This window comes from Marinobacter sp. M1C, from assembly GCF_023314135.1.
In the GTDB taxonomy this organism is placed as follows: domain Bacteria; phylum Pseudomonadota; class Gammaproteobacteria; order Pseudomonadales; family Oleiphilaceae; genus Marinobacter.
On sequence record NZ_CP092289.1, the window covers coordinates 1,438,507 to 1,553,849 of the forward strand.

Annotated in this window: 96 protein-coding genes, 2 tRNA genes, 2 pseudogenes and 1 CRISPR repeat array (2 of these 101 only partly in view); of the genes and pseudogenes, 59 read left to right on the forward strand and 41 right to left on the reverse strand. The window is 53.5% G+C overall.

What is annotated here, in order from left to right:
* From MIH19_RS06925 to MIH19_RS06935, 3 genes are all read right to left on the reverse strand, one after another.
* Positions 1 to 219 carry the start of a pyridoxal phosphate-dependent aminotransferase gene (locus MIH19_RS06925; protein ID WP_249008163.1) on the reverse strand. It extends 1,077 nt beyond the left edge of the window, so only the first 219 of its 1,296 coding nucleotides appear in the window; the start codon lies at positions 217 to 219; the stop codon falls past the left edge of the window.
* 30 nt (positions 220 to 249) lie between these two features.
* Entirely contained in the window at positions 250 to 1,095 is an 846-nt protein-coding gene (locus MIH19_RS06930) for an iron-containing redox enzyme family protein (RefSeq protein ID WP_249008164.1), read from the reverse strand.
* Between the two features lie 804 nt (positions 1,096 to 1,899).
* On the reverse strand, positions 1,900 to 3,216 hold the full coding sequence (locus MIH19_RS06935; RefSeq protein WP_249008165.1) for an IS1380 family transposase: 1,317 nt from the start codon (positions 3,214 to 3,216) through the stop codon (positions 1,900 to 1,902).
* Between the two features lie 126 nt (positions 3,217 to 3,342).
* On the opposite strand from MIH19_RS06935, the gene MIH19_RS06940 reads away from it, so the two are divergent.
* Positions 3,343 to 4,053, forward strand: a complete 711-nt coding sequence (locus MIH19_RS06940) for a LuxR family transcriptional regulator (protein ID WP_249008166.1) — start codon at positions 3,343 to 3,345, stop codon at positions 4,051 to 4,053.
* Here the strand turns inward: MIH19_RS06940 and MIH19_RS06945 are convergent, their stop codons facing one another.
* Complete coding sequence (locus MIH19_RS06945; protein WP_249008167.1) at positions 4,054 to 4,686, reverse strand: acyl-homoserine-lactone synthase; 633 nt, start codon at positions 4,684 to 4,686, stop codon at positions 4,054 to 4,056. It lies immediately after the preceding gene.
* Positions 4,687 to 4,814: 128 nt separating this feature from the next.
* A pseudogene (locus tag MIH19_RS06950) lies at positions 4,815 to 4,979 on the reverse strand (transposase domain-containing protein); the annotation flags it as partial.
* 793 nt (positions 4,980 to 5,772) lie between these two features.
* Here MIH19_RS06950 and MIH19_RS06955 point away from each other — a divergent pair.
* The 3 genes from MIH19_RS06955 (at position 5,773) to MIH19_RS06965 (ending at position 8,635) form a co-directional block, all read left to right on the forward strand.
* Positions 5,773 to 6,921, forward strand: coding sequence for a HipA domain-containing protein (locus MIH19_RS06955; RefSeq protein WP_249008168.1), 1,149 nt, complete (start codon positions 5,773 to 5,775; stop codon positions 6,919 to 6,921).
* Positions 6,914 to 7,201 carry a helix-turn-helix domain-containing protein gene (locus MIH19_RS06960; protein ID WP_249008169.1) on the forward strand — a complete coding sequence of 96 codons (288 nt, stop codon included), beginning with the start codon at positions 6,914 to 6,916 and terminating at the stop codon, positions 7,199 to 7,201. Before MIH19_RS06955 ends, MIH19_RS06960 begins: the two co-directional genes overlap by 8 nt.
* Positions 7,202 to 8,059: 858 nt before the next feature.
* Complete coding sequence (locus MIH19_RS06965; RefSeq protein ID WP_249008170.1) at positions 8,060 to 8,635, forward strand: TIGR00730 family Rossman fold protein; 576 nt, start codon at positions 8,060 to 8,062, stop codon at positions 8,633 to 8,635.
* A gap of 42 nt (positions 8,636 to 8,677) precedes the next feature.
* Here the strand turns inward: MIH19_RS06965 and MIH19_RS06970 are convergent, their stop codons facing one another.
* A complete protein-coding gene (locus MIH19_RS06970; protein ID WP_249008171.1) occupies positions 8,678 to 9,586 on the reverse strand; it encodes a LysR family transcriptional regulator in 909 nt (302 codons plus the stop codon).
* A 107-nt stretch (positions 9,587 to 9,693) separates the two neighbouring features.
* Between MIH19_RS06970 and MIH19_RS06975 the strand changes: the two genes are divergently transcribed.
* From MIH19_RS06975 to MIH19_RS07005, 7 genes are all read left to right on the forward strand, one after another.
* Complete coding sequence (locus MIH19_RS06975) at positions 9,694 to 10,491, forward strand: isochorismatase family cysteine hydrolase (protein WP_249008172.1); 798 nt, start codon at positions 9,694 to 9,696, stop codon at positions 10,489 to 10,491.
* A gap of 93 nt (positions 10,492 to 10,584) precedes the next feature.
* Complete coding sequence (locus MIH19_RS06980; protein ID WP_249008173.1) at positions 10,585 to 11,376, forward strand: SDR family NAD(P)-dependent oxidoreductase; 792 nt, start codon at positions 10,585 to 10,587, stop codon at positions 11,374 to 11,376.
* A gap of 41 nt (positions 11,377 to 11,417) precedes the next feature.
* Positions 11,418 to 12,887 carry an allantoinase AllB gene (gene allB / locus MIH19_RS06985; RefSeq protein WP_249008174.1) on the forward strand — a complete coding sequence of 490 codons (1,470 nt, stop codon included), beginning with the start codon at positions 11,418 to 11,420 and terminating at the stop codon, positions 12,885 to 12,887.
* On the forward strand, positions 12,884 to 13,756 hold the full coding sequence (locus MIH19_RS06990) for an ABC transporter ATP-binding protein (protein ID WP_249008175.1): 873 nt from the start codon (positions 12,884 to 12,886) through the stop codon (positions 13,754 to 13,756). Before allB ends, MIH19_RS06990 begins: the two co-directional genes overlap by 4 nt.
* Complete coding sequence (locus tag MIH19_RS06995; RefSeq protein ID WP_249008176.1) at positions 13,756 to 14,535, forward strand: ABC transporter permease; 780 nt, start codon at positions 13,756 to 13,758, stop codon at positions 14,533 to 14,535. The genes MIH19_RS06990 and MIH19_RS06995 overlap by 1 nt, the downstream gene beginning before the upstream one ends.
* A gap of 31 nt (positions 14,536 to 14,566) precedes the next feature.
* On the forward strand, positions 14,567 to 15,586 hold the full coding sequence (locus MIH19_RS07000) for an ABC transporter substrate-binding protein (protein ID WP_249008177.1): 1,020 nt from the start codon (positions 14,567 to 14,569) through the stop codon (positions 15,584 to 15,586).
* A 73-nt stretch (positions 15,587 to 15,659) separates the two neighbouring features.
* A complete protein-coding gene (locus MIH19_RS07005) occupies positions 15,660 to 17,108 on the forward strand; it encodes an amidohydrolase family protein (protein WP_249008178.1) in 1,449 nt (482 codons plus the stop codon).
* Between the two features lie 18 nt (positions 17,109 to 17,126).
* Here the strand turns inward: MIH19_RS07005 and MIH19_RS07010 are convergent, their stop codons facing one another.
* The 3 genes from MIH19_RS07010 to MIH19_RS07020 all read right to left on the reverse strand — a co-directional run bounded on the left by MIH19_RS07010 (position 17,127) and on the right by MIH19_RS07020 (position 19,841).
* Positions 17,127 to 18,224, reverse strand: a complete 1,098-nt coding sequence (locus MIH19_RS07010) for a ring-opening amidohydrolase (RefSeq protein ID WP_249008179.1) — start codon at positions 18,222 to 18,224, stop codon at positions 17,127 to 17,129.
* A 70-nt stretch (positions 18,225 to 18,294) separates the two neighbouring features.
* On the reverse strand, positions 18,295 to 18,720 hold the full coding sequence (locus tag MIH19_RS07015; protein ID WP_249008180.1) for a DUF3830 family protein: 426 nt from the start codon (positions 18,718 to 18,720) through the stop codon (positions 18,295 to 18,297).
* A gap of 71 nt (positions 18,721 to 18,791) precedes the next feature.
* Complete coding sequence (locus tag MIH19_RS07020) at positions 18,792 to 19,841, reverse strand: ABC transporter substrate-binding protein (RefSeq protein WP_249008181.1); 1,050 nt, start codon at positions 19,839 to 19,841, stop codon at positions 18,792 to 18,794.
* Between the two features lie 531 nt (positions 19,842 to 20,372).
* On the opposite strand from MIH19_RS07020, the gene MIH19_RS07025 reads away from it, so the two are divergent.
* From MIH19_RS07025 to MIH19_RS07035, 3 genes are all read left to right on the forward strand, one after another.
* On the forward strand, positions 20,373 to 21,284 hold the full coding sequence (locus MIH19_RS07025) for a LysR family transcriptional regulator (protein ID WP_249008182.1): 912 nt from the start codon (positions 20,373 to 20,375) through the stop codon (positions 21,282 to 21,284).
* A gap of 1,011 nt (positions 21,285 to 22,295) precedes the next feature.
* Positions 22,296 to 22,970 carry a GDSL-type esterase/lipase family protein gene (locus MIH19_RS07030; protein ID WP_249008183.1) on the forward strand — a complete coding sequence of 225 codons (675 nt, stop codon included), beginning with the start codon at positions 22,296 to 22,298 and terminating at the stop codon, positions 22,968 to 22,970.
* A 355-nt stretch (positions 22,971 to 23,325) separates the two neighbouring features.
* The gene (locus MIH19_RS07035; protein WP_249008184.1) at positions 23,326 to 23,700 is read left to right on the forward strand and encodes a hypothetical protein; all 375 of its coding nucleotides are present in this window, start codon (positions 23,326 to 23,328) and stop codon (positions 23,698 to 23,700) included.
* A 330-nt stretch (positions 23,701 to 24,030) separates the two neighbouring features.
* Here MIH19_RS07035 and MIH19_RS07040 read toward each other — a convergent pair whose 3' ends face one another.
* Together MIH19_RS07040 and MIH19_RS07045 are read right to left on the reverse strand one after the other, a co-directional pair.
* On the reverse strand, positions 24,031 to 24,654 hold the full coding sequence (locus MIH19_RS07040) for a tyrosine-type recombinase/integrase (RefSeq protein WP_249008185.1): 624 nt from the start codon (positions 24,652 to 24,654) through the stop codon (positions 24,031 to 24,033).
* Positions 24,655 to 25,204: 550 nt separating this feature from the next.
* A complete protein-coding gene (locus MIH19_RS07045) occupies positions 25,205 to 28,120 on the reverse strand; it encodes a TrlF family AAA-like ATPase (RefSeq protein WP_349292893.1) in 2,916 nt (971 codons plus the stop codon).
* 712 nt (positions 28,121 to 28,832) lie between these two features.
* Here MIH19_RS07045 and MIH19_RS07050 point away from each other — a divergent pair.
* A complete protein-coding gene (locus MIH19_RS07050; RefSeq protein WP_249008187.1) occupies positions 28,833 to 29,090 on the forward strand; it encodes a hypothetical protein in 258 nt (85 codons plus the stop codon).
* Positions 29,091 to 29,107: 17 nt separating this feature from the next.
* On the opposite strand, the gene MIH19_RS07055 is transcribed toward MIH19_RS07050, so the two are convergent.
* The 5 genes and pseudogenes from MIH19_RS07055 to MIH19_RS07075 all read right to left on the reverse strand — a co-directional run bounded on the left by MIH19_RS07055 (position 29,108) and on the right by MIH19_RS07075 (position 34,339).
* A complete protein-coding gene (locus MIH19_RS07055) occupies positions 29,108 to 29,338 on the reverse strand; it encodes a hypothetical protein (protein ID WP_249008188.1) in 231 nt (76 codons plus the stop codon).
* A gap of 217 nt (positions 29,339 to 29,555) precedes the next feature.
* Positions 29,556 to 32,585: pseudogene (locus tag MIH19_RS07060) on the reverse strand (Tn3 family transposase).
* 7 nt (positions 32,586 to 32,592) lie between these two features.
* Positions 32,593 to 33,525 carry a site-specific integrase gene (locus MIH19_RS07065; protein WP_249008189.1) on the reverse strand — a complete coding sequence of 311 codons (933 nt, stop codon included), beginning with the start codon at positions 33,523 to 33,525 and terminating at the stop codon, positions 32,593 to 32,595.
* Positions 33,526 to 33,534: 9 nt separating this feature from the next.
* Positions 33,535 to 33,855 carry a hypothetical protein gene (locus tag MIH19_RS07070; protein ID WP_249008190.1) on the reverse strand — a complete coding sequence of 107 codons (321 nt, stop codon included), beginning with the start codon at positions 33,853 to 33,855 and terminating at the stop codon, positions 33,535 to 33,537.
* Positions 33,845 to 34,339 carry a hypothetical protein gene (locus MIH19_RS07075; RefSeq protein ID WP_249008191.1) on the reverse strand — a complete coding sequence of 165 codons (495 nt, stop codon included), beginning with the start codon at positions 34,337 to 34,339 and terminating at the stop codon, positions 33,845 to 33,847. Before MIH19_RS07075 ends, MIH19_RS07070 begins: the two co-directional genes overlap by 11 nt.
* A 225-nt stretch (positions 34,340 to 34,564) precedes the next feature.
* Here MIH19_RS07075 and MIH19_RS07080 point away from each other — a divergent pair, with 225 nt between their 5' ends.
* Positions 34,565 to 35,545, forward strand: coding sequence for a DNA-binding protein (locus MIH19_RS07080; protein ID WP_249008192.1), 981 nt, complete (start codon positions 34,565 to 34,567; stop codon positions 35,543 to 35,545).
* 228 nt (positions 35,546 to 35,773) lie between these two features.
* On the opposite strand, the gene MIH19_RS07085 is transcribed toward MIH19_RS07080, so the two are convergent.
* Positions 35,774 to 36,103 (reverse strand): hypothetical protein, encoded by a 330-nt coding sequence (locus MIH19_RS07085; RefSeq protein ID WP_249008193.1) that lies wholly within the window; start codon positions 36,101 to 36,103, stop codon positions 35,774 to 35,776.
* A 71-nt stretch (positions 36,104 to 36,174) separates the two neighbouring features.
* Positions 36,175 to 36,897, reverse strand: a complete 723-nt coding sequence (locus MIH19_RS07090) for a hypothetical protein (protein ID WP_249008194.1) — start codon at positions 36,895 to 36,897, stop codon at positions 36,175 to 36,177.
* A gap of 695 nt (positions 36,898 to 37,592) precedes the next feature.
* On the opposite strand from MIH19_RS07090, the gene MIH19_RS07095 reads away from it, so the two are divergent.
* Positions 37,593 to 38,345 carry a hypothetical protein gene (locus MIH19_RS07095; protein ID WP_249008195.1) on the forward strand — a complete coding sequence of 251 codons (753 nt, stop codon included), beginning with the start codon at positions 37,593 to 37,595 and terminating at the stop codon, positions 38,343 to 38,345.
* Positions 38,346 to 38,385: 40 nt separating this feature from the next.
* On the opposite strand, the gene MIH19_RS07100 is transcribed toward MIH19_RS07095, so the two are convergent.
* Positions 38,386 to 39,528 carry a hypothetical protein gene (locus MIH19_RS07100; RefSeq protein ID WP_249008196.1) on the reverse strand — a complete coding sequence of 381 codons (1,143 nt, stop codon included), beginning with the start codon at positions 39,526 to 39,528 and terminating at the stop codon, positions 38,386 to 38,388.
* 902 nt (positions 39,529 to 40,430) lie between these two features.
* Here MIH19_RS07100 and MIH19_RS07105 point away from each other — a divergent pair.
* The gene (locus MIH19_RS07105) at positions 40,431 to 41,375 is read left to right on the forward strand and encodes a hypothetical protein (protein WP_249008197.1); all 945 of its coding nucleotides are present in this window, start codon (positions 40,431 to 40,433) and stop codon (positions 41,373 to 41,375) included.
* Between the two features lie 96 nt (positions 41,376 to 41,471).
* On the opposite strand, the gene MIH19_RS07110 is transcribed toward MIH19_RS07105, so the two are convergent.
* A complete protein-coding gene (locus MIH19_RS07110) occupies positions 41,472 to 41,891 on the reverse strand; it encodes a hypothetical protein (RefSeq protein ID WP_249008198.1) in 420 nt (139 codons plus the stop codon).
* Between the two features lie 354 nt (positions 41,892 to 42,245).
* Between MIH19_RS07110 and MIH19_RS07115 the strand changes: the two genes are divergently transcribed.
* Together MIH19_RS07115 and MIH19_RS07120 are read left to right on the forward strand one after the other, a co-directional pair.
* On the forward strand, positions 42,246 to 42,575 hold the full coding sequence (locus MIH19_RS07115; RefSeq protein WP_249008199.1) for a type II toxin-antitoxin system RelE/ParE family toxin: 330 nt from the start codon (positions 42,246 to 42,248) through the stop codon (positions 42,573 to 42,575).
* 60 nt (positions 42,576 to 42,635) lie between these two features.
* Positions 42,636 to 42,929, forward strand: a complete 294-nt coding sequence (locus MIH19_RS07120; RefSeq protein WP_249008200.1) for an XRE family transcriptional regulator — start codon at positions 42,636 to 42,638, stop codon at positions 42,927 to 42,929.
* Positions 42,930 to 42,947: 18 nt separating this feature from the next.
* Here MIH19_RS07120 and MIH19_RS07125 read toward each other — a convergent pair whose 3' ends face one another.
* The 4 genes from MIH19_RS07125 to MIH19_RS07140 form a co-directional block, all read right to left on the reverse strand.
* Positions 42,948 to 43,226, reverse strand: a complete 279-nt coding sequence (locus tag MIH19_RS07125) for a hypothetical protein (RefSeq protein ID WP_249008201.1) — start codon at positions 43,224 to 43,226, stop codon at positions 42,948 to 42,950.
* Positions 43,227 to 44,047: 821 nt separating this feature from the next.
* Entirely contained in the window at positions 44,048 to 44,590 is a 543-nt protein-coding gene (locus tag MIH19_RS07130) for a recombinase family protein (RefSeq protein ID WP_249008202.1), read from the reverse strand.
* Between the two features lie 423 nt (positions 44,591 to 45,013).
* A complete protein-coding gene (locus MIH19_RS07135) occupies positions 45,014 to 47,821 on the reverse strand; it encodes a CRISPR-associated endonuclease Cas3'' (protein ID WP_249008203.1) in 2,808 nt (935 codons plus the stop codon).
* A gap of 4 nt (positions 47,822 to 47,825) precedes the next feature.
* Positions 47,826 to 48,623, reverse strand: coding sequence for a WYL domain-containing protein (locus MIH19_RS07140; RefSeq protein WP_249008204.1), 798 nt, complete (start codon positions 48,621 to 48,623; stop codon positions 47,826 to 47,828).
* Positions 48,624 to 48,756: 133 nt separating this feature from the next.
* Between MIH19_RS07140 and MIH19_RS07145 the strand changes: the two genes are divergently transcribed.
* The 5 genes from MIH19_RS07145 (at position 48,757) to rhuM (ending at position 56,152) form a co-directional block, all read left to right on the forward strand.
* Complete coding sequence (locus tag MIH19_RS07145) at positions 48,757 to 49,833, forward strand: hypothetical protein (RefSeq protein WP_249008205.1); 1,077 nt, start codon at positions 48,757 to 48,759, stop codon at positions 49,831 to 49,833.
* Positions 49,830 to 50,630 carry a type I-F CRISPR-associated protein Csy2 gene (locus tag MIH19_RS07150; RefSeq protein WP_249008206.1) on the forward strand — a complete coding sequence of 267 codons (801 nt, stop codon included), beginning with the start codon at positions 49,830 to 49,832 and terminating at the stop codon, positions 50,628 to 50,630. The genes MIH19_RS07145 and MIH19_RS07150 overlap by 4 nt, the downstream gene beginning before the upstream one ends.
* 9 nt (positions 50,631 to 50,639) lie before the next feature.
* A complete protein-coding gene (gene csy3, locus MIH19_RS07155; protein ID WP_249008207.1) occupies positions 50,640 to 51,743 on the forward strand; it encodes a type I-F CRISPR-associated protein Csy3 in 1,104 nt (367 codons plus the stop codon).
* A gap of 10 nt (positions 51,744 to 51,753) precedes the next feature.
* Positions 51,754 to 52,326 (forward strand): type I-F CRISPR-associated endoribonuclease Cas6/Csy4, encoded by a 573-nt coding sequence (gene cas6f, locus MIH19_RS07160; protein WP_249008208.1) that lies wholly within the window; start codon positions 51,754 to 51,756, stop codon positions 52,324 to 52,326.
* Between the two features lie 143 nt (positions 52,327 to 52,469).
* A CRISPR array of direct repeats spans positions 52,470 to 55,497; the repeat unit is 28 nt; unit sequence GTGAACCGCCGTGTAGGCGGCTTAGAAA.
* Positions 55,498 to 55,975: 478 nt separating this feature from the next.
* Positions 55,976 to 56,152, forward strand: a complete 177-nt coding sequence (rhuM, locus tag MIH19_RS07165; RefSeq protein WP_249008209.1) for a RhuM family protein — start codon at positions 55,976 to 55,978, stop codon at positions 56,150 to 56,152.
* A 394-nt stretch (positions 56,153 to 56,546) separates the two neighbouring features.
* Here the strand turns inward: rhuM and MIH19_RS07170 are convergent, their stop codons facing one another.
* The 3 genes from MIH19_RS07170 to MIH19_RS07180 all read right to left on the reverse strand — a co-directional run bounded on the left by MIH19_RS07170 (position 56,547) and on the right by MIH19_RS07180 (position 59,004).
* Positions 56,547 to 56,759 carry an AlpA family phage regulatory protein gene (locus tag MIH19_RS07170; RefSeq protein WP_349292895.1) on the reverse strand — a complete coding sequence of 71 codons (213 nt, stop codon included), beginning with the start codon at positions 56,757 to 56,759 and terminating at the stop codon, positions 56,547 to 56,549.
* Between the two features lie 369 nt (positions 56,760 to 57,128).
* Positions 57,129 to 57,205 (reverse strand) — tRNA-Pro (locus MIH19_RS07175).
* Between the two features lie 155 nt (positions 57,206 to 57,360).
* Entirely contained in the window at positions 57,361 to 59,004 is a 1,644-nt protein-coding gene (locus MIH19_RS07180; RefSeq protein ID WP_249008210.1) for an FMN-binding glutamate synthase family protein, read from the reverse strand.
* Positions 59,005 to 59,153: 149 nt separating this feature from the next.
* Between MIH19_RS07180 and MIH19_RS07185 the strand changes: the two genes are divergently transcribed.
* Positions 59,154 to 60,746: a BCCT family transporter gene (locus MIH19_RS07185; RefSeq protein ID WP_249008211.1), complete on the forward strand. Its 1,593-nt coding sequence runs from the start codon at positions 59,154 to 59,156 to the stop codon at positions 60,744 to 60,746.
* A gap of 116 nt (positions 60,747 to 60,862) precedes the next feature.
* Here MIH19_RS07185 and MIH19_RS07190 read toward each other — a convergent pair whose 3' ends face one another.
* The 3 genes from MIH19_RS07190 to MIH19_RS07200 are packed head-to-tail and all read right to left on the reverse strand — an operon-like array spanning position 60,863 to position 64,129.
* The gene (locus tag MIH19_RS07190) at positions 60,863 to 61,810 is read right to left on the reverse strand and encodes an alpha-L-glutamate ligase-like protein (protein WP_249008212.1); all 948 of its coding nucleotides are present in this window, start codon (positions 61,808 to 61,810) and stop codon (positions 60,863 to 60,865) included.
* A 1-nt stretch (position 61,811) separates the two neighbouring features.
* On the reverse strand, positions 61,812 to 63,329 hold the full coding sequence (locus tag MIH19_RS07195) for an inactive transglutaminase family protein (RefSeq protein WP_249008213.1): 1,518 nt from the start codon (positions 63,327 to 63,329) through the stop codon (positions 61,812 to 61,814).
* On the reverse strand, positions 63,326 to 64,129 hold the full coding sequence (locus MIH19_RS07200; RefSeq protein ID WP_249008214.1) for a RimK/LysX family protein: 804 nt from the start codon (positions 64,127 to 64,129) through the stop codon (positions 63,326 to 63,328). The genes MIH19_RS07195 and MIH19_RS07200 overlap by 4 nt, the downstream gene beginning before the upstream one ends.
* A 280-nt stretch (positions 64,130 to 64,409) precedes the next feature.
* On the opposite strand from MIH19_RS07200, the gene MIH19_RS07205 reads away from it, so the two are divergent.
* Both MIH19_RS07205 and MIH19_RS07210 read left to right on the forward strand, forming a co-directional pair.
* On the forward strand, positions 64,410 to 65,753 hold the full coding sequence (locus tag MIH19_RS07205) for a DNA recombination protein RmuC (RefSeq protein WP_249008960.1): 1,344 nt from the start codon (positions 64,410 to 64,412) through the stop codon (positions 65,751 to 65,753).
* A complete protein-coding gene (locus MIH19_RS07210) occupies positions 65,734 to 66,618 on the forward strand; it encodes a hypothetical protein (RefSeq protein ID WP_249008215.1) in 885 nt (294 codons plus the stop codon). Before MIH19_RS07205 ends, MIH19_RS07210 begins: the two co-directional genes overlap by 20 nt.
* A 17-nt stretch (positions 66,619 to 66,635) precedes the next feature.
* Here the strand turns inward: MIH19_RS07210 and MIH19_RS07215 are convergent, their stop codons facing one another.
* Positions 66,636 to 67,409, reverse strand: coding sequence for an enoyl-CoA hydratase (locus MIH19_RS07215; RefSeq protein ID WP_249008216.1), 774 nt, complete (start codon positions 67,407 to 67,409; stop codon positions 66,636 to 66,638).
* Between the two features lie 202 nt (positions 67,410 to 67,611).
* Here MIH19_RS07215 and MIH19_RS07220 point away from each other — a divergent pair, with 202 nt between their 5' ends.
* Positions 67,612 to 69,126 (forward strand): fumarate hydratase, encoded by a 1,515-nt coding sequence (locus MIH19_RS07220; RefSeq protein WP_249008217.1) that lies wholly within the window; start codon positions 67,612 to 67,614, stop codon positions 69,124 to 69,126.
* Positions 69,127 to 69,167: 41 nt separating this feature from the next.
* Here the strand turns inward: MIH19_RS07220 and MIH19_RS07225 are convergent, their stop codons facing one another.
* Complete coding sequence (locus MIH19_RS07225) at positions 69,168 to 70,625, reverse strand: protein adenylyltransferase SelO (RefSeq protein ID WP_249008218.1); 1,458 nt, start codon at positions 70,623 to 70,625, stop codon at positions 69,168 to 69,170.
* Between the two features lie 211 nt (positions 70,626 to 70,836).
* On the opposite strand from MIH19_RS07225, the gene tssI reads away from it, so the two are divergent.
* The 7 genes from tssI to MIH19_RS07260 all read left to right on the forward strand — a co-directional run bounded on the left by tssI (position 70,837) and on the right by MIH19_RS07260 (position 84,038).
* Positions 70,837 to 72,951 (forward strand): type VI secretion system tip protein TssI/VgrG, encoded by a 2,115-nt coding sequence (tssI, locus tag MIH19_RS07230; RefSeq protein WP_249018618.1) that lies wholly within the window; start codon positions 70,837 to 70,839, stop codon positions 72,949 to 72,951.
* The gene (locus MIH19_RS07235; protein WP_249008220.1) at positions 72,948 to 73,553 is read left to right on the forward strand and encodes a DUF4123 domain-containing protein; all 606 of its coding nucleotides are present in this window, start codon (positions 72,948 to 72,950) and stop codon (positions 73,551 to 73,553) included. The genes tssI and MIH19_RS07235 overlap by 4 nt, the downstream gene beginning before the upstream one ends.
* Positions 73,550 to 77,248 (forward strand): hypothetical protein, encoded by a 3,699-nt coding sequence (locus tag MIH19_RS07240; protein WP_249008221.1) that lies wholly within the window; start codon positions 73,550 to 73,552, stop codon positions 77,246 to 77,248. Before MIH19_RS07235 ends, MIH19_RS07240 begins: the two co-directional genes overlap by 4 nt.
* A gap of 6 nt (positions 77,249 to 77,254) precedes the next feature.
* A complete protein-coding gene (locus MIH19_RS07245; protein ID WP_249008222.1) occupies positions 77,255 to 78,253 on the forward strand; it encodes a hypothetical protein in 999 nt (332 codons plus the stop codon).
* Positions 78,254 to 78,382: 129 nt separating this feature from the next.
* The gene (locus tag MIH19_RS07250; protein ID WP_249018619.1) at positions 78,383 to 81,493 is read left to right on the forward strand and encodes a hypothetical protein; all 3,111 of its coding nucleotides are present in this window, start codon (positions 78,383 to 78,385) and stop codon (positions 81,491 to 81,493) included.
* Complete coding sequence (locus tag MIH19_RS07255; protein ID WP_249008224.1) at positions 81,493 to 82,596, forward strand: hypothetical protein; 1,104 nt, start codon at positions 81,493 to 81,495, stop codon at positions 82,594 to 82,596. Before MIH19_RS07250 ends, MIH19_RS07255 begins: the two co-directional genes overlap by 1 nt.
* Positions 82,597 to 82,868: 272 nt before the next feature.
* Complete coding sequence (locus tag MIH19_RS07260; RefSeq protein ID WP_249018620.1) at positions 82,869 to 84,038, forward strand: DUF3524 domain-containing protein; 1,170 nt, start codon at positions 82,869 to 82,871, stop codon at positions 84,036 to 84,038.
* A 39-nt stretch (positions 84,039 to 84,077) separates the two neighbouring features.
* Here MIH19_RS07260 and MIH19_RS07265 read toward each other — a convergent pair whose 3' ends face one another.
* Positions 84,078 to 84,974: a DUF1853 family protein gene (locus tag MIH19_RS07265; RefSeq protein ID WP_249008226.1), complete on the reverse strand. Its 897-nt coding sequence runs from the start codon at positions 84,972 to 84,974 to the stop codon at positions 84,078 to 84,080.
* Between the two features lie 112 nt (positions 84,975 to 85,086).
* Between MIH19_RS07265 and MIH19_RS07270 the strand changes: the two genes are divergently transcribed.
* The 3 genes from MIH19_RS07270 to MIH19_RS07280 all read left to right on the forward strand — a co-directional run bounded on the left by MIH19_RS07270 (position 85,087) and on the right by MIH19_RS07280 (position 87,385).
* Positions 85,087 to 85,527 (forward strand): VOC family protein, encoded by a 441-nt coding sequence (locus MIH19_RS07270; RefSeq protein ID WP_249008227.1) that lies wholly within the window; start codon positions 85,087 to 85,089, stop codon positions 85,525 to 85,527.
* 59 nt (positions 85,528 to 85,586) lie between these two features.
* Positions 85,587 to 86,948, forward strand: a complete 1,362-nt coding sequence (locus MIH19_RS07275) for a hypothetical protein (RefSeq protein WP_249008228.1) — start codon at positions 85,587 to 85,589, stop codon at positions 86,946 to 86,948.
* 62 nt (positions 86,949 to 87,010) lie between these two features.
* Positions 87,011 to 87,385: a hypothetical protein gene (locus tag MIH19_RS07280; protein ID WP_249008229.1), complete on the forward strand. Its 375-nt coding sequence runs from the start codon at positions 87,011 to 87,013 to the stop codon at positions 87,383 to 87,385.
* Between the two features lie 131 nt (positions 87,386 to 87,516).
* Here MIH19_RS07280 and MIH19_RS22420 read toward each other — a convergent pair whose 3' ends face one another.
* Positions 87,517 to 88,107 (reverse strand): cold shock domain-containing protein, encoded by a 591-nt coding sequence (locus MIH19_RS22420; RefSeq protein WP_283164103.1) that lies wholly within the window; start codon positions 88,105 to 88,107, stop codon positions 87,517 to 87,519.
* Positions 88,108 to 88,229: 122 nt separating this feature from the next.
* Between MIH19_RS22420 and MIH19_RS07290 the strand changes: the two genes are divergently transcribed.
* Positions 88,230 to 88,448 carry a SlyX family protein gene (locus tag MIH19_RS07290; protein ID WP_007349882.1) on the forward strand — a complete coding sequence of 73 codons (219 nt, stop codon included), beginning with the start codon at positions 88,230 to 88,232 and terminating at the stop codon, positions 88,446 to 88,448.
* A 56-nt stretch (positions 88,449 to 88,504) separates the two neighbouring features.
* Here MIH19_RS07290 and dapE read toward each other — a convergent pair whose 3' ends face one another.
* From dapE to map, 6 genes are all read right to left on the reverse strand, one after another.
* Complete coding sequence (dapE, locus tag MIH19_RS07295; protein WP_249008230.1) at positions 88,505 to 89,653, reverse strand: succinyl-diaminopimelate desuccinylase; 1,149 nt, start codon at positions 89,651 to 89,653, stop codon at positions 88,505 to 88,507.
* Positions 89,654 to 89,664: 11 nt separating this feature from the next.
* A complete protein-coding gene (gene dapD, locus MIH19_RS07300; RefSeq protein WP_249008231.1) occupies positions 89,665 to 90,693 on the reverse strand; it encodes a 2,3,4,5-tetrahydropyridine-2,6-dicarboxylate N-succinyltransferase in 1,029 nt (342 codons plus the stop codon).
* Between the two features lie 73 nt (positions 90,694 to 90,766).
* Positions 90,767 to 91,111: an ArsC family reductase gene (locus tag MIH19_RS07305; protein WP_249008961.1), complete on the reverse strand. Its 345-nt coding sequence runs from the start codon at positions 91,109 to 91,111 to the stop codon at positions 90,767 to 90,769.
* The gene (dapC, locus tag MIH19_RS07310) at positions 91,111 to 92,316 is read right to left on the reverse strand and encodes a succinyldiaminopimelate transaminase (RefSeq protein WP_249008232.1); all 1,206 of its coding nucleotides are present in this window, start codon (positions 92,314 to 92,316) and stop codon (positions 91,111 to 91,113) included. The genes MIH19_RS07305 and dapC overlap by 1 nt, the downstream gene beginning before the upstream one ends.
* Positions 92,313 to 94,958 (reverse strand): [protein-PII] uridylyltransferase, encoded by a 2,646-nt coding sequence (locus tag MIH19_RS07315; protein ID WP_249008233.1) that lies wholly within the window; start codon positions 94,956 to 94,958, stop codon positions 92,313 to 92,315. The genes dapC and MIH19_RS07315 overlap by 4 nt, the downstream gene beginning before the upstream one ends.
* Positions 94,959 to 95,729, reverse strand: a complete 771-nt coding sequence (gene map, locus MIH19_RS07320) for a type I methionyl aminopeptidase (protein ID WP_249008234.1) — start codon at positions 95,727 to 95,729, stop codon at positions 94,959 to 94,961.
* Positions 95,730 to 95,998: 269 nt separating this feature from the next.
* Between map and rpsB the strand changes: the two genes are divergently transcribed.
* From rpsB to MIH19_RS07400, 16 genes are all read left to right on the forward strand, one after another.
* On the forward strand, positions 95,999 to 96,742 hold the full coding sequence (rpsB, locus tag MIH19_RS07325) for a 30S ribosomal protein S2 (RefSeq protein WP_249008235.1): 744 nt from the start codon (positions 95,999 to 96,001) through the stop codon (positions 96,740 to 96,742).
* A 140-nt stretch (positions 96,743 to 96,882) separates the two neighbouring features.
* A complete protein-coding gene (gene tsf / locus MIH19_RS07330; protein WP_249008236.1) occupies positions 96,883 to 97,752 on the forward strand; it encodes a translation elongation factor Ts in 870 nt (289 codons plus the stop codon).
* 190 nt (positions 97,753 to 97,942) lie between these two features.
* Positions 97,943 to 98,671: a UMP kinase gene (pyrH, locus tag MIH19_RS07335; RefSeq protein ID WP_249008237.1), complete on the forward strand. Its 729-nt coding sequence runs from the start codon at positions 97,943 to 97,945 to the stop codon at positions 98,669 to 98,671.
* A gap of 90 nt (positions 98,672 to 98,761) precedes the next feature.
* A complete protein-coding gene (gene frr / locus MIH19_RS07340; protein ID WP_249008238.1) occupies positions 98,762 to 99,319 on the forward strand; it encodes a ribosome recycling factor in 558 nt (185 codons plus the stop codon).
* Positions 99,320 to 99,385: 66 nt separating this feature from the next.
* On the forward strand, positions 99,386 to 100,153 hold the full coding sequence (uppS, locus tag MIH19_RS07345; RefSeq protein ID WP_249008239.1) for a polyprenyl diphosphate synthase: 768 nt from the start codon (positions 99,386 to 99,388) through the stop codon (positions 100,151 to 100,153).
* Positions 100,154 to 100,177: 24 nt separating this feature from the next.
* Positions 100,178 to 101,020, forward strand: coding sequence for a phosphatidate cytidylyltransferase (locus MIH19_RS07350; RefSeq protein WP_249008240.1), 843 nt, complete (start codon positions 100,178 to 100,180; stop codon positions 101,018 to 101,020).
* The gene (gene ispC / locus MIH19_RS07355; protein ID WP_249008241.1) at positions 101,017 to 102,204 is read left to right on the forward strand and encodes a 1-deoxy-D-xylulose-5-phosphate reductoisomerase; all 1,188 of its coding nucleotides are present in this window, start codon (positions 101,017 to 101,019) and stop codon (positions 102,202 to 102,204) included. Before MIH19_RS07350 ends, ispC begins: the two co-directional genes overlap by 4 nt.
* Before the next feature lie 45 nt (positions 102,205 to 102,249).
* A complete protein-coding gene (rseP, locus tag MIH19_RS07360) occupies positions 102,250 to 103,593 on the forward strand; it encodes an RIP metalloprotease RseP (protein ID WP_249008242.1) in 1,344 nt (447 codons plus the stop codon).
* Positions 103,594 to 103,635: 42 nt separating this feature from the next.
* The gene (bamA, locus tag MIH19_RS07365) at positions 103,636 to 105,957 is read left to right on the forward strand and encodes an outer membrane protein assembly factor BamA (RefSeq protein ID WP_249008243.1); all 2,322 of its coding nucleotides are present in this window, start codon (positions 103,636 to 103,638) and stop codon (positions 105,955 to 105,957) included.
* 49 nt (positions 105,958 to 106,006) lie between these two features.
* On the forward strand, positions 106,007 to 106,504 hold the full coding sequence (locus MIH19_RS07370; protein ID WP_249008244.1) for an OmpH family outer membrane protein: 498 nt from the start codon (positions 106,007 to 106,009) through the stop codon (positions 106,502 to 106,504).
* Between the two features lie 52 nt (positions 106,505 to 106,556).
* Complete coding sequence (gene lpxD, locus MIH19_RS07375) at positions 106,557 to 107,582, forward strand: UDP-3-O-(3-hydroxymyristoyl)glucosamine N-acyltransferase (protein WP_249008245.1); 1,026 nt, start codon at positions 106,557 to 106,559, stop codon at positions 107,580 to 107,582.
* Positions 107,583 to 107,593: 11 nt separating this feature from the next.
* Positions 107,594 to 108,031 carry a 3-hydroxyacyl-ACP dehydratase FabZ gene (gene fabZ / locus MIH19_RS07380; protein ID WP_249008246.1) on the forward strand — a complete coding sequence of 146 codons (438 nt, stop codon included), beginning with the start codon at positions 107,594 to 107,596 and terminating at the stop codon, positions 108,029 to 108,031.
* The gene (gene lpxA / locus MIH19_RS07385) at positions 108,031 to 108,822 is read left to right on the forward strand and encodes an acyl-ACP--UDP-N-acetylglucosamine O-acyltransferase (protein WP_249008247.1); all 792 of its coding nucleotides are present in this window, start codon (positions 108,031 to 108,033) and stop codon (positions 108,820 to 108,822) included. Before fabZ ends, lpxA begins: the two co-directional genes overlap by 1 nt.
* 15 nt (positions 108,823 to 108,837) lie before the next feature.
* Positions 108,838 to 110,025, forward strand: coding sequence for a lipid-A-disaccharide synthase (gene lpxB, locus MIH19_RS07390; RefSeq protein ID WP_249008248.1), 1,188 nt, complete (start codon positions 108,838 to 108,840; stop codon positions 110,023 to 110,025).
* Positions 110,026 to 110,045: 20 nt separating this feature from the next.
* Positions 110,046 to 110,729: a ribonuclease HII gene (gene rnhB, locus MIH19_RS07395; protein ID WP_249008249.1), complete on the forward strand. Its 684-nt coding sequence runs from the start codon at positions 110,046 to 110,048 to the stop codon at positions 110,727 to 110,729.
* 57 nt (positions 110,730 to 110,786) lie between these two features.
* A tRNA-Met gene (locus tag MIH19_RS07400) sits at positions 110,787 to 110,863 on the forward strand.
* Positions 110,864 to 110,939: 76 nt separating this feature from the next.
* Here MIH19_RS07400 and MIH19_RS07405 read toward each other — a convergent pair.
* Entirely contained in the window at positions 110,940 to 112,196 is a 1,257-nt protein-coding gene (locus tag MIH19_RS07405) for a glycerophosphodiester phosphodiesterase family protein (protein ID WP_249008250.1), read from the reverse strand.
* Between the two features lie 301 nt (positions 112,197 to 112,497).
* Between MIH19_RS07405 and MIH19_RS07410 the strand changes: the two genes are divergently transcribed.
* The 3 genes in view from MIH19_RS07410 to MIH19_RS07420 are tightly spaced (at most 26 nt apart) and all read left to right on the forward strand, a layout consistent with a single transcriptional unit that may run on beyond the window.
* Positions 112,498 to 113,457 (forward strand): TAXI family TRAP transporter solute-binding subunit, encoded by a 960-nt coding sequence (locus MIH19_RS07410; RefSeq protein WP_249008251.1) that lies wholly within the window; start codon positions 112,498 to 112,500, stop codon positions 113,455 to 113,457.
* 20 nt (positions 113,458 to 113,477) lie between these two features.
* Complete coding sequence (locus MIH19_RS07415; RefSeq protein WP_249008252.1) at positions 113,478 to 114,035, forward strand: DUF1850 domain-containing protein; 558 nt, start codon at positions 113,478 to 113,480, stop codon at positions 114,033 to 114,035.
* A gap of 26 nt (positions 114,036 to 114,061) precedes the next feature.
* Positions 114,062 to 115,343 carry the 5' portion of a TRAP transporter permease gene (locus MIH19_RS07420; RefSeq protein ID WP_249008253.1) on the forward strand. Its footprint extends 737 nt past the window's final position, so the window shows 1,282 of its 2,019 coding nt (coding positions 1-1,282); its start codon is at positions 114,062 to 114,064; the stop codon falls past the right edge of the window.

Sequence of the window (115,343 nt, forward strand, 5' to 3'; positions counted from 1 at the left end):
ACAAAAATCATGGATAGTGCTTGGCTCTTTCTTGATAAAATCAATTACAGCTTCATCTATCTTGTTACTAGTCTTCTCATCCAGAGAACCAATACTAAGATCGATCACTTCGTTGTTAAAACCTGGTTGCTTGTTTAGTTCAGCAATTTTGGCCTTTGTACCGTGTGTTATCGATTCTCTGAGATACTTCGCCCTTTCTGAAACAGAATTGTTGCTCATGTTTTATCCTTATCAAGCTCAAGATTAATTTCAGGCAAGAACCAAGCATTTCTGATACATAGCATCCCACATTTCTTGCTGAACCTCGATTGCGCCCAAGGCTCCATGCTTTATTTCGTTGTAATCTTCACGTGTCTTACAGTTGTTTATTACGCACATACGCGCGTCTTCCGCATGCCTTTCCTCAACGCCACTTTCAACATGGCTGTTGAAGTAAACTTCTACTTTGTTTTGATAAACGTCCTCTGGTAGTTTTTTTCTGTTCTTTCGGAATGCATCCCTAAAGTTGGTAAGCATGATATCAGCATGGGTCTCCAATGCCATGGCCACACCCAGCATACGAGGATAACTGTCGCTTATAAGCTCCTGGATACGTTCACGGTATGCAACGGTCTCGGGGATAATGTACTCGCTGTATTTCGCTTCTTGAACTTTGGTTGGGGCGAGCGAAAACTCAGTCTCTCCGTAAATATTGAGTGCGTTTTCCATAAAGAACTCATGGCAGTGGGCTTTATTCCCGAACCCTGTCTCCTCACTGAGGATGTAAGCGAAGAGGATTAGCGTGTCCATGTCATTCACTGCTGCAGACCTAGCACAGACATGCGCAATCCCCTTAACCGTCAGTTCAGTACGGTAAAAGAAATTTGCTCGGTAAAGCTCGTAGGTCTGTGGGTTCCACTCGTTTTCCTTTATGTACTGAAAATAGTCGTTATTGAAAACTGGGTGCGTGCTAAGTCCTTCAAAGAAATCATTAAGATTAGAAGCTACATTATCAGTCTCGGCTACGTTCATAGTTTTACCCTCTAGCGCAATTATTTTCGGTCCCAATATTTTTCCTGCCATTAATGCGATGCTGACGACAAGAGGTATCACCACGACTTATACCTACCTGGCTTCGTTTTAATAACTGTACTTAGGTACAGGCAGCGCTGTTTTATTTCGTATCCAGGTTTGCTCTTCCATGGGACTCGATCTTGTCCTGAATAAACTCCGCCAGCACCAGGCCGCTTGAATCTCTGCCTCGGAAGGGGAACCTGATCCTAATTAGCAAAATGGTTGATAGTCGTCGAGTTCTGTGACGCCCCTCACATACTTTATGCGCTTGATCTTGGGATGTTGAGGCTCCTCGACTGAGTTGCCACAAGCATTTTCGCCTGCCAGGCGATGGCCTGCTGGCAGAATAGTGGTTAAGAACTCGAATTTTGGTCCAAACTGTGAACCTAAATTTGCTGGGTCTCTTTGAAGGGGTTTTTATGTTGAATCACAGTAGCGTTCGTAACGCGGGGTATGTATCTTTTTAAGCTATGGCCAGGAAGCGTCCTGGGAGAAAAGTATGTGCACATAAATGGTGGTTTGAGGTGCTGCCTACCAGCGGTACATTTAAACGACCGTCGACCCGTTCGAGTATAAAGAACCCTTTATACTGAACTACAATATCTAAGACTTGAATCAGTGACTTTGTTCCCAATATAGCCGGCAGGGCCCTGATTTATCCAGACCAAACCGTTTTTTGAAGCGACTCGTGCCAGAGGAGCCGTCTTTGAGGTAAATCCGTGATCTTGCCGCTGATAACGGCGACGAATTGATTAATTTTCGATCAGGTTCCGGTATTCAGGCAAGAGCAGCCCGCCCCACGCGAGATGGCGGGGTGATAACGGGTAACGGAGTGGGTCAATGGGTCTATCCGGACGCGGTAAGGTCTCGGTAGAGGTCCCGACAAACACCAAAGCCCGGGCAGTGTCGACCAAAACGCAGCAACCACTGGCGGCCCCTGTGGATCAGGCGGCAGGCCATAGACATCAGCTCCTGCATGACCGTTCTCAGACGGCGGCGTTTGGCCGGGTGTCGTATCGGAGCCTCCGGGCCGGTGAGCCTCAGTCCCATCCAGCGCAGCAGGTTGTAACCCAGTGTTGCAAAAGCCATCACCAGGTTATTGGTGTCGAACTTGCCCGAGGGTAAACGCTCCAGATCCAGATCGGTCTTGAACTCACTGTGGAATTGTTCGCTGGTGGCATGATCGCGGTACAGGTCCATGGCCTGCTGCTCCTCTGCCACGCTGGCAGGCAGGGAGGTGACCCAGCCTTCCAGGCTGACTTCCGGCTCCAGATACAGTTGACCCTGGGGGTCACTGGTGCGGACCATCACCTTGACGATTCGGCGAACCCCAGGCTCGTCCGGCAGTTCCTCAGACAGGACGGCTTCCATCTTGCCGTGACGATCCAACGTCCAGGCTTTTTGTGATTGGGCCTTGTCCGCCCACATCAAAGGACCCTGTTTGCGGGGGTTCCATTTGATCAGAAAATCGACGTGTTCCTGTCCACGCAGAAAGTTCCGGTTCTCACGGGCGTCATGAGCGCTGTCCAGACGCAAAAGAAGGGGCGCGGTCGTCAGTTCACGGGCCCGTGGCAGGATACGCTTCAGGGTGTCCACAAAGCCCTTGTTGGCATGTTGGCTGCCGGGGCGCAGTTCGCAGCCCATGCACCAGCCTTCCTGGCCCAGGTAGGCCGCGATCGGTGCATAGCCGTCATAGCCTTTGTAGGTGTAACTGACACCCTCCTTGTGGGTCTGGCTGTTGTCCATGGGAAACACATCCATGTCCAGCGCTACATGCCCCATCGCCAGCGGGGTAACCGGGGCCTTGATGGTTTCTAAAAACTCAGCGCTGGCGTCGTTCAGCAGGGGCGTCAGCTGCACGGCATCTTCATCAAAACGTTGCCGCAACCGGGCCGAGGACGGTGATTGCTTGATCCCCGTGGCCGACTTGAAGAAGGGATCCGGGCGCACCGTTTCAGCCGCCGCGAAGTCGCTTTTGCCCACGCAGATCAGCCCCAGATAAGTCCGCAGGAGATCGATGTTCGGGATGCCGTGACGTTTGACGACCGTACGGGCCGTTTTCGTCAACGAGGTATGCTGGTTAAGGCAATGTCCCACCAGAGCGAGTCCGCCGTGGGGTGTATAGACTTCGGTTTCGGATTGTTGGAGAGTGAAGGTAGGCATGGGCCGATGCACCGACTGGGTGAATAGATTTTAGGTGCAATTATACCTTTGAAAGCCTTGCTACTAAAGGCTTTCAAAGGTATTTAGGCCGTGCAAAGTCACGGATTCAGGTAAGAGGGAGCTTTTATGTTGCGCTATATTGAGGATAAAATAAATGGGCTCGCCTCCTCTGACGACTTTGAGAAGTGTTTTGAAGAGGTTCTTTTCCATTGCGGTGTTGATCGCTATTCATATGTGTACACTCCGTTGTTTCCAGGTAGAGTCACAGAAGTATTTATTTCTGGAAACTACGACAAAGGTTGGGTCGACAAATACAAGAGCGAGAGATTCTTTAGATCAGATCCGGTACTGCTGACCTCTTCTAATACATCGCTTCCTTTTTTCTGGGAACAAATACCAACTGAATCTAGAGGAAGTTCGTTAATTTTTGAACTTGCTCATGACTATGGTATTGAAAAAGGATTTTCTATACCTATTCATGATCCAGGCTCAGGTTTTGGCTCAGTTCACTTTACGTCAGATTCGAATGACTCGGGTTTCGAGGAGAGGATCATTAGCAATAGCACTGCGTTAAGGTTGTTATCTGCCATTGCACATGATCACTTTTCTAGCCACGCATCTCTGTCACAGAAACTCTACTTGAGCACCAGGGAGAAAGAATGCTTATATTGGGTTTCTCATGGAAAAACCTACAGTGAGGCTGGAATGATTATGGGTATCACTGAAAGGACGATCAAGTTTCACATAAACAACATGATGGTCAAGCTGGACACTATGAATGCAAAGCATCTGATATCAAAAGCAATTTCCTTGAACCTGCTACCCTCCAGCTTCTAGCTAACTCACTTTAGTCCTGTAGCTATAGTATTTCCCCGCTATTGCTGAGCGGACTTTAACCGAACAAGGTAGAAGTCCGTAGTGTATATCTTCGCTGAAGCTTCCTTTTCCTGATGCTAGGTACATCCCTTTCCAGCCAGTTAAGGAAAGGATTCTTTTCATCAACGGGTCTACTATTATCTCGTACCCTTCAATCCTATTTTCGAGCCCGTATTCTATCATAGCTAGAAACAGAAGAACTGTTCTTTCGCTTATAAAGCTTCCTCTGTTACTAACGTTACTTTCCTTATCGCTTTCAATTTCGATGTTAAACCTACTTGCTTCCCAAGTAGTAAACCTGTTTATCTTGCAGCCATCAGTTAATTCACCGAAATAAGTATTAGTCATATTCGGAATATATGAAGGTCTCAGCCTTACGCTTCCTACTAAGCAATCTCCATATTCCAGTATTAGGTAGTAAGTTCCCGCAGCGTCAAACTGATCTGCCTCTACATCCCCGCCTTTGTAGCTTTCTATATTCCACTTTAGCCTATCTATGAATTGATCGCGCCTCATTTGACAAAGCTTTTTTAGGGTACGCTCGCTTATATCGCTATACGATATTACTTTCGTTGTATTTTCTGATATAAACATGCCGATGCGCCCTACCTAGCTTATGGAGTAACTAGAAACTATCAAAGGGCTTATATGGTTGTTACTGTCCTAAAGGACAGGTGTTTGCTAGTTTCTTAGTAAGCGCCGTTAAATCGACCCACTTGTCCTCAGCCGATCTGCGGCACTTTTTTTGAAGCCCGTTCCAGGTCGACGTTCCACGGCAGCAGCGCTTCTAGCTTTTCCAGTGAATCTGCCTCGGCAATGCGATCCAGCACATGCTGGATATACTTCGAGGGCTCCAGACTGTTAGCTTTAGCGGTCTCAACTAAGGAAGACAGGATTCGAACCTGTGACCACTGCCTTCGGAGAGCACCGCTACAGTGCGTTTGTAAGAGGGTTTAATCGTCCTAAATCTGGAAAATCAAATACTTACTCCAAATCCCAGTGCAATAAAAAATCCCTATTTATCAGTATTTTGACCGATTGGCACCGATTTTGGGCACAAGAGTGATAGGGTTTCATTGTCCGAAAACAGGACATTTGATCGGTGCCCATGGTAGTCCTCGGAGCTAGTTGTTAGGATTTTACGCCTTGGAGAGTGGTTCGCAACTGTTAGGTAATTAGTGTCCGGAATTCGGACAAAGTTGAGGTCGTTGGTCCCTTTCAATCGTTTCGATTCGTTAACCGAAGAGCCGGCACACTGGGGCTCCTGGGTGGCAGCAGCGTCTATGCCAGCGAGCCAGTCTTTGTCGCGCGACGTTTATTCCACGAACTGTCTTAGACTTGGATCTATATACCATTCTGGTAGACTTTAGACGTCGGCTTTGTAGCATTATATATCACCATACTGGTATTTAAGTCAGTTAATGGCCACGCTAAAGTCCACTACAATGGTATTTAGGCATAGCGATGCAGAGCGAACAAAAGATCCTGACCGTACAGGTCTACTGGGACCACAAGTGGCACGACGCCGGTACCGTCCGGCTTCCGAACCCCAAAGCAGGCCTCACTGGTGACATGGCGTTCACCTACAACGGCCAGTATGTGAATGCGGTCACCACTGCGAAGAAGGGCTTGTCATTCAAGGACGAGCGGGCCATCGGTCACAACGTCCCAGGACACCTGATGAAAGGATACCCACGGCAGGCCCTTGCTCCGGTACTCCGAGACATTATCCCTCAGGGTGCCGGGCGACGGTATCTGCTCCGTCATTGGGACGTTCCCGGGGATCCGGGACCATCCGTTGACTTCAAATTGCTCAGCGAGGGGTGCATCGCACCGATCGGCAATCTGCGCATCAAGGAGGCCGCGGAGGCTTTCGAGTCTCAGGTAAAAGACACCAAAGTGGTTTCGTTCACCCAGGGAGAAATCAGCGATCGGGATGAGTATCTGCTGGAGTACGCCAATCAACTGGGTGTGGTCATCGGTGGTGCCACCGGCGCGGGCGGTGATGCGCCAAAGCTGCTAGTCGTCGAGGCTCGTGATGGGGGAGGCTTCTACCTTGAGGGGACCCTCCCGGAACCCGAAATCGCCAATCACTGGCTGGTAAAGTTTCCCCGAGGTCGCATGACGGCAGAGGATCAGGACATTCTGCGAGCAGAAGGGATCTTCTACCGGGCTTTAGACCAATTGGGCCACAATACTATCCGGGGTGCCCATGTGGTTGAAGGCAAGGTACCGGCACTGTGGCTTCCGCGATTCGATCGGGAGGTAACTTCGGACGGAGTTCGGCGGTACGGGGTCGAGTCCATGTACAGCCTCAACAAGATGATTGGTGATGGGGCTCAGATGAAACACACTGACGTTCTGGCGCGCCTGCGCGAGGCGATCACTTGCCCACCGGAGTTTGATGAAACCCTCTGTGAGTATCTGGTGCGCGATGTCATCAACTACACAATCGGCAACAGTGACAACCACGGGCGGAACACGGCTTTGATCAAACGTGACGGCCGAATCAGCCTGTCCCCGGCCTACGACCTGGCACCCATGGTGCTGGACAAGGAGGGCATTGCCCGAACGACGGTCTGGCCGAAGGATTACCAGTATTCGGTCTATGAGCCTAACTACCACAAGGTCATACAGGACTTTGCCGAGGATCCGGACACCACCCGGGCCCGAGTTATCGCCGAGCTGGAAAAGCTGGCGGACTTGAGAAAGAAGGTTGTGGACCTGGGTGCACCCGGGCGGGTCTTGGAGCACAAGAACATTGTCTTTGAGCGCCCGGCGCGGTTCCTGAAAACCCTGAAGAATGAGGGGGGAGGCGACGATGCCTAGAATGCCACCAAAGGTTGAAGAGCATAAGCGCCAAGTGGCCCAAGCCGAGCTTGAGAGACGCATGAAGCAGGGCAAGGTCTCGGTGGGGGCCGCGGTGCGTGAGATCCGCCAGCGCTTTGTCGGTATCACGCTGGAAGACTATGCTCGATTGTGTGGTCTGTCGAAGACCACCCTTATGAATATAGAGCGTGACGATCCCCGGGTTCTTCTGGAATCTGTTAAAAAAGCGGTAGAGCCATTGGGGTACCAATTGTCTCTGGTGCCTGCTGAGGATCTCTAGGGAAGCGGGTTTCCAAGCGTGGGGTCTGAGGTTTTCCTGGATTTCTGACGCAGGGAAGGGGACATTGGCGATTACTTGATGGGCTACTGCAACTGGGAGCGCTCCCATGCAACCAATGACGGAATGCCACCGGTGGTCGCGTAACGAAAAACTAAAATACTGTCCGGTATTAGTTGACCACTACAATATCGCCTGATCGCCAGCGATGCGGCGTTTAAATCATCGATGCAGCAGGATATGAGGAATGCGATTGGGTAGTAGGCAGTGTGTGTCCGAATCGTCCTGTGCCGAAACAGGACAAAGGTCAGAATTACCACGCCAAGAAAAAGCGATTTAACACCGTGGAAACAATTTGGGCACAGCCAAATAAAAAGGCCCGACGCTTTCACGTAAGGCCTTGAAAAATAAGGCGCGTCCGACAGAATTCGAACTTGGGGTCACTGCCTTTTTTTGGGGGGCCGCTACAGTGCGTTTTTAAGAGGGTTTAATCGACCTAAATCCGGAAAATCAAACACTTACTCCAAACTTTCATGCTATAAAAATCCATATTTATCAGTATTTTGACCGATTTACGCACAAGGCTAATGGAAATTGGGTGTCCGGGAATCGGACTTTTTATCGGTGCCCTCAACCATGTATTTGGATAGGTTACGTCTTGCTGGTCGGTTCGCAAGTGTTGGGATTTGAGTGTTCGAAAGTCGAGTTTATCTGTGCCTTTGTCATGTATTCAAAAAAAACAGTCGATCAGTTAGGATATAAAATGAAGTTGATGTCGGCCAAGGCCAGACATGATCAGGATCTTGCCCGTAACCCGTCGTCCTAAATCTTAGAGCCGATACTGAAAGGAGCTCCTCACACATGCGAAATATTCGCAGCATTGCCGTTTTCTGTGGCTCCAACATGGGGGCCAGTTCTGTCTATGCCGAGCAGGCAGAGGCGCTTGGCGCGACGCTGGTGGAAAACGGCGTCACACTGGTTTACGGGGGCACGCACAAGGGCCTCATGGGGGTTCTGGCTGATGCAGTGCTTAGCCGGGGCGGCCGCGCCCATGGGGTCATAACGGAACGCTTGCAGGCCAAGGGGCATATACATCCCAACCTGACGGACAGCGAGATTGTACCGACCATGCGGACGCGCAAGGAGCGCATGGCAGAGCTCGCGGATGCCTTCATCGCACTGCCCGGTGGTATTGGAACCATGGAGGAATTCATGGAAGCCTGGACGCTTAACCAGTTAGGCGAACTGGACAAGCCTGTGGGCCTGCTTAATATTAACGGTTTCTTCGAGCCTTTCATGGCCTTTATCGACCAGATGATCAAAGAGGCCTTCCTTCCACCGTCTCATCGTCAGTCCATGGTGCTGGAATCCGATCCCCGGCAGTTGCTGGATGGCCTGCGCAATTTCCAACCAGTCACCGTACCCAAGTGGCTTTAACGGTGCTGGCCTGACGGGCTTTGTCGCGCCAATGTAATTCCACTAGCCGATGGGTGCGGTGGCGTTAAGCGCGACACTTACCTGATCCGCAAATTTAGCCGCCGCCACGGATAAGGTTCTGCCTCGTAACTGAGCACAGACCAGCGGAGCGGAGGGTAGGTCACGCCGACTAATCGGCGTGGACACTAGGTTGCTATGCTCGTCGTCCGACGCAGCACCGATTTTCACCTGAAAACCGATACTCTGAGCATCCGCAAGCAGTCCACGCATCAGCTCGAAGGAGTCGGTTTCTGCCATGACCTGCACGTTATTACAGCGTCGCAATAGCACCGTATCCAGCAACTCTCGCACGCCCAGCTCTGGGCTGGGCAGCACCAGTGGATAATCTAGACATTCACTAAATCTGAGCTCAGGTTTGCCAGCCAGGGGGTGCTGCCGACTCATAATAGCCATCACCGGTTCTGCCACCATCACCAGCGGAAGTATGTCTGAACTCAGTTTGGGAAGTACCACAAGGGCCAGATCGGCCTCATAGGCAACCAATGCGGCTACCGACTGCTGCCTGCTGACAATATGGACGCCAAATGAAACGGCTGGGAAGCGTTCGCGAAATCGATTGATCTGTGCCGGCAGGAAACGGGTAGCCAGGGCCTGGCTTGCAACGATCTCCACCCGTCCCCGCCGCAACCCCTTCAGCCCCTCGATTTCCGAGCGCACACGGTCGACGTCCGCCAGATTGCGCCGCACGTAACCAAGAAAAATCTCCCCTGCCGCAGTCAGGCGCATTCCCTTGGCGTGACGCTCGAAAATTGCGACGTCCAACTCTTCCTCGACTTGCTGAACCCGCCGGTCAAGCGCCGAAGGCGTGATGTGGAGGCTCTCGGCGGCGCGTCTGATCGACCCGGCGCGTACGACGGCATCGATGTACTCGAACAGGCGAAGGTGTTTCATGCTCGTTTCCTGTGTTGCGTTTTTTCGAACACTATACCTATAAAATAGCAATAGCACGCATCATTGGTCCGGCGTAGTCTCCATGATAAGCATTCAGGAGACAGTTTATGAAGCCCCGGCAACACGCAGACTCTTGTTCGATTCACTCCAGTGCGCATTCGGTTTCCTGTGCCAACCTGGTGCACTTGCGCGGCTTGGTGCGACCAATGCAGTTCCAGGCTGAACCGGTCCCGGTACAGGTTGACTTGTCCCGCTCCGCGCTGGTTGTGGTGGATATGCAGAACGATTTTTGCCACCCCAGGGGCTGGTTCTCCCTGAGTGGCACCGATGTTGCCTATGCAAGAGCACTGATTCCGGTTTTAAGAGCGGTAATGACGTCTGCCCGTCACCAGGCTATGCCGGTTATTCACCTGCACTGGGGCGTGCGCCCGGACTGTCTGGAAATGCCACTGGGAAATTTGCGTTTGGCAACGCGTTTTGGCGCTCGCACCGGCTACGGCGAAACGCCACCCGGAGGACTGGGGCCGGCATTGGTGGCGGGGAGCTGGGGTGGCCAGGCAATCGCGGAACTGGCGCCGGAAGAGGGTGACATCATTGTTCACAAAAACCGTTTCAGTGGCTTTTGGCACAACGAGCTGGACGCCATCCTGCGTCGGCTGGACATCAGCACCTTGTTCTTTGCCGGTATCAATACAGAACGCTGCGTGCTGGCAAGCATGCAGGACGCCACCTTTCTTGGCTACGACGTGCTGTTGATCGAAGACGCAGCGGCATCACCCGCGCCGCTAGCTTCGACTCAGGCTGCACATGAACTTATTCGCCAGATTTACGGCTTCACTCTGTGTGCCTCCGATTTTATCCAACCTTCCGGCATAAGCAACGCCCCGGAAACACACGGAGACTGAGCCCATGAACGATCAACGCCTGCTCTGGCGTGGCAGTCGGTCAAGCGCTCCAGTTTTGACTGACATTGTCTGAATTTTACTGAGGAACAAAGAATGCGTCTTGAGTTGAAAAACAAGGTGGTGCTGATTACCGGGCCGGCCAAGGGCATGGGCGAGTCCATCACTCGGGCTTTCGCCGGGGAGGGCTGCCGGCTGGCGCTGCTCGCCCGGGATATCGACGCCGTGGCCGCCCTTGCGGAAAGCTTGCGGGCGCAATCAACAGAGGTGCTTCTGATCCCCTGTGACATCACCGATTCAGCCCAGTGTGTTGCAGCAGTGAGCGCTGCCTGCGAGGTTTTTGGAATCGTCCATGTGCTGGTCAATGTGGCCGGGGGCTCTGGTCCCATCGGTAAGACCGGCGCAGAGACCACGGCCGAAGAGTTTGACGAAATCGTGCGCCTGAATATGACCGGGTGCTTTAACACGATCCGGGCTGTCCTGCCGGGAATGATCGAGCAGCAAGAAGGCAAGATCGTGAACATCGGTGGCACCTTCGGCATGCGCGGTAAGTCGGGACGCATGGCTTATTCCGCCTCCAAATGGGGCCTGCGGGGAATGACCAAGAGCTTCGCTCTGGAGGCAGGTCCACACAACATCAACGTGAATATTGTTGCACCCGGCATGGTGGATGGCCCGCGTTTTCGCACAAAAGTCTGCCTGGAAATGGCCGGGCGGCTGGGCATCAGCGAGGAGGAAGCGGCGCGACGACACAGTGAGGATTATGCGTTGCGCCGGGTCTCCACGGCGAATGACGTTGCCAACGCTTGCCTCTTTCTCGCCAGCGATTGCTCGCGCCAGATAACGGGCGTTGATCTGCCAGTGGACGGTGGCTGGGCCTCACTCTAACGAAAACTCTTATGACGGGAACTCTTATGACAGGAACTCTTATGACAGGAACTCTTATGACCTCTGCAGTCACGGCCGATCTGGTGATTACCGGCGGCACGATTGTTACTCACGAAACCACAATCCGTGCGGCCCTGGCCATACGAGACGGCGTCATCGTCGCTATTGGCGACGAAGAGTCCATGCCTGCTGCCAAGGAAACACTGAATGCCGATGGCATGTATTTGTTGCCCGGTGCCATCGACGTTCACGTGCACTTTCGCGACCCTGGCTACACCCACAAGGAAACTTGGGAGACTGGCACTGCAGCTGCCGCAATGGGCGGCGTTACTACGGTGTTTGATATGCCCAACACCAATCCGCCCACTGGCACGCTGGAGGCATTGCAGCAAAAGCTGGCTCTAGCGGACCAACAGGCCTATGTGGATTTTGGTATCTACGGGCTGCTTGGGGCAGAAAATATCGACGAGCTGCAGGACCTGGCCGAAGGCGGCATCATCGGTTTCAAGTGCTTCATGGGTAATACCTTCGGTAACCTGCCGGCACCGTCCACTGGCGCCATGCTCGAAGCCTTCGAGCGCGTGGCGCCCACCGGGCTGCGCGTGTCCCTTCATGCGGAGACGGCTTCGGTCATGGCCTGGCGTTACGAGCGGCTGCGGGCCGCGGGGCGCAATGATCCGCTAGCGCACATCGCCGCGCGGCCCGCAGTGGTTGCCATTGAGGCAGTGTCTCGGGCTGCCATACTTTCCGAATGGACCGGCACTCGCGTCCATGTTCTGCACGTCTCCTCCGCCGATGAGTTGCGGCCTCTGCGCGAGGCCAAGCAGCGCGGTGTGGACATCACCTGCGAAACCTGTCCCCACTACCTGTTACTGAACACCGATGACTACGACCGGCTCGGAAGCCTCATCCGGGTTAATCCGCCGGTTCGTGAAGCCACGGATTCGGCGGCAATCTGGGACGGCATTCGCGACGGTACGGTGGACATGATTGCCACCGATCATGCACCTCATACGCCGGAAGAAAAGTGTAACGACAACATCTGGAAGGCCGATTGTGGTTTCCCCGGTGTGGAAACGCAGATGCCCCTCATGCTGACCTCGGTGAACAATGGCCAGATCAGCATCCATGATTATGTGCGGTTGACGGCCGTATCCCCGGCCCGCGCCTGGGGACTTTACCCACGCAAGGGCGCTCTGATCCCCGGCTCCGACGCCGACATCGCCATTGTCGATATGGCCCGAAAGACGACTATTCGGGAGTCAGAACTGCACTCGACCAGCGCCCGTATTTCTCCCTATAACGGCTGGGAGGTAACCGGCTTGCCGATTCACACGCTGGTGCGTGGTCGGTTCGTGATGCGTGATCGCCAGCTTGTCACCGAAGCACGGGGTCACGGCAGAACGGTCAAGCCGTTGCAGAAAATGCCTCCTGCCCGCGTGACCAATGCTGACAAAACCCTTGCCGCTGAACTTGCAAAGGCGCCTGCAAAAGGACGCAATGAGTTATGAATACATCGCCACTCACCTTTGCCAAAGCAGCCTGGGAGCAAGAGCACCACGAGGTGCCGAAAATCGAAGCCGTCAAGCTGGAGAACGCGGAGGTTGTTTATGGAAGTGGCAAAAAGACAATTCAGGCGCTTGCGCCTACCTCCATGACTATTGAGCAGGGCGAATTCGTCGCCCTGGTCGGCCCATCCGGCTGCGGTAAATCGACAATTTTGAAGCTTGTCAGTGGGTTGCTTCCCGCAACCCACGGGCATGTACATGTCGGCGGCCGCGAGGTCGGGGCAAAAAGGATCGGCGTGGGAATGGCGTTCCAGAACCCTACGCTGTTGCCCTGGCTAAGTGTGCGCAAGAACGTAATGCTGCCGTTGAAAATCGTTCCACCCTTCCGCGACCGCTATCAAAAAGAGCGCAACGGTGAGTTCCGGGACCGGGCGGAATCCCTGCTGGAGAAGGTCGGGCTGGCCGGTTTTGGCGACAAGCAACCCTGGGAATTATCCGGCGGCATGCTGCAGCGTGCATCTCTCTGTCGTGCGCTGATCCATGACCCGGCGATGCTGCTTCTAGATGAACCCTTCGGCGCCCTGGATCAGTTCACCCGTGAAGAACTTTGGGACACGCTGCAGAGCCTTTGGCAGGAGACCAAGCCGACCGTTCTGCTAGTGACCCATGACCTGCGCGAAGCCGCCTATCTGGGAACGCGGATCTGTGTCATGAGTCCGCGCCCTGGCCGGATTCTGGATGATCGTGAAGTCCAACTGCCACGACCACGCACCATCGATATGACGTTTTCGCAGGAGTTCGTTAGCCTCACCCAGCAAATGCGGCAGTTGATAACCCACACACGACTGGATCTGCCAAAGGAGAAAAGCTGATGGAAATTTCTGCTCAGTTTCGTCAGAAGCTTGCTTCCGGCGCGCTCATTATTGGGTTCTTCCTGGTCTGGGAAGTTTTTTGTGTCGTCTTTTCTATTTCGGAAATCGTGCTGCCTCGGCCAAGCCAGATCATGGCAACGCTGATTGATCGGTTTCCGGCATTGATGCCCCATATGATGCAAACGCTTGGTACCACACTGGCCGGATTTGCACTCGGCGTCAGCTCTGGGTTGCTGATCGGCGTCATCGTCGGCTCTTCGCGCATGGCCTACGATACGGTGTACCCGTTGCTTGTCGGCTTCTCTTCGATTCCCAAGGTGGCGGTTGTTCCCATTTTCGTGCTTTGGTTCGGCAGCGGCACGCTACCGGCTGTGTTGACTTCTTTTGTGATATGCATCTTTCCGGTTGTTGTTAATGTGGCTACGGGCCTTGCAACGACTGAACCGGAACTTGAAGACGTGCTGAAGGCGCTTGGTGCCAAACGCCGCGAGATTCTCTGGAACGTGGGTTTGCCGCGAACCATGCCGTATTTTTTTGCATCGCTGAAAGTGGCCATAACCTTGGCTTTCGTCGGTACCGTGCTGGCCGAGACCATTGCCTCAAATCGCGGCATTGGCAACGTCATGATGATTGCTACCTCTACGTTTGATGTTCCACTGGTATTCGCCGGACTGTTTTTGCTGGCTTTTCTGGGCGTGATTCTTTACGTGATTTTTACCCTGATTGAGCGGCAAGTGACGGGCTGGGCTACGCGCAAGTCTGATCTTCCAACTGCTTAATCATCATTCTGAAGCCATGAGGAGCTACACCATGAAATTTCATCACCTCGCCATAAAAGTTGTTGCAGCCGCAACCATGCTGATGTCGTTTAGCGCCGCTGCGGATCTGACGAAAATTAATTTTACGCTGGACTGGCGAATACAGGGCGTGCATGCCTGGTATTACCTGGCCGACGAGCTCGGTTATTTCGAGGAAGAGGGGTTGGATGTGCAAGTCGATCAGGGCGAGGGGTCCGCCGCGACTGTCAGTCGCATCATGTCAGGCGCCTATGATGCCGGCTTTGGCGACATGAACGCTATTATCCAGAATGCAGCCATTCATGAGGGCAAAAACCCTGTCATGGTCTATCAGGTCTACAATCAGCCACCATTTGCCGTGCTGACCCGGTCTGATGGTCCCATAAAGTCCATCAAGGACCTCGAAGGGGCTAATCTGGGTGGTCCCGCAGGAAGTGCTGCCACCGTACTTTTCCCCGTCATGGCTAACGCTGCGGGAATCGACGTCGACACCATCGAAATCACTAATGTTGCCTCTAGCCTTCAGGAACAGTTGTTAAACAATGGCACGGTCGACGGTTCACTGGTATTCAACGTCACCAGCTACATGAATTTGGTATCTCAGGGGCTGGATCCCGAAGAAGACTTTACCTGGTACCGCTTTGGTGATTATGGGGTAGAGATCTATTCTAACGGCGTCATGGTCTCGCCTGAGCTAATAAAGGAAAAGCCCGAAGCCGTTGCAGGGCTTGTTCGTGCCATAAACCGGGCGTTCCACGAAGTGCGCGCAGATCCAGCGGCCGCCATGAAGGTACTGGTGAGCGTGGAAGGTTTTCTGGACGCTGACGCCGAGGCCAAACGCCTGCAGTTTGCCATGGACAACCTGATTGTTTCTGACGAGTCTAGCAAGATCGGCATCGGGGCGGTCGACCCTGAGCGTCTTGGCCGGTCCATTGACACCATCGTTAAACTCTATGATCTGAAAAGAACGCCAACCGTCGATGAGGTGTTCTCAGCCGACTTTTTGCCGCAACGAGATAAACGCGAACTTTAAGCAAGGGTCACGGGCAGGATCAGGCCGGTTTTTTGCCGGCCCGATTCAAATCAGCGAATAAAGGAAAGGCGCCATGCAAACACAGGCCATCACAGTTTCCGATGCCCTTTTGGGGTCAGATTTTATAACCCATGGCGCAACTCGTGTGCAGGTGGTGGACGGCTTCATTCAGTCCGTCACAAGCGATGTTGCGAGCGAATCAGGGCCGCGGCGTTTATTGATGCCGGCATTCGCCAACGCCCACGACCACGGTAGGCCGTTGTCCACAACGTCTTTTGGCGCAGGCGGCAAGCCTCTGGAAACCTGGTTGCTGCGTCTGGCCGCCATTCCGTCAGTCGATCCATATCTTGCTGCCGTCGCCGCTTTGGGCCGAGCGGCCGAGGGTGGTTGTGCGGCGGTAATGATCCATTGCACCCGGCCTCAAGGCCTGACACCGCTGGCCGAAGAAGTCGAGGCGGTTGCCCGTGCAGCAACCGATGTGGGCGTGAGGCTGGCGTTCGCGGTGGCCCTGCGGGACCGCAACCCGGTGGTTTATGGCGATGAAACGCCTGTGGTAAAGGCCCTTCCGCCCCAGGCAAGAGAGGTGCTGGGGCGCTATTTCAGAACGCCTTCGCAATCCTGGCGTGAACAACTGGCGCTGGTGGATGACATTGCGACAAAACTGGGCGGCGGTAACGTGAATGTTCAGTACGGTCCTACGGGCGTCCAATGGTGCTCCGATGAAATGTTAGCGGGTATTGCCGAGGTCTCGGCATCCACCGGCCGGCGGGTTCATATGCATTTGCTGGAGACACGTTATCAGCGCGAGTATGCCGATCGCTTATACCCTGGTGGGGTGGTGCGTTATCTGCATGACATCGGCCTGCTTTCCCCGAGGCTGACACTGGCACACTGCGTCTGGGCGCGACCGGACGAACTGGCATTGATCGCTGAATCTGGTGCCACCATTGCGGTCAACACCAGCTCGAATCTGCATCTTCAGTCTGGCATTGCGCCTTTGAGAAGAATGTTGGATAGCGGCTGTCGGGTAGCGCTTGGGCTCGATGGTTGCGCCCTTGACGAAGATGACGACGCGTTGCGAGAAATGCGTCTGGGAGCGCTTTTACACGCTGCACCGGGATTTGGCGATTCAACCCATCGCGGGCAGATGTTACGCGCTGCCACGGCCCACGGACGTGCTTCGCTGGGTCTGGCCGGAACCGGCAGTATTGCCCAAGAAGAGCCGGCTGACTGGATAACACTGGATCTGGATCATTTGGATCGCGATGGCATCCTGCGGGTCGACCCGCAGGATCTCCTATTCGCCAGGGCTACCAAGACACATCTGGACGAAGTAGTGGTCGCCGGCAAGACCATCGTGCAACGCGGAAAACTGGTCAGTCTGGATCTTGATCAAGTGCAGGAAGAGCTGCGTGACCGATTTCGTCGAGCGTTGTCCGAGCGCTCCGATTTCTGTGCCTCTTGGCCGGAAATCGAGAGCGCGGTTACCCAGTATTATCACGAACGTGCGGGCTGCTGTTGAGTCGCCCCCTGCGCGAACTTATCCGTTACGAACGATCAGTGCTAGGGGGCCGCCGCCATTAGGGCCTTGATGCTCCGCGCCACCAGACACAAACAGCCGGGTGTCGCCCAGCCGGCCGGCGAGCACCCCGCCCACCAATGCCCGGGCGTGACGTGATGCGTTGATGTCGCTGTCATCACTCATGACATGACGGCTGCCGCGTATGCTGCCGCAGGCGGAGGGTTCGGCCTTAACCAGCAAACCTACGAGTCGGGCGGACGTTAGCTCCAGGGCCTCTCCCTCCGGCGTACTGGCCATGGCCCGGTCGACCGCCAGGACATCCAAGGCATCCTCCATTACGGCATGGCCGATACGGTATTCGGGGTCCCAGCCGGGGGCATTGCCCAGTACCAGAACCTCATTGCGCATCAGTTCTATGCCGGCAGAGGTGCTGGCCCGTGTGGAATACAGCGACCAGTCGCGGCAGATCTGCTCATCCCGGACCGCACCATCGGGTAACTCTCCGAGTGCGGCGGCCACGCCAAGGGCCGAAGCACCACGGGAGTAACCCATGGATTCGTAAGTGTCATGGCAAACCACGATGTGGCCCCGTGCGGCGGCATCGTTGATGCGGGCAGCCGTCAGCAGCGGGCATTTGATCTGCACATAATGCACATCCTCGATACGTTGGATACCGGCGCTGGCCATGGCCTGCAGAACCGCCTCTAGAGTCAGGGATGCCTGGGTACTGCGGCCGATTTCTTCCGGCCTGAAGTCGCGGGTGAAGGCGACGCCGGCGGCAAGGCCGGGAATGCTGCCGGTATGGGCGGGTTGGCTGCTGTTGGCCTCAAATACCAGCAAATGGGGGCTGAGGCCGCCTTCGGTGCCACCGGACATTACAAAGGCGATGCGCTCGCCAACCTGAGCCTCTGTCAGCGCCAGCTGGCGGGCGAAAAAGGATCGCAGCGTGCCCGAGGCGAAGGCCCGGGTAAAGTCGTTGACACAGCCATTACCCTCGGTCTTGCCCAGTACAGCGATCACCCGGGCGGGGTCTATCTGGCGGCGATCGATGGCTCTGGCAAGCGCCGTCACATCATCGGGAGCGCTAGTGGCCAGGCGAGTTACACGTGTTTTCATAGTCTCGTTACCTTTTCAGACCTAGGGTTGTTCAGAAGCAGGGCTGCTTCTGAACGAGCGTCGGTAACGGTCAGCCCAGCTCGAAAGTGACATCCTGAGCACCGTCCCACAGGGTTTTTAGGCCTAGCGCGCGCAAATTCTCACTGCCTTGGGTGATGGTGAGGAAGTGATTGCCAGCGAGCTGGCCGAGTTTGCTGGAGAAGCAACAGGCGCCGTAGGCCACGATGATTTCGGTTTCGCTGTAGCCTCCGGGGTAAAACAGAATGTCCCCGGCCGAAGGGTGGCTGGTGTGATTTTCGAAGCCGATCGGCGTGCCTGCGCTGGTGAGTTGATAGTCGCCCAGTGGCACCCAGCAACCCTCGCCGCTCCAGCGTACGTGAATGAACTTCTGCCGATAGGGCAGGAGCTGCAGAAAGGCTGCCAGGGTTTCGGGCGCATTGGGATGTGCTTCGGCAAGAAATTCAAAACCGCCTGTCGTAATTTTGATTGTTGTCATGCTGTTTCTCTGTCTGTTTCTCTGTCTGTTTCGGGTTCTGACCCGGGCGCATGTCAGGAACCCGAGCAGGCTCAGAGCTTGCTGGGGCGCGCGTCGCGCGGGGGTAGGAAGCTGCGGTCAAAAATTTGCTTAATGGTTGGGGTATTGCCCAAATTATTGGCAGAGACCACTGTGTCGATGTTCTTTTTCAGGCGTGCATCATCCACGTTGCCCAGGCCAACCTTGGCTATTTCTGGGTGGCTCATGTCGTTGCGCATGGTGGTGAGCATCTTGTCCATTTCCCGTTCGCGGTCGAGCAAGGGCTCGCGCTTCATTAAGGCATCAATGGCTTCTTCGGGATTGGCAATGGCATCTTGGATGGCTTGATTCAGCGCGGCCACGAAGCCACGCACGGCTTCCGGGTTGTTTTTGATGAAGTCTTGTGAGAAGAAAACGGCATTTGAGTACAGGTCCATGCCGTGATCGCCGTAGCGGATGAACCGCAGTTCTTTCTTGGGGTCCAGACCCATGCCCTTGGCGCTGAAAGTTATGGTGGTGATGTAACCTAGGGCAGCCTCTATCTCGCCGCGCATCAACAGCTGCTCACGCAGGCTGGGGGACATGTTGTTGATTGTTACCTTTGACTGATCAATGCCCGCCAGCTCAGCAAAGGCCGGGAACAGTTTGAGGGCCGCATCATTGGCCGGCGCGCCAACCGTTTTGCCTTCAAGGTCTGTGGGCTTGGTAATGGGGCTGTCAGCCTTGACCGCGATCACGAACGGGGGCGTATTGTAGATCATGTACACGCCCACAGGGGCAAGCTCGGGCTGAGTGGCGGCTAATTGGATCAGGGCATTGGTATCGCCGAAGCCGGCGTCATAGCTGCCCGAGGCGACTTTGGGGATGGAGGCGGCAGAACCTGAGCCCTGGTCGATGGTGACATTCAGTCCTCGCTCCTTGAAGTAGCCCTTTTCCTCTGCAAGAAAAAACCAGGCCTGGGCACCTTCGTACTTCCAGTTCAATACCAAATCGATATCGGTGTCGGCGAGGGCCGGGGAGGAGCCAGCGAACGCCAGCCCCAAGCTTAGTATGGCGGTAACAAGATGTTTCCGGATACGTGATTGATTCGAAAATATAGCCATGATCGAGATTCCTTCGGGTGTGTTACGAGCGAAAGTTGAAGCTCAGCGGCCGTGGCAACAGAGCAGTGATGCTATTCAATAAGAAAATGACTGGCACGAGCATCTTGGTCGGGTGAGGACGTACTGCAGGCATCCTTATATATTCACGCCAGTGCTTTTGTTGTTTATGCCAGCTCCTAATCTTCACACACCACTTTCAAAGCAGTCGGCATGCCATTTGCGTGTCTGAATAGCCGCTTTATTGCGAGCATTGTGTTGCCGTACCGGCAACAATCAGTCTTGTCGCCATGGCCGGAGCGCATTCTCCCTCTATAGCAAAGGGGAAACTCGGCGCACAGGTGACGGTGGCAAGTTCGATGGCCGGCGGGGCGGGCTTGCGGAACCGGGGTCTGGATCGCACCAGCGGAGAGCAGTCTGCCCGCAAATGTTGCATAAACTCCAAGGACGTTGCTTGTCCACAGCAGCGGCTTGACACCGGTAAAATCGCTATGACGGGCTCTCAAAGCCGCCGCCTTCGCAAAGGAATCAGCCTTGAATCATCTCCGTTTCTTGCAGTACCTAGACGAAGTTGCCCGTGTGGGCTCGATCCGCCAGGCAGCCGAGAGGCTGCACGTGGCGCCCTCAGCAGTGAATCGCCGTATTCAGGACCTGGAAGCCGAGCTGGGAACTCCGCTGTTCGAACGTCAGCCTCGAGGGATGCGGTTGACGGCTGCCGGGGAATTGTTTGTTCAGTACATCCGCAGCCGTGCGGCACACCTGGAACAGGTGCGTTCCGAGATCGAAGACCTGCAGGGCCTGCGCCGTGGTTGCGTGCGTATCGTGGCGAGCCAGGCAGCCGCTGCAGCCTTTTTGCCGGAGCGGATTGCCGGCTTCAGGAAGAAACATCCTCTGGTTGAATTTCAGGTTCAAGTGGCTGATCACAGCCAGGCGCTGGAGTCACTGCGCACTTTCGAGTCGGACCTGGCCCTGATTTTTCACCTCGACCCCGAAACGGATATCATGCGCCTGGATGAACTGGCGCAGCCGCTGTGTCTAGTCATGCATCGTGATCATCCGCTTGCGGCTCAAGATGGCCCTGTCAAGTTACGGCAATGCCTGGACTATCCGTTGGTCCTTCCCGACTCGGATATTGCCGGGCGGCAGTTGCTGGACGCTTTCCTCGCCCGCCGATCCATCAAGCTCAAGCCGGTGATGAGAAGCAACAGCTTCGAGTTCCTGTTGGGTTATCTGCGCTATGAGCAGGCGTTGACCTTTCAGATAGAAATTGGCGTCACGCCCGAGGCCGGCGAACTTGTCAGCCGGAAAATACAGGATCGCGGTTTTCCCTCCGCCAATCTGGTGCTGGCCTCTCTGCGGAATCGCCAGTTGCCGGTAGTGGCTTATACTTTTGCGGAATATCTGAGCAGCACCTTCGCGCAATTCGGGCGTGTCCGGGCAAAATGACAGATCTGTCTTTTTTGCGTAATTAGGTGAATGGTATTACGCGTTTAATATGTGGCTAGGCCCAAATGGTGGCTTTGGTTTAGCGGTGATAGTTAAGCAAGCAAGGGCTAGCTTAGTTGTCATAATGGGCACTCAACGTGAGCAAATGGGTAGCATTTTTCTGTGTCCTAATTGCTTTGTGCCAAAGCAGTGCAGTGGTCAAAATTATAGTGGCATGAAAATACATTTCAAATTCATGGACACACCATGGACACAAATTGGGCACAGGAAATTAAAAAGGCCCTACGCTTTCGCGTAAGGCCTTTTTAAAAATATGGCGCGCCCGACAGGATTCGAACCTGTGACCACTGCCTTCGGAGAGCACCGCTACAGTGCGTTTGTAAGAGGGTTTAATCGTCCTAAATCTGGAAAATCAAATACTTAATCCAAATCCCGGTGCAATAAAAAATCCCTATTTATCAGTATTTTGACCGATTAGCACCGATTTTGGGCACAAGGCTGATAGGGCTTCGTTGTCCGGAAATAGGACATTTGATCGGTGCCCAAGGCTGTCCTCGGAGCTAGTTGTTAGGATTTTACGCCTTGGAGAGTGGTTCGCAACTGTTAGGTAATGAGTGTCCGGAATTCGGACATCCAAGGATTCGGTGAGTGCAGTATGTGGTTGTGTTGAATTAACAATAACGGGCTAATAGCCCACCCAGAAAACATCGGGTTAATCGCAACCCAATAAACCATGGAAGGCTGACATGATCGGAAAACATGAAAAGAGCAGCGGCCAAGAGTTCCGGCTTACGTCACCCTGAGATGGCCGATGGTAGTGATACCAAAATTGGCCGTCGTGGTTTTATCCAGTTTTCCTGGATAGCAACACTGATAGGCGCTGGGTTATTTCCGGCATGGAGTAACTGTTGGGAGCATCGGGTTGAGATTCCTTATGCGGGAATCAGCAGTTGCGTCCGTTCAGGCGCCAGCCTATCGTAAAGCAGATATGACCCGGACGGGAGTTTACCTATGACTACCCATCATGCCATGGCGGGAGGGGCACCGCGATTGCGTTTATTGATGCTCCTCGTGCTGTCGCTTCTACTCACCGCCTGCGGCGATTCGCCGCCTCGCTATCAACCTCTGGCGCATGGCTCGGTGGTACTGGCATTCGGGGACAGCGTTACCCACGGCACCGGAGCCGGAAAGGGCGAAGACTTCCCCTCACTGCTGTCAAGGTCAACCGGCTGGAAGGTCGTCAATGCCGGCGTGCCGGGTGACACCGCCAGTGAAGCCCGTGGACGCATCGCGGGATCGCTTCAGAAACATGAGCCAGACTTGGTGATTGTGGAACTGGGCGGTAATGATTTTCTGCGGCGGCAGTCTGCCAGTCAGGTAAAGGAGCATCTTCGAGAAATTGTTACCGCCGTTCGCCGGTCCGGAGCCGTGCCTGTGCTGGTAGCGGTACCAGAGTTCTCGGTGTTCGGCGCCAGTGTGGGCAGCCTCTCAGACTCGCCCATCTATGAGGAATTGGCCGAAGAAGAGCTCATCCTGGTGATCGACGATATTTTCTCTGAGGTGCTTTCTGACGAGGGCCTTCGGGCAGACCGTATTCACCCCAACGCCAGGGGCTATCGCCAGATGGCTCGCGGCATTGCTGAGGCGCTCACTGACGCGGGCCTGAAATCTCAGATAGCTCCGTAAGAGAGTGACTTACAGATCCATTAAGACACAAAGTGTTTCTGCAATGGGGGCGGAAGTTACACAGCTTGGTTTACAGGTTTATGAACATCGAACATCTTTGTTGCCTGCGGCTGCGTGGATTGGGGTCAGGTCAGCAGCCCAATGTTCGCTTTAGGACTCGACCTGACCTGGATTACGATTGCGAAGCGGCCATTTTATGGTTTCACTAACACTCATCCCTCTTGCACCACAAACCACCCCAGACATCCCATTGCAGCAAGACGGTCGAAACAGCTGAGAACCCCTCACATCGTTGAAAGGAAAAGCACATTCAGCCAGACTGGCTGTGAGCAAATTGAACGAGGGAGAATTTAGAATGATGAAGGTTGGAGTTTTAGGCTTTTTGGTCCTGATGTTTGCAAGCTCAGTATCGGCGCAAAGCACTTATTGCGATGATTTTGGAAACTGCTCTGGTGGCGGAGTAAACACCTACACGGACGACTTCGGAAACACGTCCGGAACTGTCGGAGAAAGATCGTATGATACCTACAAAGATGATTTCGGCAACACGTCCGGGTCGATTGGAAACGAGAGCATCAACACGTATTCCGATCAGTTTGGGAATACAACGGGAACAATGGGCGGCGACTCAGTAAATCTTTATACCGATGAATTCGGAAACACGACCGGCACTATCGGGGGAGAGAGCGTGAACTGCTACACCGATGGCTTCGGGAACACCAGTTGCTAGTGAACAGTCGCAACTTCCAACGATAAAGACGGCCGTAGAGCCGGCTTTATTATTCATGAAGCAGCGATAAGACTGGTTTGTTGCCGCCAGAGAGCGGCCTGAACAAATTATTTCTGTCGACCTTTGACCTGCCCCCAATCACTGAAGCATTTGCTGCTTATTAATGTCGGTTAATTTACGTCCCCACTGTCAAGAGGTCTCAGAGCTAGACTAGTTAGCCGTTTCCATCGCTCTAAAAGGACCGCTTTTATCAGTCGTTTGGCATTATTCAATCGACTCGCCCTTCGCAATTCTCCGTCATGTTCTGACTCCGCTTCGTTTTGAGCAGCTTCAAATTTCGATGTGCTCAGAAAGCTCAAGAGCATCATCAATCTCGACGCCCAGATATCGCACAGTGCTTTCAAGGCTTCTGTGTCCTAATAGTATCTGAACCGCTCTGAGATTCTTGGTCTGACGATAGATTAGCGCGACCTTGGTGCGTCTCATCGAATGAGTTCCGTAAGCCGTGCTGTCCAACCCAATACTGCAAACCCACTTTTTCACCAAACGCCCGTAGTGCCTCGTATTGATATGATCTTTGCGTCGGTAGCTGCTGGGGAAAAGATAGTCGAGGGAACAGAGATTTTTCAGTTTGATCCACGCCGCGAGAGCGTCCCGCGTTTTGGCTGTTATTTCGAAAGAGACAGGTCGTTTGGTTTTTTGCTGAACAATTTTCGCTCTAGACACTATTTCTGTGCCGCGCGCGATATCGCTAACCATTAGCTTTACCAGGTCACATCCACGCAATTTGCTATCAATAGCCAAGTTAAAAAGGGCGAGATCTCGCACCTTGTGCGCCATGTCCAGTCTCACTCGTATCGACCAGACCTCTTCAGGTTTCAGCGGGAGTTTCTGACCTATAAGCTTTCCTTTGTTCCAAGGTTCTCGCGTAAATACGAACTCTGATAATGACATGTTGGCCACCCTCCTGAGCAAGCGGAGTCTACTCAAAGTATGGCCCGCTTTTCACCACGCTGCCCGTTTTGAGACGAACGGTAGATAGCTCGATTACAGTAGGAAAGGTACGCAAAAATTCGGAAAGTCTGTTGTTAGAGGCCGGTGCAGTCGCCGAGGCTTTGTTCTCAAAGCGGACCTTTCTTACGGTGCCGCGACTGACCGTTTCACCACAGAATCAAGCCAGAGTAAAAGATCCGCTCCTAAACAAAAGCGAACATTGGGTTCGGCTGAAGCGAAGAAGAGCGACATTCGCGACTCAACATTACTAAGCTGAAAACGGTAAAGCCAGAGGGGAGCAGGTCAATTGGCATATCAAGCGTCCCCAAATACTGAGTCTGGCACCCAGGCCGAATTTCCGATGGTGTCAGGATTACCGAGCAAGCAGGCGATACACTGGAGTCCCACGGCCAGCCAAACTATGGGTTTAAGAGCAATCGCCTAGAGCAGTGCCTGCCTCTCAAAAGAAAAGCTTGAATTCTAGTAGAATTAACGTGGCGAAGAGTCGTCCTTATCGTTTGAAGGCGTATTTACGCTCTCGCTCTTCGAATGCAAGTTGTCCCCCCTCCAGGACCTCACAGATATGCTCTTTAATGCCGAATTTCTTAAGCAATGAAGGCGCATCTGGTTCGAAGAACGTGCACTCCATGGCGCCGGAAACATATTCGAACCTAAATTGCTCGTTTTCCATGTCATGCTGCTGGCCAGCCTGATTCGCGACAATAACGCATTCGGAATCTGTGGATACAACCATATTAGCGTTGTGAGTGACCATGATGATTTGTCTTTTCTCTTTCCTTTCCCTAATAAAGTCACAGAGCTCATTATAAACTGTGCGGTTATCTAAATTATCTTCAGGTTGATCTATAAGTATGGGGTGAGAAGAATTGCTCAAGTGTAGTATGAGATGGAGAAGCACCAGTCCGCGCTTACCGGGCGACATGCTGATAATGTCGTCATTTTTATAAAGCAAGTTAAAAGATATGTAAAAGCAATCCTGAAGTAGATTTCTAAGGATTAGCTCCTCGTCCGCACTCTTCCGGACTTTATGGACGATCTTGGAGAAATCTCGAATCTTCTCGCTCAGGGTGAATATAGAGTCTAAATGCGTGTATTTTGAGTAAATATAATTGTTTTCACTATCAATTGAGTCGCCCAGAATACTTGCTAGGCTTCCTCTGGCATCAAAACAGTTTATGAAAGAATCGAAACTGTTGTGATCGAATTCCAGACTAGCTTGAAGCGTTATATTTTCATTTTCGATCTTCGCAGCACCGTTGAAATGCGCCTCTATTTCACTGTATGCGTCAAACAACTGCTCATACAGGGCTTTAAGCTGATCGGAAGCTGCTTTCCCTTGTTCGAAAGTGCTTTTGACCTTCTTGTCTGCTTCTTGAATCGAGCTAAGCTTAGTTTCTTCCCGTTTTTGCGCCGCTAAAAGCTCCTTTAATTCTTTTTGGCTTTTTACTTTAGACGAGAATTTTTCAAGGTTTTTCGTGGTATTTATAATTCTTGCATCCAGCGCGCCTATTAAGCTATTGGCACGGCGTATGTTCTTTCCCGCTTCTATTGGCAGGCCATCAATGATTTTCTGAATCTTAGCCAGTGTTATTTGAACAAGGCGGCTTCCAGTGTGAAACTGTTTTCTTTCTGACTCTTCAAAATTTGTCATAAGAGCTACGTTTCTGAACGAATCTTCCATCTCTCTTGCTAATTCATTTTGTAGCTCAGTGTGTATTTCAATATATCTTAAAAGAGACGATCGCCTTTTTTCGCTAAGTGACAATCTGTCGCTAAGCTTTTTATAAAGCTTGCTTTCTTCAGGAGTAAAACCTGATAATTGCTTCATGTTTTCTATTTTTTCTTTTATTTTTTTTATTTCATTATTTACCGAATTCTCAGCTCCAATTTTTTCCTTCTCGCCCTTTTCTTTTGCATACTTGTGTCTGAGGGATACAAGTTTTGTAACTTGTGTGCTGATGCTTTCATTTAACGAATCACATTTTTTAAAAAGCTCTTCAGCATCTAACTTTATTTCCCTGTCTTGATATAGAATTTCAAGTACAAGCTCGTTTAGTTGATCTCGGCCATTTTCCTCAGCTAATTTGTTTATATATAGCTGAGGTATGTAAGTTATTGGACGACGTTCGTTTGTTTCTCTAAAGCTCTGTTTAGTGTTGTCATTCCAAGTGATTTCAAAGTCGAAATTTGAGTCATTTTCAAATTCTGGGTAAATGCTTGCCTTTGCTAGATCACACTTCTTTTCAGTTTCCTCTTTATTTGCCGTTCTTGAAATGTGATAAAGTAGAAGCGATTTTCCTGAGGACTTGCCGCCGATAATCGAATTTAAATCAGGATTTAATTCTATTTTATTTTCAGGAAAAATATTTTTTCCACTGGAATCTTTGAATCGAACAGAGTCTATAACTTCATAGCTTACCTTATCGCCAGGCCAAGTCTCTTGAATTGCGACCCGTGACCTCGGCTCAAATACTACCTGCTTGAGGCCCTCAAAAGTAAGATCAGCCTTTATCCAAGTGTTATTTCCTTCGTCAGGCTCAAAAAGTGTTTCGTAAGCATGTGAATCGGAGCCCCATATACAAGCTTTAGGTAGGCCAAACTCTTTTCTGAAGGAGGCGGGGTTCTGGTGATAATCTCCGAGTAAGAAGCTTCTCGTACGCTTGTTAGATGAGAATATCAGTTGACTCTGTTGAATAAGTGTTTTCCGCGTACCGTGGCCGGCCGAATTCCAGCTTACTCGGCTGAGGTCTTCGTCACAGGGCAAAGCTAACAAGTAATTTTTTTTGAACCTTCCATCTTCGGTGAGCAATTCAGCTATTTCGCTTGTATTGACCGAGGCATTGCAGATTCCTACAGCAAGGGCAGGTTGGCCTCTAAACTCGGGGTGTTCATCAATTAGCCTTTCACCATATTCTATCAAGTTTTCTTTGGTTAAGGGTCTTCTCTCTGCTTTGAAACCTGTTTCAGCGTGAGTTTCAAACTGTATTCTAGATAAAAACTCGCGTTGGATTAATGTGGGAGACAATTCATTGGAAAGGATAACGTGGAAGTTGGTCCGCCTATTCCATTTTAAGTCGACCTCTTTGCCTACTACAAGTTTGTCCAAGCGAAACTCGAGATTTGGGAAAATAGCAATACTCTTAATTTTCTTGATTTCATCCTCATCAAATAGCTCAGCTAGTTTATTGTCGTTGAGCATATAGTCTTCGACTACGGTTTTATAGCCGTCAAGAAGGCAATAGTCGGTCAGGCCAATGGCACTTACATTATGATCTATTGCTGATCGGAAGAGTTTTTTGACGTATTCGTCGACGTCGTCGCCGAACTGGTTGTTCAGAATTGAAAACGGGGTATGGACATGGAGGTCCCACTTTCTCCAAATTGATCCTTTTGAGCAGTTTTTCACATATCCCTCGCAGTCAACCGTAAGAATTACTTTTAATTATCAAACTATCGTATACACAGGTCGGTGCGAATACAAAAAAAATCTGGGCCTTTCGAAAAACCCTTGTACTCAGAGGATTACGTAATTCATGTCAAATGCTGTTTGTAATCATCCCCTAAAATCGACTAGATTTCTCAAAATTGAGTTCGAAGCTGAAGATTCGCTTTGCGACCTCAGCGTACCTTGTTTCCGAATAGCGGACCGGGTAAACCCCTATCTGATAAAGGTCCGCTTTTATCAGAAAGCGGCCAAGATATGGTTTCAATATCACCAATTCTGCCGAACTGATCACCGATCTGCCTCCAAATGGCGGTAGGACGAATAATCAGGTAATCGGAGTGGCCACAATTGATTCACTATGTGACCATAAAGCGGCCAACTTATGGCTCCAAGAACACAGTGAAGCGTAATTCGGCTTAAAGTTATCCCCAAAATTTGGGGAAAAGCCTGTGACTAAAGGTATTGTTCGTAGGTCTTTCCCAGCCGCTCCGGTAGACACACTGAATCGGTCAAAAAACAAACAAAGTAGCCTTAACCGCTCCGCGTCTACTGCCGACAACAGGTCTTATGGTAAACCGAGCATCGCACCTGGATAGTCCTGCCCCGACAAACCCCGCCTTTCGCGCTACCCTCACCGGTTCAAATACCAGATTTGCAGGAGCAAAACCCCATTATGAGACTCGACCAGCTCCGCCTGTTGTTTGAGGCCGGCACCCTCATGGCCGCCGACATCGTGCCCGCGCCCCTGGAGCCCGGGCCGGCTCCAAGATGGTGTTGTCAGTTTCGCCGGCGCAACGGCGCCACCGTGGCCCTGGACCTGAACCGCAAACGCCAGGGCATGGAGGTGGTGCGGATCTTTAACAGCCTCGATGCCGCCTTTTCAGCGTGCCAGGCGGTGGGGTTTCGGGCCGTGACGGTGCACCAGAGTTGAAGCATTCCTGGAACAGGCTATGCCTTTCTAAACCGAGTCAGGGCCGTGACTTGCTCACCGGCGATCACGTGCCCCAAAGCCGCCGCCTTCGCCAGCCACATCAACCCAAGGCTGTCGTTTTGGGGGGTGCCGCTGCCCTGGATATAAAGTTTGGACAAATGGTGCATGGCGTCCGGGTGTCCCTGATCAGCGGCCAAAGTCAGCCAATGCAGGCCGAGATCCGGTTTGTCTGCGTCGAGAAACAACAACGCCAGATCCGTCTGCGCCTCCGCGTCACCGGCAGCGGCCTCTATGGGGCCAACTCACGAAACGGAAGAAATCGTACGCTAAGACCCCTCGCAACAAACGTCAACTATTTCTAGATACCACCCTATTCTGACGTATGTGAGGGTTGGCAGACAAACGTAAAAAATTCCTCAAAAGCGCTCCCAACCTAATGAAATATAAGTTTTTTGATCACGGTTTTTATCCCGATTCATCTTCGGAGCTCGCCAGACCCTTGGACTTCCCTTGAGGGGCGATCTCAGCAAGTTTTAAATCAAATAACTGATGTCCTACCGGGCGTCTAAAGTCCAACGTGTAATCTCCGAAACGATTGATATGGCGGGTTCGGTACGGCGATAGCGCTTTCAGTACATCTTCGGTAATGACGATCCCTTCCGCTGCCATTTCGCGCAACACCCGGCTGAGGGCTTCGACGTTGTGTAAGATCAGCATGTTCGCCACCAGGTGGTTGTACTTCACCACTTTTTGCTGCTCATGCCGGAGGTTGGTCGCAATGATGCCCTCACCACCAAAGAAGCTCCATTTCGCAAACCCGTTAAACTGCTCGTTCTTGTTGGTTGCGGCGTGGATGGTCTGACGCAACTCCACGTCGTCGATGTAGTTCAACAGGAAGCCAGTCCGCACGACCTTGCCCAGCTCACGGAAGGCGAAATACAGCTTGTTCTTGCGGCTGTAGGTTCCCAGCCGTCTCAGGATCGTTGATGGGGTAATTTTTCCGAGCTTGATGGACACGGCCACGCGCAACATATCCGGGAGGTGCCGTTCAATCCGCGCCCAGTCTATATGACCATTGAACAGCTCTTCGATATGGGCATAACGGAACCGCCGGTCTGGCCGGTAGAAGTTCAGATCCTTTATGTTCCGGATACGCGGCATCAGCTTGATCCCCAGTAGATAGGCCAGCCCGAAAACGGGATAGCTTTGCGCTTGCGTATCACCGTGCAAGGTATCCGGCTGGATATCGCTCCGATTCTCAAGTAGTCCGTCGAGGATGTACACAGCCTCGCGAACCCCGCACGGAATGAAGTGACTGAAGAGTGCGATGTAGGTGTCTGAGACGTGGTAGTAACCGATGCCGCCGTACCCGCCATAGCGGATGTGGTATTCGCTGAGGAGGTTCTGTTCGTAGAGGTTCCATTTAGTGCCGTCGGCGGCAGCCCGTCGACCTGTGCCCCAGTAGCCGGGCAATTCGTATTTCTTGTATGCGTTGATAACTTTAACGACGGCACGATCAAGCCTGTCTTCAGTCACATGATTGAGATTGAGCCAGGCCACCTGTCGACGGTTAAGTTGCTTGATGGAGTCGGCTGTCTGGGAGGGCCCCAGATTGCAGCCGTAACAGAAGAGCGTGGCGATGAACCGTAGTCGGGGATTTTCGACGCGTCCCTCGTAGCCTGACAGCGGCCCGAATTCACGGTGTAACCCAAGCCACCGCTCCGCATCGACCAGCACGTCCACAATGCTGCGGGTGCCAAGCCGCCGCGTGATGTCGTCATCCAGGGCCTGCCAATTGGTCGGTAGCCCCTGCTTCTGGTTGCGTTTGATTACGATGCGACCGTCTTCGATTGCGGCGTGTGTGTTGTCCGGGAACGCAGCATCCACTGAGCGGCTTACCTGAGTCAACTGATCCTTGAGATGGCGGATGAGAGCCTTCGGTTCGATAGGAAGCTCCACTTCCAGCCCGTACTGGTCAATTTCTTGCTCGTATGCCGACCAACTCACCAGTTGGTCCCGATGGTCATCGAAACGATCCCCGTGAACGACCGCCAGATCGGCCGACTTCAGTTCCTGTTTCACCAGGTTCAAAACGGCCATTTCAAAATATTTACGGTGAACCGTCAGGCTGTCCGGTCGCGCGAAAATCAGACGGCGCCATTTCTCAAGCGTCCACTTGGTCTGCCGAATGCTTTCTACCAGATCCGGGGCATGGATACGCAAATCCAGTGTTTCGGCTTTCAGCGAACGGGTCTTTCGGAGCAACTCGATCAGTTCAATCGACAACGTATCGCTGGAGGTGCTTTGAAACGTGAGTATCTCCAAGCAGTTGTACAGCAGGCTACGTTTGGAGCGAAACGGTCGCAACATAAAAGGCAGATAGTTGTTGCCCGCATAGGCCAGATGCTCCTCGCATTCGTCCAGCCACTCCTGCCGTTTGTCTCCGACAATGGCCTGAAGTGATTGCCAGGGATTTGGCTCGGCCTCCATTGCGGTCAACACATCTTTAAAACAGGACACCAGTCGATCTGTGCGCTGGGTCTGTTCCATTTGATAGGTCAGGAGATTTTGCTGGGCGGTGGTTTCAAGTTGTCTCATCATCTTGATCAAGAGCTCGGCGGTGTCATCCAGCGACTGGGCATATTGTTGCCGGATCAGGATCACCGCCAGGGCTTAGCGTTTACGCGCTGTGATTCGAGCCATTTTGGCCACATCAAGTGCTCGCGCTTCTTGGGCGAACTGTCGCCGCTTGGTCACCGGGATAGATTTGACTTCTGGCAATTGCTCGACCATGGCCTTCAGCCACCTGAGGTGTTGCAGGTAAGACCGGATTTCCTTGTTTGTGGGCTTACGAATTTCCCGCTTCAGACGTTGCCAGCCACTGATCTCGATCCCCGGCGGTGATATCAGCAAGGCATTGATCAGTGCTTTTGCTTCGTCGGCGAGTTCGCTGACGATAGATCGGTAACAACGGTCATTGACGGTGGCCCGGGCATCCTTGGCGAGTCGCAATAGCACCGTAAAGCCGGGAATCTCGAAACGGTGACGCACCAACTCCTCCAGAAGAATATTGATGATATCGGCCAACACCTCCCGGGACTCGGCTGCGTTTATGGCTTGGTCTGCGAGCCAGATGCGGTCGTCATCGTCCAGGACTCGGCTGCCGACGTAGGTCCGAATCCAATTGATGTGGCGATCTCGGGCGCTGGATTGATCATACTGCCTCTGCTGGATCTTGGTCGGCCGTTTGCGAAGGCCGAGGCGCTGAGCTATGTAGCCACTCAAATCGGACGGCAAATCAACCGTTACGCAGAAGAAACCTTGTTTCTGATAGGCCTTCAGATGCAACAGTAAAAAGAAGCGGTGTTGAAGTTGCTTGGCATATCGACGAGCCCAGCGTTGCTCGTTGGGTGTGGGCGTGTAAACCGCATCAAGTTCGTGTTGCGGAATATCCGTCCGAAATCGTGGGTAGGCTGTGTCCTGAATGGCACTCATGACCGACTCATTCCCATGCCTGCCCAGTGGCCGGGTCGGTGATCAGTGTCTCCACCCAGCAGGCTTTGTCGGACGCAATACGGTGTATCTCATCAATCAAATCGTCCATCATTTCGTCCAGCTGGTCATCCGATGTTGCAGGAACCTGGATGTGGTAGTTTCCATTGTCTTGGTGTTTCACCTCGAACGGTTTCAGGCAGTGAGTTTCGATCACCGTGCGGGCCTGGTGGTGTTTCTGGTTGCGAGGACGCTGCGGCTCTAGTGTTAGCTGAACGGTCAATGCCCGGTGGCGCGGTTCGGATGCGCTCGCAGCAAGGCGCGGCTGACCGACAGCAGAGGCGACCTCAATTGGAATTTGCATCAGAGCCTGCTCGAACGGTGACTTGGTTTCAATGTATCGCAAGGCCGTCTGGGCATCCTGCCAACCGACATATTCCATCAGCGCTTTGATTTCCCACCCGGAAGCACTGGCCCAAGTGGCAAAACCGCGTCGCAGCGAATGGCTGCTGAACGCTTGTGCGGCCTCAATGTCCGCGTCTGACAGTAGCTGGCGCAGCAGCGGCACGATGCTGTTCGGGTGCAATGAAACGCCGGAAATGTGCCCCCAGCGGTCAATCGCCCTGAACAGTGGACCAATAGGCTGGTTCAGGAAGTCCAGCCAGTCCTGACAGGCTTCGACAGGACAGCATTGTCTCAGGGCGGGCACCTTAAATGTTCGCCCGGCTGCCTGCCGATCTCCCTTGCTCCGCCGCAAGTGCAAGGCCATGCCGGCACCGGGTGTCAGTGCAACATCTTCAATGGTCAGCCGGCAGAGTTCGTCACTGCGAAAGGCTCGCCAGAACCCAAGCAAGACCATGGCTCGGTTGCGCAACCAGACGCCGAGACGCCGAGCATCGTGCTGCCGCGCCTCTGCGATCCGTCCTGCCAGCCACTGATCCAATTGCTGGAGCTAGGTGATGGCCAGCGGCTTTGCTTGTTTTTGCCGGTACGGATGCTCCTCGCGAATGCCTTTCAGAACCGTGCGTACTAAAGGGGCTTTCGTCGGATCCGGAAAACCCTGGTCCCGATGCCAGCGTGCCAGCGCCGCCAGGCGCTGCTTCAGCGTGGCGGCAGAAAGACGTTCGGCATGGTCGGCCAGATAGCGAGCCACGCTGTCGGCTGTTGCTGGCAGATATCCGCCCCAGGCCACCTCAAAATGCTCGACCGCCGACCGATAGCTGCGCCGGGTATTGTCCCGCGTGGCGGCGCGAACGTAACGTTCAATCGTCATTGGGCGCACCGATGTCTTCCGGCTTCGGTAATGCCCGTATCGCTTCCCTTGACCAACTCTCTGCCGACTCGCACATGGCCTCATTGTCGGCCTTTGAAACCATCGTTGTGAACGTCTTAGCCATCGCATCGCACACTTGCTTTTCAACTGGAACGTTGAGGTTGGCGATCAGTGAACCGGCGAGCCTATCCAGCGGAGATCCCGTGGTAGCCATTTTCTGACGAGCCAGTACCCAGGCTTCTGCCTCGGCCGATGACGCAAACTGCTTTTGCTCCACCCAGAAAGAACTTTTTGGAATGGCAATCGAGCGGCCGTCTTTGAGGTGGGCCCTGATCTGTGCGTCAACATCCGGCATATAGGCGTCTTCGCTTTGCAGGCATTCCAGAGCAGCACGGAAGTTCGTTAATGGGTCGGGAAACCGGTTCCGAAAATCAAACGCCTGAAAGGCAAACACCTGATTAAGTGGGTCGGCTTGTTGGTGCACTTCGGGGCTCCTTCATAGTGGGCGTATGGCCTCGGTCCCGGGTAGTTGACCAACGCCATATCGTACCGGGCTTTGATCAGTATAGTCATCGAAATGAGCATCACAATGGATAACCCTGGATTATCAAATATCAGATCAGTGATACTTTCAAATTAATTTCAACTGTATATAGTACGTAATTACATAATACGTAATACAGTACGAAATAAATACGAGGAGACGATCATGGCCCGAGGCGGCATCACCCAACCCCTGGTCGAGGACGCTCGCAAACGCCTCCTGGCTCGCAGCGTTCACCCCTCCATCGACGCCATACGGGCCGAGTTGGGCAATACGGGCTCGAAGACCACCATCAGCAGCCACCTTAAAGCGATTGAGGCGCGAGAAAGCACCCGCTTGGACGACGAGGCGCTCTTGAGTACGCACGTAACAGAACTTGTGAGTCAGTTGACTCGACAATTGCGACGAGACGCGCAGGAGACGATTGAGCAGGCCGAGCAACGCCATGACACTGAGGCGGTCAGTCTGCGGGAAGCATTGGCGGCGCAGACAGTTGAGGGCGAACAACAACAGAAGCAAAATGACGCTTTGGTGCAGGAGCGGGATAAATTACACGCCGAGGTCGCTGCGCTGCGTGACACCCTCTCGAATTTGCAGGGCGACGGCCGCGCCCAAGCGCAACGCATTGAGGGTCTGACCGAACAGGTTCAGGACAAGCAGCGCCAGGTGGACTCGTTGGAAGAAAAGCACGAACATGCCCGCCAGGCGCTGGAGCACTATCGCAGCTCTGTGAAAGAACAGCGTGAGCAGGATCAGCGGCGGCATGAGCAGCTGATTCAGCAAGTCCAGGAAGAGCAGCGCCATCTGCAACAAGCTTTAGCCGTTAAGCGCGACGAACAGACCCAGGCCACCCGGGAGATCACCCGGCTGTTCACGGAGGTGACCGAAGTTCGAAAGCATTCGGATCAGTTGAGTCAGCAACTGAATGAGCGGGAGCGCGAAAACCGACGCTTGGCGGATAAAACGGTGCGATTAGAGCAGCAAGCGGTGGTGTTGCGCCAGCGAAAAGCCGCCTTTGAGAAACAGCAGCGCGTTAGCGATCAGCTCAAAGGAAAGGTGCAGCTGCTTGAAACAGAGCTTAGCGTGAAGACTGACCTGTTGGCTCGTTTAAGCGCTGGCAACGATTCTGACGAAGCAGCCCCTTAGTGCGCTCACAGGACCTACAGCTTGCTGACGAACCTTGTCATCACTCGCCTGACAGCCATGCCAACGGGAAGAGGGAAGACTTCTCGTTGTCTTGACATCCCTCCAGGCTGTCTTTCTTAGGCCAAGTGCAAGGCTACTGCAGCAACAATCCACGTATTTTTTGCAGGAAAGTCTCTATAAACCTACAGATTCCGAAAAAGAGGTCACACTGTTACTGGTCTCAAGTTCCTACCCCTGGCTGTGACAGCTATAGGTATAGCTGTCAGGACTTGAGATTTTTACCTCGTCCTGGTCAACACCCGCCCACCGGACATTAGGGCCATATTCTTCCTCGCATGCGCGATTAAAAAATACCTTGGCCTCTTGTTCCGGAACAATGTTGACAATCGTGTAGGTACCGTCACTATTTTTTTGCACCGACATCGTGACGGTGATGGACCTTCCACTTTCATCATAGATGGTGTTTTCCACGAGAACGGTATTCGATCCCAAAGACGTGCCTGGAATTCCTAGGAATGCCACGGCCGCGATCAATATGGGTATCTTTTTTATCAACACATTTAAGGCCTCTTTTCATCTAACACAGGGACAGTTTCCCGTCCCTGTCATAATTGCTTTTTGCGCACTTCCTATTGTGCCCGTATTTCTCCAATAGCCTGGACCGTGAGCCCTGGAATACTGGACGTCAGATAAACTGGCCAGGTGCCAGAATTACGCGCCACACATAGCACATTTATATAAAGCGTACCTTTGACATCACTGCCAACAATTCCGGACCTTGAAATATTGCACTGACCGCCCTGCATCGAGTTGCTATAAAATCCGCCGTCGTCTGTGTAGTATTCGACGTATCCACTGAGTCGGAAGTTGATATTCACCGCAACATCTCGATTGGGCGGGATGAGACTCAAAGCGGGAGGCCAATATAACCACCTCGGTGCGATTGCTGTCTTCGTGTCGTGTCCGGTGGGCTTCCCAGCAGAAACCCTGTTTTCGGGATTCTCTCTCGCTATTTTGGCCATAACCTTTGGGTCAGTAATTTTGCAAATCGCCACGTCTTGAACAGCATCAGACGCCATGATTGTGCCTTCCTCAAAGACATCCACACCACCTACTGATTGGCAAATGTCCCCGTGGATTTCTATCAATTTCTCAGGCCTTCCGTCCCTGACAAACGTATAGAATCCGGCCCCCTGGTCATAAACTTTCTGCGTGATTTGGTGCTGACCGCCGTAACGATCATCAATTAGCACCTTGCGTTCTGTCGTCGCTTCTGAAGCAATAACATTCGCAGAAGTAATGGCAAATACGGCCACTGTTGCGAAAAGGAATCCCTCTTTAAGCTCCTTCATGATCTTTCTCCTTGATTGAGGCTTAATTGTTCGCAAACTGCACAATTCTTACAATCACTGCCAGCATAGACGACGTTAGTGGCATTTGTATTACAATCAGTTAACGACACTATTACCTGCGTATTGGAATGTATTCCGATAAGAGCTGGTTTTGTACGGGAGCAGGCGGGTTACGCAGCCTCTTACGACGGTGGAATCTAGTTTGGGCCATGTTTGGGCAAAAAAGACGGCGATTTGGTACGGTGCTAACTAATTTCTCTAAAAAGCCGATTAATTACCGGGTTTTAGAGGCAACATGCGTGGCTTGTATGATTGGCGGACCACGCAAAACCATCGTTGTCGGAATGTTACATCAGAGATTGATTAATCATTTTTAAAAAAAGGGGATATAAGCTATTAATTTCAGCCTTTTACAGCTTTTTTTTGGGAATTTTTCACGTTTGTCTGCCAACCCTCTATGTGTCATTCAATGCCTGACGCCCGGTTAGGGTACAGCTCAAACTGACAGCGAATACCGGCAGGCTGCACATTAAACTCGGAGGATTTTTTTGCGAAGACTCTGGACACGAACTAGGCTGGGATCGAAATGCCACTTGCATACTGCCGGATCTGCCGGATCATTTGGACGATTGATTCACTAAAGTTTTTCCGGGAAGTTCCGATAACAGAAAGAGTCTTTCGAAGGAGATAAAAGGATGGATGTAAATCACATATCGCAATCGGCAAACCAGCAGGGCGTGTATTCAAATGGTTCTGCAAGAATCGTCCGCGAAACGCCGATTGCTGCGGACTTTAAGGCCAGCGAGGTGCCATCGGTGGTTTACCATGGAGCGAAAGAGAACCCTCTGGATACCGGTGGCTTTGTTATTGATAAAATATACAAGATGCCGCAAGAAAGTAACGAAGCGGCCGATGCCAGGATGATTGAGATGATGCAGACGTTGTCCACTGGTGTCGCCACGGCGTCAGCTGGCCTCAAGCGTAGCTTTGATACGGCAATGGAGTCTCTATCACCCGATCTGCAAGAAAAGGATTGGGGGTTTTCGGTGTCAAACGGTTCATTGAACTTCTCGGAAGGCAGTGATGCCCTATCAACTGAAGAGCGCACGGCCCTTAAGGAGGCGTTCTCGGTAGCCGATGTCGAATATCAGGCCAACCAAGTGGCTTCTACGATGATTCGCGCGCTGGAGCTAAATCGGGGACCGGCCGGTGTGAGTAACGGTATCGGTCGATTCGACGTATCCCAGGAGAATTTTGGGGACATTGTTGATCTTCGTTCCTACCTGCAAGTGCATGAGCCAGGCGGGAGCTATGATATGAAAACGATAGATCCTACTGATTACAAAAGTCACTTTGCCGCTGGCGGGCGCGCTTTAATGGACCAGATCAGTGCTAACGCCTCCGTTGGATATGCCAAGCCTGCGGATTTTGGACTGATTACGCTGTAGAAAGGAAACGAGGCCCAAGCAGTGCCTGGGCCTCAGGTACTTACTGAATGGTTTGGTCGCAGACGTGCCCCAAGGTCACGGTTGGATAGTTCTCGCCTCCGACTCCGACTTCATCGGGATCTGTATCTTTCACCCGAATCGACCACTCCCCATAATTGAACTCTGAAAGCCACGTATAGCCACCCGAATAGTCCGTGGTGGAACGAGTACCAGTGCAATCAGGCATCGAGATGGTGTTACCGGCGATACCGCTCGAATTGCTGATCGCTGTGTCGCCTGTCACTGGAATCACATCAGTATAATAATAATAGGTCACCTCTGCCCCCTCAACAGGGTTGCCACTGGAATCCAGCACTCGTATGGACCAATCCAACTCATTATGCACTTGGTCAGTCATAAAAGGGGAAGCACTCATACGAACTAAATTTTCATCGCTTCCGACATCGACGCTATCGGAAGCAGTGACGCGCGCTCCCACCATCAGCTCATAATCGTGCGCCGGATTCACGGCGACCGCCGGGTTAGGGGAGATTCGAACATTAAGGGTGAAGGGCGCTGGTAGCCCCCCAAAATTATAGAGCATATTCGCGTCAAGAGTGTTCCAGAGGGTGCCAGTGAAGTACTCAATGACCCACTCGTTCTGGCCATACGTGTCGATCAACTGGATCTGCAGATCCTGCCCATTTTCTGCCACGAAATTGAAATAGTCGATATCCTGGGTACTGTCCATACTCCCAACCATCGGCGTTCGGTCATCAGGAATCGGTGTTGATAGACTTGCCGCGTCATTGAGTTCGTTGGCATCCACAGCCGTGTTCACCACTGCCCCAAATTGGAAGGCAGAGCCATCCGAGGCATTGGCGTCCATAGACCAATAGTAGTCACCCGGTTCAGTGAGAGCCAAGAGCCCTTCATCGGCATTGCCCGGTTGGTCCGATGTCCCCAGTGATGTCAGCGTATCGTCTGCCTCATGTTTGATCAGCGTCAGGGCGAAGTCCGTATTGGCATTCTGCCCGGTCAGGAATACTTGGGTTTTGGAGCGCTGCGTGATTTCAAAGTGGTAGCAATAAGAGCCGCCGGTTGTAGTGCCATCTAATGTGTAAGCGGTACCCGTGTTGAGGGTGGTACAGAGCGGAGTGATGGCGTTGGTTGTTACTTTCGCTTGCGCTTGGGGAGCGGCCACCGCTGGGCCACTAACACTAGACTGGCGCTCTGCGGGCTCAACCGGTCGAACCGGTACGGCTTCAAAGTGGTAGTAGTTTTCTCTGGTTGGGAATTTGCGGTCATGCCCTCGGTGCTTGAGGTCGTTTCGACCTTGGACAGAGCTGCTGGAGCTGGTGAAAGCGGAACAGGTGTCGCTGCCAGAAGCGACGGTGAGGCAATGGCGCAAGCCACGACCCAGGCAAAGGAAATGGTTCTATTTTTCTGCACGGTGTTCTCCTTTTATCAATTAACGCACTCTCGTTAGCGCTACCGTCTAAAGAATAATAAGTCTTGACTGAAACTGTGTAACGATTTGTTTCAATTGTTTATCTTTTGAAATCCTTTAGGCAAGCGCTTTGCCACCGTGGCTAGACGAAATCAGGCGATTCCTAGCCAGGGATATGGAGGCGACACGGGCACATGAGCAAATGGAGCAGATACGGGAGGCTGGGTTGCTGATCTAGCCGAGTGCTCTATTCTCAAATAATGTGGGTTCGCCTCGATGTTTGCGGGCCGCTACATCTATTCGCGCTTCAGGAACTTTGTCTATGGGAGCCTGGGGAGCTACTATACTAGGTAATGATCAAAACGCCGGATGCAATCCGCTGGATAGGCTGACCGATTAGCTAAAGTTATTCCGGTAAGTCCCGATAACAAGAATAGGGAGTATTCCGAAGGGGTTAGAGTATGGGCGTCAATCACATACTGCAATTGGCAAACCAACAGCGTTTTTCTCGAATGGTTATCTGTGAGATGTGAACCAATTTTGGCTTTCAAAGCACGCAGAAGCGTGCCATTGTCCACCACGCTTAAAAAATGGGTGCATACCTTGATGCAAAGGTTCGTTCAAATCACGTATAGGTATTTAGTGGAGGCATTGTTGTGATATCTACCATAAGCAGCCAGCCACTTGGAGTGCAAAATAAATACGCTAGTTTGGAAAAAACGGGATCTGGAATCGAAGAGAAACCCATCAAGGACAGTGCTGATCCTGAAAATAGTAATAACGACGTTACTATTTCAGATGCTGGCAGAAAAGCACTAGAGGCGTCCAGGGGCGGTCAATCCCCTAGCTATTACGAACAGTTTATGCCGACTTATGACGGATTTACAGCTGCTAATATTGCATTAGGTGTCAAAGAGCCTGGTCGTGATACATTTTCTGCTGGAAAAGATTTTAGCCAGGTTGCGATAGATGCACGCGCTAGCATGGATAATAATTATGTGCGCCTGGAGTCGATTGGAAAGTCATATCCGCCAAATAACGCACCTGCAGAAAGCAGAAATTCGTTACTGGGTGAGCTCGATAGGCGAGCACTCTATGCTGTTGCAAGTAATCAAGGCGAAATGTTCACAAAAGATGAGCAGGCCATAGCTCGTAATAAAATGAATCAACAACAGGGGCTTGCCATGGGACTTTACAGCGGTCCGACGAGCGAAAAGGATCAGTTTTCCGACCCTTTTGTTGGGAATATGGCGTCTAAGTTCAAAGCTGGGATAGAATTTTTAGATGCTGTAGGCAATGAGGAAAAAGGGACCTCTTTTGAATATGCGCACCAGCGCGCGGGCGTTCAGAAAGCATATGAAAGTGCGTCAATCAAAAACGGAGAGATACCAGAGGATTTTATGTCAGATAGTCCTCTTATAATGTTATTATATGAAGCTATGGATGCAGCAGAGAAGTTTGGATCAAAAAGTATTACAGAGGGTCAAATCCTGAACGCGGGGGATATACGAAAACAGTCTTGGTTTAGTGGTTACGAGAATAGGTTGGATGATTCTATAAACGCCACCAGAGAGCTATACGTACCCAACTTTACTAAATAAATAGCCGAAAAGACAATATCTTATAAATAATTCGCTGTGCAATGTATATCTACGTTACACAGTGAATTAATCCTAGTCAGATCAGTTTAAAAAAATTTATTCTACTGTAAATCGTACAGAATACTCACCAGTAATAAAGTTTTGTAGAATTACTTGTGATTCACAATCCGACGTAGGCTCAGCTCCATCTGAGAACTGGTATAGAGATCCGACTTTAATTACCGACCAGTTAAATCTGCAGCTTTGATAAGTGAAAGCACCTGCATCAACAGTGCCGGGGGTTTCTGATACAACAACTCTGGTATCGTTCGCAAATAACGGATCTGGCGCTGGAGGTGTCACAATTCCAGACGTATTCGATCTGATTAATGTTTCATCTGAATTGCTATCATTCACCAACTCTATAGTCGTGGCCGCCGCGAGAGTCGGTAGTGATGTGGCAAACAATAAAGCTGCAAAGATCAAACGTAATGATCTTATCTGTCTCATAATATTCTTCAAAGAGCTGATATTCATTCGCGTACCCGCTATTAGAATTAACGGCAGATTTCTCGCTCTGTTCGCCCAATGAGTGTAGTTGCAGAATTGAGTTTTTAAAGCACAACTCATGCTGAAATGAAAATTATTTAGCAAGGGCTAGTCGTCGACTAATTACTGCGCAACTTTATGAATTGTAAAAAATAGTATCGATATCATTGATGCCAAAGGCTTAGCGTACAATTTTTTCCGTTTCGTGAACTGACCCCTACACGGTTACTAAAAACACTTCTGACATAGACCCACATTCGGCTGCATCAATTATGTTTCAGCGCTCTTGTTTTATATCAATGCTGATATACTATTCGGGGTAGACGATCTCAGGAGCTGCCGATGTCGAGAGGAAAGAAGCCCCTGGAGTTCCTCGGGGATGCGCTGGCCAGCCTGCGAGACTTCCCTGGCGAGGCGCGCCGAGAAGCGGGCTACCAGCTGGACAGAACCCAGACTGGTGAGGACCCGACTCACTACCGGCCTATGCCGTCCGTGGGGCGCGGTGTAGTGGAGATCAAGATCCGCGAGGACGATGGCGCTTTTCGGGTCTTCTACGTCGCTAACCGCGGTAATGCGATCTACGTGCTTCATTGCTTCCAGAAGAAGGGCCAGAAGACCGACAAGCAAGACATCGAGATCGGCAAGAAACGTTACAGCGAGATCCCAGACTAGAAACCAAGGCACCAACGAAAGACCCAACAGAACTACATGGAACCTAACCAGGTGACAGACATGGCAAACGAACGATTCGAAAGTGTGTGGGATGCGATTGAAGACACCCCTGAAGAAGCCCTGAACATGCGCCTGCGCTCCGAGCTGATGATTCAGATCACCAAGCGCGTGAAGGAGTGGGACGTCACCCAGAAAGAGGCGGCGCAGCGCCTCGGTATCACCCAACCCCGCCTGAACGACCTGCTGAACGGCCGCATCAACAAGTTTGGCCTCGACGCCTTGGTCAACCTGACCGGTCCGGCGCACTTCCACGTGGAGCTGACGCTGAAGGACAAGGAGACGGCTGTGGCCTGAGGCCACTAACCAAAGGGGTTACACCCGGTGTAGCCCCTTTTCTGTAGCTTCCAGCGCCGCCAGGCGTTCGGCTAGATTGTCGCGTTCGCTCTGTAATTCCGCGTTTCGCTTGTGCTCCAGAGCCACAGTTTCGCGCCATTTTTCAGCCTCGCCAGCCGTGGCCAGACGGGCCGTTTTCGCTTCTTCCCGAACACTGGCAACCTCTTTTTTCAGCTCGTCTATCTGGCTTTGCAGACTGGCAGCCGTGGCGATTTCCCGTTTTTCGGCCTGATCGGTTCGGCGCGTTTCGGCTTTCACTTCTGACGCTGCAACGGCGGCAGCTCGTTCGGCTTCCTGCTGTCCAGCCCGGGCAGCGTCCAGCTTCTCGGTACCGGCATTGATTCGCTCTTTCAGCTCGGCGGCTTGGTCGTCGACACACTATCTGTAGCGACTAAAAAAGTGACTTTATGAAAGCCTGTAGCGGTCAAATTTGACCGCAGATGGCCGCGATTGAGCCAAACAAAACTCTATTTGTTGAGAGCCCGATAAACGGTCGTTTTCTGAGCGCTAATTTTGCACTCTCAAAAACTAACTTTTCTTGTGGTTTTTTGATAAACAATTGCGTCTAAAAATCTACGACTAGAAAACGGTAGGGCAGCTTGGCAGTCGGCACACTGCCTGTAGCGACGAAAAAGTTACTTTAAGAAAGCTTGTGCCTGTAAAAACTGACCGTGAAGGGTAAGTGTCGCCAGTAGCGGTCAAATTTGGCCGTCACCCTGGTCAGACGATGCTATCTCAGGTTGTGTGCGCGCACACAAATCCCGGATTCCCCCTGTCCATCCGGAAAATTATGACTACGATGGTCGTCCACCAGCTTTTAGGGTGGTTAAAATTTAACCTAAAATGGTCTAATTTCCCTTTTTTATCAATGAATTATAGCCAAAAAATCAAAACGTTCACCGGTGACCGTTTTGGCTTGATTAGGATCATTTAATGAAAAATCTACCCTTTATAGACAACGCCATCTCCAGTTGTGTGCGCGCACACAGAATTCGGTGACTGGCGAATTGGCAGCTTCAGGCGGGGTGCGGAGCGGTCAAATTTGACCGCAGATGGCCGCGATTGAGCCAAACAAAACTCTATTTGTTGAGAGCCCGATAAACGGTCATTCGTGAGACTCCCAAATCTCTGGCAATCTGAGCCTTGGTTTCTCCATTTTCGACACGCTTTTGAATCTCGGCGTCATCAACATTTTTTTGGCGACCTTTATAGGTGCCTTTAGTCTTCGCTACCTCAATTCCGGCGCGTTGCCGGTCCTTAATAAACTTCAGCTCCATGTCCGCAACCATGCCAAGAACAGTGATCACCATACGACCCATTTCGCCCTCGGTTGTGATATCCGGTTCAAGAACTCGTAACGAAGCACCTCTGGTGTCCAACTCGTGGACCAGGTTCAGCACATCGCGCGTAGAGCGACCAAGGCGGTCTAGCCGGTGTACAACAAGTTCATCATCCTTGCGTAGAAACTCCAGTACGGTATTCAGCTCGATTCTCCCGTCCCGCGAAGCGCCTGATCCGGTTTCAGACCGAATAACCTCACAACCTGCCGCGGCCAACTTATCGATTTGAATGTCGAGATCCTGGCTGGCACTGCTAACACGCGCATATCCGATACGAGACATAGTTTTCCGCTCAATTGTCACATTAGGGTGACTATGGTGATGATACTGTCACTAACCTCAATTAGTACCCCTATAGTGACACTTTAACATGTAACACTGAAAAGTAACCTTGGGGTGTACTCTATTGTGACGGGTAATGTCGTTCAAATTATGTGGGTAGTCTTCTTGGAGCCGGAAATTTTGGATCGCCACTTCAAATAAAGGCTGGTTGAATCAGTGAGCGCACCTCATTACTGGCACCTCTTGCATTCACCCTTTTAAAGCGACAAGAAGACCCAAGTTTTTGATTGTTTAACACTCAAAAAAACACGCAAAATCTATGGCCAGAAACGGTCCGATTACTGTTCGTTTTTTGCAGCACTAGTAATTTTCTGTAGACCTCGCTCCGCTTTTCCCATTAGCAAGGGCGGAGGAAAGAGCGCGCTATCTCCGGAAGCCAAATCTCCAGTCGATCGTAAGTGCGACTGGCTTCGAACCTCTCTGATTCTTGCTGATACTGAACTCAAAGGCTTTATCGGGGGTAAGTGCGAATCTCTCGGCATAGGCCGCCAGGTCCTCCGCACTCCAGCTCAACCAGGTATTTGACGCGGGTGCCACTTCGGAGATCAGGTCAGTTCGACGCTGCCAGGTGCTTTTTGTTGGCCCGTGCGTCCAAAGATGAAAAGCTCCGCTCCGATATGTCCAGAGATCTGAGTGATCCTGATCGCGGAGAGGGTATTTGCGGTAGAACCATCCGGTCATCCAATCAGAGCCACGTTTTGAGTTTTCTCCGACAAGTATTTTGTTAGGTCTTTCGACAGTGTTGCGTATAGCTTGGTCTTCCAACTGAGACATTTCGTGTTGCCCAAGCCTAAGGCGAGCGTCGAGTATTGATGCAGACGACCAGTCGATAAGTTCATTCAGATCATGAGTCCGCCAAGCCGCGCCGGGCTCAGTAGGTTCATTGCCCGGTCGCCTGAATACGGCGCGGTTGGTTTCACCTTCATTTCGGCAATAACGGGCATTGAATTGCAGTACATGAATGTTTGGCGAAGTGACCGGAGCAAGTCTGTGGCGGTTAACGCGTCCTGCGGTTTGTACGATGGAGCGGGTGCTTGAGGGCTCGATCACGGCCCAGTCAAAGTCATGATCCCGTCCTATTTCCTCCACTGGGCTTGCCACGATGATCAGCTTTACGTGCGAGCTCTTTGAGCTCTTCACTAGCTCCTGTACATATTCTGAAGATTCCAGCTCTACATTACCGCGTTTGCGGTTCAGCAGAGTGTCGAGCATGTGCTCCTTACGCTGGCGCTGAATTAGAAAGTCGTTCGAGTGGTAGCAGGCGATGTAATCGACGGGAAAATGATCACTGAGGTAGCGGGCCACTTCGATTGCCACCGAGATGTTCGCGATACGCACAAGGCCGACGCTGACGGTTTTCTGAAGATCCGCATACGTCCAACGGTGAGCGGCGTCTAGGTCGATTATCGATGTTTTGATAGCCTGGCAGAATGCTTCCATTGACGGAGTTTCCACTGTCGCGCAGTGAGCCAGCTTGGTCGGACTTCCCGACTGGATGGCGAGCGACTCAAGCATGAAAGCCTCATAACGTTCTGCTGTATCTTCGGCGGTTGGCCTTTCCATTATCAGTGGGTCGCTCAGGTTGCTGATGATCCCGACAAAGGGTACGCCTTTTATCTCATTTTCCCGGCAGTAGAGTTCACTCCCTCTTAGGAAGGTTTTTGCAAGCTCCTTTACCACAGGCTTGGGCAACGTGGCAGAAGATGCGATCACGTTCGAGCCGTGACTGGCGGCAGTGTAAACCAGCCTGAGAATTGCAACGAAGGCAGTCGGATCATAGTCATCTATTTCGTCGATGATGAGGTCCGCACTCATAGTGCGAAGCAAAGCCAGCGCGTGATGGCCCTGTTTCTGCGGTTCGCCCGCAGCGATCAGGAAGTCTGTTGTGGATACCAACAGAGGAACACCAAGCAAGCGAGCATCGTCGGGGCTAGGGCCAAGATATTCCCTCAGAAAATCTGGAATCGCCACTTCAGGCCCGACAGTGTCGAACTTTACTTCTTCGGGATTCTCGTCCGCTTTTTGCGTCGCCTCGAACAGCTGACGTACAACAGGACTTCCGATAACGCAAGCCAGCTCTTCGCGGGTGAGCCCGAGTTCGTCCTGGAAAACCTTTCCCGTTTGGAGCGTCAGTACACGCAGGTTGAGTACTGTTGAAACTCTAAGTTTTGAGCGAGTATTTATCGCTGCGGCGGCTTTGAGGTTCATACGTGTCTTGCCCGCGCCAGTCCCGGCAACATCCAAAACCAGAGTAGGCGCGTCAGAGCGCTGACGCGCGGCGCGAAGGGAGTCAAAAGCAGTGTTCTGCCAAGCGAACCGGCTTGATGACGGCGCAGGTTCAGAAATACGCGCCAGGCTCGCCGCTGATATACCTGGCCAGTTGTGACGGCGAAATTCCTCGGCAATTTTTTTGGCCAGCGAGCCTACCTCAAGCAGGTGATAGCTTAGGCTCTGATTGAGCTGGCGTGAACCGCCTTCATCCGATTTGAGTGTGTTGGCATAGACGGTTTCGCCTTCGTGCAGGCAGTGTCTGCGAGAAACCGTGTGATCTGCAATAATCAGGCAAGCCCGAACATACAGCGCAACTTTCTGAAGGGATGTGCTTTCCACTGAGCTTTCGATGTGCTCAAGCTCATCGAGCAGTGTGTTAATCCGCTCGCTCACGAGGCTATTTAGATTGCTCCGTGCCGAAAGGTAGTGTCCGGGATTCTGGGCAAAAGGGTGGTCGATCTCTTCTTTTCGAACATGGGCCCGGCTACTGGCCACGTTTGAAGAGTCGCTGTCACTCTTAGTATTGGGCGCAAAAAGACCATGGTGCGTGGCCACTGCAAACCGGACTACATCTAACAACCCGGCCAAGGGGGTGCGCTTCTCAAAAGGGAAATCAGATAGCTTACCCGTCCAGTCATCTTTGTTGACTGCATTTTGCGCGTCCGCTAGGGACGGCGCTTGGCCATCGGTTTTGCTGTGGCGAAGTGCGATAAACGCATCCAAAAAAGACAGCGACATCCATTCGTGTCGCACAGGGTCACGAGTTGGAAAACCAGACAGGCTTAGCTTGTCTTGAAAAAGATTAGTATTTTTCCCAGTATCGTGCCAGACGCCGGCACATTCGGCGCAGAGCCTGAGTATCAGATCGATGGCGTCTTTCTCGGTATTTCCCCCCGGCATTCGGCTATTCTCCGTCTTCTAAAGGTGGCCAGATAACATCTTCGCTTGTTGGGGCGTGACCGAAGCGCCGCAGATATTCAAAGCGATGCGAAGGCTTTAGATGGACAAAACCGTTACTTATCTTCAGCTCCTGTTCAAGCACTTGGCACTGGGCTGAAGTAAGGCGGCCATCTAGTTTCGCCGGGAAGTAGCGTTTTGCCTCCTCCTTGACACCTTGTCCTGAGCTTTTTCGACTCCGGCCTTTCAACGCTCGTGCAAAGACGATTCGCGAGAGGACGAACGTCTTGAGCTTTCCATCCTCAATGTCATAGGCGCGAAGCCGCCATTGACCGGCAAGCTCTTCCAGCCCCACAGGCTTTACCAGCCGCGAACTCGCTTGGGCGCCAGAGCGCATCGAGACATAATCAATATGCAGGTCGCTGTGTTCTACGAACGCAGAAACAATCTCTGAGAACGTACCTGGGCGTGGCGGACGGAAGTCGAACCATTCACTGCGGTAGATAGGGAGCTCGCGTTCACGCAACCCGGTGTCTTTAAAACGGTAGCAGCCGGCAAAAAGCGACTCCATAAGGTCCTGCTCACTGGCCTCTTTTGGCACCTTCGCCTCGGCTTTAGGAAGGATGCGGTGACCATCACGGAGCAGGTATTCACTGTGCTTTTCGACGGCGGCATTCATCAGGAACGAGGCATGGGATTCGGCGATCTGTCCATTAAAGGCAGAGAGGACGTCCGCGCGTTTTACATACCCGAAGCGCCAAGCTCTTCGCAAAATAAAATGACTCACTTCCCTGTTGAGTACCAACGAATCATCCCCGATTTAAATGAATTTCGAATGTTTAATAACGTTAGCATATGAAACGTACGATTTGTGGAGCTTTCTTTGGTTCTTTATGTTTGCAAGGAGGGGTAAGGTCGAAGAAAAGGAGGATGGAGAAATGGCAAAAAAAACGATCAATGAGATTGAATCGCTGGATGAGGCGACCTACAAGGAGTCGTTCTCCCAGTTGCTTCACTTCTCTTTCAAAAGCGTCAATAGCAACACCGGGTCTGGCGGGATTCGGCTTTCGGCAGACAAAGCGCGGGACACAGCGCCATATGTCAGCACTGAAGGGGCGCTGGCGCAAGGGTTTTCGGTCGCCGTCGATTATGCCTCGATGTTCCCGCAGACAATCGCCACGCACCTTAAACACGCGCGCATTGCTCAAGGAAACGACGAAAAGCAAGTGATGAGCAGTCCCGAGCGTATTCTGCAAACACTTGAGAACGAAACACGGACATCTCTCGAACTCAACACCGGGGCGGCAGAACCAAGGCTGCGGCAAATACTTCTACCCATTGATACGGAATTTCGCGGGTACCTAGCCTTCACACCCTTGGTGAGCGCCGGTCTTGCCAAGTTGCTTAGAGAGACCGAGTCTTCGATGCGTTCGGGTACTGATTCAAAAGCGCAGCGGCGACTCCGGCGAGCTTCAGTGCAGGTGGGCGGAGCCAATCCTCAGAACGTGGGCGCCCTGATCACCGAGTTTCAGCGACCGCTTATGTTCTCGGCACCACAGGAAGACCCGGACCTCAAGCGTGCCCTAAGCCTCCATTATCGTGGCATGACCATAAGGCTGCCTGAAGAAGCCGTGTCGAGCTATATCGAATGGCGGGCTAAACAGCTTCAACGCGGTGGCGGTCGAATGTCTGGCAAATCACGTGTGCGCCAAAGCGAGACCGCCATTGTCGGCGAGATCGCTCGATATGTGCTTGAGCAAGCTCGTCGCTGTACGCTACTGCTTGAACGTCATCGCCAAACACTTCCAGGCGAATCTTTAACAGATCCAGGGCTTCCTCTCTTCCAGCACGGACTTCTTGATCACAGCCGGCGCAACAGCCTTTGGCGAGCTGAATTCGCTCAGGCGCTGGCTCAGCGCATCGCCGATTATCGACTGAGGGATGAAATGTCGTTGGGCCTAGATAGCAGCGGGATAAGCGGCCTCGCTAACATCATTGAGCAGGTGACGTTATGAGTGATCAGTATCTTATCCTGCCGCGTCTGTCCGTACAGGCAGCCAATGCATATCAGTGTCCGCTCTTTCTGAGTGCGTGCCCAGTGAGCGCCGCCGTTCTCTTCGCTCATGCTTTGGCTCGGGGAATAGGTGCTGAGGAATCGCCGAGGGGTGTGGCGTATCTACATCACGATGCCCAGCACCTCGGGGAGTACGACCAATACGGCAACTTCGTTCCACAACAGCGAAGGGGCGCATCATTTATCGATAAAGACGATTATGCCGGTGGCGCCGCTACGCCAAGCTTATCGCTTCAGCCAACGGCATCAGTACACCTGTCGGTCTCTCTCGTCATCGCGTTTGACGAAGACGAGGAACTAGATACCGCAGCAGTGGAGCGATTTCTTAGCGGGGCGAGGTTTGCGGGCGGCAGTGTCACCACGTTTGGTCAGCCCAAGCGCTTCGACTCTATCGAAGAGGCGAGTAAGCGTTTGCCCAATGGGTTCTGGGTTGTGGATCGCATCGACCTGCTAGCGCAGCCGGATAAAGCGCCTCACGTCACCTTGCTTGAGCTGCTGATGCAACGCTCTGCTGACATTCCATGGCTAACTCCCATCGTGGCCGGATACCGGGCCTTGACCGCAGCCGAACACAAAGAAGGTGGCCGATTCGGCTACGCTCACGCATATGGAGAGCCCCTTATCGGGCTTGCCCAGTTTCAGTCTTCTACCCAGCGGCGAGCTGCTAATGCCGCTGTGCCTTTCTGGTCCCTACGTTGGACCGACGACGTAACCTGCCTCATCCAACAAACCCAATAGGTGACGAATATGTCTACAGAACAGCAACCGATTTTAGAACTGCCCAGCAGCCTCTCCCTCAAGCGCAATATTGTGATTTCCGATGCGCGCATGTATAGCCTGATTAAAGGCGAATACGCCGATCACCCTGTCACGGTGATCCGTCACGGAATCCGTGGCACGAACAACACACTCAAAGGCTCAGACGGCAAAGAGGAGGGTTCTGGAGAAATCAGTACGACAGTGGAGCCGGAAGATGTACGCAACCTTCAGGAAATTGATTCAGCCAAACTGGACCCCAATTCAACGGGACTTGTAGTCGAGTTTTCGTTTGCCTTGACCAACTTGGTCGACGCGATTTCCGGTATCAATCCGAATAAAGAGCAGACAAAAAACCCCAGCTATGTTGAGGCATTTCGTGAAAGCATCTTGGGGTTTATGGAACGTGCAACGCAGAGCGAAGGTATTACGGAAGTCTGTAATCGCATAGCCCGCAATGTCATGAACGGACGGTGGCTTTGGCGCAATCGGCTGATTGGTGAAGCTATTACCGTGACCGCAGTCTGGAAAGGCAAGCTGATTGCTGAAGCTGAAGCCTTAGCACTTTCGCTCAAGGATTTTTCTGATTTTACCGAAGCCGAGCAGGCATTCGGGGCAATTCTCGCCGATCAGCTTCGGGGAAAAGGTAGTAGCCCCATCACGGTCACTGCAAAAATCCAGACATTGGGACATGGAGCAATCGAAGTCTACCCATCACAAAACTACATCCCGGGTGCGCGCGATGACGACAACCTTCCAAGCCGAAGCCTTTATGTCTTGAATAAAGCGCCTTTTAACCAAGATGTGCCCAAAATCATTGGCGAAGCCGCGATTCGTGATCAGAAACTCTGGAATGCACTTCGGACCATCGACACCTGGTACGAGACTGGCGGTGGCGCTCGGCCTATCGCCGTCGAACCGATGGGCGCTAACCTGACCGATCTCAGGTTTTACCGCACTAAAGCCAAGTCCGCTTTCAAATTGCTTGAACGCTTGAATGAACTCGATCCTGCCGCTGAGGATGGCATGTTTATGATCGCAGCGTTCATTCGGGGCGGTGTTTACACCACACCGAAAAAAACGCCAAAGAAGTGAGGGGGTTCTAATGACATCAGATCACTACTTAGACATTCGTTTGCTTGGTGCGGACTCAAGCGATCTGAATCTGCCCGCGATCGCGAATCGGGTGATGCACGTCCTGCATGGTGCGTTCCGTCAGGCACCGGGCCAATACGCCCTGGCCCTGCCAAGCTGCAAGCCGGACCAGCGGTGTAGTATCGGGGACAAGCTGAGGGTGTTTGGCAGTGAGAGCGCACTAGCGGAATTGCTTGATCGCACCCGAGATCATTTTGTCTTCCGCGACTACTGTCAGGTTTCGTCGATTGCCAAAACGCCGGACGACTATACTGGGCCCTGGATTCGATACCGCCGCTACCGTGTTAGCAATCGGAATGCGGAGCGCAAACCGGACGGCGACTTGCGTGAGCGCAGGATGGAGAGTGCTAGCTCACGGGGCCTGCCCTATTTTCAGGTGCGTAGCGCATCTAATGGCAAAGGATTTTCACTGTTTGTCGAAGTCGAAAGCAGTTCGGCCGAGCTTGGGGCCATCGAACCGGACGGATATGGACTGAGCACAACGTCACGGCCTTTTTCGCTTCCGGATCTTCCTTTCGGGTGACGGAGTTCCAAGAAAACCCTTTTTCTTCGAGCCTTAAACGCTTACGTCAAAACAACGACTTAGAAATCGCGCTGAAAAAAGGTTTTTAGCGGCAATTAACACTAACTATCTGAGAAAAATACATTTTTGCTATTTTGCTTCAAGTGAACCGCCGTGTAGGCGGCTTAGAAAATTATAAGGGTATCCGAATAATGGATAGTATCGTGAACCGCCGTGTAGGCGGCTTAGAAAATCAGCCGCGCTAACCTTCAGCACTTTTCCTGCCGAACCGCCGTGTAGGCGGCTTAGAAAAACAATACCGCAGCAAAAACATTGAAGGGTTCGTGAACCGCCGTGTAGGCGGCTTAGAAACGTTTCAAAGGCAATAAACTTGTCATCACAAAGTGAACCGCCGTGTAGGCGGCTTAGAAAATTACGGGCTACGGGCGAAAGTCGACAAGAACGTGAACCGCCGTGTAGGCGGCTTAGAAAAGAAATCGTGGAGTGGCGCTTGGGCAGATGATGTGAACCGCCGTGTAGGCGGCTTAGAAATGTACGCGGGCAATAATGCCGTCGTAACCGGTGTGAACCGCCGTGTAGGCGGCTTAGAAAAGATCCGAGGTGCTGAACATGGCCTTAGCGAAGTGAACCGCCGTGTAGGCGGCTTAGAAAGTCATAAACGGGCTACCCTGAAAGCGCAAAACGTGAACCGCCGTGTAGGCGGCTTAGAAAGAAGGGTCTACCAACAGATTAACGTCAGCATAGTGAACCGCCGTGTAGGCGGCTTAGAAAGCGTGGAAGCGTACCTGTTTAAGGGCCCCATGGTGAACCGCCGTGTAGGCGGCTTAGAAATGCAAGCTTCTCGGCGACGGTAAGAATAATAGGTGAACCGCCGTGTAGGCGGCTTAGAAAAGACGAAATGACGCCCGGCGTTCCTCGGCGCAGTGAACCGCCGTGTAGGCGGCTTAGAAAACGAAAAAGAGCAAACAAACCTTTGCCGGCAAGTGAACCGCCGTGTAGGCGGCTTAGAAATTGACTCCAACTCTTCAAGGGACTCTCCGTCCGTGAACCGCCGTGTAGGCGGCTTAGAAAATGCGGTGTACGGCAGGACTGTGAGCCTACCCGTGAACCGCCGTGTAGGCGGCTTAGAAAATGACGGGTGTAGCAAGCACCTAGGCGGGTTAGTGAACCGCCGTGTAGGCGGCTTAGAAATGAATGCCGAACTGGACGACACCCTGCCAGAGGTGAACCGCCGTGTAGGCGGCTTAGAAAAGATGCTGGAGGGTCAAATTTGTAGCCCAAATGTGAACCGCCGTGTAGGCGGCTTAGAAAGTCTGCGCTTCGATCTTCGCGGACTGCTCACGGTGAACCGCCGTGTAGGCGGCTTAGAAATTGGAAGATACTGCAATTCAGATTGCGCGTGAGTGAACCGCCGTGTAGGCGGCTTAGAAAACTGCTGCGCAGCTGATCGCATGAAGCTGTATGTGAACCGCCGTGTAGGCGGCTTAGAAAGGCAAGAATCGGCGTCTATCTTGATCTCTGCCGTGAACCGCCGTGTAGGCGGCTTAGAAAAGCGGATCTCACTGATGTGCCCACTGTCGATTGTGAACCGCCGTGTAGGCGGCTTAGAAAGAAAGCAATATGCAGAATCTGAACGTGCAGATGTGAACCGCCGTGTAGGCGGCTTAGAAAGCCGGGCACGGCGGCGTCATACCAGTTGTAACGTGAACCGCCGTGTAGGCGGCTTAGAAATGGCCAAATGGAGACACACCTACACCCCCAGTGTGAACCGCCGTGTAGGCGGCTTAGAAATGGATGAACTCGCCCTCTTCCCCGAGCAGAAAGTGAACCGCCGTGTAGGCGGCTTAGAAAGTTGGCGGCAGGTGGACGAACTACTATAACTGGTGAACCGCCGTGTAGGCGGCTTAGAAAACTGACATTATTCAAGCGGACGCCAACACAGAGTGAACCGCCGTGTAGGCGGCTTAGAAATGAAACTCATTCTCCTGAAGCACTGACGCATCGTGAACCGCCGTGTAGGCGGCTTAGAAAGCCCTGGCCCTCACTGCCGCGGGTGCGGGGGTGTGAACCGCCGTGTAGGCGGCTTAGAAAGCACCCTTGCGCAGAAGAACCGGCTTGTACTGGTGAACCGCCGTGTAGGCGGCTTAGAAAGCTAGAAGATGGGGCTGTTGCTTTGCAAAGAGGTGAACCGCCGTGTAGGCGGCTTAGAAATGCGCCCAGGTCGCGCAGCAGATACCAGCTTCGTGAACCGCCGTGTAGGCGGCTTAGAAATACCGAAGATAACGGCGGGCAAAGCCGGAAACGTGAACCGCCGTGTAGGCGGCTTAGAAAAAACCCGGCACCACCTATCACGAGCAAATAATGTGAACCGCCGTGTAGGCGGCTTAGAAACTCTATGAGCGCAAGCAACGGCGAGCCCATGCGTGAACCGCCGTGTAGGCGGCTTAGAAAAGAAGCTGTGTCCTCGAGGCGCCCCTCACGCTGTGAACCGCCGTGTAGGCGGCTTAGAAACTTGGGTCCGGTGATACAATCACCATCGACTCGTGAACCGCCGTGTAGGCGGCTTAGAAAAACTCTTTAAGAACGGCGCGGGTAAGAACCTGGTGAACCGCCGTGTAGGCGGCTTAGAAAACTGGTGGGCGTCAGGTCTATGGTCAGGCCAGGTGAACCGCCGTGTAGGCGGCTTAGAAAAGCCCCAACTCCTGTACAGCGCTGGCCAGATAGTGAACCGCCGTGTAGGCGGCTTAGAAAACATCGAGCGCCCCGCAATAGCCGCCAGAATCGTGAACCGCCGTGTAGGCGGCTTAGAAAATCATCAGAACCGGAAAACCGCAGGACGTGCCGTGAACCGCCGTGTAGGCGGCTTAGAAAAGATCGGCGTCCAATGGCAGGAAGCTGTAGCTGTGAACCGCCGTGTAGGCGGCTTAGAAAAGTCAATTTCGGCCCGTACAGCCTCATCCAATGTGAACCGCCGTGTAGGCGGCTTAGAAAGGAAACGCAAGCAATGCAAGTTGCAGTTAACTGTGAACCGCCGTGTAGGCGGCTTAGAAATGATTCATACGGCTGCGGAACTGGTATTGCTCGTGAACCGCCGTGTAGGCGGCTTAGAAAGGCACAAAGCGCATTATCTCCAGCGCGTGTTTGTGAACCGCCGTGTAGGCGGCTTAGAAATTAACAGTTCACATGGGCTGTAACTTGTAGCGAACCAGTGTTCAGAATTATTCCCTGCTATTTCTACGAATGAAGCTTTATTTTTACTGCGCATAATGCCCATTATGAAATGCTCTACTTTTTATGAGCGTTACTACTGCAATTCAGCGTTGTCTTATCGCACCGTTGGTAAATGACGCGGTAAAGCATGTCCTGAAAGCGGACAACGGCAGTGGCCTAGTTGCCGCCAATTGTTTCTGTGAGTTAACAGTAGAGCTTGCCCGTAGGGTCTGTTCCGTAGCTGTTTTGATCTCAGTGGTTCAGATCTGTGAAAGAGGAGCCGCCCTGTAATGCATTAATACCCACGATGCAGAGGGGTTGTCTTGACCGGTTGAAACCAATGTCTTCCTTATTTGATACCTTCACTGATAACGTCGGTTTACACCTGAAGAATGTGTAAGCAGAAGGGGAGTTTGAGGAAGGTTGAACTACCGAGGATTTGTCGGTAGTTCACCAGGAGGGCAATCGCCGGGTTCGACGCCGTATCAAGCAGTTTAATCTGGATGCCATCATTTCCGTGGGCTATCGAGTCGGCTCCGAACCCGCAACCGAATTTCGCCAGTGGGCGACGCAAGTTCTGAAAGAACATTTAGTTAATGGTCATACCCTCAGGTAAAACCTTCCGCCATTGAGTTCGGAGCAGATATTTGAGTCTTTCTCCTTTCGGGTAGGAGTTGATCGCACCTTGAACAATGTCAGAAATAATAATAGTTTTTCTGACATTAGTTGTAGGTATGTGCCATGTCTGTTAAAGAGTCCGTTCAGCACCAGATTGCAAAAGTTCCACTATGTGAACCCTTTACCAGCAGCCATTTCCTTCGGTTGGGGTCGCGCATTGTAGTTCTCCTATAAGTTAATTAGTAAGTACATTCAAAGCTCACTTATTAATTAACCTTCGGATTGATGTTGTCGTTTCGTGAGAGTTGATGAGAAGGTCATGGTAGCGCCCGCTCAAAACTGTGGACGGCAGTCCTGGCAGCTCTTGGAGCGTTTTTGGCTTTTTGAAGTGACTAAACTTCCACCAACTCATTTTGTCGCCGAACTTTCTCGTCGTGCTGTTCGAGGTCTGACCTGTGCCAGCGGCTAGATCCGGAGCTGAGTTTCAAGGGGTGAGGGAATTTACCTTCCCGAACCCAGCGCCAGATGGTGAACCGGGACACTGAGTAGTAGTTCCCCACCTCAATATCTGTGAAGTACATCTGCAGTTTGATTTTCATTTTCATCACCGTTTGGTTTGTGGGTACAGCTTAATATTACGGAGATGCAACCGGTGTTTGGGACGTGTAACTTTCTAGAAAATGCAATTAGACGAGAATGTCGTAAATAATTTATGCGGGATCGGTAAATCTGGGGAGTAAACTTTGGATAGCATGCAATAGCTGAAGAGGGCCGCGTTTTGGTCGCGACTTTAGTGCATGCTAAAGTAGCAATGACGGAAACGAAGAAAGCCTGGATGAAAACGAGATGCTTCGGCTCGATGTCACAGGCAGTGACACCAAGAAAATGGCGGTTTTGGGTTTGTGTACCCTACAAGTACCCAGCCAGAAACGAAAAAGGGCACACCCGAAGATGTGCCCTAAGTCGTTGATATATGGTCGGGACGGTAGGATTTGAACCTACGACCCCTTGCACCCCATGCAAGTGCGCTACCAAGCTGCGCTACGCCCCGATGTGCTAATTTCTGCCTGTTCAAAACGATGTTTTGGCGGCACAGGCCAGCGAGACTTAAAGAGGAATCTCAGTGGCTTAGCGGGAGCGAATATTACATGAGAAGATTCCAAAAAGAAACACCAACCGGCGAAAATGTGCGGGTTTTAGCGCGCATTAACGTAATTTGGTTTCCCGCAGTTTGGACACGAATTCGGGTGGGGCGAAGCTATCCGGATTGGATACTCCCCAGTACTTGTCGAATACGGCTAGGCCGGTGTCGCCTTTCAGCAGCGCACCAGGCTCGATAAACGGAAACAGGTCCAGATAGGAGGCGACTTCGGTTTTTGATACCCGGCGAATGATATGTTCCGGGCCTAGCTCGGAGGGGTGGCTCAGCCCGCCCGCTTGCAGCAGATTTTGCAGGGCTTCCAGGGTGTTTTTATGGAAGTTGTAAACCCGTTCGCTTTTCAGGGGTACATCGATTTTTTCGCCGCGCCTTGGATCTTGTGCCGCAACGCCACTAGGACAGCGGCCGGTGTGGCAGTTCATGGCTTGAATGCAGCCCAGCGAGAACATGTAGCCGCGCGCTGAGTTACACCAGTCGGCGCCAAGTGCCAGAGTGCGGGCGATGTTGAACGCCGAGGTGATTTTCCCAGCGGCGCCGATCGCGATGTCTTCACGCAGATTGCAACCCACCAGTGTATTATGCACCAGCAGCAGAGCTTCGGTCATCGGCATGCCCAGGCGGTTGATAAACTCAAGCGGCGCCGCGCCAGTGCCACCTTCGCCGCCATCTACCACGATAAAGTCAGGCCGCCTTCCGGTTTTCAGCATGGCTTTTACAATGGCGAACCACTCCCATGGGTGGCCCAGGGCAAGCTTAAAACCTACCGGCTTACCGCCGGACAGCTCACGCAACTGATCGATAAACTCCAACATTTCGATGGGCGTCGAAAACTCCGAATGCGCCGCAGGGGATACGCAGTCTTCACCCACCTCAACGCCGCGGGCTTCGGCAATCTCCGGCGTTACTTTAGCACCGGGCAAAATACCGCCGTGCCCTGGCTTGGCCCCTTGAGATAGTTTGAGTTCAATCATTTTTACTTGATCGAGTTGGGCGTTTTCGGCAAAGCGTTCTACACTAAAACTACCGTCTTTGTTGCGACAGCCGAAGTATCCGGAACCGATCTCCCACACCAGGTCGCCCCCTGGTTGGCGGTGATAGCGGCTGATAGAACCTTCGCCGGTGTCGTGGTAGAAGTGGCCTTTTCTGGCACCGGTGTTCAGGCTGAGGATGGCGTTCGCGGACAGCGAGCCAAAACTCATGGCTGATATGTTGAACACGCTGGTGCTGTAAGGCTTTGCGCAGCTTTTGCCCACGGTAATGCGAAAATCACTGGTGTTGAGCTGGGTAGGGGCCAGTGAATGGCTCATCCACTCAAAGCCTTCCTCATACATATTCAGCTGGGAGCCGAACGGGCGCTTGTCGAGAATGTCTTTTGCACGCTGGTACACAATGGTGCGCTGCTCGCGGGAAAACGGTCGCTCTTCGGTGTCGGACTGGATGAAGTACTGACGGATTTCCGGGCCAATGGCCTCAAAAAGGTAACGGAAATTGGCCATAATAGGGTAGTTGCGGCTAATCGTATGGCGACGCTGTAACAGGTCATAAGTGCCAAGGGCTGCAAGCAGGCCGAATGCCAGAGTAATCAGATAGGCGCCGCCAATCCACGCGCTGACAATCAGCGATATCAGAAATCCGGCGAGGCTTAGCGCATACGCGGTGTAGCGCAAAGGGAAGGTTTTAAATCTGTTCATAGGCTCCTCGTCAGAATTTTGATGTTTTGAGCTCAAAGTATTATTATTGCCGGCTTGTTATGTTTCAAGGCTATTTTTTGCACCTACGGGTCGACATCCAAACTCAGACAGCCTGAATGTAATGCTAATGACTGAAAGAGGCGCCAATTGTGGGCAAAATTGTAAAAGACGAATATCAAACAGATTACGTAGCCGGGCAGGATAATATCCGGCCGTTCGGGCTAGATCTTCATGCACCCGTGTTTCCGATAACCGCCATAATCGTGGTGTTGTTCGTTGTCGGTACGCTGATGTTTCCGGCTCTCGCCAAAGAATTGCTCGACGGTGCCAAGCTAGAGATTATCAACACATTTGACTGGTTCTTTATGCTCAGTGCAAACGTGTTTGTTGTTGTCTGTTTAGCACTGATCTTCATGCCCGTGGGCAAAATCAGGCTGGGCGGCATGGATGCCAAACCGGATTTTTCCACCCTATCCTGGTTTTCGATGCTGTTTGCGGCAGGTATGGGTATTGGCCTAATGTTCTGGGCGGTAGCAGAGCCTGTCGCCTATTACACGGGCTGGTTTGGCACGCCGTTTAATGTAGAACCTAACACGCCTGAAGCTTTGGGCCTGGCCATGGGCGGCACTATGTTCCATTGGGGTCTGCATCCTTGGGCGATCTACGCCATTGTGGCCTTGTCACTGGCGTTTTTCTCGTTCAATAAAAATATGCCGCTGACCATTCGTTCCGCCTTTTTCCCGCTGCTGCGTGACAAAGTGTGGGGCTGGCCCGGGCACATCATTGATAGTCTGGCGGTGATTGCGACTATTTTCGGGCTGGCAACGTCTTTGGGTTTTGGCGCCCAGCAGGCCGCTGCCGGTTTGAATTATCTGTTTGGTGTGGGCTCGGGTATCAATGTACAGATGGCGATTATTGTGGGTGTCACCGCATTGGCGCTGTTATCTGTGCTGCGCGGATTAGACGGCGGCGTTAAGGTGCTGAGTAATATCAACATGGCCCTTGCGGGTATCTTGCTGTTCTTTATTATCTTTGCCGGTCCGACCATGTCGATTCTGGAAACCCTCTGGATAACCACCACCAGCTACGCCACCAACGTGGTTGCCTTTAGTAATCCGTTTGGCCGCGACGATGATGTTTGGATGCAAGGCTGGACGATATTTTATTGGGCCTGGTGGATCTCTTGGTCTCCGTTCGTAGGCATGTTTATCGCGCGTGTTTCTCGCGGTCGCACTGTGCGTGAATTCATCATCGCAGTGCTGCTAATTCCCACGGTGATTACGGCTGTGTGGATGAGCGCGTTTGGTGGAGCTGCGCTGGAGCAAATCCAGCAGGGCGTAGGCTCACTGGCTGATGAAGGTTTGACCGATGTTAGCTTGGCGACTTTCCAGATGTTCGCGAATCTTCCGCTGACCGGTATTATCTCCTTTATTGGTATTGTGCTGGTGTTGGTGTTCTTTATCACGTCGTCGGATTCTGGTTCGTTGGTTATCGACAGCATCACCGCCGGTGGTAAAACTGATGCACCCACGGCTCAGCGTGTGTTCTGGGTGGTAATGGAAGGCGCAATTGCCGCGGTGTTGATATTCGGCGGTGGTGATGATGCACTAGGCGCTATTCAAGCTGTTTCGATCAGTGCCGGCCTGCCGTTTACGCTGATCCTGTTGATCATGACCTGGGGCTTGCTGAAAGGTTTGACCCTAGAACGCAAGTTGCTGATTCAGAGCGGAGAAATGACTTAATTCGCTAATATATCGGCGAATTAGATCGTAAAAAGCCGGAAAGTGTTTACACGCTTTCCGGCTTTTTTTTGGCTGCGCAGATGCGCGCTGGGCTTTTGAACGAATGCCACTGTGTTCTAGCGCTTATGGAATTCTTCCATCGCAAAGCGTGCGCGGTCACCGGGGGTGAAGTGGGGGCGTTTCAGATTTTCAATGGCACGTAAGCGCGGCAGTAGGCCGCAGCCGTTGGCCATTTGAATAGCCAGGCCCGGGCGCGCATTCAGCTCCAGCAGCAGCGGGCCTTCGTCCACATCGACCACCAGGTCTACGCCCATATAGCCTAGCCCGGTCGCCTCATAGCAACGGGAGGCCATTTCCAGCATTTCATCCCAGGCGACAATATGGATATTGCCCAAAGATAGGCCGGTGTCCGGGTGCAGAAGAATGGGGCGATTAAACTGAACCGCGTTCAGGCTTTTCCCTGTGCCAATGTCCAGCCCTACGCCCACCGCGCCCTGGTGCAGGTTGGCTTTGCCGTCAGAAGCCTTGGTGGCAAGCCGCAGCATGGCCATCACCGGGTAGCCTTTAAACACAATAATGCGGATGTCTGGTACGCCCTGAAACGAATAGCGCGCCAGATCCGGTGTGGACTGCACCAGGTTTTCGACAATGGCCACGTCAGAGGCGCCTGCCAGCGAATACAGCCCCGCCAGAATATTGGTCAGGTGCCGTTCCAGCACATCCACGCCAATACGGGCGCCGGAGGCTTTGACGAATTCGTCGCCATCGCGCCCGGTGACGACGGTGATGCCTTTGCCTCCAGACCCTTTGGCAGGCTTTATGGCAAAGCCGGCCAAATCCGCGGACATTTCACGGAAGTGGGAAATTTCGTGTTGCTGACGAACCACCTGCAAAAGCCGCGGTGTTTTCACATCGTATTCGGCCACCACCAGCTTGGTTTTCAGCTTGTTGTCGACCAGCGGGTAGGCCGAACGATCATTGTAGCGCGCAATATAGTCCACATTACGCCGGTTCATGTTGAGCATGCCCAGGCGGTTCAGCGTAAACGGTGATATCCAGCCCATATTAGTCGTACACCTTCATCGGTGTGAAACGGCGCAATTCGCTGAGTTTGTAGCCGGTGTAATTACCCATTAGCAGAATCAGGCCCAGAATAACCAAGTGCAATTCGGGGAAGTTGAAGGTCAGGTGTCCGGCCAGCGGTGCACTCATCAGCAGAAAAGCGCAAATGGCGACAAATAGACTGCCTGAGCCTTGTCTCATGACTTCCCGCGCGCCTTCTTCTTCCCACAGAATCGACATTCGCTCAATGGTCCAGGCGATAATAACCATAGGGAAGAAGGTCACCGTCATGCCGGTATTAAAGCCCATCTGATAACCTACAACGCTCAAGCCGGCGGTAATGAATATCACCAAGATTATTAACGCCGAGATCCGTGAAACCAGCAGCAGGTTCAGGCTGGAAAGGTAGCTGCGCATTAACAGGCCAATGGCGACCACCGACAAAAATGCTACCAACCCGGGTATTAAAGTGGTCTGCACAAACGCTACCGCAATCAGTACTGGCATGAAGGTGCCGGAAGTGCGAATGCCGATCAACATGCGCATGAAGGCCACCACCAGTGCACCCAAAGGCAATAGCAGCAGCATGCGGAACATGCTTTGTTCTTCAATCGGCAGTTCGTAAAAACTCAGAAAACCGAGGCCGGTCTCTTTAGATTGCATCGCTGCCAGTTGAATGGCGGGAATGGTCTGGCGCAGCATAGAGAAGCTGATCTCGGAGTTGGCGCCGCCTACCACGTCCAACAGCGACGCGGAGCCCTGGCGCCACAACAACAGGTCTTCCGGCACGCCCTGTTCAGCGGTGCGGGGGTCAAAGGTCAGCCATTCTTCGCCGGTGTGAATTTGCAGGAATGCCAGCAGCGGCTGGCGCCGGCGAGCGTCTTCCAGCTCCAGGCCATCGGCGGCGCGAGCGGGTATGCCATAGAAGTTCAGCATGTCGACCAGTAGATCGAGATAATTTCCGCCAGCAATTAGAAGGGTGGTGTTCTGGGTACCGGTATCTGGCTGCATTAGCCGGATCAGTTCGCGGGTCATGCTTTGTGGATTACTGGAGCGTTGCCTGGCCTGCTCCAGTATTTCCCGCACAGCGGTGGCTTCGGGTTCCTCCCAAAACACGGTGCGCGCCACCGGTTTTACTTTGGCGGGTAAGCTGCGAACGTCTGGGTCTGGGATCAACTGGACTTTGTAATACAGAGTTTGTGGACCGGTAACATCGCGCTTGGTCCACTCGGCGCGCCGCATGCCGGCTTGTTCCAGAATAGAAAAGCCGTAGCCAGGCGAGGCGGCTTGTTCGCTCAGGGTATGAAAGCCCGGGGGCTGATTGGGTACGTTCAGTGCAGCCGTCACGGAGCCGCCTGTGGCGTCAAAATCCACCCGCGCCTCTACCATCCACACCGGCCGTTGTTCGCCGGTCAGCCAGGGAATTCCCAGTTCAATGTGGCGCCACACCGCCAGGGAAATACCGGTAGCAATAATCAGAAAAATCGCGATGTAAAAGGGTGTGCGCGATCGGGTACTCATAAAGTCCCGCCGTTGGCCATGGTTTCGGGCAGTTCGGTTGCAAACTCTTTGCTGACATCAATCAACATCACATCGCGCAGTACGTTGCGGCCAATCAGCACCTGATGGGTAAGGTGCGAACGGTCGGTCAGGGTGAATTCGGCGACTTGCGTATGGTTGCCAATGGCAAATTGCAACTCCACCACCACCCGACGTTCGGGGTCGTCGGCGTTTGATTGGAGAATTTTTACCCGTCGCGAGATGTCTTTTTCAAGGGTTAGCAGCTCTTCGCTGCCGGGCACTGGCACATCAAAGCGTACCCAGTTGCTGCCGTCGCGTTCGAATCGAACAATATTTCGCGCGTCAATGGAAGACGTTTCGGCGCCGCTGTCGATACGGGCGTTGTAAACGGTTTTGGCTGCGGCCAGGAAGAACTTTTCAACTTCGCCCACAATGAGTTTGCCTTTGAGCTGACTGGCCACGGCCTTGGCTGTGGTAGCCGCGGGGCAAGCCTGCTGTTTCGGCACGGGGGGGCATTCTGGTGCTTTAACTTGGGCGCTTATGGCTTGCAGAATGGTTTCGGTAGATGCGGTTTGATCGTTGAGTGCTTGCTCGAAGCGTACCTTGGCGTTGTTCTCTATGGTGACCAGCGTCGCCCGCTGGTTTTGCACCGAGGTGTTCACGGTTTCCAGATTGGATTTGGGTACCATAAAGTACTGATCTGCCGAACAGCCGGCCAGGCTCGTAAGTATCACCAGCAATGGCAGCGCCAAGTGGACGTTGCCACCAAGTTTTGACCCCATGAAACCCTTTAAACCCATGAACTACCTCCGAAAAAAAATGACAAAAAAGTGCCCTAACTGACAGGTCAGCGGCACGAAATGGCTGTGTGATGGTGTTTCGGCGGAGTATACAGCAACTCACGTTAGCGATTTGTTTACAGATGATTAAGGCGACGTGTATCCCGTCAGCAACAATGGCAAATGAATAGGTTAAACTTGTCAGCGAACTGTTCCAATGATAATACCTAAGGAGTAAACGCCAGTGCTTGAAACCTTCAGCCAATGGGTTGCAGACCAGCCCGTGCTTGTACTCTCGCTGATGGTGGCGATTTTTATTCTGGTACTGATATTAGCCGGATTGCTGCAGCGTGCCGGGCAAAATAACCGCCGCCTGCTGGCCGACTACAACGACCTGAAACTGGCATTAAGAGAGCAGCAGATAATGCTGGCCCATGAGCGCCAGTCGGCGGCGGAGAAACTGGCGCTTCTGGAGCACAATCGCGATGCGCTAAAACAGGAATTCGAGAATCTGGCGAACCGTATATTCGATCAGAAAAGCGAGCGTTTCAGTCAGCAGAACCAGAGCAGTATGGATACGCTGCTAAAACCGTTTCGTGATCAACTCAATGATTTTCGACAGCGCGTCGAAACCGTACACACTACCGAAACCCGCGACCGCCAGGCTCTGCGCAGCGAAATAAAATCGTTGCAGGAGCTTAACCGCCAGATTACCGAAGAAGCCTCTAACCTAACGCGAGCGTTAAAAGGCGATAAAAAAATACAGGGTAACTGGGGCGAGTTGATTTTGGAGCGGGTGCTGGAACGGTCCGGGTTGCGCAAAGGCATTGAATACGAAACCCAGGGCAGCTACCGCGACAGCGATAACCAGCTGCTGCGGCCAGACGTGGTGGTGCACCTACCGGATAACCGCAACCTAGTGATAGATTCCAAGGTGTCGTTGGTGGCTTACCAGCAGTGGGTTATCAGCGACGAAGGCAGCGCCCGTGATGCGGCGCTGAAGCAGCATATGGACGCCGTGCGCAATCACATTCGCAGCCTGAGCGATAAAGATTACAGCCAGCTCAACGGTTTGCGTTCACCGGATTTTGTGCTGTTGTTTATGCCCATTGAACCGGCTTTCGTGGCAGCCTTTCAGCACGACGACAGTCTGTTTTCAGAAGCCTTCGAGCGTAAGATTATTGTGGTGACGCCCACCACCTTGCTGGCCACTCTGCGCACCATCGAAAATATCTGGCGTTACGAGCGCCAGAGCCAGAACGCCCGACTGATTGCGGAACGAGCGAGTGCAGTTTACGATAAATTACGGGTGTTTGTAGAAGCTATGGAACGCCTTGGCGGCCAGTTGCACACCGCTCAGGGCAGCTACGACAGTGCGATGAACACTCTGACCCGCGGCCGCGGCAACCTGATTTCACAAGCCAACCGCTTTGTGGAATTGGGAGTGCGGGTGAAAAAAGAACTGCCCAAGGCCGTCACCGACCAGGCCGAAGTCGACCCTGAAACTGACTCCGACCTTGATTCCGGTTTTGACTCAGAGCCCGCCCTTGGCCGTAATAAGAGCGTCTCCAATACGCTAGGGAACACTGAGCCGGGCGCTGGCGAATCTATTGAGGAAAACAGTTATGGCAGCAACACCGTTTAAATCTCCTGGTTACCGGGCATTAGTCGTGTGTGCCCTTTTGTACGCGGGCAGTGCTGTGGCGCTGCCTGCGGAGCACGAAATTCGCCGCTTGATGTTGGCGACCGAGCAAGCACTGGCCGCTGAAAACTGGGACGACGCCAGCGAGTACCTGGGGCGTTTGCAGCAGCTAGACGGCGAGCGCCCGGTGGACTTTTATTTCTACCGTGGCCGGGTGATGCAAAAGTCGGATCTGTTAAACGAAGCTCAAGCCTCGCTTGAGATGTATGTCACTCGCGCAGGCAAAGAGGGCCAGTATTACAAACAGTCGCTGGAGCGCATTACTGAAATAGAGAAGCTGCGCAAAGACCGCGCCTTGGCAGTGGTGACCAATAATCCTGCAGTGTCGTTGCAGCCGCTAGTAGCCACCATTGAAGCCGCTGAAGGGCAAAGCCCGGCTGATCTGAAAAAACTGTATTTGGCAGACAGCGAGGAGCAGGCGTTATTGATTCACCTGAACAGTGTTTTGCAGTTGTCAGGTTGGCGCGAAGACAAAGCCATTGTGCAGTTGGACCAACCAGCAGACATTCGCTACCAGGTTGAAAAACGCAACAGCAGCCTGCTGATTCAGCAAATTACCCGTCAGCAAGGGGCCATGCTGCGCAAAAGCCAACAGATTGACGTTTACGGCATTAGCCCGTTGGTAAAATGGGATTGCGAACCAAGCCTGGCCACTTGCTGGGTGTATGATCCAAGGGACGGCTCGCGGTTGTTTCAGTTAGGCGCTAACCAAGGCCAGGCGGAAGACATTGCTCGCACGCTGGGGCGTCTCATCCGCAACCTGCAGGCCGCCGGTAAGCAGGTGGCCGTGCCACCTGTGTCCGGTTAAGTGCTGTTTTAGCAGACTCAGCTAAAACGTGAGAAGTCTGGCTTACGCTTTTCTATAAAAGCGCGAAATGACTCGGCTGCCTCCGGCGACTTCAGGCGCTCACCGAACAGCGCGCCTTCTGCGCGCATGGTTTCTTCTAGGGCTTCGCGATTTGGCCGTTTTAGCAGCTCTTTGGTAGCGCGAATGGCCGCTGGTGGTTGTGCAACCAGTTTCTGACAAGCCTCCCAGGCTACTGCTTCGGTGTTTTCAGGTTCGCACATGCGATTGATGATGCCCAGGCGTAACGCCTCTTCCGCACTAAAACGGCCACCCAGCATCAGCAGTTCGGCAGCCCTTACGCGGCCAATCCACATGGGCAGTAAAATGCTGGAGCCACCTTCGGGACAAAGGCCAAGGCTGGCAAACGGCATTTGAAAACCGGCGTTGGTGCCTGCCATCACCATATCGCAGTGCAGCAGCATGGTAGTGCCAATGCCTATCGCCGGCCCGTTAACCGCCACAACCACCGGTTTGGTTGCATTAACCAGCACAAACAGAAAACGGCCCACCGGGGTTTCGCGGAAATCACCGGGCAAGCCTTTGGTGAAATCGTTAAGATCGTTACCGGCGGTGAAACACTCATTGCTGCCGGTAAACAGAATGCAGCGAATGTCCTTGTCGGCTTCGGCCTGATCGATTGCGTCGGCCATGCTGGTGTACATAGCGTGGGTAAGGGCGTTCTTGCGCTCTGGGCGATTCAGGCGAACGATTAAAACCTGGTTCTTTTTCTCAATCAGAATAGGGTCTGTCACGGTGTCTCCCGATACTTCTTTGTTAGTTTGCAATGTATCTTAACCGGTTTTTATCGCATTCTTCACGAATTTTGGTGTTTTGAGCAATCAACAGGCGCAGCGAATTGGCCTGCAGTCGCATCCCGCGCGCGGATGAATTTCTGGTAAACTTTGGCTTCTGATTTGCCAATATATTCTTATAACGACCGTTGATGAGGCGACTATGACCACCCTGATCCGCCAGGAAGACCTGATTGAAAGTGTAGCCGACGCGCTGCAGTTTATTTCCTACTATCACCCGAAGGATTTTATTCAGGCGGTGTACGAGGCTTATAAGAAAGAAGAATCCCAAGCGGCTAAAGACGCTATGGCGCAAATTCTGATTAACTCGCGGATGTGCGCCGAAGGCCACCGCCCGATCTGCCAGGATACCGGTATTGTGACGGTGTTCGTGAATGTTGGCATGAACGTGAAGTGGGATTTTGAAACCTCGCTGGACGATGTCATCAACGAAGGCGTGCGTCGCGCTTATACCCATCCGGACAACATGCTGCGGGCGTCGATATTATCCGATCCGGACGGCAAGCGTGAGAACACAAAAGACAACACGCCAGCCATCATTCATTACAAAATTGTGCCGGGCAACACCGTAGACATTCACGTGGCGGCCAAGGGCGGTGGTTCTGAAGCCAAGTCTAAGTTTGCCATGCTGAATCCGTCAGATTCGGTGGTGGACTGGGTGCTGAAGATGATCCCGCAAATGGGCGCAGGTTGGTGCCCGCCTGGCATGCTGGGTATTGGCATTGGCGGTACCGCTGAAAAAGCCATGGCAATCGCCAAAGAAGCGTTGTTAGAGCCTATTGATATTCATGAACTAAAAGCCCGCGGCGCATCAAACCGCGCTGAAGAGCTGCGCCTGGAGCTGTTCGAAAAAGTAAACGAGCTGGGTATTGGTGCCCAGGGCCTTGGTGGCCTGACCACAGTGCTGGATGTGAAAGTAAAGGATTTCCCCACCCACGCGGCCAACAAGCCGGTGGCGATTATTCCTAACTGCGCAGCCACCCGCCATGCGCACTTTGTGCTGGATGGCAGTGGCCCGTCACTGCAAATCCCGCCGAGCCTGGATGACTGGCCGGAAATTACCTGGGAAGTGGGCGAGAACGTGCGCCGGGTGAACCTGAATACCGTTACCCCGGAAGACGTAAAAGACTGGCAGCCGGGTGAAACCGTGTTGCTGTCGGGCAAGATGCTGACTGGCCGTGATGCCGCCCACAAAAAAATGGTGGACATGATCAACAACGGTGAAAAGCTGCCGGTGGATATGAAAGGGCGCTTTATTTACTACGTTGGCCCGGTGGATCCGGTGCGCGAAGAAGTGGTTGGCCCCGCAGGCCCCACCACGGCAACCCGCATGGACAAGTTTACCCACACCATGCTGGAAAAAACCGGCCTGACCGGCATGATCGGCAAAGCCGAACGTGGCCAAGTGGGGATCGACGCCATTCGCGAATTTGGTGCTGTGTACTTGATGGCCGTGGGCGGTGCTGCCTACCTGGTGTCAAAGGCCATCAAGCACGCTGAAGTGGTGGCCTTTCCGGAACTGGGTATGGAAGCCATTTACGAATTCGACGTGGAAGACATGCCGGTGACGGTTGCGGTGGATTCCCGCGGATCTTCCGTGCACCAAACAGGACCGGCTGAGTGGCATAAGAAAATCATCGCTGCTAAAGCTGTCTAAGTTTAAAAGGGGACAGATTTGAAATCTGTCCCGACGTTACCTCAGCTCGAACAGCTGACGCTCATGCCCTTGCCCCAATCCGGGGGCAGGGCAGCGTAGCGTTCTTCGTACTGGGTTTGTTCGTCAAATGGTTTCTGCAGTACCGTTAGCAGCTCCTCCAGCGGCTGATAATCCCCGTTTTGCGCCTCCAGAATCACCTGCTGTGCCAAATAATTACGCAAAATGTATTTCGGATTCACCCGGCCCATAGCGTATTCCCGGGCATCGTGAGCCTGAGTTTCCTGCTCCAGCCTTTGTTTGTAACGGCCAAGCCAGGTATCCGCAATAGCGCGGTCAGTAAACAAGTCGCGCACGGGGCCGTGGCCGCGACCATACAGCGTCGACAGGCCGCGGAAAAAACGGGTGAAGTCGACCTTCTGTTCATGCAGCATGCTAAAGGTGTCCATAATCAGGTGCATGTCGCCGTCATCAACCTGCTGCAGGCCGAGTTTGTCCCGCATGTTCTGCAGAAAACGAGTGTTGTAGGCGCTTTCATAGTGATTCAAGGCTTCGTGTACGGCGTCTTCACCCATTACCGGCAATAATGCTTGCGCCAGGTAATGGCAGTTTTCGAAGCCCATCTGCGGCTGGCGGTTGTAGGCGTAGCGCCCGCGCTCGTCGGTGTGATTGCAGATGTAGCCCGCGTCAAAGTCGTCCATAAAGGCGTAGGGACCGTAATCGAAGGTGTCGCCAATAATCGACATGTTATCGCTGTTCATAACGCCGTGGCAGAAGCCCACCGTTTGCCAGTCGGCGATCAGCCGCGCGGTGCGGCCGACCACAGCTTCGAGCCAGCGCTGATGGCGTTCGGTTTCAGGCAGTGTGATCAGCTCCGGAAAATACAGCGATATTACGTGCTCTAGCAGCGTTTTTACCGTATCCGGGCCTTGGTGATGAGCGGCGAATTCGAAATGGCCAAAACGGATGTGGCTGTGGGCTACCCGCATGAGCGCGGCGGCGGTTTCAATAGATTCGCGGCGTATCGGGTCTTTGGCTTTCACCATGAACAGGGCGCGGGTGGTGGGAATGCCCAGCCCGTGCATGGCTTCGCTGCACAGGTATTCACGAATGGTTGAGCGCAGCACCGCGCGGCCATCGCCAAAGCGGGAATAGGGCGTCATGCCCGCACCTTTCAGATGCCAGTCCCAGCGCTGGCCGTTTGGCGCGACGGTTTCCCACAGCAATAGCCCGCGGCCGTCGCCCAGGTCCGGGTTGTACATGCCGAACTGGTGGCCGGTGTACTTCATGGCGACCGGTTCCATGCCTTCCAGCAGCTCTGTGCCACCACCGACTTTTTCCCACTGGGCAGGGTTGTCACTGTGAAAACCCATTTCCTGCGCCAAATCGTGGTTAAAACACACCATTTTTGCTTCTTTAAGCGGGCTGGGTTGCACGCGGGTGAAGAAACTCTCCGGGAGTTCCAGGTAGCGATGCTCTACGCGAAAACCGTTGCTACTCATAAAAACCTCTACTCCCGTGTGGCATAAACTCTGCTGAATTTCCTATTAACCACTGTATCAACAATAGAAATCTTAACGCGTCTGCCAGTGCGCTCAAACCATTCATCAGACGCAGTGATTCGGCGGGGTTACATTCCGGAATCTGAAGGTTATAATCTTGAACCGGCTCAGGATGAGCACGAAAAGACCTCAATCTTCAGGGATCGAAGATATGCCCCAGGCAAACGGACTGCAGTTTACCGCCCATGTTGGCGAACTCTCTTCTGATCTATTTTCCGTTGTCGGCTTCACGCTGACCGAGCGGCTTAGTGAGCTTTTTTACGGCCGCCTTGAGCTGGCCAGTACCAACGCAGACGTTGATGCCTTCAGTGTTTTGGAGCAATCGGTCGTTTTGGTGGTCTGGCAAGACGGTGCGCCCCTTCGCCGTATCACAGGTGTGGTCAACGAGTTTGCCCGGGGAGGCAGCGGCCACCGCCGTACCCGCTACGAATTGATCATTCAGCCGCCTTTGTGGCGCTTAGGGCTGATGCACAATAGTCGCATATTCCAGACTCAGACCACAGATACGATCGTGCGCACGCTGCTCAAAGAGCGGGGCGTTGTAAACACTATGTTTGATCTTAAACGCACCCCACAGAAACGGGAATACTGCGTACAGCATCGGGAAAGCGATCTGGCATTTATTGAGCGAATGGGTGCAGAGGAAGGTTGGCATTACCGCCACCAGCACGGCAGCGTAGACGGAAACGAACAGCCCGGCCTGATCATTGCCGATCATCACGGCGACGCGCCCCGGCTGGAAGCCGCCGAATATAACGGCAAAGCGGGGGGAAGCACCAAGCAGCCTGCCGTGTTCCGCTTCCGCTTTGAGGAGCGCGTTCGCGTCGCCTCCGTGGCCATGAAAGATTACACCTTCAAGAACCCTGCCTACGCGCAAATGCACGAGCACAGCGCGGCCAGTCCCAACCAGCGCCAAGACTATCAACACTTCGACTACCCGGGCCGATTCAAAGCCGACGCCAGCGGCCAGCCGTTTACCGAAGCGCGACTGGATGCCCTCAGAAACGACGCCAGCACCGCCAACGGCGAGAGTAACCGCGCAGACTTTACTTGCGGCGCCAAAGTAGCGTTAACCGAGCATAACAGCCCTGACTTAAACCGGGACTGGTTGCTCATCGCCGTCACTCACACCGGCAAACAGCCCCAGGCGCTGCAAGAAGAAGCCGGTTCTGAACCGACCACCTACCACAATGCATTCAGCGCTGTTCCTGCTGACAAAACCTGGCGGCCTTTACCCGCACATCGCCTGCGTTTGGACGGCCCACAGATTGCTATCGTCACTGGCCCGGAAGGCGAGGAAATTCATTGCGATGAATTTGGCCGGGTAAAGGTGCGCTTCCCGTGGGATCGTTATTCAGAAAATAATGAACACAGCAGCGCCTGGCTTCGAGTCAGCCAAGGCTGGGCAGGCGGCCAGTACGGCTTTATGGCGATACCGAGAATCGGAAACGAAGTCATTGTTTCCTTTCTGGACGGCGACCCGGATCAGCCCATTATCACCGGGCGGACTTACCACGCCACCAACACGCCGCCTTACGCGCTGCCGGAACACAAAACCCGCACCACTCTGAAAACTCGCACCCACAAGGGCGAAGGCAGCAACGAACTGCGCTTTGAAGATGAAGCAGAAGAGGAGCAGGTTTATGTTCATGCCCAAAAAGACCTGAATCTACTGACGGAAAACAACCGCACCGAAGTCATCAACAATAGCAGCCATCTGACCGTTGAGAACGACCAGTTCATCCACGTAAAAAGCAACGACCACATCACCGTTGGCGGCGAAAAGCGCCAGTCCGTTGGCGGCGACAGCAGTAAGAAAATTGGTGGAACGTTTCACCAGCAATCAGGCAGCGCCACGCTCAGCGAAGCCGGTACCGAAGTTCACCACAAGGCCGGCTCTAAAGTGGTTATCGACGCCGGTATTGAAATCACACTGGCCGCTGGCGGCAGCTTCCTGAAACTTGACTCCAGCGGGGTAACGCTGAGCGGGCCGGGAATCAGGATTAACTCTGGGGGGAGCCCTGGAAGTGGTTCCGGGCAGGGTGTTTTGATGCCGGGAATGCCGGAGGTGATAAGCGCGAACGGTGGGGCTGTTCCGCCTTTGCAGTTAGCGGACGTATCGATTCGCCCTCTCGGCAAGGCTGATGAGACCATAGAGTTGCTGGAACTCGCAGCCGTGGAAGATCTGGCTCTGGTAGACAAATGTATGGAACAGCCCGATGGCAGTTGCCCGCTGGACCATTGCCCTTGCAGGGAAACCGTATGATGAGCACAGTGGATGTGGCGACCGTTGAGGCTTTTGACAACGATCTTCAATGGTATGCCCTGCTTGAAGGAGCCCACCCTGCCTACAACACGCTTGGCCTGGTTTATAAACACATCGCGACCCCGGAGTGGGTTGCGATCTATCAGTTTGCCCCTTATGAATCACTTACAAAGGTCAGCCCGGTACTGCTAAAACTGGACCAACCCCAGGAGTGGTTGCAGCAGTGGCAGAAGGAGTTCCCTGGCCTTTCCGGGTCGTTTCTTGGTTCAGAGAAAAGTATCGAAACGGTCGCGAGCCACTTGCGAACAATGGTGTCCGTTCGAGTTGAGGGTGGACCTGATTCGATTTTCCGCTTCCACGACTCCTGGATTACGAGTGCGCTTTACCTCAGTCTTGATGGTACACAACAGGCCAGATTCCATGGCCCAGTTTGTCAGTGGCTCTGGTTTTGTGGGCAAAACGTGTGTCGGGCTGAGAGGCCAGAGAAAACAGTGGAAGATTACGCACTGAGCGAGGGGTGGTTGCAGCTAAGCGCAAAAAATCAGCAAGCCATTCATGACGGGCTCGTGTCCAAACGGAATTGGAAGGAGGGTCAACAATGACCGGACCATGTATATCAGCGGGGTCGCCCTGCAAAAAGCCCAGGAAGTTGTTTGTCGAGGTGGCAGGAACTGACGTTCACCCTGGCTACGGCCTGGTTCTGGAAAAAAACGGTGAGCCGGTAGCTAACCTTTCAATGGCGCAGCAGCATTGGCATCAGCGTTACGAGTGCGATTACGCAGTTGATGCTTCTGAATGCTTCGATCACACACTGACCCTCACGATTGAAAAAGAACAAGGTGGCTATTTAAAACTACCACTGTTGGACGCACCGAGTCCGACCCGCCGTTCTGCCCGCACTCAGCCAAATCTATTGTTACCCGTATATCCCCTGGCTCAAATGCCCGGACTGGATGGCGAAAAAGGGCAGGCTTTGCTGCGCCCTGGCTACCTTTACGTTTTTTGGAAGGGCGTTCTTTGGCGCGAACTTCAAACAGATGAACACGGCAAAATGCGGGATATTGATCTGGCGGATTGCCGGGAGCGCGTAAAAGCGGAGGGGCCATCGGTAGTAGAGCGGCGACATCCTTCAAGCGTTTCATTGCACACGCTTTGGGTACCCGCGCGCTTTCACAAAGCCGGCAGGGCGCAGTGGACGATTGGTGAGGTAGAGCTCGCCTGGTCTGAGCAGCAGTGGAGTTGGGAGTACATTGAATCGCTGGAATCCGGCCTCGACATCATGAACCTTCCTGAGGCTTACCGACAGCAAACGGGTATCCCCGCTTATGGCAAGCGCGGAGCACAGGATATAGACGCTCGCCGTGAGGCTCGCTGTAAGAACCTCAAAACGCTCGACAGCTATGAGTTCGGCAGCAGATTTGGCCCTGATAAACTGGCCGGCCATGACTGGGTTTCTTTGAAAGAAGCGCCCTCCTGCCGTCGCAGAGACCCGGGCCGGGAAAAAGAGGCAGGCAATCCGTCGCTGATAACTCAAAGTTTAGATGGCTCCGGCCTGCATGATGACAACACCGTACTGCATAAAATCCGGCACGAGCTGGAACGTATGGAAGGCTTTACGTGCAAAGCGGCAGAAACCGTTGAGTTCGCCAGCAGTATGAACCGGTGGGTTGATGATGTGATTGGCGAGGATTGGCGAGCTCTGTCCGGTGCCGGCAAGGCAAAACCCGGGGAGCAGGAAACCTCCGACACATCCGAAGCCGCGCGCAAGGATTTGCTGGACGAAGTCAGACGTCGCCTTCAGAGCGCGGCTGCTGAGGAAGATCAACTGACTCGCCTCCGGGAACGTCATATTCCCGGTGTACCTCTACCGGATGTGCTGTTTGAGCTTGAGTGGCTGACCCATCAGGCCAGCCTGCATCTGACTTATCTTTCGTCTTTAGCGCAGTCCACTCAGACACACCCACATTTCAAAAGTGCCATGCTGGTGCACTCAGCGGTGTTTGATTATAAAGGCCACAGGCGTCGCCCCTTTACCGCTCACCGGAACCTCGTGGATGTCAGCAAGCTAGACGCAGCATTGCGTAAGGAAGATCGCGAGGCTTGCCGCACAACGTGTTACGAACTGATTCAACAGCGAATTGACTTACTGGAAAACCAGGCCGTTCCGGTATTCAACGATTTGTTTGCGCTTAATGGTCTTAGCTACCCAATCGCGATGCAAACACTGAACCCATTATTGTCTCATCTTGACACGTCGGTATTCCATTTTGATCCATTGGCGGGCAAGGTCGCCAGAGCCACAGAGGCCTATCGTGATTTCGCCGGTGCCCGGTATATTGAAAAACTGGCAAAAGCGCAGGCCGGTTTGTCGGTCTTTGTTGTTGTGGATTCTGAGTCAGAAGCTGACCAGAAAGGTGTACCTGAACTTAACGATGGTTCCGGGCGGCCTCGGCCCGGTCTTATGAAATGGCTGCAGATACAGTTGCCGAAGGTTGATCAGTTGCCGGAATCCATCCGGGAACATTACGAGTTAAGCGAACGGGAAAAAGAAAAGGTTCTGGAAAGCATTCAGAAGATGGCAGACCCCGAATTGCTTCAGTGGGCTATTCATTCCTACACCACCATGGGGCAGCTCATGGCCGATATCACCAGTGAGTTTTACCTGAAAACACAGAGGGCCATACTCAGAAAAATCGGTGACGGCCCGATTTATCAGGTAAAAGAGACCCTTCAGGTTCCCATGCGGTACATGAAACTGGGCAATCCCTTTTTTGGGAGCCTCGTTCTGGGGCACGCAAACGCAACCATGTTGAACCCGAATCCGGAAATGGTACCGCTTGGCATTCGGTTTGGTGATCAGGGCACCGGAATAGGGGCTCTTTCGAAGGGTAAGCTCGATGACGCGCTGCTTAGACCCAACGGGTCGGCCGTGGTAAGGCCAAAAGGCGGCATAATCAACCGGATAGGCCCGGGCATGGGTGGCAATTATGCCGTTATCCGAAACGCAAATGGACGAATGCTTGCCAATGCAACTTCCGTGTCGGGCCTTCAGGGGCTAACCCCGGTGAATTCGTTTCAGGCGGAGTTGTTTCTGGCTCATAGGGACAGTGTGGCGGCGAAAATGTCGCGAGGCTTTACGAGCCGGGGTGGCAGTGCGCTGATGCGCTGGGCGCCGCCGGGGATGTTGGGAGTGTTTGGGTTTAATGTCTTCAGCTCATTAAATGCTACTTTACAGTCTTTTGAAACTGGACAGTTGGGAGAAGCGACAAAAGGCGGGTTTTCCATTCTCTATGGAGTCACCAATCTGATGTATTGGCTGGGTCATATCGTCGAGGCTGAGAATGTAGCCGGCAGAGCTCGCCTATCTTGGCTAGTCAAGCCACGAATTAATGTGGAGATGATTCCCTACCCACGCTTAAAAACCGTTGCTGAACGACTATTCGCCGATCGCGTACTATCATTTGCTAAGTTTGCGGGTGTTTTTGGTGGAGCCCTTGAGGTGTTCCTATCCTTGTGGGAAGGAGTGGAGCGGCTGCAAGCCAATGATACCGACGCCGCAGCTGGATATTTTACTGCGGCGGCTAGTTTTGGCGTATTTATGTTTTCTCATTGGGCCGGAGCATGCGTAATTCCCATTTTAGGCATCACCTTTTCGGCCGCCCTAGCCGCCGTCGCACTAATCGTTGCACTGGCAGCCCTGGCTTGGGCGATATTCAACACTGACAATGCGCTCGAAACCTGGCTCAAGCACGGACCTTTTGGCAAGGGATCGCCTGCCAACCAGTTCCAGCATTTGCATGATAACCCAGAGGATGCGTTCCAATTTCTGGTCAGCGCTTTTTTCCCGCTGAAAGGAACGGATGGGAGCCTGGCGCGGTTCAATGATCGCGGTCTGTTGTCTGATGAGGAAAAAGACTGGTTATTCGAAAACGAGCGAACGGAAGGCCATGTGATTGCTGTCAGTACCGCCGCTTTTTCACTGACGGACAGGCCTGAAGAGCAGTTCAAAGCGCATTTTTGGATGACAAGAGGGTTTAGTGGCAAAGCGAAACCATTAACACCGGAATTTGTTTATTTCGATTCCGAACGCCACATGCTCCGGTTTCATTTACCCAATCCTCAATGGCGCTGGGCTGGCCGCTCCCGGGCCCTAGAACAGTTCAAAGTAAAAGTGCAGATTGTTCTGGGTAATGGTGGTTTGCTCCCTGTCAGCGATATGGAACAGCCGCTGGCGCAGCCGGCAATAGAGCCGGGTTTTTCAGGGGTAACCCCTCGATGGCTCACAGTTTCAGGTTAATACGCTATGACGAATGTTTATCACGATACCGCCTACCGCTCCGATGCCATTCCGGCTTTACCGTCAGGCGGACATCCAGATATGGACAAGGTATTTCAGCGACTGCCATGGGGGCGCTGCCAGAATCCGATCGTACCCAACACGATGGCGGTGCAGTTGGCTTATGCTGGGTTGTTTAAAGACGAGAGCGATACGTATGACGGCTTTCCTTGGGGCGAATCGGTGTTTTCAGTCAGCAAGGGCTTCCTGAGTGGACTGCAGGGGTCTTTGTACATCCTTTATATGTGTGCATGGCTAGCATTTTTTATATCTTTCTTACCACTTGCTGTCGGTATCATTGGGACGATAATGTATCGGCCGAATATTGAAGGAGTAATATTTCTTTTCGATGCATATAAGTATATGTATCTAATCATCGCTATCTGTTACTTCGGCGGCAAATACGGTCGCCTCTTGCTGGCCCACCTCACCGACAAGCGCCAACGTGCAAACCCCACAGGCCTTTACCGCCGCGAAGGCGTGGTCCGAATCAAAGAGCGCAAATCCGTCTTCGAAGCGCCGTTTATCGAATTCGACGCCTACCTGATTCACACCCCGTCCGGCCGCGGCGGTCGCTATTTCAATCTTGTCCTTCAGCACCGCTACAGCAAACACCCGTTATGGATGAAGGGCCTGGTCACAGACGCCATGAATCAAAACGACGTGTACGCCTACTGGGATATGGTCCAGCAGTTCATGGACGTGAGCGGCCCTTTACCAGATGTACCTATCTTCGAACCCTTTCGTTCAAGAGATCCGGTCACTCGAGAATGGGACGAACGTACCGATCGAGATCCTTTCAAATGGCGGAAGGTCACCTCCGATTCCTGGCGGACGAACCATGAGCAAACCCACCGAAACCGCCTGCAGAACACGAATTTTCATCATCCCTGTATTCTCGACGCCCGTATTCAGGGCCGGGGATTGCCGATGCCTGATGAACCCCGTGGGGCAATGCTGGCTTAGCCAATAGCAAAAGATGCTGACTCAGAAGAGCTTCACGAGTATCTGCATAAAGACGGTGAACTGACCGGACATAACGGCGGCAAGCTGGAATACCCGGCTTCTCACACGCTGTACGTCGCTTTTTCTGAGATGGAATGGACAGCGCGGAAAAAATCACAAGTACTGGATGATTCCGAAGAGCGTGATGAGCTTTTACAAAAAATCGATCTTGCCAGTGCCTCAGCGCTGAGTGGCGGCGAGTTCCTTCTTACCCCGGATCAGGCGAAGGCACGGATTGCCGAATTTGCCGAAGACAATGTTCCGGAGCCAACCGAAGGTGCCCATCCACAAGAAAGCGAACTCTACCACTGGGAAAATCAGCCCTATTACCACAGAAGCCGGTTTGGCAAACTGATAAAACAGCAGAAGATAGACGACACCTCTAATTGCCTCTGTCTGGTTCTGCGAGACGACGTGGGCGTTATGCTGGATCTGGCACAGCATCAGGACGACGTGGTGGGATGGATTGAGAACTGGGCAGAAGAGGGAAGCAACGAGCGAGACTATTTTCTTGGCACGTTGATTGAGTCAATGACCCTGCTGGACGAACAGGGCTTGGGCTCCATGATGTCCAATTCAGATCACCCTGCTATCGCCTCCATGCGGCAGGATCTGAAAGCTATGTCCGAAAGCGATCGCTCGGATACTCAGTCGGCGCTACTGGCAGCCTTAAAAAGACAAGGAGACGAGCGCCGACCTGGCCCCAACGACGCATCTCTTCCTGCTGAAGTTAAAGCGAAAGTTGAAGAAATTCGGGCTACAGCCAACCGCACTAACGCTTACAGCATCGTGCCCAAAATGCAGAGAGCGGTGGATGAGTGGTATTTGCGACAGGCGATGAAAGGGGCGCAGCCGGATTTTGTGGATGCCCACATTGAAGGTATTGCCGCTTTGAAGAAAAGTCACCGCGAGCATCTGGAGTCGATTCTTGAAGGACAGGGTTTTGGCAATCGTGGGATCAACGACCTGATTGACCGCGAGGCCATGGACCAGTTCATGGCAGGCCAGCGAGCGAAACTGGCTCGGTGGCAGTCGTTGTTGACGGCCATAACCGATGACCGTGTACAACTGCTGACCGACAATCGCTATCACCATGCAGCCTGGTATTTTGACCCGGAAGATGAGACGCAGATCGAGGCAGCACTGGATCTTGAGTACGCTTGCCTTAAAGACATCTGCCGTTCCGATGAGGCGAGCGAGGGTGTGTTGGAGTGGTTGAACACGCACCCTCAATACAGTCGCCCACTGTTCCATACGCTGCCAAAGAACGACCGGTCGGCAGACGGTGAGCTGGCGAAAACCTACGCCATTGTCGGCAACGCTGGCTACGCCGTGGTGACCCGGGCGGCGAATTGGGTGCAAAAAATAAAAGCCGCAGAAAATGGCAAACTGCCGGACTTCATCGGCTACTCAAAGCTGATCCAACAAAAAGCAGGTGCAGTGGGAGACACCGTGGCTCCAGCGATTGCCCTTGCCAAGGGGCGTGCTATCGAGAAGTTGTACCAGGCGATTGGAAGCCAGACCTTGCCAGAGCTGGATGATCTTTTCCGAGATCTTCCGTATTTTTTCAAGCGCAGCATGCTGGACGCTATAGACCAGGGCAAGGCGGAATTTCGCGTTGCGTCGCAAGGCGAGTTGGCGACGTTCCGGAACAATCTCACAAAGATGCTGCAGCTTGATCAACAGATGAAACAGCTTCAGAACGACCATGACGTTGCCAAATCAACCCATGGCCATCGCTCCGAAAAAGCCCAGGGGCTGGTGGCTGAATTTAAGGCGACCCGTGAAAAGCACCGTAAAGTCGGTAAACAGGTAGCGGCGGCCCTTAGCCCGGTTGAGGAAATCGACACCGGCCTGAAACTGGAAACAGCCGTTACCGGCCGTGCCGGCCTGACGTTGGCTTTGCCGGCGCAGGATCAGCAAGAGCTGGGGCGATTGGTGGGGCATTTTCGGCAGGGTTTGGCCTCGGCTCATCGAGTGAATCTGATGGGGGATGGGCTTGGGGTTTTGGTGTTCGTGGCTCAACTGTCGATCTTATGGAATGTTGCTAGCGAACTTGGCTCGGAGTCTGAAAATCCGGAAGATAAACAGCGTCTTTATGAAAGCGCGTTGGCGACTATTGCGGCTGGCTTTCTTGCTTCTCAAGGGTTGATGGACACCGCATACAGTGCCAGGGCTCGGGCGCTGGCGGAGGCATGGCAGCGCAGTGCTGTTGCTGGTGTGCATATCCAAATGGGTAAATTGCATGTTGGTCTTGGCATTTTTGCCTATGGAGCGGGGGCTTTCAGTGCAGCCCTCAGCGCGGGCAAACATCGGGAAAATTGGTTGAGCGCAGTCCAGACCGGCAATGCCGAAGCCCAGACTGGCGCAGTGATGGGAATGATTGGTAGTGGCGGTTTGGCGATTACCAATACTTACGGATTAGGGCGTACCTTAAGTGTGGCGCTGGCCGTGCGCCGAGCCAGCAAGGCAATGGCCCGGGCCGAAGCCTGGGCCATTGCTGGCCGAACCTTGTCCGGTTTGTTTGCCCGCCTGAATGTGGCAGGGCTGGTGTTCACTGTTTTTGAATTAGGCGGCACCTGGCTGTACAACCGTTACAACCTGAGTGAGCGGGATAGATGGCTACAGACAACGCCTTGGTCACTAGAGTCTGAGCTTGTTCACGATAGCTCGCTTGAGGCTTATGCAGAAGCCTTTGCCCGGATTGGCGACAGTGTCACCCTTAATGAGGCGTCTGTAGAAGATGAAGGACCTTCTCGGTTGCAGCTGAGGTGCCACCGTTTACCTCCGGACAGCCTGATCGAACCTTCGCACGGCAAATCGCTCTATCGGGTGTCAATCACCGCATGGCGAATCCAGCCGGGGAGGCGGGGTATGTTTTCACTTCATCCGGAAACCTGGGTACCCTGCACCGGCGCCATCATTGCTAGCATGGAGCAGCCAGTTGATATTGATCACTTGCAACTGACCTTCAGACCCCCGGCCCATGAGAAGACCCGGTATGGCACCCTCACCAGCGTGCTCAGCCTGATGGTCAAACTGGAGACGTTACAGGCAGATGGGGCTTACACAAGTTCTGTGTATATGCTGAAGGCGACGCCTGACAGCCGGTACCCCTTGACTCCCATACAAGACGCACCAAAAGCGGAGATCAACTGGCGGCAACTCCGCCAGCCACTCATAGTAATGGACAGCTTTTGATGAACCCGAAATATGCCCAATCAGAGCAAACATCTCGCGCGGGGCGTTCCGAGCCCTTCCCGAGCGGCCGGCTGACCTTTTTATCGCCCTGGCCTCTGCCAACCGGGCTGCCACCGGTGGATCACGGCCATGCTGTGGGAGAGGTAAACGATGGCTACCTGGATTTTGGGACCGGGGTGACGCCGGTGTTTGGCTTTCAGATGACGCTGGGCGGACCTTTTGGTTTGTTTTTGATTGGTGCTTTTGGTGTCCCGCTTATTTTATCTGGCCTTGCGGTCGCTCACGGCAGAGAGCTGACGACTGCCGTTGAAGTGTTTCAGGAGATGTTTGATTATGGATTCGGGATTGCTGTTTGGGGGTGTAGTTTCTTCCTCTTGCTCGGCCTCGGTATTTGGTACCGAGAGCACCTGAAGCTTGAATCTATCACCCCCACCCGCTTCAACCGCCAACGCCGCGAAGTGTGTTTTGTCCCGGAGGGACAAAAAGAACCGATTTTCGTCCCCTGGGAAGAACTGGTGTCCTGGGTCACGGAAGCCCAGGGCGTCACCGAATATGGCGTACAGCATCAGTACGGTTTTGGCATTGGTTTTTACCATCCGTCGACAAACGAGAAGTACACTCTGGAGTTTCAGACTTACGGCCAGCTTCAGGCCATCAGCAACTGGGAAGCCATCCGCGCCTACATGGAGTACGAAGTCCACACCCTGAAAGAGATTCAGGACCCCTTAGATCTTCAAGGCCCGGACGATCCACCCTGGGAAGGTGTTCACGTTTTCCGCAATGCCCGCAAACGCCTTCACGATGAGTACCGGGAAGGCAAGCGCGGAGTGTTCTACTTGATCGGCTGGTACCTTTACCACCTCATGACCTTCTGGACGATTCCCAACCGACTGGTGGAGTGGGAGGTCAAAAAGATCAAGCGCATGAGCCAAAAGACTCTGCCCGGAGTAATGTCGAAGTGGTCGAAACCATTGCCTGAAGAGCAGTGGGCAAAACCCAGTGACGAGCTGAAACGCCAGAGCAAGCGAGTGCTGGAACTGCAACAGGCGAACCCTCAAAGACCCATTATCGAAATCTTTGCTCAGATTAGCGAAGACACTTAAATCAATGTTCAGGGAGAGCATGAGGACCAAAGCAACGGACGCGATTTGCCTTTTCTGCTTTTCCTGCCCTGCAGTAACCTCATTGTTGCGCTGGCTTCCTTAGCTTGGGCGATATTCAACATTGACGCCTACCTGATACACATTCCGTGTAGCACGGATCATTGGTTTGACTTGAACTCGGGTATGGCCATATAAAATCTGTCGGGCAGTATCACACTGCAGCCGTATCAGAGTGTCTGGTTGTCTAATCGCGAGTAGGGCAGAATGCCTTCATGCCCAAAACGCTTGCCCTTCGACAACCCAGAATACTCCTGCTCTCGGCCTATGACGCAGGCAGCCATCGTCGCTGGCGAGAGCAGTTGGTGCTCAGCCAGCCGGAATTTGAATGGCATGTGCTTGCCCTGTCGCCGAGATTTTTCCGCTGGCGGATTCGAGGTAACGCGCTGACCTGGCTGAGCGAGCCGCTGTTGAAGGAGCGTTGGGACCTACTGTTAGTGACGTCCATGGTCGACCTGGCGTCAGTCCGAGGTTTTCATCCGAACCTGGCTCGTACGCCGGCGTTGCTCTATATGCATGAAAACCAGTTTGCCTATCCGGCATCCGATGGCCAGCACAATAGCATTGATCCTCAAATGGTGAACTTATACAGCGCTATTGCTGCCGATACCGTGCTGTTCAACAGCGACTGGAACCGGCGCAGCTTTCTTGAGGGTGTTGAGCAACTCTTCCGGCGATTGCCCGATGGTATCCCGGAGGGAACTCTCGAACTCATTTCCGCGAAATCCCGGGTTCTGCCGGTCCCCATCGATGACCCTGTGTTCCTCAGTGAAGCGGAACGCCAGAGCCTTGAGGCGGGCGAGCGTTTATGGCGCAATGGCCTTGAACCCGGGCCTGGTGCATTACCCCTGAGAATTGTGTGGGCGGCGCGCTGGGAATACGACAAGGGTCCTGACCGGCTGCTTGCGATTCTGCAGGAACTTGAGCGCAGAGCGGTGAGTTTTCAGGTGTGTGTCCTTGGTGAAAGTTTCCGCAAAGTCCCCGAAGCCATGACGACTATTCAACAGCAGTTTGCCCATCGGCTCGTGCAGTTTGGATACGCATCGAGCCGCAGCGAGTATTACGAGTGGCTGGGGAGCGCGGACGTGATTCTTTCAACCGCGTTACATGAGTTTCAGGGGCTGGCGGTGCTTGAGGCTGTGGCCGCTGGCTGTGTGCCCATTGTGCCGGCAAGGGAAGCCTACCCGGAGTTGTTTGCACCGGAATACTTGTATCCGGACTGTGGCGACGACATTCCGGCCGAGGCGGCTCATGCAGCGGCGTTGATTGAAAAGCAGGCTGTGGATAGCCATGGTGACCGATTAACAGTGCCAGATGTACAGCGTTTCAGCCTCGGCGCATTGAAGCCGATATATAAGGCGTTATTGTCAGAAGCACTCTTTTGAAGCAGTGAATATCGAGTTCTTGCCAGAGAATGCCGCCATTCATGGCCAGGTTTCCGGCACAACAAACACCCGGTCTGTTTCTAGCCAGTTTCCCGCTGGGTGATCTGGCCGCATTATGGCGAACAGCTGCGGAACCACTTTTCTTTCCACACGTTCCAGTGCTTCCATAATATGTTCGATATCCGGCTGTTCGCTTTGAAACCAGTTGCCAATCCAGTGAGGTTTGTTGAGTACAACCCAATGTGACGTGTTCAGGGCTCTTGCGTCATGGGCGTACATCCAGCGCCCGCGCAAATGGTCCGCTGGAACATAATCCGGCGTTACCACGGGCTGGTCGTCTGGATAGAAAAGATACCCCGGCATAAATATTCGCGGAGTCAGCGGGCCTGTTATATGGGATTCTGCAAGCAGGGCAAGAGTCTCCGGTAGCTGTGTGCGGCGGCTCTGTTGTTCCAGCAGGCTGGTTGTTTTCACGTCCAGCCGGTCGCGAGCGTTGGGGCCGTACCAGAGTGTTGAGCCCGTGAGTTCTGACACGCCGAGATAGAACTTGATAGCGATCTCGTGGTGTTCAATGCGGTCGTTTGTCCGGTTGTCGACCACGAAATCCAGTTCGCCAATGGTGCGCCCGCGTGATTGGATCTGCTGGTTTTTTAGCAGAATTGGCCAGCCGAGCAAGTCTTCGAGCAAAACCTGATACAGCCGCTCGAAATAGAAGCCTAATCTGCGCTGTGGCGGTTCAAACAGTATGGGTGGTGCCGTTTTTGTGTCCTGATCCCAGGCTTTAAGAATATCGGTATAGCCCGAGGGCAGATACTGTGCCGGTGTAAAGGTGACTGGCGAGCGCATCAGCTGCGGGGTTTGGCACAGCCATGCGAGATGCCTGATGGCCGGCGTTCGGTAACTGTTGATTAAAGGAAAGACGTGGTTTGCATCCATTCGCCCAGAATACCGTAAACTGTTCGGTAATAAAGGTGCGAGTGTTCTGCGGGGCGGCCGCCGAACCGAGAAGACTTGCTGCATTAAGCAATAGAAAATAACGGGAGAAAGTATGCAATACCTTCACACCATGATCCGAGTGAGCAATCTGGATGACACCCTTCATTTTTTCTGTGACTTGCTGGGAATGAAAGAGGTCAGCCGAAAAGACAGCGAAAAAGGCCGTTTTACCCTGGTGTTTCTGGCTGCGCCAGACGACGAAGGGCGAGTGAAAGCCGATCGAGCACCGTCGCTGGAGCTGACCTATAATTGGGACCCGGAAGAGTACAGCGGCGGCCGAAATTTTGGCCATCTGGCTTATCGCGTCGACGACATTTATCGTTTGTGTGAACACCTGCAAGCCAACGGCGTAACCATCAATCGCCCGCCCCGGGACGGCTATATGGCGTTCGTGCGCTCGCCCGATGGCATTTCTATTGAGCTGCTGCAGAAGGGTGAGGCGCTTGCGCCACAAGAGCCTTGGGCCAGTATGGAAAACAGCGGCAGCTGGTAACGGATAAGATAATCAGCGCGGGAATGGAATCCTGCGCTTGGCATACAAGGAGAGTAAGAATGGACGATTGGCAAGGATGCCTGACACCGCAGTGCCAGAATGCGCTGGCAAACGCTCGTGCGCTGGTATTACAACGCGGCGGAGCGGCGATTACCGTTGAAGATTTTTTGCTGGCGTTGCTCGACAGTTGCCACACCCTCAGTCATTTTTTGACAACCTGCAGTATCGACCTCGACGAGTTGACGCGCACGGTGCAGTGCGAACAGCCGATTGTTACCGGGGTGTCTGCGGAAGGTTTGCTGTCTAGCCAGTTGGTGCACTGGTTTGCCAGAGCGCGCGAGTTGAACGACGCGCCCTGGTTAGACTGGCCGGTGCTGCTGCAAACCCTTACCCATAAAACAGAACGCTTGCAGGAAAAAGCTTACGTTGCGGTGTTGGAACGGGTGTCAGCCTGGCCAGCCGGCGTTGACGAGCTGACGATGAAGGCAGCGTCTAACGTTGCCGGTGTGCCCACGATGATGGCGCAGGTGGACTGGATTGAGCTTGCGCATACCGTAGCGGTAGAAATCAGCACAAACCCTGCAACATTGTTGTGGGTGAAAGGCCCCAGGGGCGGTGGTAAAACCCGTTGGCTGGAAAGTGTATTGCCATTGTTGGGTATCGATTACAAGCGACTGAATTTGCGCTGCGAGTCAGACGTGCTGACGGTTGCCGAAGGCGCCTGGCACAGGCTGCGCTCGCTTCAACACTCTGGAGGGTGGCCTCTGTTGGTGATGGATGGCCTGGCGCCGCAGGATCTTTTGCGGCTGGTGGGCCGGCCTGGCAGTGCGGTGGGTGATGTGCTTGCTGTCTGGGGCGGGCCTATGCTGCTGCTGGCTGATGAGCGCATGAAAGCCACGGTGCAGCATGTTAATCAACTACAGCTGTGCCTGGGTCGCTCGCTGACCACCGTGATGCTGCCGCCCTGTGGCGCCGGCCAACTCCACGCTATTGTGGTGGCCCATCAGCCGGCGATAGAGCGCCAGTGGAATATAGAGCTGGAGCCGGTGGCGATTGATTTCGCTGTCGCGCAGCGTCACCTGTTTGAGTGCTGCCCGGGAAAGCTACTGATGTGGTTGGAACGTGCGGCTGCACGATTGAATCTGTTTGCCTTGCGTGGCAGCAGCGAGGCTTCGGCTCTGGCGGCACAAATTCAAACTCTGGAGTGTCAGCGCCTGGTGGCCCATGCGCGCCAGAGCAGTATTGGCGAGCCGGACTTCGCGCTGGAAAAGCTGGTTTGGCAACAACAGGTCGCAGCAGGCGACTGGCACCAGCGTAATGCGCGCGGAAGCTTGCGAAAGCTGGGCATTGCTGATTTGCAGGCCGAGCTGAAATGTTGGCTTGCAGCGAATTCAGCGGGCGTTCACACTGTTCATCATTAGGCGCAACGATGCAGGTGTTGAACCCTTGTCATCACTTCGAAAATTGTTGGGAGATTGTTTGGGTGCAGGATTTGGAAATTTATATACGCGACCTTGAAGCCGGGGCGGTATCGCGCTGGTTGTCTGATCAATTAGGCCAAGTGTCGCTGGATGACGAGGTCATAACCGGCTTTGTGAAAGGTCACGCCAGTTACAATGGCAACCCGTTGTCGTTGTCGCTCTACCCGGGTGCTTTTAGCAAACGCTTCACGTGTCTGGTGATTGAGGGGCCACTGCTGCCCTGGAACAGCGATCTGGATTGTGCGCGTAGTGCCTGGCGCGCCATCGGTGGCGAACTACGTTGCAGCCCGGGCAATTGGGCCGAAGGCGACGACGCCACTGAAGAAAGATGGTGGCGAATTGATGAGCGCGGTGAGTATCAGGCCATATGGAATTGATAGAAGAGCGGAATGAACTAAGAGTGGAATTAGTAGAAGAATGAATTAGTAAAAGAATAGAAAAAAAGGGATGGAGCTTTTGGCTCCATCCCTTTTTTTTGTTCTAACAGCGAAGAAAAACGTGGTGTAGATTATTCGCTGAGAATTGACACGTTATCGGCCTGCAGACCCTTGTCGGCGTCAATCACGCTGAAGCGTACCAGTTGTCCCTGGCGCAAAACGCGACGGCCGCTGCCACGAATGGCGCGAAAGTGAACAAAGATTTCATCACCGCTGTCGCGAACAATAAAGCCGAAGCCTTTTTTCACGTTGAACCATTTAACGGTGCCTTCTTCGTCGCCTTCTGGGCTGTTGTCGTCGAAGTCATCATCGTCATCGTGATGCATGTTACCGGCTTTTTGGGCCGGAGCAGGTGCACGACGAGGCGCAGCAGGTGCACGTGGCTGGGCGGCTTTAGCGGGCGCAGCTTTCGGTTGTTTGACGCTGACCGCAACGGTGATAAAACCAGCAATGGCAAATATCACCACGGCAATCACGTAAGCGGCAATACCTTGGGCGCTGCCCAGAACGAAGGGGGTACTGTTGGCCACGGCACTGGTTTCAGACTGGGACAGAATCTGGAACAGCTCCGGGGTAAAGGAAGCCAGCAAAAAGCCGAGAATAAAGGGAGCGGGAATCGCGATCAATAAGGCAGCAACGATCGCTTTGGCTGGATTACGCATGTGAATTGAAAATCTCCTGAATGATAACGCTAACGATAAATAACCGGATATGGGGTAAAGTGACACTTCCGGCTGCATGAAGGCGGCATCTTAACAGATAACGGCAGGAACTCACTAAAACCATGACGGATAAACGACTGGAACACCGGCTTGACGAGCTGGAAATGCGGATTGCGTTTCAGGACGACGTAATAAACACGCTGAGCGAGCAGATGGCGACTCAGGAGCTGGAGTTACGTCAGTTGTGGGAAGCCAAACAGTTACTGCACAGGCAGTTGAAAGAAGTGTCTGGCTCTAACCTTCGCAGTGAAGAGGAGGAAACCCCGCCGCCTCATTACTGAGGCAGCAGAGCACTCACGCATTACATGGCCATTGTATGAGCCAGGCAAGGTACTTTTCAGGCCAATAACTCCACCAGAATTTCTTCGTAAATCTGCGATAAGGTGTCCAGGTCGTCTGTGCTGACGCATTCATTCACTTTATGAATGGTCGCGTTTATGGGTCCCAGTTCCACAACCTGAGCACCCGTCGGCGCGATAAAGCGGCCGTCGGACGTGCCGCCAGACGTAGACAGCTCGGTTTCACGGCCGCAGACTCTGGCAATGGCCGCCGTTGACGCCGACACCAGCGCACCTTTGTCGGTCAGGAACGGGCGGCCACTCAGATGCCACTGCAGATCGTAATTCAGCGAGTGTCTTCCTAATACTGCTACAACCCTCTCTTCCAGGCTTTCGGCGGTGTTTTCCGTACAGTAGCGGAAATTGAAGTGCACCAGGCATTCGCCGGGAATGATATTACTGCCGGTGCCGGCTTCCACCTTGGTGATTTGAAAAGTGGTGGGCGGAAAGTAATCGTTGCCGTTGTCCCAGAATTCCTGCGCCAGATCGTGCAGCACCGGAGCTACTTTATGTATCGGGTTTTCGGCCAGGTGTGGATAAGCCACGTGGCCTTGCACGCCTTGAACCGTCAGGTAGCCGTGCAGTGAGCCGCGGCGGCCATTTTTGATCACATCGCCCACCTCAACTGTGCTGGACGGCTCGCCGATCAGGCACCAGTCGATCTTCTCGTTGCGGGCTTCCAGGGTTTCAATCACTTTTACTGTGCCATCGCCGGCCGGGCCTTCTTCGTCGCTGGTAATCAGCAACGCAATGGAACCGCGGTGGTTCGGGTGCTTGCCCACAAAGCGTTCGCAGGCGGTTACAAAGGCCGCCAGGCTGCCTTTCATATCAGCGGCGCCGCGGCCGTGCAGCATGCCGTCTTTTATAACCGCTTCAAACGGGGGGTTTGCCCAGTTTTTCTCCGGGCCGGTGGGCACTACGTCGGTGTGCCCGGCGAAGGCCAGAACTGGCCCTTCCGAACCTTTTCGAGCCCACAGATTGTCTGTGGTGCCAAAGCGCAGGTTTTCTTCAGCAAAGCCCAGAGGCGCAAGGCGCGACATCATCAGCGGCTGACACCCGGCGTCGTCGGGCGTCACCGACCGCCGGCGAATCAGATCCATCGCCAGCTCGAGGGTCGGTGACAGGGCCTTATTTGGTAAAGCAGTCATAAAGGCCCCGATCAGTTGTTGGCGTGCAGCTCGTGGTTCAGCTCAATGGCCGACTTGTTGGTTTTGCATTCCACCGCACCGTTTTCACTGTTGCGCCGGAACAGCAGGTCTGACTTGCTGGCCAGATCGCGGGCTTTGATGACTTCCACCAGTTTGCCTGCGTCGTCTAGCAGCGCCACTTTAGTGCCGGACGTCAGGTACAGGCCGGCTTCCACAGTGCAACGGTCGCCCAGGGGAAGACCAATACCGGCGTTGGCGCCAATCAGGCAGTTTTCACCCACTGAAATAATGATGTTGCCGCCGCCAGACAACGTGCCCATGGTGGAACAGCCGCCGCCCAGGTCAGAGCCTTTGCCTACCATCACGCCGGCTGAAATACGGCCTTCTATCATGCTGGTGCCTTCGGTGCCGGCGTTGAAGTTGATAAAGCCTTCGTGCATGACCGTGGTGCCCTCGCCCACATAGGCGCCCAGGCGAACCCGAGCGGTGTCGGCAATGCGCACGCCCTGGGGCACGACGTAGTCGGTCATCTGCGGGAACTTATCTACCGACTTTACCTCCAGAGTGCGGCCTTCAAGGCGCGCTTGCAGCTGGCGCTCAGGAAGCTCGGCCAGGTCAATGGCGCCTTCGTTGGTCCAGGCCAGATTTGGCAGCAGGCCAAATATGCCGTCTAGTTTCAGGCTGTGGGGTTTTGTCAGGCGGTGGGATATCAGCTGCAGCTTAAGGTAAACCTCGGGCGTGCTGCTGGCGGTATCGTCGGTTTCCAGTAAAGTGACGACGACCGGGCGTTCGCTGCGGGCGGCTTTTTCGGCTAGCGCGGCCTGATCGGTCTGGCCGATTTGACGCAGGCCGCTTGCCAGCTGGCTAAGTTGCTCGGCATTGGCGCTGATGGCCTGATTGCCGCCTTGAAAGTCCAGAGCGCTGCGAACCACGTCTAGCAGCGTTTTATCGGGGATCATTAAAGGCTGGTGATAAAAAACTTCCAGCCATTCGCCCTGATTGTTCTGTGTGCCAATACCAATACCGAATGCAAAGCTCATTAGATGCGTGTTCCTGTTTGTTATCAGTGAATCGTGTTATCAGTGACTTATGTTTTGTGATGTCTGGCTAATGTCAGTGCTTAAAGCGCGCTGCCCAGTCATCGGCATTAAAGCCGATCGTCACCGCGCCCTGAAGCTCCACCACGGGCCGTTTGATGATAGAAGGGTTGTCCAGGATGACGTCATGGGCGGAAGCCGCATCGATGCCCTCACGAACGCTCTCTGGCAACTTTCGCCAGGTAGTGCCGCGGCGGTTTAGCAGGGCCTCCCAGCCGGCCGAATGCTCCCAGGTGGCAAGCAGCTCGCTGCTCAATCCGTCCTTTTTGAAATCATGAAACTGGTATTCAATTCGGTGTTCGTCTAGCCATTTCCGGGCTTTTTTCACCGTGTCGCAGTTGCGAATGCCGTACAGTTTTATCACGAATTTGCCCTTACAAATGCCACGATGCGCTCTGCAGCTTCGACGCATTCCTGCAATGGCGCCACTAGCGCCATGCGTATGCGGTTTTCACCCGGGTTGTAGTTATCCACCGTGCGCGACAGGTAACGCCCTGGTAGCACGTGTACATTCTGTTGCACCGAAAGCTCACGGGCGAAAACTTCATCATTCATTCCCACCGGAGTTTGCGGCCATAAATAGAATCCGGCGTCTGGAAAATCGACATCCATCACCTGGCGCAAAATAGGCACTACGGCTTCAAACTTGGCGCGATAAGCGCGGCGGTTTTCTTTTACGTGTTCTTCGTCGCCCCAGGCGGCAATGCTGGCCAATTGGTTGTGGATCGGCATGGCGCAGCCGTGGTAGGTGCGGTATTTCAAGAAGCCTTCAAGAATGTGCGCATCACCGGCAACAAAACCGGAGCGCAGGCCCGGCAGATTGCTGCGTTTAGACAGGCTGTGAAACACCACGCAGCGGGCGAAATCGTTGCGGCCAATGGCGGCGCAAGTTTGCAGTAAGCCTTCGGGAGGGTTGGCTTCATCCGGGTAGAGTTCGGTATAGCACTCATCGGAAGCTACAATGAAGTTGTGCTCATCAGCCAATTCAAGCACTCGGACCAGGGTGGCGCGCGGAATGACTGACCCGCTGGGGTTGCCCGGCGAGCATAAAAACAGAACCTGGCACTGCTGCCAGACCTGCGGGTCAACCGCATTAAAATCCGGGATGAAGTCATTGCTGCTGTCGCAGGCCAGGTAAACCGGAGTGGCACCGGCCAGGAAAGCCGCGCCTTCATAGACTTGATAAAACGGATTGGGGCTGACCACGGTGGCCGCCTTACTACGATCGACCACCGCCTGCACCAGCGAGAAAATGCCTTCGCGGGTGCCGTTCACCGGCACTATGTGGTGGGCTGCGGTTAGCGAACCCGGTGCCAGCGCAAAACGTTTTGTTGCCCATTGGCGAATGGCTTCGCGCAGTTCGTCGGTGCCTTTTGTGGTGGGGTAGTTGCCAAGCCGGGCTAGATTGTCTGTTACTACCTGCTTTATAAACTCCGGGGCAGGGTGTTTGGGCTCACCAATGCCAAGGGAGATGGGCGCCAGGTGTGCGGGCCCGGTTACGCCGGCTTTCAGCTGTGCCAGTTTTTCAAACGGGTAGGGGTGAAGTCGGTCTAAATCGGGGTTCATCGAATGTTATCCAAAGTTTTACACAAGTCGTCCTGCAAAGCCTGACAGGCAGCGGGGTCGCGCAGCGCGTCACCGTTTTCGTCGGTTACAAAGAATATGTCTTCCACCCGCTCGCCCAGAGTGGCAATTTTAGCAGTGGTCAGGCGTACCCGGTGTTCCAGCAGAATCTGGCCTATACGGGCCAGCAGGCCGGGGCGGTCTGGGGTGACCACTTCCACCACAGTGCGCAGGTTAAATCGGTCATTAGACAGCAGTACCTCGGTAGGAAAAGCAAAATGCTTCAACTGCCTTGGCGTGCGCCGGTGGATAATATCCGGGTAGTCCTCGGGATCGTCCAGTTCTTCAATCAGCCGCCTTCTTACCCGTTCTTTGCGTTCCGGGTCTATCCCCAGGGGTTGGCCGTGGTCGTCCAGCACCACATAAGAGCTGATAGACCAAGGCCCGTCGCTGGAACTGATACGGGCATCCACAATGTTCAGATTCAACTGCTCCAGCACCGCAGTCGTGGCGGCAAACGAAGCGGTGCGGTTTTTCATATAAATGATGATCTGTGAATAACCGTCAGTCGGACCACCGCGAGTATCACGGATAAGCACCAGTGGGTCTGCATCATCGCCATGGCGGATAATAGCCGCGGTTTGCCAGGCGATGTCGATGGGGGAGTCTTGAAGAAAATAGTCTTCGTCGACCGTGTTCCACAGGTCATCAATCTGGGCATTGCTGAAATGCTGGGCACGCAGAATTTCGCGGGCCTCGGATTGCGTAGCGTTGACCCACTCCTGACGATCTATGCGGGTGTCGGTGCCGCGGCGCAGAGCTCTTTCTGTTTCGACATACAGCTGCCTTAGCAGCGATGCGCGCCAGGTGTTCCAAAGTTTTGGATTGGTGGCGCTGATGTCGCACACGGTCAGAATGTACAAATAATCCAAGTGTGCCTGGCTGAGCACCGCACGGGCGAACTCGTGGATGATGTCCGGGTCGGAAATGTCTTTGCGCTGGGCGGTCATCGACATCAGCAGATGATTTTCCACCAACCAGGACGCCAATTGGGTGTCGCGATCGCTCAGATGGTGGCGCTGGCAGAAGGCTTCGGCGTCAATGGCACCCAGCTCTGAATGATCGCCACCGCGGCCTTTGGCTACATCGTGATAGAGCCCGGCAATAAACAGGGTTTCCAATTTTGGCAGGCGGTGGATCAGTCTGGATGCTAGTGGGTATTCTTCACTACTGGCGGCGTTGTGTAGGCGTACCATGTTGCGGATAACGCCCATGGTATGCGCGTCTACCGTGTAAATATGAAACAGGTCGTGTTGCATCTGACCGATAATGCGGCCAAATTCCGGCAGATAGCGGCCTAACACGCTGTATTTTTTCATGGTCACCAGGGTCTGGTCCAGCTTGTCTGGCGTGCGCAGCAGTTCCATAAACAGTGAGGTGACCGCCAGGTCCGAGCGGAAGGCGTCGTCAATCAAATGGCGGTGGGCCCGCAGTGAACGAATGGTGGTGGCGCGTATGCCGCGAATAGCCGGGTTCTGCGCCATCAGCACAAACAGCTCCATAATCGCGAAGGGCGCGTAGGCGAATACCTGGTTGTTGATGGCTTCAATATAGTGATTTCGAATCTGGAAACGCTTGTTGATAGGCTGGATAACATCTTCCTGCCCGCTGCCCAGAATAGCTTCATCATAATGCTGCAGAATCACGTCGGTCAGCTCAGCCAGAGCCAACACTGCGCGGTAGTAGGACTGCATCATCAGTTCAACGCCCAGGCGCTCGCCCTCATCCTGATAGCCCAGCATATTGGCCAGGCCGCGCTGATAGTCAAATAGCAGGCGGTTTTCATTGCGTTTGGCCAACAGCTGCAGTCCGTATCGAAGCCGCCACAACAGGGTTTCACCTGTGCGTAAAACCTGGTGCTCGTCTTCGGTCAGCACGCTGAACTGGGTCAGGTCAGCAGTGCTGTGCAAACCGAAGTGGCGTTTGGTGATCCAGCCGATGGTCTGGATGTCGCGCAACGCGCCGGGAGCGCCTTTAATATTGGGTTCCAGATTGTATTCGGTGTCGCTGTATTTGGTGTGACGCTCTTCCTGTTCTGCGCGTTTGGCAATGAAATACTCGCGGTCGGTGCTTATTTCATCTGAGAATGCCAGCTCTGACAGCTCCTCGCGTAAATCGTCTGGCCCGGCGATGGTGCGGGTTTCCAGCAGGTTGGTCAGTATGGTGATGTCGCCGCGAGCGGCATCAGTGCATTCGTCAATGCTGCGCACGCTGTGACCAATGTCCAGCTTCAAGTCCCACAGCAGGGTAATGAACGCGCCAAGGTCATCGCGCCATTCGGGGTCGGTACCCTTGCGGGTTAGAATTAGCAGGTCAATGTCCGAGTAGGGGTGTAGTTCGCCGCGGCCGTAACCGCCTACTGCAATCAGCGCCACGTTGTTGGAGCTCGCTAGCGGGTAGCGACTCCAGATATGACGCAAGACCGTATCGACTGTGTCAGAGCGCGTTTTTACCAGCGCTCGAACATCCGCGCCTTGCTCAAAAGCGGCGGCGTCTGCCTGCTGTTGCTCCTGCAGCAGCGTGCGGGCGGAGGACACCGGTGAAGCGTCATGGCTAATGCGGTGTTCCAGCTCGCCCGGTGCCACTTAGAACGACTCTTCTTTGCGTTTGGTCAACACTTCATGACCGTCTGCAGTCACCAGAATGGTGTGTTCCCACTGGGCTGACAGCTTGCGGTCTTTGGTGACGGCGGTCCATTCGTCTGGCAGCAGTTTAGTGTGGTACTTGCCTTGATTGATCATCGGTTCGATGGTGAAGATCATTCCTTCTTTGAGTTCCAAACCTGTGCCGGGTTTGCCGTAATGCATTACCTGGGGCTCTTCATGAAACACCTGGCCAATGCCGTGGCCACAATAGTCACGAACCACCGAGAACCGGTGCTTTTCAGCGTGCTGCTGGATTACGTGGCCGATATCGCCGAGGCGGGCTCCGGGCTTAACTAATTCTATACCTTGATACATACATTCCTGGGTAATCTGGATTAACCGCTCGGTGCCGGGCTTGGGTTTGCCCACCGCCCACATTTTACTGGTGTCGCCGTGGTAGCCATCTTTTATAACGGTGACATCAATATTGATGATGTCGCCGTCTTTCAACACTTTCTGCTCGGTGGGAATGCCGTGGCAAACCACGTGGTTCACCGAGGTGCAGATGGATTTCGGGAATCCCTTGTAGTTCAGCGGCGCCGGAATAGCCTGCTGCACGTTCACAATGTAGTCGTGGCAGAGCTGGTTCAGATGTTCGGTGGTCACGCCGGGTTTGACGTGCTCGTCGATCATCTCCAGAACTTCCGCGGCCAGCCTTCCGGCTACGCGCATTTTTGCTATGTCTTCCGGGGTCTTAATGGTGACCTGCATCGGCTTTCCTATTAAAAGAGGTGAATCAGTCTGCTATTTTAAGGCTCATGGGCACAAGGTACAACTTCAGAGAACAAGCGGCTCCGGCACAAAATTAATGGCATTGCGCGGCATAAATATGGTATAAACGCGCCCGCTGGAAACGAATCCAGCAAATTCACACACGGGTCGACACGTTGCTCCAGGGTGCCTGCGGTTGTTAAAAACCGCATATAGGTTGGTGCAATCGGATTCGTGGAGGTCTAACCCGAAGTTACAAGGTAACTATAATGGCTCAAGTACATATGCGTGACCTGCTTAAAGCAGGTGCTCACTTTGGACACCAGACTCGCTACTGGAATCCAAAAATGTCGAAGTACATCTTCGGCGCCCGTAACAAGATTCACATCATCAACCTGGAACAGACCGTTCCGGCTATGAACGATGCTCTTAAATTCGTTGCTCAGCTGACCGAGAACAAGAACAAGATTCTGTTCGTAGGTACCAAGCGCGCCGCTGCGAAGATCATTAAAGAAGAAGCAGAGCGTTCAGGTCAACCTTTTGTGAACCACCGCTGGTTAGGCGGCATGCTGACCAACTACAAAACCATTCGTCAGTCGATTCACCGCTACCGTGAACTGCAAGCGCAGAGCAAAGACGGTACTTTTGACAAACTGACGAAGAAAGAAGCGCTTGAGCGCACCCGCGAAATGGACAAGCTTGAGCGTTCCATTGGTGGTATCAAGGACATGGGCGGCCTGCCTGATGCCTTGTTCGTGATAGACGTTGACCACGAGCGTATCGCTATCAAAGAAGCCAACAAGCTGGGTATTCCTGTTATTGGCGTGGTTGACACCAACAGCAACCCTGACGGTGTTGATTACGTAATCCCGGGTAACGATGACGCCATCCGTGCTATCCAGATTTACGTGAAAGCGGTTGCTGACACCTGCCTGGAATCGGTCAACGTTGGCGCAGACGAGTTTGTTGAAGTTGGCGAAGAGGCCCCAAGCGCAACGCCTGCTGCAGAGTAAGGCTTGAGCGCCTGCTGCAGAGTAGAGCTTGAGAACAGGGCTTGAGAGCAACGCTTGACTTGCTCTGAGATTCAAAGCCTGCCCGGACAAATTCTGGGCAGGCTTTCCTACCGAATTCGGAAATTTTAAGAGGACCCAACATGGCTGCTATTACCGCTGCAATGGTCAAAGAGCTGCGTGAGCGCACCGGCCTTGGCATGATGGAATGCAAAAAAGCTTTGGTTGAATCGGAAGGCAGTGTGGACGCCGCGATTGAAGAGCTGCGCAAATCATCTGGCCTGAAGGCTGCTAAAAAAGCCGGCCGTACCGCCGCTGAAGGCGTTTCACTGATCAAGATTTCAGACGACCACACCGTGGGCCTGATTCTGGAAGTGAACTCCGAAACCGACTTTGTTGCCCGTGATGACAACTTCATCAACTTCGCCAACGACGTGCTAGACGTTGCGTTCAAAAAGAACGAAACCGACGTTGCCGTGTTGATGGCGGGCGATCTGGAAGCCAAGCGCGAAGCGCTGGTCCAGAAAATCGGCGAGAACATCAGTGTACGTCGCATCGTGCGCATTGAAGGCGCGGTTGTGGGCGGTTACGTTCACAGCACCAACAAGATTGCTGCCGTGGTTGCTTTGACCGCAGGTGACGCAGAGCTGGCCCGTGATATCGCTATGCACGTTGCTGCGGTAAACCCGCGCATCGCCAAGCCTGAAGATATGCCGGCTGAAGAGCTGGAGCAAGAAAAGGCGATCATCAAGGCGCAGCCGGATATGGCAGGCAAGCCGGCTGAAATCGTTGAAAAAATGATGGGCGGTCGCATCAAGAAATACCTGGCTGAAAATAGCCTGATCGAACAGCCGTTCGTTAAAAACCCGGAGCAAACCGTGGGCCAGCTGGTTGCAGCGGCCGGTGGCGAGCTGGTTGGTTTCCTTCGCGTTGAAGTAGGCGAAGGCATCGAGCGGGAAGAAGTCGACTTTGCTGCCGAGGTTGCTGCTGCATCCGGTATTAACAAAGGCTGATTTCAGCTTCGGAAGCTGCCTGATTGATCGGCGGCTTCGTCCAAGTCTGCCACGTTAGCCGGTTTTCCGGCTCTCGTGGCGGGCTTGTATCTGAGATGTCCCTTTTTTGCCGAGGGTTATGTCAAATACAAGCCTGCCGCATCGCGCCGCCGCTTTGCGCTGCAGTCAATAGACCAGAAAGGGGATCCTCATGTCGACAACGTCCAAAACTCAGCCCAGATACAAGCGTATCCTGCTAAAGCTCAGCGGTGAGGCCCTGATGGGTGATCTTGGCTTCGGTATCGACCCCAAGGTTCTGGACCGCATGGCGCTGGAAATTGGTGCGCTGGTTGGTATTGGTGTGCAGGTTGGCCTGGTAATTGGTGGCGGTAATCTGTTCCGCGGCGAAGCTCTGAGCGCGGCCGGCATGGACCGCGTTAGCGGCGACCATATGGGCATGCTGGCCACCGTAATGAACGGCCTCGCCATGCGTGACGCCCTGGAGCGTTCCAACATCCGCACCCGTGTTATGTCTGCGATCCCCATGAGTGGTATTGTGGAGCATTACGATCGCCGCAGCGCCGTGCGCGATCTGAAAGACGGCGACGTGGTTATTTTCTGTGCGGGTACCGGCAACCCCTTTTTCACCACCGATTCCGCGGCCTGCCTGCGCGGTATTGAAATCGAAGCCGATGCGGTACTGAAGGGCACCAAGGTAGATGGCGTGTATTCAGCCGACCCCTACCTGGACAGCACAGCGGTAAAATACGACTCCCTGACTTATGACGAAGTATTGGATAAAAAACTGGGTGTGATGGACTTGACGGCCATCTGCCTGGCCCGCGACCACGGCATGCCGCTGCGGGTATTTGATATGAATAGCCCCGGGGTTCTGACCCGCATCGTGACAGGCGAAAAAGTAGGTACTCTTATTGAATAACCGATTGAATAGTCGATTGACTGATCGATTGTATAGTTGATTGAATAATCCGGCAGGGTCCGGTTTTACGAACAAATCGAGGATTGGCAAGTGATTAACGAGATCAAAACGGAAGCTGAAACCAAAATGACCAAGAGCATTGAAGCTCTGACGTCAGCGTTTAACAAAATCCGAACCGGCCGCGCGCATCCTTCCATTCTGGACAGCGTGATGGTGAATTACTACGGCCAGGAAACGCCGTTGAGGCAGGTAGCCTCGGTGAATGTGGAAGACAGCCGAACATTGACGGTGTCACCTTGGGAAAAAAACCTGGTCCCGCAAATTGAAAAGGCCATCATGACCTCTGACCTGGGGCTTAATCCGTCTACCAGCGGTGACCTTATTCGGTTGCCCATGCCGATGCTTACCGAAGAGACCCGTAAACACATGGTTAAGCAGGCTCGAGCTGACGCTGAACACGGCCGGGTTTCATTGCGCAACGCCCGTCGCGATGCCAATAGCACGTTAAAAGAGCTGCTGAAAGACAAAGACATCAGCGAAGACGACGAGCGCCGCGGCGAAGAAGAAGTGCAAAAGCTGACCGACCGCTTTATTGCGGAAGTGGAAAAGTTACTGAAAGCCAAAGAAGAGGATTTGATGGCGGTTTGACGCCGGCATTTTGAGGATACAACACTCACTGCTGCCATAAGGCGCGGCGGCCGCACAGGGGATGTTATGACCGCAACTGTTTCCGCAGCAATTCCGGAATCGGCACCAAGCCGGCCGAAACATGTTGCCGTTATCATGGACGGTAACAATCGTTGGGCCAAGGCCCGGCGTCTTAAGGGTGTGGCCGGTCACAAGGCTGGTGTGGACGCCGTCCGCGCCGTGGTGGAAACCTGTGCCCGCGAGGGTGTCAAGGTTGTTACCCTGTTTGCGTTTTCCAGTGAAAACTGGCGCCGCCCTCAAGACGAAGTCTCCGCATTGATGAAACTGTTTGTGTTTGCGCTGGAACGCGAAGTGCGCAAACTGCATCGCAACAATATTTGCCTGCGTCTTATCGGTGATCGTTCGGCTTTTAGCCCCCTGTTACAGGACTTGATGGCGAAAGCCGAAACACTCACCGCTGACAATACAGCGATGACGCTGGTAATTGCCGCCAATTACGGTGGCCAATGGGACATCACGGAAGCCACCCGTAAAATTGCCGGAAAAGTCGCTAGTGGCCAATTGCTGCCATCGGATATCACCGAAGACCTGATTCAAAGCCACTTGAGCCTGGGTGATTTGCCCATGCCAGACTTGATGATTCGCACCGCCGGCGAACAGCGCATCAGCAATTTTATGTTATGGCACCTGGCGTATACCGAGTTCTATTTCTCGCCGGTGTTCTGGCCGGACTTCAAGCAACCGCAGATGCAGGAAGCGCTGGCCGCCTACGCCGCAAGGCAAAGACGTTTTGGCCAGACGGATGACCAGGTCGCGGCCCGATCGTCGCTCTGATAACACAACAAGAGCAGGTTCACTGTGCTTAAAACCCGAATAATAACTGCGTTGATTCTGGCGCCCATTGCTATAGGTGGCGTTTTCTTCCTACCACCTGTGGGTTTTGCAATTTTTACCGCCGCGCTGATTGCCCTGGGTGCCTGGGAGTGGGCCAATATGGCGGGGCTGACAGCGCAGCCCGCACGTGTTGGCTACAGCGCCGCCGTATTGCTGGTATTGGCGGCTTTATACACAATAACGGCGCAAGGTGTGCTCTGGTTAGCGTTGTTCTGGTGGCTGGCCGGTTTTGGCCTGGTGGCTTACTACCCCAAAGGTTCTGCGCATTGGGGTTCGGTTCCGGCACGGGCGGCCATGGGTCTGCTGGTGTTGGTGCCGGCCTGGGTTGGCTTGAATTATTTGCGCAGCGGTGAGTTCAAATTTGGGCTGACCGACAATAACCTGTTGTTAATTCTGTATGTGTTTACGCTGGTGTGGGTAGCCGATATTGGTGCGTATTTTTCTGGCCGAAAATTTGGCAATGCCAAGTTAGCGCCGCGGGTCAGTCCGGGTAAATCCTGGGCCGGAGTATGGGGTGGTTTGGCGGCGGTTGCGGTTTTTGCATGGGTGGTTAGCCAAACACTGGATGCCGGGGCTGGGCAGTCGCTTGCTCTAATTGTTATTTCCATCGTTACCGCTGCGGTGTCGGTGCTGGGCGACTTGTTCGAAAGTATGCTTAAGCGCTTTCGCGGCATTAAAGACAGCAGTCGGTTACTTCCCGGGCACGGCGGCATTATGGACCGCATAGACAGTCTGACTGCGGCCATACCGATATTTACCGTGTTTGTTATTCAACTTGGTTGGCTTAATGTTGGACTCTTATCTTGATGCAACGCCGCCATCTATCAGTGCTCGGGGCCACCGGCTCTATCGGTTTAAGTACGCTGGATGTCGTGCGTCGTCACCCACAGCGCTTTTCAGTATACGCTCTGACAGCTTGCTCAAGCGTTGAGGCAATGGCGATTTTGTGCCGTGAGTTTGAACCGGCCATTGCCGTAATGGCTGATGGGCCTGCGGCTGAAAAACTGCGCGAGGCCTTGTCTGACTTGCCGCACATTCGAGTGCTGACCGGGGAAGCTGGCCTGAGTGAGGCGGCGACAAGCCCGGACGTTGATACGGTGATGGCGGCCATTGTGGGTGCAGCGGGTTTGCCGTCAACTCTGGCCGCGGTGCGCGCTGGCAAGCGGGTTTTACTGGCCAACAAAGAAGCGCTAGTGATGTCCGGGCGCCTGTTTATGGATGCTGTGGACGAGTCAGGCGCGGAATTGCTACCCATTGACTCCGAGCATAATGCCATATTCCAATGCATGCCGGCAGATCGTATTCGCCAGCCCGATGCCGCGGGTATTACCCGTATTTTGCTGACCGCTTCGGGCGGGCCTTTCCGTGAAATGCCAGCATCAGACATGGCACTGGTAACGCCCGATCAGGCATGCGCCCACCCCAACTGGTCCATGGGCCGAAAAATTTCTGTCGATTCTGCCACCCTGATGAATAAGGGGCTGGAGCTGATCGAAGCCTGTTGGCTGTTCAACATTTCGCCGGAAAAAATTGAAGTGCACGTTCATCCGGAGAGTATCATCCACTCTATGGTGGAATACGCTGACGGCTCTGTGCTGGCGCAGATGGGTAGCCCGGACATGCGCACGCCAATTGCCAACGGCCTGGCATGGCCAGAGCGTATCGAAGCTGGCGTAGCACCGTTGGACCTGTTTGCGATTGGCCGATTTCACTTTGAACGCCCTGACATCGAGCGTTTCCCGTGTTTGCGGCTGGCCGCAGAAGCCTTTAAAACAGGCGGTACCGCACCGGCAGTGCTTAACGCCGCTAACGAAATCGCGGTAGAAGCTTTTTTACAGGGCAGGGTTCGCTTTACTGACATCCCCGTTATCATTGGCCAAACCCTATCCGCCGTTGCTGCGGTTCCGGCCGACAGCTTTGACATAATTTTCAGCAAAGATTCTGAAGCGCGACAGTACGCCAGCGCCCGAGTGGCAGAGCTGGCATGCTGAAATCAGAGTCGGATTTTTACGATAGCTATTATTCCGAGAGGCGCTATGCAGATCATTGAGACGATTCTTTCGCTGGCGCTAACGCTGGGTATTCTGGTGACCATTCATGAATACGGGCATTTCTGGGTAGCCCGCCGTTTTGGCGTAAAAGTTCTGCGTTTTTCGGTGGGTTTTGGTAAACCTTTGTGGTCTTGGTATGACCGCCATGGCACCGAGTTTGCCGTAGCTGCGATTCCATTGGGTGGCTACGTGAAAATGTTGGATGCCCGCGAAGGGCCGGTGCCGCCAGAGCAGATCGATCAGGCTTTTACCTCGAAGTCGCCATATCAGCGTATTGCCATAGCGGCTGCCGGTCCCGCGGCCAACTTTATATTTGCCATCGCTGCTTACTGGCTTCTGGCGGTTGTCGGCGTGACCACGGTTGCGCCTATTGTTGGTTCGGTCACACCGGGCTCGGTGGCCGAGCGGGTAGGCCTTACGCCGGGTATGGAGTTGACGAAAGTTGACGGTCACGATGTTAGCTCTTGGCGCAGCGTTAACATGCGCCTGCTGGAGCGTGCTGGCGAACATGGTACAGTGAGCTTCGCGGTAACCGGCGGCCAGGGCCTATTACAGGGCGAGTTGGGTGGATGGAGTTTGAGCACTAATACTCCCGACCCGCTCGGCGAATTTGGGATTGTGCCCAATCGTCCTGCTATACCGCCGGTGTTGGGGGTAATCTCTGCAGACGGCCGTGCCAGCGCTGCCGGCCTTCAACCGGGTGATCGCATAACCGCGGTCGACGGCGAGCCGGTTGCAGATTGGTTCGCGTTGGTTGAGCACATTCGCACATCGCCTGAGCAAAACTTGGTGCTGCGTTTTGAGCGCGAAGGCGCCGAGCGCGAGCTGAGTATTGTTCCGGCAGAGAGCACAACAGAGACGGGTGAAATTATTGGCCTGATTGGAGCCGGGGTGCAGGTGCCGGAATGGCCGGAAGGCAGTCTTCGCGACATCAGTTATGGCCCGTTGGCAGCGTTTCCGATCGCGGTTGAAGAAACCTGGGCAGATACGCGCTTAACGCTGGTGGCCATCAAGAAAATGCTGACTGGCTTATTGTCGCCAAGCAATCTGAGCGGGCCAATTACTATTGCTCGAGTGGCCGAAGCTAGCGTCAGTTCGGGATTTGAAGACTTTGTGCGGTTCCTGGCTTACCTGAGTGTTAGCCTTGGCGTGCTGAATTTGCTACCGGTACCGGTACTTGATGGTGGTCATATTTTGTACTACACGATTGAGGCGATCCGCCGTAAGCCGGTGTCTGAGCAGGTGCAGGCCGTTGGATTACGAATTGGTATGGCTTTGATACTGACTTTAATGGTGTTTGCTCTTTACAACGACCTTATGCGGTTGTGAGAATTGCGGCCCCTTAGCGCACTAACCAGGCGAAATATTTGAATGAGACTTACTCTTCTAGGTTTAGCCGTTGGCCTGACAGTGGCCACACTCGGTATGAAGCCCGCGCTTGCGGACACATTCACAATATCTGACATTGAAGTTGAAGGCCTTCAGCGCGTATCTGCAGGTACGGTTTTTGGTTCCTTTCCGATCAATATTGGCGAACAGGTTGACGGCGCCGAGCTGGCAGAGGCTATAAAGTCGCTGTTCCGTACAGGCCTGTTTACCGACATCCAGGCCAGCCGTGATTCCGGTGCACTGATTGTGACCGTCCGCGAACGCCCGTCGATCAGCTCTATCAACATTGACGGCAACAAGAATATCGAAACTGATATTCTTAAGGACGCGCTTTCGGGAGCCGGCCTCGAAGAAGGCCAAGTATTCCGCCGTGCAACACTTGAACGGCTAGAGCTGGAGATTCTGCGCTCGTACATTGGCCAAGGCCGGTATAATGCCCGTGTTAAAGCCACGGCCAATGAGCTACCCAGCAACCGCGTTGATATCATTCTGGATATCAACGAGGGCAGTGTTGCCGCGATTCATCACATTAACCTGGTTGGTAACCAGGAATATAGCGATGACGAGTTAAAAGACCTGCTTGAGCTGCAAAGCACCGGCTGGTGGAACTCCATCACTAACTCTGACAAGTACGCCCGTGAACGTTTGAGTGGCGACTTGGAAACCCTTCGGTCCTTTTATCTAGACCGTGGTTTCCTGGATTTCAACGTAGAATCCAGCCAGGTGTCCATATCGCCAGACAAGCAAAAAGTATTCATTGTCATCGCGCTAAATGAAGGCCGGCAGTACACGCTGTCTGACATTCGTCTGCGCGGCAACCTTATTGTGCCGGAGCAGGAATTGCTCGATCTGATCCCGGTAAAAGTGGGTGATGTGTTCTCGCGTGCCCAGATGACCGCTATTTCCGAAAGTTTGTCATTCCGTCTGGGTCGGGAAGGTTACGCGTTTGCTGATGTAAACGCGGTCCCTGAAACGTCCGAAGACGGTACCGCGGCGGTAACCTTCTTTGTTGAGCCGGGCAAACGCGCCTACGTGCGTCGGGTGAACTTCTCGGGCAACGTGTCCACTCGCGACGATGTATTGCGCCAGGAAATGACCCAGATGGAAGGCGGCATTGCGTCCTCTGACCGGATTGAATACTCCAAAGTCCAACTTGAGCGCCTAGGCTTTTTTAAAGGCGTGAATGTGGAAACCGTGCCGGTGCCAGGCACAGATGATTTGGTAGACGTAAACTATAGCGTTGAAGAGCAGCCCACCGGTAGTCTGTCTGCCTCTGTTGGTTTCTCTCAGGATTCCGGCGTTATCCTTGGCGCCAGCGTGTCTGAAAATAACTTTTTCGGAACCGGCAAACGGGTATCGTTTGGGGTCAATTTTAGCGACTCTGTTAAGAGTGCCAACGTGTCTTATCTCGATCCGTACTACACCGTTGACGGTGTTAGCCGCGGTTTCAGTGTGTTTGCCCGTAAAACGGACTACGAAGAAGAAGATATCTCATCCTATCTGTTGGACGAGTACGGTACGCGCGTCACTTTCGGCTATCCCATTGATAACATCACGCGCTTGAATTTCGGCGCCGGTTACACCCTGTCAAAAGTGAAAGAGGGCATCTTCAGCGCTCAGGAAGTGAGAGATTTTATTAACGAAGAGGGTGATGCCTTCAATAACTTTTTCCTGTTCGGCAGTTGGCGACAGAGTACCCTGAACCGCGGCATTCTTCCTTCGGATGGCTATAGTCAATCGTTGTCGCTAGACGTCGCGGTGCCGGGCAGTGATCTGACCTTCTACAAGGTTGGGCACAAAACCGACTTCTACTTCCCGTTGACCGACTCCGAGCGCTGGGTTCTGCGAACCCGCACCGAAATTGGCTACGGTGATGGTTACGGTGATCGTACCGTGATGCCGTTTTATGAGCATTACTATTCCGGCGGTTTTGGCTCAGTTCGTGGCTTTCGAGCCAACTCTCTGGGTCGCCGCGCGCAGAATAGCAATCCGTTGGACCGTTCCGATCCCGATCCTTTCGGTGGTAACCTGCTCACAGAAGCGGGCGTGGAGCTGATATTGCCAACGCCTTTTGCTGGCGATACTCGCTCAATGCGCACTTCGATATTCCTCGATGGCGGCCAGGTATTTGATACAGATCGTGATTTTAGTCCGAATCTCGGAGACGTACGTTTCTCCGCCGGCATTGGCTTCCAATGGATTACCGCGGTGGGCCCTCTGGCGTTCAGCCTGGCTAAGCCGTTGAATGACAAGCCCGGCGACGATACTCAAGTATTCCAGTTCTCGTTGGGCCAGACGTTCTAGCGTGTTTTCAAACGAGATTAATCATAAAAATGAAACAAGGAGAAAATCGATGTCCCGCATAACCTTGATTGTGGCTGCGGCCGTAATGGCACTGTCGTTTCCTGCCATGGCCGATACCCGTATTGGAGTGGTAGACCTGCGCCAAGCCTTGTTTGCGTCGAACAGCGCAAAAACCTTCAGCGAAAAATTGCAACAGGACTTTGCCGGCGACGAAGTAGAGGTTCGTGAAACGCAGGAAAAGGCGCGGGCAATGCAGGATCGCCTGCAAAAAGACGGCGCCATGATGAACGACAGTGAGCGGGAGAAGCTGGCCGGCGAATTCCAACAGACCGTGCAACAGTTCAATGCCATGAAGCAACGCCTGGACACCACCGTGTCACAGCGCAAGCAGGCGTTCCTTGAAGCGGCTCGCCCGCAGGTGGATGTCGCGGTAAAAGAACTGCTGGACGAAAACGACCTGGATTTGATTTTACCGAGCGAAGCCGTGGTTTACGTGAAGCCTGATTTGAATCTGACCGAGCAGCTCCTGGAGAAACTGAACCGTTAAGTCGGGTTGTTATGAACCCTTTTTTTAACGGCGTAGTGCCAGGAGACCTGCGATGAAAGCACCGTCTTATCTGCTGGGTGATATCGCCCGCGAGCTGGGAGCAGACCTCAGGGGCGACCCGCAACAGCGCATCACCGGTCTGGCCACCTTGCAGTGCGCAGGCCCGGAGCAAATCAGCTTTCTGGCGAATCCGTCATACGGTAAACACGTTGCCACCAGCCAAGCTGGTGCCATTATTGTTTCGCCTGAATTTGTTGCGCTGGCCACCTGCAGCGCGCTAGTGATGGATAATCCCTATCTGGGCTATGCCCATTTGAGCCACTGGTTTGACACCACGCCAAAAGCCCCCGCTGGCGTTCATCCTAGCGCGGTGATTGACCCCTCCGCCAGCATAGGGGTTGGGGCCAGCGTCGGCGCTCAGGTGGTCATTGAAGCCGATGTAGACATTGGCGAAGGCGTGGTTGTCGGTCACGGCTGCGTGATTGGCGCGCGCACCCGTATTGGGCGCGACAGCCTTCTGCGACCCCGGGTGACCTTGGCGCACGACGTGGTCATAGGGCAGCGTTGCCACATTCTCAGCGGCGCGGTTATTGGTTCGGACGGCTTCGGTTTTGCCAATGAACGGGGTGTTTGGCACCGCATCGCACAGATTGGCCGGGTTGTTCTGGGCAATGATGTAGAAGTGGGCGCTAATACCACTATTGACCGCGGCGCGCTGGAAGATACGGTGATTGGTGACGGCGTCAAACTTGATAACCTGATTCAGATCGCCCATAACGTACACATAGGCGATCACAGCGCGATGGCCGCTAAAGTGGGTATTTCCGGAAGTACCCGTATTGGCAGCCACTGCGTTTTTGGCGGTGCGGCCGGAGTGGCCGGGCACCTGACCATCAGCGATGGTGTGCAGCTCACGGGTATGACACTGGTAACCGGCGACATCAGCGAACCTGGCGTTTATTCGTCTGGAACCAGCGCAGAAACGAACCGGCAATGGCGCAAAAACGCGGTGCGTTTCCGTCAGTTGGACGCCATGGCCAGACGGCTAAAAGAATTGGAAAAGAAATCAGAGGGCTGAGGCCGATCAACATGATGTACATTAACGAAATTCTTGAATACTTGCCGCACCGCTACCCGTTTTTGCTGGTGGATCGGGTAACTGACATTGAAAGCGGCAAGTCCATCAAGGGCTACAAAAATATCTCGTTCAACGAGCAGTATTTTGAAGGCCACTTTCCTGACAATCCGATTATGCCGGGCGTGTTGATTATAGAAGCCATGGCCCAGTTGTCCGGTATTTTGGGTTTTTATACCGTAGGCCGCAAACCCGCAGATGGCTTTGTGCAGTACCTGGCAAGTGCTAATAAAGTGCGCTTCAAGCGCCCGGTACTGCCGGGTGATCAGTTGTATATGGAATCTACCGTTGTGTCGACCAAGCGCGGCATCTGGAAGTTTGATTGCCGTGCCTTAGTGAATAACGAAGTGGTTTGCGTGGCGGAAATCATGACTGCGGAGCGAGAAGTTTGATGGCGGCACGTGACTGGTCCGGAGTGCACCCCCAGGCTATTGTTGATGCCTCAGCCAAACTGGCAGATAACGTGACCGTTGGGCCCTGGAGTTACATAGGCCCGGGTGTTGAAATCGGTGAAGGCACCGAAATCATGTCCCACGTGGTCATCAAAGGGCCAACTGTTATTGGTCGCAATAATCGAATTTTTCAGTTTTCCAGCGTTGGCGAAGAATGCCAGGATAAAAAGTACGCTGGTGAGCCTACCCGCCTGGTGATCGGCGACAACAACACCATTCGTGAAAACTGCACCGTGCATCGCGGCACCGTGCAAGACCGGGGCGAAACCCGCATCGGCGACGGTAATCTGCTGATGGCTTACGTGCATGTCGCCCACGACTGCGTGCTGGGCGATAACATCATTTTGGCCAACTGCACTACTCTGGCGGGCCATGTAACCCTGGACGACTACGCAATACTGGGTGGCGGTACCATGGTGCATCAATTCTGCCACATTGGCGCTCACAGCATGGCGGCTGGCGGCAGTATCGTGCTGAAAGACATACCCGCTTACGTTATGGCCAGCGGCCAGTCTGCGCAGCCCCACGGCATGAATGTGGAAGGCCTGAAACGCCGCGGTTTTGGTAAAGACATTCTGGTCAGTCTGCGCAGAGCCTATAAGGTGATTTACCGCCAGGGGCTGACCACCGAGCAAGCCATCAAAACGCTGGAAGCCGACTTTGCTGACCTGCCAGACATTACACTGTTGATTGAATCGCTGCGCCGAGCCGATCGCGGCATCATTCGCTAAACGGGTAGGCTGACATTGCAAAACCCCGAATCCTGCATCACCTTTGGCATCATCGCCGGTGAAGCTTCTGGTGATATCCTCGGTGCAGGACTGATACGGTCCCTTCGCAAACGCTACCCAAACGCCCGCTTTGCCGGTATCGGCGGCGAAGAAATGATGGCCGAAGGCTTCCAGTCCTTGGTGCCCATGGAGCGTTTGAGCGTTATGGGTCTGGTGGAAGTGCTGGGTCGTATTGGTGAGTTGGTGCGCATTCGCCGCCGCCTCCTGGATTTCTTCCTGACCACGCCCCCTGCGGTGGTGATCGGTATCGATTCCCCAGATTTCACTTTGGCAGTAGAGCGCCGCTGCCGCGAGGCCGGTATACCCACGGTGCATTACGTCAGCCCATCGGTGTGGGCCTGGCGTAAAAAGCGCATCTTCAAGATTGCCAAATCCGTTGACTTAATGCTGACTCTGTTTCCGTTCGAAACCGATATCTATCACCAGCACAACATTTCCGTGGCCTTTGTAGGTCACCCACTGGCGGATCGCATACCTATGCGGCCAGACACTGTGCAGGCGAGAGCCGATTTTGGGTTGGAACTTGATAAGCCCGTTCTGGCCATCTTGCCAGGAAGCCGGGGGGGAGAAGTCGAGCGCCTGGGCACGCTCTTTCTAGAAGCTGCGCGCTGGTTGCAACGGCGTGTTCCCGATTTGCAGTTGGTGATCCCTTGCGCCAATCGCGAGCGCGAGAAGCAGATTCGTGGCATTACTGAAGCGTTGGAAATTAGCTTGCCAGTGACCATTGTAAAAGGCCGCTCTCGAGAAGTTATGGCGGCCTCAGACGCAGTATTACTGGCCTCTGGCACCGCTACCCTGGAAGCCATGCTGCTGAAAAAGCCCATGGTGGTGGGCTACCGGCTTAGTGATTTCAGCTACAGAATACTGTCGCGGATGGTGCAGATACCCCACATTGCCTTACCAAACTTACTCGCGCGCCAGGAACTGGTGCCCGAACTCCTGCAAGACGCCGCTACGCCGGAAGCGTTGGGCGCCGCTGTACTCAGCCAGCTTGAAGACACCTCAAAGCGCGAACAGCTGATTGAAGCCTTCACCGAGCTGCACCTGACACTGCGGCAGAATGCTGATGAGCAAGCGGCCACGGCCATTGCGGCCCTGCTGGAAGAACGCTATGACCACAAGGCGCGATTGCTTGAAACTTGAAAGTGCAGGGGCGTCTGATTATGGCCATTAAAACCCCCTTTCCGCCGTTTGTGTGTGACTACCAGGGCGAACTTCTGGCCGGCGTTGACGAAGTAGGGCGTGGCCCCTTGATCGGCGCGGTCGTTACCGCCGCGGTGATACTGGACCCGGCCCGGCCCATAAAAGGCCTGGCCGATTCGAAAAAACTCAGCGAAAAAAAGCGCAACCAACTGTTTGACGAAATCATCGAAAAAGCCACTGCCTGGAGCCTTGGGCGCTGCGAAGCCGAAGAGATTGATCGCCTGAACATCTTCCAGGCCACCATGGTAGCCATGACCCGCGCCGTTGAGGGGCTGAGCCCCCAACCTGAGTATGTGTTGGTAGATGGTAATCGCTGCCCTGATTGGCGCTGGCCCGCTGCGGCTGTGGTGAAAGGCGATATGCGAATAGCCGCCATCAGCGCCGCATCCATTCTGGCGAAAGTAACCCGCGACCGAGAATTACAGTCGCTAGACAAACAATACCCGGGCTACGGTCTGGCGCAACACAAAGGCTACCCAACTGCAGTTCACATGGAAGCGTTGGCGCGATTGGGCGCCACACCCCAGCACCGACGCTCGTTTCGCCCGGTCAGAGAAGCACTAGACACCGTCGGCGACTTTAACCCCGATGCTCAAGAAGATTTGTTTGTACAAGGCGTTGACAAGTCTCTAGCCGGGCATTAGTATACGCGCACATTGATTGAAGCGAGTTTGAAAAGCGCTTCACCAATACCAGTTTGATGCGGGATGGAGCAGTCTGGTAGCTCGTCGGGCTCATAACCCGAAGGTCGTAGGTTCGAATCCTGCTCCCGCTACCATATAGTAGAAAAAAGCCAGATCAGTGATTCACTGATCTGGCTTTTTTTGTTTGTGCTTTTGGTGTGCGAGCCGCGCTTAAAGCCCCATACAGTTGGCGTAGTAGGTTGTAGTTGCAGGCCAATCCGAGAAAATCCCGATTACACCCACATCCTGAGCCAGCACATCAATCACTGTGAAGGTGTCACCATCATTGTTAATGGCATCGGTGATGCTTTGATGATACCAGCCACCGCCATTATTGAGCGGCCCGCTGCGCTCCACTGACCAGGCAATCAGATCAAGGCCTGCAGCTTTGGCATTGATTGCGTACTCAGACGGTACGATCTGTTGGTTGTCATCTAAAGTCAGCATTTTCCAAAGTGCGGGTGCCAGAATGGGAACTCCCTGTTGGGCTAAATCTTCCATGTACGCCATTGATACGTTATTTGGCTCGTTCGGTTTCTCATCCAGAAATACGGCCTGGTGACCAAATTCGGGCATCTGATTGACCCAAAAGATAACGTCATCCAGCAGGAAGGACTGTGGCCAAACGTCTTTGGGGCTGACTCCGGCCTTGATGTATTCATTGATCATCTGGCGGGCATAATCTCGTTGTGAATAGCCCCCCCTAAAAGGCATATCAACCACCGGTGTTTTCAGTTCCGGAGTGAACTTAACGCCAAGCTCCTTGAACAGTTCGATACTTTCGCGATGGCTCAACAGGGTGCCCCGAGTTGAATACAGATCCGTACGCCAATCGGCGGTGCCGCCAAAATACGCTTCGGGTGTGGTGGCTTCAGGGTCAAATGCATCCATTTTGCCCCTGAGTGATTTGAATTCAGCCAGTGTAATGTCGCTGGTGCGGCATTCGGCTTGGGCCTGTGTGCCGGTGGCCGGATCGGCGGGCACAAAGGGCTGGGTGCATTTGGCGTTCAACTCCGGCACGGCCACGATGTTGGTGGTGGTGTGCAAATCATTCTGGGCGTGACGGCAGACCAATTCCCGGTCCTTGGTAAAGGCGACGTCGCACTCGATGACACCTGCCCCCATTCTGGCGGCTGCTATATAGGATTCGCGGGTATGTTCAGGAAACTGTAAAGGCGCGCCGCGGTGGGCGATGGAGAAGTCCGACGGTGCCAACAGCTTTGATTCACAAGCCTGCAGTGTGTTCTTTAGTTCGCCGGCATCCATGTCGTTGATCAGATAGTAAGGCCGGGGGCCAAGTTGAACTAACGTTTGGCTGCTTTCGGCCGCTGCGGCTTGGTGTGCGTTAGCCTTGGTATCGGCGGTGCTGCATCCGGATAGCACCGTTAGTGAACCGATGAGCAGGGGCAGGGTAAACGCAAGTTTCATCACAGAGTCCTTTAATTGCTTGGTTGGGCGCCCTCCCAGGCTTGCCCTGTTCGATCATAGTGTAGTGGCCATAAACTTGGGTCACAAGGTGTCGTGGCCCAAGCCATTGTGATCATGATTTCCTTCTTTTTTGAATGAAATGATAGAGCGATCTTTTGTTACAAGACACCAACACCCAAGACGTGATAGTTTCTCCATCGTTGCTTCTACTTACCTGTTAATGGCAAACAGAAGCTGGGGATTTAACACCTCCTTTATCGTCAATCATAATTATAAGTCCAATAGGGCGGAGGAAACGTTCATGCGAATTCTGAAATATGCAGTTGCGGTATCCATGCTGGCTGTTGCGCTACCCTTGAGCGCACAACAACTCTCGATCGCTACCGGCGGCACCGGCGGCGTTTACTATCCTATCGGCGGTGGTTTCGCCGAAATGATCAATAATCATATTGAAGGCGCCAAGGCGACGGCTGAAGTCACCGGCGCGTCGGTTGAAAATATGGGTCTGATTATGCGCGGTGATGCGGATCTTGCGCTTGCACTGGCAGACACGGTCTATCAAGCGTACACCGGCACTGATAACTTTGAAGATCGCCAGATCAAAAATATTCGCGCGCTGGCTTCGGTTTACCCCAATGCCGTGCAGTTGGTGACTCTGGCGGAATCGGATATTAAGTCGATTGCGGATCTGGCAGGTAAGAGGGTGTCAGTGGGCGCACCGGGCAGCGGCACAGAGCTCAATGTGCGGGCATTACTGGAAGCGAATGGCATTAGCTACGACGATTTCGCGCCGCAGCGTCTTAATTTCAATGAAACCGCGGATGCGATCCGTGATGGCGATATCGACGCCGGTTTCTGGAGTGTCGGCCCGCCGACCAGCTCCATTCTTAACCTTGCCGCAACACGCGATATCCGCCTGATTAGCCTTTCCGGTGAAGAAGTCGCCAATGCACAGAAAGAAGTGGCGGTTTTTGCTCCGTATGAGCTGGCAGCAGGCATGTATGACGGTATGGATGAAGCGGTTCAGACCATCGGCATTCCCAATGTGCTCGTTGTTAATGCGGATATGGACGAAGAGTTAGCCTATCAGTTGACGCGATTGCTGTTTGAAAATACGGATGAGCTGATTGCCGTTCACCCCGCGGCGAACGACACCACCGTGAAATTTACTATGGACTCCACGCCGGTGCCTCTGCACCCGGGTGCGCTTCGTTACTTCGAAGAAGTAGGCGCTGTTATCCCGGATCGTCTGCGCCCTTAACTGTGAATGGTGAACTAGCTATGCAAAGGCAATGCGGCACTGTTCTGTCACGCTTTGCGTTCGCCAAGCATTTCGGAACGGCTTTGTTGCTGATGTGTTTGCCGCTCGTCGGAGCCGGGGCATCTCCCGCTCCGGCGATTTCGTCTGACCGCCTTCAAGTTGTTACTGAGCAAGGCGAAATGCTGGTCGATATCGCTGTTCTACCAGGAAAGCGCTGGTGCATTGAGTGGAACCACTCGGTGAAAAAATTCGCCGTGCTGGACTGTTATCGAAACGTTGCCGGTGTGATGCAGTTAGAGCGAAGTCATCAGCCCGATTTTGCGGCGGGTTTAGGCCATACGGTAGGGCGGGGTGAGCAAGTCTCTGACGGAGAAGGCGGCTACTGGATCAATGAAATTGACGAACCAGTGGTCAATAACCGATACGTTTTGCGTGTGGGCGCTGATGCGGTGAATCACCGTGTGGTATGGCAGCTAGACGGTCAACGTCGGGAAGTGAGTCTGAGCGACCATGCTTCGGGGCAACGCGTGACTGTTCAACTTGTCAAACCGGCATCGCCTAGCGTGAATTATAAGTAAGCCAGACAACGTCTGACGAGGACTTCATGAACGAATCCAAACAACCGCCGACCACAATGCCGAGGGAAAATGTGATTCAACCCCGCACGGTGTTGTGGGCCATTACTTTGGTGGCGGTGGGTCTTTCCCTGTTTCAACTCTATGCCGCGGGTCTTCAGCCCCTAGGGCTTTTTTATCAGCGCAGCATTCACCTGGCGCTCATTATGGTGCTGGCGTTTTTAATGTTTCCAGCCTTTGGCCCAACCCGTAAACGCGGGGTGATGGGATGGGGCCTGGACGCGATATTTTTAGCCGGTGCCGTACTGACGGGCGGCTATTTAGTACTCAATCTGGACGAGATTTTTAGCCGTGCAGGTTTTTGGAATAGCACCGATATTCTGGTCGGCTGTATTGCCACAGTAACTGTGTTGGAAGCCAGTCGCCGTGCGGTGGGTTTCGGTATGACCGTCATTGGCCTGTTGGCAATTGTATACGCGTTTGCCGGCCCGCGAGGCGAGCTGCCGTGGTTGGGCCAATGGATGCCGGGTATTCTGGAACACCGGGGCTATAACATTGATCGTGTTGCCGGGCAGCTCTATCTTGGGCAAGAGGGCATCTTTGGCTTGCCGCTGGGCGTGGCGGCGACTTATATCTTTATTTTTGTACTGTTTGGAGCTTTCCTGGAGTGCACCGGTGCCGGTAAATTCTTTATTGATATGGCCTATGCAGCCACCGGTCGCCAGCGCGGTGGGCCCGCCAAGGCGGCGGTGCTAGCCTCGGCTGGCATGGGGTCTATTTCCGGTAGTGCTATTGCCAATGTGGTCACCACGGGCGCCTTTACCATTCCGCTAATGAAGCGGCTGGGTTATTCGGCCAAACAGGCAGGTGGTATCGAAGCCGCAGCCTCTACCGGCGGGCAGATTATGCCACCGTTGATGGGCGCAGGTGCCTTTTTGATTGCTGAGTACACCAATACGCCGTACTTGGAGATCGTTAAGGTTAGTATCCTGCCCGCGATTATGTATTTCGCCACGGTTTATCTGTTTGTGCACATCATTGCTCTTAAACAGGGTATGCAAGGGCTGCCCAAAGAAGAACTGCCGCAGATGCGTCAGGTAATGAGGGATGGCTGGCACTTCCTGCTTCCGCTGGCCATGCTGGTTTGGCTGCTGGCGATGAGTATGTCGCCGATGCGGGTGGGTTTCTACGCTGTGGTGACAATAGTGGCGGTAGCCGTGTTGCGCTACTCAGTGTGGTTTTTTGTGCTGGCGCCCCGGCAGGGGCAACCGGTGACCGTTATAGCCGTCAAAGATATTATGCGTGCTGGCT

Bases quoted from the DNA above. Each gene is read 5' to 3' on its own strand.
- MIH19_RS07170 (WP_349292895.1), bottom strand. From the start codon at position 56,759: ATGAAAATGAAAATCAAACTGCAGATGTACTTCACAGATATTGAGGTG.
- MIH19_RS07005 (WP_249008178.1), top strand. From the start codon at position 15,660: ATGCAAACACAGGCCATCACAGTTTCCGATGCCCTTTTGGGGTCAGAT.
- MIH19_RS06970 (WP_249008171.1), bottom strand. From the start codon at position 9,586: ATGAAACACCTTCGCCTGTTCGAGTACATCGATGCCGTCGTACGCGCC.
- lpxD (WP_249008245.1), top strand. From the start codon at position 106,557: ATGAAAGCACCGTCTTATCTGCTGGGTGATATCGCCCGCGAGCTGGGA.
- MIH19_RS06945 (WP_249008167.1), bottom strand. From the start codon at position 4,686: ATGTTTATATCAGAAAATACAACGAAAGTAATATCGTATAGCGATATA.
- dapE (WP_249008230.1), bottom strand. From the start codon at position 89,653: ATGACTGCTTTACCAAATAAGGCCCTGTCACCGACCCTCGAGCTGGCG.
- MIH19_RS06935 (WP_249008165.1), bottom strand. From the start codon at position 3,216: ATGCCTACCTTCACTCTCCAACAATCCGAAACCGAAGTCTATACACCC.
- MIH19_RS07090 (WP_249008194.1), bottom strand. From the start codon at position 36,897: ATGAAGGAGCTTAAAGAGGGATTCCTTTTCGCAACAGTGGCCGTATTT.
- MIH19_RS07110 (WP_249008198.1), bottom strand. From the start codon at position 41,891: ATGAATATCAGCTCTTTGAAGAATATTATGAGACAGATAAGATCATTA.
- rnhB (WP_249008249.1), top strand. From the start codon at position 110,046: ATGGCCATTAAAACCCCCTTTCCGCCGTTTGTGTGTGACTACCAGGGC.
- MIH19_RS07070 (WP_249008190.1), bottom strand. From the start codon at position 33,855: ATGACGATTGAACGTTACGTTCGCGCCGCCACGCGGGACAATACCCGG.
- MIH19_RS07265 (WP_249008226.1), bottom strand. From the start codon at position 84,974: ATGGATGCAAACCACGTCTTTCCTTTAATCAACAGTTACCGAACGCCG.
- MIH19_RS06955 (WP_249008168.1), top strand. From the start codon at position 5,773: ATGAAAGGATACCCACGGCAGGCCCTTGCTCCGGTACTCCGAGACATT.
- rseP (WP_249008242.1), top strand. From the start codon at position 102,250: ATGCAGATCATTGAGACGATTCTTTCGCTGGCGCTAACGCTGGGTATT.
- MIH19_RS06940 (WP_249008166.1), top strand. From the start codon at position 3,343: ATGTTGCGCTATATTGAGGATAAAATAAATGGGCTCGCCTCCTCTGAC.
- allB (WP_249008174.1), top strand. From the start codon at position 11,418: ATGACAGGAACTCTTATGACCTCTGCAGTCACGGCCGATCTGGTGATT.
- pyrH (WP_249008237.1), top strand. From the start codon at position 97,943: ATGTCGACAACGTCCAAAACTCAGCCCAGATACAAGCGTATCCTGCTA.
- MIH19_RS07120 (WP_249008200.1), top strand. From the start codon at position 42,636: ATGGCAAACGAACGATTCGAAAGTGTGTGGGATGCGATTGAAGACACC.
- bamA (WP_249008243.1), top strand. From the start codon at position 103,636: ATGAGACTTACTCTTCTAGGTTTAGCCGTTGGCCTGACAGTGGCCACA.
- MIH19_RS07020 (WP_249008181.1), bottom strand. From the start codon at position 19,841: ATGGCTATATTTTCGAATCAATCACGTATCCGGAAACATCTTGTTACC.
- MIH19_RS07150 (WP_249008206.1), top strand. From the start codon at position 49,830: ATGAGTGATCAGTATCTTATCCTGCCGCGTCTGTCCGTACAGGCAGCC.
- MIH19_RS06965 (WP_249008170.1), top strand. From the start codon at position 8,060: ATGCGAAATATTCGCAGCATTGCCGTTTTCTGTGGCTCCAACATGGGG.
- MIH19_RS22420 (WP_283164103.1), bottom strand. From the start codon at position 88,107: ATGCGTAATCCAGCCAAAGCGATCGTTGCTGCCTTATTGATCGCGATT.
- MIH19_RS07260 (WP_249018620.1), top strand. From the start codon at position 82,869: ATGCCCAAAACGCTTGCCCTTCGACAACCCAGAATACTCCTGCTCTCG.
- MIH19_RS07370 (WP_249008244.1), top strand. From the start codon at position 106,007: ATGTCCCGCATAACCTTGATTGTGGCTGCGGCCGTAATGGCACTGTCG.
- MIH19_RS07410 (WP_249008251.1), top strand. From the start codon at position 112,498: ATGCGAATTCTGAAATATGCAGTTGCGGTATCCATGCTGGCTGTTGCG.
- MIH19_RS06975 (WP_249008172.1), top strand. From the start codon at position 9,694: ATGAAGCCCCGGCAACACGCAGACTCTTGTTCGATTCACTCCAGTGCG.
- MIH19_RS07135 (WP_249008203.1), bottom strand. From the start codon at position 47,821: ATGCCGGGGGGAAATACCGAGAAAGACGCCATCGATCTGATACTCAGG.
- MIH19_RS07275 (WP_249008228.1), top strand. From the start codon at position 85,587: ATGGACGATTGGCAAGGATGCCTGACACCGCAGTGCCAGAATGCGCTG.
- MIH19_RS07050 (WP_249008187.1), top strand. From the start codon at position 28,833: ATGAGACTCGACCAGCTCCGCCTGTTGTTTGAGGCCGGCACCCTCATG.
- fabZ (WP_249008246.1), top strand. From the start codon at position 107,594: ATGATGTACATTAACGAAATTCTTGAATACTTGCCGCACCGCTACCCG.
- MIH19_RS07220 (WP_249008217.1), top strand. From the start codon at position 67,612: ATGACCACCCTGATCCGCCAGGAAGACCTGATTGAAAGTGTAGCCGAC.
- lpxA (WP_249008247.1), top strand. From the start codon at position 108,031: ATGGCGGCACGTGACTGGTCCGGAGTGCACCCCCAGGCTATTGTTGAT.
- MIH19_RS07250 (WP_249018619.1), top strand. From the start codon at position 78,383: ATGGAATGGACAGCGCGGAAAAAATCACAAGTACTGGATGATTCCGAA.
- MIH19_RS07255 (WP_249008224.1), top strand. From the start codon at position 81,493: ATGAACCCGAAATATGCCCAATCAGAGCAAACATCTCGCGCGGGGCGT.
- MIH19_RS07130 (WP_249008202.1), bottom strand. From the start codon at position 44,590: ATGTCTCGTATCGGATATGCGCGTGTTAGCAGTGCCAGCCAGGATCTC.
- MIH19_RS07205 (WP_249008960.1), top strand. From the start codon at position 64,410: ATGGTGGCGATTTTTATTCTGGTACTGATATTAGCCGGATTGCTGCAG.
- MIH19_RS07245 (WP_249008222.1), top strand. From the start codon at position 77,255: ATGACGAATGTTTATCACGATACCGCCTACCGCTCCGATGCCATTCCG.
- MIH19_RS07115 (WP_249008199.1), top strand. From the start codon at position 42,246: ATGTCGAGAGGAAAGAAGCCCCTGGAGTTCCTCGGGGATGCGCTGGCC.
- map (WP_249008234.1), bottom strand. From the start codon at position 95,729: ATGCAGGTCACCATTAAGACCCCGGAAGACATAGCAAAAATGCGCGTA.
- MIH19_RS07180 (WP_249008210.1), bottom strand. From the start codon at position 59,004: ATGAACAGATTTAAAACCTTCCCTTTGCGCTACACCGCGTATGCGCTA.
- MIH19_RS07035 (WP_249008184.1), top strand. From the start codon at position 23,326: ATGATGAAGGTTGGAGTTTTAGGCTTTTTGGTCCTGATGTTTGCAAGC.
- MIH19_RS07190 (WP_249008212.1), bottom strand. From the start codon at position 61,810: ATGGGCTGGATATCACCGTTTACGCTGAACCGCCTGGGCATGCTCAAC.
- MIH19_RS07015 (WP_249008180.1), bottom strand. From the start codon at position 18,720: ATGACAACAATCAAAATTACGACAGGCGGTTTTGAATTTCTTGCCGAA.
- MIH19_RS06995 (WP_249008176.1), top strand. From the start codon at position 13,756: ATGGAAATTTCTGCTCAGTTTCGTCAGAAGCTTGCTTCCGGCGCGCTC.
- tsf (WP_249008236.1), top strand. From the start codon at position 96,883: ATGGCTGCTATTACCGCTGCAATGGTCAAAGAGCTGCGTGAGCGCACC.
- MIH19_RS07040 (WP_249008185.1), bottom strand. From the start codon at position 24,654: ATGTCATTATCAGAGTTCGTATTTACGCGAGAACCTTGGAACAAAGGA.
- MIH19_RS07235 (WP_249008220.1), top strand. From the start codon at position 72,948: ATGATGAGCACAGTGGATGTGGCGACCGTTGAGGCTTTTGACAACGAT.
- MIH19_RS07095 (WP_249008195.1), top strand. From the start codon at position 37,593: ATGGATGTAAATCACATATCGCAATCGGCAAACCAGCAGGGCGTGTAT.
- dapD (WP_249008231.1), bottom strand. From the start codon at position 90,693: ATGAGCTTTGCATTCGGTATTGGTATTGGCACACAGAACAATCAGGGC.
- uppS (WP_249008239.1), top strand. From the start codon at position 99,386: ATGACCGCAACTGTTTCCGCAGCAATTCCGGAATCGGCACCAAGCCGG.
- MIH19_RS07415 (WP_249008252.1), top strand. From the start codon at position 113,478: ATGCAAAGGCAATGCGGCACTGTTCTGTCACGCTTTGCGTTCGCCAAG.
- MIH19_RS07200 (WP_249008214.1), bottom strand. From the start codon at position 64,129: ATGGGTTTAAAGGGTTTCATGGGGTCAAAACTTGGTGGCAACGTCCAC.
- MIH19_RS07010 (WP_249008179.1), bottom strand. From the start codon at position 18,224: ATGAAAACACGTGTAACTCGCCTGGCCACTAGCGCTCCCGATGATGTG.
- MIH19_RS07000 (WP_249008177.1), top strand. From the start codon at position 14,567: ATGAAATTTCATCACCTCGCCATAAAAGTTGTTGCAGCCGCAACCATG.
- MIH19_RS07145 (WP_249008205.1), top strand. From the start codon at position 48,757: ATGGCAAAAAAAACGATCAATGAGATTGAATCGCTGGATGAGGCGACC.
- MIH19_RS07240 (WP_249008221.1), top strand. From the start codon at position 73,550: ATGACCGGACCATGTATATCAGCGGGGTCGCCCTGCAAAAAGCCCAGG.
- MIH19_RS07210 (WP_249008215.1), top strand. From the start codon at position 65,734: ATGGCAGCAACACCGTTTAAATCTCCTGGTTACCGGGCATTAGTCGTG.
- MIH19_RS07405 (WP_249008250.1), bottom strand. From the start codon at position 112,196: ATGAAACTTGCGTTTACCCTGCCCCTGCTCATCGGTTCACTAACGGTG.
- MIH19_RS07195 (WP_249008213.1), bottom strand. From the start codon at position 63,329: ATGAGTACCCGATCGCGCACACCCTTTTACATCGCGATTTTTCTGATT.
- csy3 (WP_249008207.1), top strand. From the start codon at position 50,640: ATGTCTACAGAACAGCAACCGATTTTAGAACTGCCCAGCAGCCTCTCC.
- cas6f (WP_249008208.1), top strand. From the start codon at position 51,754: ATGACATCAGATCACTACTTAGACATTCGTTTGCTTGGTGCGGACTCA.
- rpsB (WP_249008235.1), top strand. From the start codon at position 95,999: ATGGCTCAAGTACATATGCGTGACCTGCTTAAAGCAGGTGCTCACTTT.
- MIH19_RS07270 (WP_249008227.1), top strand. From the start codon at position 85,087: ATGCAATACCTTCACACCATGATCCGAGTGAGCAATCTGGATGACACC.
- MIH19_RS07290 (WP_007349882.1), top strand. From the start codon at position 88,230: ATGACGGATAAACGACTGGAACACCGGCTTGACGAGCTGGAAATGCGG.
- MIH19_RS06960 (WP_249008169.1), top strand. From the start codon at position 6,914: ATGCCTAGAATGCCACCAAAGGTTGAAGAGCATAAGCGCCAAGTGGCC.
- MIH19_RS06980 (WP_249008173.1), top strand. From the start codon at position 10,585: ATGCGTCTTGAGTTGAAAAACAAGGTGGTGCTGATTACCGGGCCGGCC.
- tssI (WP_249018618.1), top strand. From the start codon at position 70,837: ATGCCCCAGGCAAACGGACTGCAGTTTACCGCCCATGTTGGCGAACTC.
- MIH19_RS07225 (WP_249008218.1), bottom strand. From the start codon at position 70,625: ATGAGTAGCAACGGTTTTCGCGTAGAGCATCGCTACCTGGAACTCCCG.
- dapC (WP_249008232.1), bottom strand. From the start codon at position 92,316: ATGAACCCCGATTTAGACCGACTTCACCCCTACCCGTTTGAAAAACTG.
- MIH19_RS07080 (WP_249008192.1), top strand. From the start codon at position 34,565: ATGGCCCGAGGCGGCATCACCCAACCCCTGGTCGAGGACGCTCGCAAA.
- MIH19_RS06990 (WP_249008175.1), top strand. From the start codon at position 12,884: ATGAATACATCGCCACTCACCTTTGCCAAAGCAGCCTGGGAGCAAGAG.
- MIH19_RS07030 (WP_249008183.1), top strand. From the start codon at position 22,296: ATGACTACCCATCATGCCATGGCGGGAGGGGCACCGCGATTGCGTTTA.